The sequence below is a fragment of the Roseovarius salincola genome, assembly GCF_026891095.1.
Lineage (GTDB): Bacteria > Pseudomonadota > Alphaproteobacteria > Rhodobacterales > Rhodobacteraceae > Roseovarius > Roseovarius salincola.
Window position 1 is genome coordinate 1 of record NZ_JAPTNL010000001.1, and the last position, 111,906, is coordinate 111,906.

Genomic DNA, 111,906 nt, shown 5'->3' on the forward strand with positions numbered 1-111,906 from the left:
ATCCGGGTCTGGCCCTTCTTCACCAGTTCCGGCTCGAAGCTGCTGTCGCGGTCACGGGGGATCGCTACCGGCAATTCCCCGTCCTGCCCCTTCAGCACCTTGGCCGATGTGCCGTTGCGGCGGTTGGGTTGGCTCGGCGGTGCGCTCTCGCCATCTTCATAGCCAAGATGCGCGGTCAGTTCCGCACCCAGCATCCGTTCCATGAGCTTGATCTTCAGCTCTTTCATCAGCCCGGCATCACCGAGCAAGTCCTCAGGGCGCTCCACGCCCTTAAGCAGTTCGTCCAGGATTTCTTTCGAGATGGTCATGCATGCTTCCTTTTGGTGAAGCATGAACCGGATCAGTCATACACAAAAGATCGGACACTCTCGGCATCGGGCTTGCATCATTGTCCCCATTCACAAGAAAGGCCGACACACGCTCGACCGGCCGCCCGTCGATCCTAAGCGGCGGCACCTGTTCCGGCCGCTTCGCCCCGTGCACCACTGACACGACCACCGCCGCCTCGCCCGGCCATTTCAGCCGCCGCACCGCGCGATACAGCACCGTGCCGTGGGCGATCATCTGCCGCAGCCCGCTTTCGCGGGTGTCGCCCTGCGCGATCGTGTTCGATGCGATCAGGCCGAACCCGCCGCCTTTGCGCAGCAGCCCCTCGGCCCTGCGGAAGAAATGCGCCACCAGATCGGCGTTGCCATGGGTCTTGTCATGCCGCCATTGCAGCCACTGGCCGTATCCGGCGCGGTTCCCCTTGGCGACAGTGTTCTTGCCCGCAAAGGGCGGGTTGCCGACGATCAGGTCAAAGCCCGGATTGTCGCGCCCGAACACCTCGGGGAATTCGATCTGCCAGTGGAAGGGGGCGATGGGGTGGTCGCCCGTCCGCAACTCGGACGCCATATGCGCCGCCACTTCCCAGGCATCGGCGCGGCGCTCGGTAAAAGCGACCTGAAACGCCTCAAGCTCTTTTTTGCGCGCCGTGGCCTTTGCGGCGGCAAAGAAGGTGGACACCAGCGCATCGCCCACGTTGCGGATGGTGGTCAGCTGCTTTTCCGCCTCGCGCAGCCGCACCTCTTGCAGGGCCAGCGACACGTCGTCAGGCGCGGTGCGGATGGCCTGCCGCCCCTCGCGCCATTTGGTCACGCGTTCCTTGATGTGACCGACCAAAAGGGGCTTGGCGATCTTTGCGTCCCAGGTCAGCGCGCCGATCTCACCCTCGGTCAGGCCGACAAGGCTGTCGCCGGATTTCAGGGCATGGTCGAGGAAGGTGAATTCATGGTCGCGGGCAAGGGTGGCGAGCCAGAGCGACAGCCGCGCAAGGTCCACTGCCATCGGGTTGCGGTCAACGCCGTAAAGACAGCGCTGCGCGACAAGGCGGCGGGCGTGCAGATCCTCGTCTTCATCCTGGGGCAGGGTGGGGCGCAGGGCAGGGTTCCGCTCCCACGCGAGGGTCAGCTGTGTGGCAAGGGCGCGGCAGGTCTCCACAAGGAAGGCACCCGAACCCATGGCGGGGTCGCAAACCTTGATGTCGAGGATCTGATCAGGGGTGGGCGTTTCTCCAAGATGGAGGAGAACAGGTTCCAGCGCCTCTGCCACGATGGGCTGGGTCAGGCTGCGCGGGGTGTAATGCGACCCGCTTTCGCGCCGTTCATCGGTGGGTTGCAGGATCGGCGTGCCTTGCGGGGCAGGGCGCTTGTGCGGCGAGGCACGTTCATCGACGATGGGATCGAGCGCGGCGGCCAGGTCCTCAACCGATGTAGCGGCTTTCAGGGCATCTTCCTGGCGCTTTGTCAGGTTGGCCCGCTGGCACTCTTCCTTCAGATATTTCTTGCGGTCCGCCGGGCTCGTGTTCAGCAGAGCGTTCAGATCGACATAGACCGGCGTCTTGTTGTTCTTGCCCGCCTTGATGGCCAGCATCGGTCCTGAGGCGCGTTCGACCCGGAAGCCCATGACGGTTTCATAGACCGAGCCGATCTGCTCAACATCGAGCGCCTTGTAGGACAGCCGCTCGCCCTTGAGCGACAAGAGCCCCTCCAGCACGTTCAGGATGCAGTTGTCGGAAATGCGCAGGACGCGGGCCTTGTCTTCCTTGGTATTGCGGCCCTGCAGGAACAGGAACACATCCGGGTCGAACAGACGCCCACCGCGCGACCGGATGAAGCCGCTGCGATGGCCGCTGTGGATCATGCCAAATAGTGCCAGCAACCGGCCCCAGCCGCCGACCCGTTCATCCATCGTGTCCGGGTTCAGCGCCTTGTCTTCGAGCAGTTGGTCATAGAGCCCGCGAGCCGAGTAGTTTTCGTCATAGAGGATGCGGGCGGCATCTGCGGTCATCGAGGGCAGCAGCTCGCGGTCCTCGGCGAAGAGGACAAACACGAGGCGCAGGAGGACAGTCAGCAGTCCTTCATAGAGTTGTTCGGGATCCTCATCGGCGAGTGCTTCGACCAGTTCGCGCGCGTCGTCATCGGCGAGGAAGCCCCGAAGCAGTTCGTGCAAGGCACCGAGCACTTGCTCCGCAAGGGTGATCGAGACGATTGCCTGCGCGTCGCGAGAGGCCTTGAGGACTGCATGCAGCCGCATGTTGGCCGGAGCCGTGAACAGCCTGTCCGTACCCAGCGCGGACTTGAGACCGCCCAGCATAGACCGGCCAGCAACGGAAGACAGATCATGCAGCGGCCAGCCAATCCAGCCCGCCGTTTCACCCCGTGGGGCATAAACCAAGCGAAGCTGCGTGTCGCAGAACAGGACACCGACCTCGACACCGCTTTCGCGGAGCAGGCGCTCAAACCGTTGCTGTGGCGATGCCTCCCATCCGTCAAGAACGCCGCGCGCATCCGGCTCCGTGCCCGGCGTTTCGGTGCGAACCAGCAAGAGGGTACGGTTGTCGGAACGCGGGTCGATCAGTGCCATGTCCGCGGAAAGCACCGTGTCCAGTTCTGGCAGTGCCAGTGTCGCGAGATCTGGCAATGGAGGACCACCAGGCGCACCCGCTATCCTCGCAATCGGCCAGCCGAGCACTGCCTGCAGGAAGCCAAGTGGGTCGGCAACCGCTGGTTCGTCGCGATCACTTGCAAGGAACGCGGCACTTTCCTCGCTGTCGGCACGGTTCTGCTGAACAGGGCTGATGCCCAGTTCTTCCAGAATCGGCCGGGCGAATACCAAGCCTTCACGTTGGACATGGTCCAGCCATTCAAAAGGCGCGTACTTCAGAGGCTCGGAAATAATCATCAGGCGGTCTCTGGCCAGAGATAGATCAGACCGACCGGTTCCAGCCGACAAGCGATCACCTCATAGCCTTTTCGGACCTTCGCAGGCTCGACCTCGATTTCCTGCGTCAAGCGATCCAGTTTCTTTTGCCAATGTCTTCTGTCCGCGTCCACCTGGCGTTGTTCTTCAAAATTGAATTCACCCTGCTCTGGGTCGCGCGCCCGTTTCTGCAGCCGGTTCCGTTGGTCGAGCAGAAGCCGACGCATGCTCTCTTCTTCCTTCCTGCCCAGCTCTTGAAGTTGCCCGGTCACTTCTCCGATCAGAGGCGCGGAGCGTTGTTCGAATTCGGCACGGAGGTCTTCGATATCCCCCTGACGTCGTTTCAGTGCCTCGACCGAAACGGCATCGCTAGCCGCTTTGCCTTCGCGAAGAGCATCTTCAAGTCTTGCCAGCGTCATTGCTTCAGCGTCCAGCCCTTGTCGCAGAATGCGCAGCTGGCCATCTGCGCCAATGCGTCCCGTAGTCGGAATGATCTCTTCGTGCAGACGCACCCCTTTAGGACCATAGAGCGACATACGACCGAGCAGGACTGCACGCCGCTGGGCGTTCGGAACACCTAGGACACACGCCCGGTTCAGACGCGCACGGAAACCTTGAGATACAAAACGGGCGACGAGACGCCGAACAAAACGATGTTCGACGTGCAAATGGCAGACTTCCGGCGCATCACGTTGATCAGGCAAGACGACAGGATCAAAAGACAGCCGTTTCAGTGGCTGCGACGCTCTCCACTCATTCAGCTTTTGACCCTTCGCAGGGGGGGCGATGCGCAAATCATCAAGGATTTTGGTCCAGCCTGCACCGGAGAACAGTGGATCGCTCTCTTGAATTGAGAATACGTTCGCGTCGGGGACTTCAGAAACGATAGAGCGAGACAGATTTCCGCCTGACTGTGATAGGGCGATCTCGAAAACTTGCTGTAAATCGCTGCCCAATACTCCGACGCGGCGGCGGGAGTCTTCGAGTGTCTTTCGCAGTCTAGCGTTATGATCGGCGACCGCCTTTCGGCGTTTCTCGTCACTTCCGTTCAGTGCCTGAATCTCAGCTCGATAGACCGCTGTGTCGTCATCGCTTTCGAGTTCAGCCGCCAGCGCGACAGCCCGCTCACGTCTGATGCCTTCCGAGGTCAGCCGCTTCATCAAGCGATCCTCGATGACACGACCAACTGCACCTAGTTCATTTCGGATCTTTTCCGTCTTCCGAACCAAGGCAGCCTGGACGATATCTGTAGGCCGCTGTGTATACCGAAAATAGCGACAGTACACTGTTGGTGCGGGTTGAAGTTTCCGGTCAATACGACCGTTCCGCTGCTCAAGGCGTGAAGGGTTCCAAGGAAGATCGAAATGGATCAGGTCATAACAGCCTTTCTGCAGGTTGATCCCTTCCCTTGCCGCGTCCGTACATATCAGTAACCGAAGCGGGTTCTCGGCAGGATTGCAGTTGAACGCAAACTTGATGCGCTCGCGATCTTCCAACGATGTCATTCCTGTCAGACTTGAAAAATGCGCTTCGGGATCAAGATCATCCAGAAGCTCCATTAGCCTATTTTCAAGCCATAGCCGGGTGTCTTGATACTCAGTGAATATGATCAACCGGCGATCATTCCACTGGCCATCCTGTACCATATTTTGGCGAACCCAGCATGCAATCCATCTAACTCGCGCGTCGGGTTTCAAGCTCGCCTTTCGCGCTTCCTCCAACATCAATTTGACGAACGCCTTCTCGTCCGCAACAACCGGTTCTGATGCTCCATTCAGGCCAGCTCTTGTCGCGGCTATGACCAAACTCGGATCGTCGTCTGCGTCATCGATTGTCGAAACAGAATAGTTCAAGTCATCCTCGTCCATCCCATCCACTTCTTTGCCATCAGCAAAGGCTTTCGCCAGAGAGGTAAGCGGTGAACGTTCTGTGGATGTCGGAGCCTTCATTGCCCTCAGGTGGACCTCGAGCGTCTTCTTGAAGGCCTCTGGCGAAGATAGCAGGCGCTGCTGCAACCCCGAGAATACAAGTTTACCTTCCGCTCGTTCTCGAGCTGTCATTGCATGAAGTCTAGCATCACGCATTGCCCCGTAGGTCTCGAGCATTTCAGAAAGCTGCAGGTCGTAAGTGTCGATTTCCAAACCTTCGAGTCTTATTTCTTCAACAACACGCTCAGGGAAATGTTCGCCAAGAGCGCGGAGGTCCGATTTCAACCTCCTCACCATGACGGGCTCTAGGTCTGCAGTTTCGACAGGAACGCCACGCGTAAATCGATGAGGATCAAGTATCTCGAGAAGCGCTGTAAAGCTGTTTGAATGGCCATTATGTGGCGTTGCGCTAAGAAATAGGCGATGCTCAAAGCCCTGCGCGATATCACGCACCGCACGCGTGAATTGACTGTCAATAGCGTAGCGGCTTCCGCTCGCTGGCGCTGCATGATGCGCCTCATCCAAGATAAGCATCGAGTTTGAACGCATAGGCCCAAGAATTTCGCGGAGACCTGATGCATAGGTCTCGTCGGTGAGGAGCCGGTGCGACACGAGAAAGCAGGAGCCAGACGCCCACGGATTGGTCCCAAAACCGCGCCTGCGCCGGATCTGTGCTAGATAATTGCGGTCAAGTACCGTGGCGGTAATGCCAAATTTCTGGCTAAGTTCTTCATGCCATTGCATGATCATCGATGGCGGGCATGCAATCACAACAAAATTCACTCTGCCGCGGAGCAGCATCTCGCGGAGCACAAGCGCAGCTTCAATCGTCTTGCCCAAGCCTACATCATCAGCAATCAGCATGTTGACCCGAGGCAGGGCCAAGGCCTTTTGCAGAGGAGCCAGCTGATAAGGATCAAGCCGAATTCCGGCGCGAAATGGTGCTTGGAATAGGTCTTTGTCGGCGACAGAAGTCGAATTCCAATCTACAGTTTTCAGCCATGCCGAGAAAGTTGCCGCCGTATCCGCGCCTTCTGAACCTATAGCGTTCCAAAGGGAGTCGGTCGCAGTATGGGCAGCAACTTCTGCGTCCCAGATTACTAATGCCTCTTCTCCCTGTGCATCGTCTTCGATACAGGAAATCCGCACCACGTTCAATTCATTGGCGAGCTGTTCTGCCCCTTGTGATAGCCACTTTCGCCCCCGAAGCTCGACGAATTCACCAAACGCAATGTGGTCGAGGACTCGGTCACTCAATTTTCAACTCCAATTTTCTTGCACTTGCATCAGGCTGTCTCCATCTGGAGAAAGCAGCTTCGCGGAGGTCGTTGTTTCAAAACAAAATTGCAGTAAGTCGGTTCAGATGCAATGGATGTGTCGCAGGTCGTGGTTGTGCGTTGTCCCGCGATAAGCCCTATCCGGCTTGTTGCGCAGGCCGAACCGTCGGCCCGTCATCCGCGTTGCCTCTGGCTACTGCACCTGCCAAACCTCTCCATCGTCCAGCCGCTTCACGTAATTGACTGCCGTGCCGTTCCAGTGATACGCGAAATGCGCCCCTTGGGTCGGGATCGGGATCACGTCGGGCCAGAAGACCGCGATGCACCGGCCCTCGGGAAAGCGCACGCTGGGCCAGGTGATGCCGTTCGATCCGGCGGCACGGCGTTCGGCTCCGAAGAGTTGCGAGGGGTGGTAGTCGGCCGGATCCAGCAGATCGGCGCGGCTCGTGGCGTCGTCGAGATCGGTGTCGATCGATCCGATCAGCTCGCGGAACTGCGAGGTCCACCCGGGTGCTTCCTCCGTGCTGCGCATGAAGCGGGCGTGGTGGTGGATGGTCTCGGCAATCGCCACCTCGGTGCGGTCGCCCGCGTAGTAGAGGCCGAAGCTACCATCCGAGAACCGTCCTGGCCGGAGCGGCGAACAATGCACGAAAGGCGCCATGACCCAGCTGGCGCCGGGGCCGGTCACGCGGCGTGCGACGGGCACCTTGGAGAGATCGCCGATGCTCTCGCGGATGCGCGGGTTGAACTTGGCTTCGGCCGAGGCCAGCGCCTCCCAGTCGGCAGGATCGGCGATGTCCTCGAAGAGGTCGATGGGCGGATGGATCGTGCGGATGATGCGGACCGTGCGCGACCAGGTCACGCGGCGGACAGGCACATTCACCAGGCACCCCGTTCGGCATCGAGATAGGCGCGCAGATCGATCAGGTCGGTGATCTCCCCTCGGAGCATGACGTCCAGCGCGCTCCGGCCTGCAAAGGCGGCGTTCGGCTTGCGAATCCAGGCAGAGCCCCGGGCAGGGTCGGTGAAGAGATAGCGCAGCGCCTTGTGGATCCCCATCAGGATCGCCATCCGCGCGCGCAGATCGCGGTCGATCCGACCGATATCGCCGGTCTTCCAGCGCGCCCAGGTGCGCTGCGCCATGTCACCGAGCAGGGTGCGGGCTTCGACATCCGTCAGCTCCCACGCGCGGAACAGGTTGACGGTGGTGCGCGCCAGCGCCGCGGCCTCCTCGTCGGTGATCACTGGAAGGTCGTTGCGGGCGAGGACGGGCTGGATCGTGGCGAACTGCATGGCTGTCTCCTTTGGCATCAATATATATATTTCGTGCCAAAAGGCAAGGTGTGGTTTGGGGTGTGGGTCAGAGTGCGTCCAGCCGATTTCCCTGTCTTTACACGCCAGAGCCCTACGCCTCTTGAAGACCTGTTGAGCTAAGCCGGTTTCCGGCTTTCTTGATGGACCCGATCCAGGGCCGCCCGTCGGCGACCACTCACGGAACGGGGACAACATGGCAGAGGCAGTTCGGAAACCGGAAGCGATGGCCCGCGGCGCGCGGATGCTGCGCACGGCGCTCGGGCCCGCCATCGCCGGGTTTCTGGAAGACCCGATGATTGTCGAGGTCATGCTCAATCCCGACGGGCGGCTCTGGATCGACCGGCTCTCCGAGGGGCTCTCCGATACCGGTGCGACGCTCTCGCCCGCCGATGGCGAGCGGATCGTGCGGCTCGTCGCCCATCATGTCGGGGCCGAGGTGCATGCCGCGCGGCCGCGCGTCTCGGCCGAGTTGCCAGAGACCGGGGAACGCTTCGAAGGGCTCCTGCCGCCCGTGGTCACCGCGCCCTGTTTCGCGATCCGCAAACCGGCCGTCGCGGTCTTCACGCTGGCCGATTACGTCGCGTCCGGGATCATGACCGAGACCCAGGCGGAACGCTTGCGCGAGAGTGTTGCCGCCCGCGCCAATATCCTCGTTGCGGGCGGCACCTCGACCGGCAAGACGACCTTGACCAATGCGCTCCTGGCCGAGGTGGCCGGATCGTCCGACCGCGTCGTGATCATCGAGGACACGCGCGAACTCCAATGCGCAGCACCGAACCTCGTCGCGTTGCGGACAAAGGATGGCGTCGCTTCGCTTTCAGATCTCGTCCGCTCCTCGCTCCGCTTGCGCCCGGACCGCATTCCCATCGGGGAGGTGCGCGGGGCCGAGGCGCTGGACCTCCTGAAGGCCTGGGGCACCGGCCATCCGGGCGGGATCGGCACCATCCATGCGGGTTCCGCCCTCGGCGCCCTGCGGCGCATGGAGCAGCTCATCCAGGAGGCGGTGGTGACCGTACCGCGCGCCCTCATCGCCGAGACCATCGATCTCATCGCCGTTCTCTCCGGGCGTGGGGCCAACCGGCACCTTGCCGAGCTGGCCCGCGTCGAAGGGCTGGGACCGGACGGTGACTACCGCATCACCCCGGCGGCGCTGCCGACCGGGATGGACACCGACACAGGAGAATCTTCATGACCCGATCCCTACACTGGCTGCGCGCGCAGGCTGCGCATGCCGTCACCTACGCCACCGTCACCCTGATGCTGGCCGGACCCGCCCGGGCGGCAGGGTCCTCCATGCCCTGGGAGGCGCCGCTGCAATCGATCCTCGAGTCGATCGAGGGGCCGGTCGCCAAGATCATCGCGGTGATCATCATCATCGTGACCGGCCTGACGCTGGCTTTCGGCGACACATCCGGGGGCTTCCGCCGCCTGATCCAGATCGTCTTCGGCATCTCCATCGCCTTCGCGGCGAGTTCCTTCTTCCTGAGCTTTTTCAGCTTCGGCGGCGGGGCGCTGATCTGATGGTGACGACCAGTTCACCGCAGGGGAACGCGGCTTTCCAGTGGAAAGCCGCGAGGGAGGAACGCCATGAGCGGTAGCGAATGGCCAGTCTTCGAGCAGTTGGCGGACGTGCCGGGCTTCACCGTCCCGGTGCATCGCGCGTTGACCGAGCCGATCTTGCTGGCCGGTGCGCCGCGGGCCTTCGCGATCCTGAACGGCACGCTGGCCGGGGCGATCGGGCTCGGCCTTCAGCTCTGGGTCGCCGGGATCGCCATAGGCCTCTTGGGCCACGTCGTGGCGGTCTGGGCCGCCCGGCGCGATCCGCTCTTCGTCGAGGTCGGACGCCGGCATCTGCGCCTTCCCGGTCATCTCGAGGTCTGAGGCAGCACGATGATGAACCTCGCGGAATATCGCCGGAAAGGGACGCGGCTGGCGGATTACCTGCCCTGGGCGGCGCTGGTGGCCCCCGGCGTGGTGCTGAACAAGGATGGCAGCCTGCAGCGCTCGGCCCGGTTCCGCGGTCCCGATCTCGACAGTGCGGTCGCGGCGGAACTCGTGGCCGTGGCGGGCCGCATCAACAACGCCTTCCGTCGCCTCGGTTCGGGCTGGGCGATCTTCGTCGAGGCGCAGCGCGTCCCAGCGGCCGACTATCCCGACAGCCACTTTCCCGATCCGGCCTCGGCGCTGCTCGATGCCGAGCGTCGCGCAGGGTTCGCCGAGCAGGGGGCGCATTTCCAGTCGGAGTATCTCCTGACCTTCCTCTACCTGCCGCCCGCCGAGGAAGCCGCGCGGGCCGAGACATGGCTCTATGAGGGGCGCGACAAGACCGGCATCGACGCGGGCGAAGTGCTGCGCGGGTTCATCGACCGGACCGACCGGGTGCTGGCGCTTTTCGACGGCATCATGCCGGAATGCCGCTGGATGGGTGACGGCGAGACGCTGACCTACCTGCATTCTACCATCTCGACGAAGCCCCACCACGTCCGCGTGCCGGAAACCCCGGCCTATCTCGACGCGCTTCTGGCCGATCAACCGCTGACCGGTGGGCTCGAGCCGCGGTTGGGTAACGCCCACCTGCGCGTCCTGACCCTCGCGGGCTTCCCGAGTGCCACCACGCCCGGGATCCTTGATGACCTCAACCGGCTGGCTTTTCCCTATCGCTGGGCGACCCGCGCGATCCTGATGGACAAGATGGAGGCCGCGCGGATGGTCGCCCGCATCCGCCGCCAATGGTTCGCCAAGCGCAAATCCATCGCCGCGATCCTCAAGGAGGTGATGACCAACGAGCAATCGGCGCTGGTCGACACGGACGCTGCCAACAAGGCCGCCGATGCCGACATGGCTTTGCAGGAGCTTGGCGCCGATATCGCGGGCGAGGCCTATGTCACGGCAACGCTCATCGTCTGGGACGAGGACCCGCGCCGCGCCGACGAGAGACTGCGCCTGGTCGAGAAGGTCGTGCAGGGCCGGGACTTCACCGCCATGGTCGAGACGGTCAATGCGGTCGATGCCTGGCTCGGCTCCCTGCCGGGGCAGGCCTATGCCAACGTTCGCCAGCCGGCGATCTCCACCCTGAACCTGGCCCATATGATCCCGCTCTCCGCCGTCTGGGCGGGAGAGGAGCGGGATGCGCATTTCGACGGCCCGCCGCTGCTCTATGGCAAGACCGAAGGTGCGACGCCCTTCCGGCTCTCGCTCCATGTCGGCGATGTCGGCCACACGCTGGTCGTCGGTCCCACCGGGGCCGGTAAATCCGTGCTGCTCGCGCTGATGGCGCTGCAGTTCCGCCGCTACGCGAAAGCCCAGGTCTTCGCCTTCGATTTCGGGGGCTCGATCCGCGCCGCCGCGCTGGCCATGGGTGGCGACTGGCATGATCTGGGGGGCGAGCTGACCGAAGGCGCGGAAGCCCCGGTCTCCCTCCAGCCACTTGCCCGGATCGACGATCCCGCCGAGCGTTCCTGGGCCGCAGGCTGGATCGGTGCAATCCTCGCCCGCGAAGGCATCGCCATCACGCCGGAAGTGAAGGAGCATCTCTGGTCTGCACTGACCTCTCTGGCCTCGGCCCCGGTGGGCGAGCGCACGATCACCGGTCTCGCGGTCCTGCTACAATCCTCCGACCTCAAACAGGCCCTGCGCCCCTATTGTCTGGGCGGTTCCCATGGAAGGCTTCTGGACGCGGAGAGCGAAGAGCTTGGCGCGGCCTCGGTCCAGGCCTTCGAGATCGAGGGGCTGGTCGGCACCGCCGCGGCGTCCGCGGTGCTCGCCTACCTCTTCCACCGGATAGGCGACCGTCTCGACGGGCGGCCGACGCTGCTGATCATCGACGAGGGCTGGCTCGCGCTCGATGACGAGGGCTTCGCGGGGCAGTTGCGTGAATGGCTGAAGACGCTCCGCAAGAAGAACGCCTCGGTGATCTTCGCCACCCAGTCGCTCTCCGATATCGATGCCTCGGCCATCGCGCCCGCGATCATCGAGAGCTGCCCGACCCGGCTGCTTCTCCCCAACGAGCGGGCCATCGAGCCCCAGATCACCGCGATCTACCGCCGCTTCGGCCTCAATGACCGCCAGATCGAAATCCTCGCCCGCGCCACGCCCAAGCGCGACTACTACTGCCAGTCGCGGCGCGGCAACCGGCTCTTCGAACTCGGCCTCTCCGAGGTCGGCCTCGCGCTCTGCGCCGCCTCGTCCAAGTCCGACCAGACCCTGATTTCGGACATCCTCGCGGAACACGGGCGGGACGGGTTTCTCGCGGCCTGGCTGGACGCCCGAGGTGTCGGGTGGGCCGCCGAGCTGATCCCGGACCTCACCAATCTCGCGCCGGAGCCGGAGGCGACGGACGCACCGATCCCCCAAGCCCCCGAACCCGCAAAGGAGACCACCCCATGACCCATACAGCCCATCGCCTGTCCCGTCTCGCCAGCGCCTCCGCGCTGGCCCTCACGCTCGTCGTGCCCATCGGCCTCGCGCCGATCTTCGCGACGCCTGCCCAGGCCTTCCTCTTCGGTGGAGGCGGGCGCATCGTCTACGACCCGCGCAATCACGCCGAGAACATCCTCTCCGCCGCCCGGGCGCTGGAGCAGATCAACAACCAGATCACCCAGCTGCAGAACGAGGCACAAATGCTGATGAACCAGGCGCGCAACCTCGCGAGCCTGCCCTATTCCTCGCTGCAGGCGCTGCAGCAGAATGTCGACCGGACGCGGCAGCTTCTGTCCCAAGCGCAGAACATCGCCTTCGATGTCGCCCAGATCGACCAGGTCTTCCAGCAGGACTATGCCAATATCCCGATGGCGGCACCCGAGGCGCAGCTTCTGGCCGATGCCCGCTCCCGTTGGGAAAACACCGTCGGCGGGCTGCAGGACGCGTTGCGCGTGCAGGCCGGCGTCGTCGGCAATCTCGACGGCCAGCGCGCCGAGCTTTCCGCCCTTGTCGGCGAAAGCCAATCCGCCGTCGGCGCCCTGCAGGCAACGCAAGCGGGCAACCAGCTCCTGGCGCTGCAATCCCAGCAGATCGCCGACCTGATCGCGGTTGTGGCCGCCAATGGCCGCGCGAATGCCCTGGTCGAAGCCGAACGGTCCGCAGCGGCCGAACAGGGCCGCGTCCAGCGCGAGCGCTTTCTCACCCCGGGCGCGGGTTACCAGCCCGGCAATGCCCGGATGTTCAACAACTGAAGGGGGCGGAACCATGGAGGGATCGGTTCTAGCCCGCATCGCGGCCATCGTCTTTGTCGCTATCGCGATCACCGCGGCCCTGGTGGAGATGGGTCGGGATAAGGCGGGGCAGGCAGTGCGCCCGACAGTGCTGGTCGCGCCTGAGCCTGATCCCTTGCGGGCTGAACAACGGCGCTGCCAGGAACTGGGCGAGGCCGCGGCCTCCGATCCCGACTGCCTCGCCGTCTGGGCCGAAACCCGCGACCGCTTCCTCGGGCGTGACCGGACCGGGGGCGAGTGAGCCATGGGCGGCACCGGCGTCATCGATACCTTCCTCGGGGTCTTCACCTCCTATATCGACAGCGGTTTCGGGCTTCTCGGTGGCGAGGTCGCCTTCATCGCCAGCACGCTCATCGTGATCGACGTGACGCTGGCGGCGCTCTTCTGGGCCTGGGGTGCCGATGACGACATTATCGCCCGCCTCGTGAAAAAGACCCTCTTCGTGGGCGTCTTCGCCTTCCTGATCTCCAACTGGAACAGTCTCGCCGCCATCGTCTTCGACAGTTTCGCGGGACTGGGGCTGCTCGCCTCCGGCACTGGGTTTTCGCCCGCCGATCTCCTGCGCCCCGGCCGCGTGGCGCAAACCGGCCTCGATGCCGGGCGGCCGCTTCTGGAGTCGACTGCCGATCTCATGGGCTTTGTCGCCTTCTTCGAGAACTTCATCCAGATCGCCTGCCTGCTCTTCGCCTGGGCGCTGGTGCTTCTGGCCTTCTTCCTGCTCGCCGTCCAGCTCTTCGTGACGCTGATCGAGTTCAAGCTGACCACGCTCGCGGGCTTTGTGCTGATCCCCTTCGGGCTTTTCGGCAAGACCGCCTTCATGGCCGAACGGGTGCTGGGCAATGTCGTCTCCTCGGGCATCAAGGTGTTGGTGCTCGCGGTGATCATTGGCATCGGCTCGACGCTCTTCGGCCAGTTCACCGCCGGCTTCGGCGGCGTGACCCCCACGATCGACGAGGCCATGGCGATCGTGCTGGCGGCGCTCTCGCTCCTCGGTCTCGGCATCTTCGGCCCCGCCATCGCCACAGGCCTCGTCTCCGGCGGGCCGCAACTGGGCGCAGGCGCTGCCGTCGGGACCGGGCTTGCCGTGGGTGGGGCTGCGGTCGCGGCCGGTGGCGGGGCCATGCTCGGCGCCCGCGGAGCCGGGGCGCTCGCGTCCGGCGGGGCCGCCGCCACGCGCGGGGCCGCTGCCGCCACGGGTGCTGCCTCCACCGCCTACAGCCTCGGATCGATGGGCCAGACCGGGGCAGCGGGTGTCGCTTCCGGTCTCGGTGGTGTGGCGCGGGCAGGGGGCGCGGTGGCCATTTCGCCCCTGCGCCGGGCCGCCGCCGCGGCCTCGGGCGCCCTCAAGGCCAGCCATGCTACTGGTTCCCGCGCGGGCTTCGCTGCCACCGGCGGCTCCTCCTCCATGGGCAGTGCCGCAGGTGCATCGGCCGGCATGGCCGGCCCCGCAGGCAGCCCACCGGCCTGGGCGCGCTCGATGCGGCGCAGCCAGGCCATGAGCCAGGGCGTCTCCGCCGCCACCCATGCGCTGCGCGCCGGGGACAGCCCCGGCTCCGGCGCCTCCGTTTCCCTGTCTGAAAGTGACCGCCCATGAGCCTCTTCAAACGCGCCGCCGCCCATTACGGCAAGACCCCGGAACCCGAGACCCCTTACCAGAAGGCCGCCCAGGTCTGGGACGAGCGCATCGGTGCGGCCCGGGTGCAGGCGAAGAACTGGCGCCTCATGGCCTTCGGCGGCCTCATCCTCGCGGGCGGCTTCGCCATGGCGCTGGTCTGGCAATCGGCCCGCGGCACCGTGGTGCCCTACGTCGTCGAGATCGACCGCCATGGCGAGGCGCGCGCCGTCGAGGCCGCCAGCGCCGGGTATCGTCCGAGCGATCCGCAGATCGCCTGGCATCTCGCCCGTTTCATCGAGGAGGTCCGGGGGCTGTCGGCCGATCCCATCGTCGTCCGGCAGAACTGGCTCCGCGCCTATGAGTTCACCACCGACCGCGGCGCGCTGGCGCTGAACGATCACGCCCGCGCCAATGATCCCTTCACGCGGGTCGGCGAGGACCAGGTCTCGGTCGAGGTCTCCAGCGTCATTCGCGCCTCGCCCGACAGTTTCCGGGTGGCCTGGTCCGAGCGGCACTATGAGAACGGCCAGCTCGCCCGCACCGAACGCTGGACCGCCATCCTGACCATCGTCATCGATCCGCCGCGCACAGCGGAGCGCCTGCGCGCCAATCCCCTCGGAATCTATGTCAACGCGATCAACTGGTCGCGGGAGATGAGCCAATGACCCGACCGATCCTGCCCGCCATCCTCCTGGCCACCACGCTTCTGGCCGGCTGCGCCCGCGACCGCCCGCCCGAATTCGCCTATGACGACGCGGTCCCCCCCTTGCCGTCGCCACCCGTGACGGCGCCCGAGGATCGACCCCGGCCGCTCCATGTCCCGCCCGCCTGGACCCCCAGCCGGGGCGGCGAGGCCGCCGCCACTCCTGTTGCTCAGGTCGGCAATGCCAATTCCGCCGCCCGCGTCGAACCGCGGCAGGCGGGGTATTTCAACGCGATCCAGATCTACCCTTGGTCCGAGGGGGCGCTCTATCAGGTCTACGCCGCCCCCGGTCAGATCACGACCATCGCGCTCGAACCCGGCGAACGTCTCGCCGGCACCGGCCCGATCGCGGCGGGCGACACCGCGCGCTGGATCATCGGCGACACCGAAAGCGGCGCGGGCCGCGACACCCGCGTCCTCGTGCTCGTGAAACCGACCCGGCCCGACATCAGTACGAACCTCGTGATCTCGACCGACCGGCGCACCTACCTGATCGAGCTCAATGCCTCCGAAGAGACCTGGATGCCAGCCATATCCTGGGCCTATCCACGCGCGCCCGAGAGCCCGCGCGTCGCGCCGGCCACGCCGCGCATCCCGCCCGCGCATGCCCGCAATCATCGCTACGGGCTGCAGGGTGACAGCCCGCCCTGGCGTCCGGTTTCGGTCTTCGATGACGGGCGAAGGGTCTATGTCGTCTTCCCGCGCGGCATCGCCCAGGGCGAAATGCCGCCGCTCTTCGTGCTTGGGGCCGATGGTGAGCTGGACATCGTCAACTCCCGCATCCACGGCAATGTGCTGATCGTCGACCGGCTCTTCGGCGCGGCCGAGCTGCGCCTCGGACGCGGACCCCGGCAGGAGGTGGTCCGCATCCTGCGGATCGAACCCCGGACCGAGGCGACGGTGGTTCGGCACGACGCGGAGCAAGGAACATGAGCGAGACATCGACCGAGACCGCCGCCGCCATGCGCCTGCGCGCCGATCCGCCCCGGGTGACGCGGATCTCGCGCAAGGTGATTGTCGGGCTCGGCGTCGTCGCGGGCCTCGGGATCGGTGCCGCGCTGATCTACGGCCTGCAGCGCCCGGACCGAACCGCCGCGCCGGAGGAGCTGATCACCACGGACCGCCGCCAGCCTGCCGATGGTCTCCGCGATCTGCCGGGCAGCTATGACGCGATCCCACGGCTCGGACCGCCCCTGCCGGGCGATCTCGGCGGCGGCATCCTCGACGCGCAGCAACGCGGCCAGCCCATCGCGGCTCCAAGCCTCGCGCCCCCGACCATGGACCCGGCGGAGCAGCAGCGCCTCGCGGAACTGGAGGCCGCCCGCGTCAGTGACCTGTTCTTCCAGACGCGCCCCGGGGCGCCCGCGTCCACCGGGTTCCAGATGCCGCCTCCGGCACCGGGGGGCGGGTTGGCCGCTACCCCGGAAACCGACCCACGACAGGCCTTCCTGACCGCGCCGACCGACCGCCGAACGGTCGCGCCCGACCGCGTGCAGCCTCCGGCATCGCCCTGGCTCCTGCAGGCGGGTTCCGTCATCCCGGCCGCGCTGATCACCGGCATTCGCTCCGACTTGCCGGGTCAGATCACCGCGCAGGTCACCCAGAACGTCTATGACAGCCCTACCGGCAGCCTGCTCCTGATCCCACAAGGCACGCGACTGATCGGCGCCTATGACGACAGCGTCACCGTCGGCCAGCGCCGCGTGCTCCTGGTCTGGACGCGGCTGATCTTCCCCGATGGACGGTCCCTCGTGCTCGAACGCCAGCCCGGTGCCGATGCTGCTGGATATGCCGGTCTCGAAGACCGCGTCGACAATCACTGGGCCAGCGTCCTGCGCGCTGCGGGTCTTTCGACCTTGCTGGCCGTCGGCGCGGAAATGTCCCTCGACGAGGAAGACCGCCTCGCCCGCGCGCTCCGCGACGGGGCCCTCGACACGATCAACGAGGCCGGCCAGCGCATCGTCCAACGCCAGCTGGAGGTCCCGCCGACCCTCACCATACGCCCGGGCTTCCCCGTCCGCGTGATCGTCACGCGCGATCTTGTCTTCGCGCCGTCCGGAGGTTGACATGACCAAGCTGAAACTCGGTCCGATCCCGGACCAAAAGCCGGTGAAGCTGACCGTGGAACTGCCAGCTGATCTCCATCGCGACCTGATCGCCTATGGGGAAATCCTCGGGCGCGAAGCAGGGCAGGGACCAATCGAACCGAAGAAGCTGGTGGTTCCCATGCTTGAACGGTTCATCGCGACGGACCGAGGGTTTGCGAAAGCGCGGCGGGTGCATTGGCCAACGCCTGCACGCGTTAGTCGGTGACCAGGAGGCCGATCTTGTTGCCGCGGCTTTCCTGCTCGATCGGCAGCAACATAAGCACATCTTCGATCGCTGTGTTGCGCCACAGGCTGATCGGTATGATGTGATGGATCTGAAAGTCGAAAATGCGGGCGTTGTTGTCGGGTGTCTTGTCGTCGGCCATCGGCTACAACCTTTATTAAATCATACTGTGCGCGCGTCAGGCGACGGCACAGGGATACAAACTGAATTCTTTGTCGATCTCTGCGGATATCAGCGCCTGCGCGAGACGATCCGAAAGAAACATGGTCTGAACGATCGTCGGGTCGACCCACAGATCAGGCCCGTCGAGAATCGCGCGCGGGGCGGTGAAGTCCTTGTGACGTTTGGGCATGTCGCGTGGCAGATTGAACAGTTCCTGCCCCGGCACCATCCGGCGCAAACCGTAATCCGCGGCATTCAGCGTCGCTTTGCGATTGGCCCTGTTCAACGCATGAACCTTGGGCAGCACAGGGGTTGTGCGATCGTTCTGGAACAGATCCACCGGAAAGAGCGCCGCATCGCCCAGATCATGCGCCCTGAAGATGTCGGCCGCGTCATCGCGCAGAAACACGAACCCGTTGAAGAACGCCGGCGGCAGCGGGTCGGTATATTCGCCCGGCTGCCCGTAGTACATCATGTGCGGGACATCTTCGGGCGCCACGACCTCTCCGGCCATGTCGCACCGGAACGCCGCCTTGTAGCGCTTGAGCGCCTCGCGCTGCGCGTCTTCCATATCGGGGTCGGCGGCGCGCCCCGGAACGAATCCGATCAGCGCATATGTGTCACGCGGCAGATCGCAGAACCATATCCTGTCAGACATCGGCCGCGGCATCGGGCGTGGCGGCGCCGGTATAGGCAATGGCGATTCGGTCGCGAATTAGCGGCTCGAGTACCGGATGCGACAGATCGCCCAACGACTGGTCGCGGTAGCGCGGCAGCGCCATCGTCACCTTGCCAAAGTTCTCACTGACCTGCACACGCAGCATGCCCAGCTTCTTGAGCATCTCGGGATCGACCTGCGGTGTGGAGGAATTCGCTCCGTTCGTAGTTTCCTCGGCCACTGTAATCCCCCGCGCGCCACGAATTAATTATTTCAACCCAAAAATTACCGACATTCCCCACGTGGCCGACCGTATGAAGTGAAAATCGCTTGAATCTGCCCGCTGGACAAGCGTTTTTTGCCCCGAGCGGTGTCTGCGGTCGCGCAAGCTGCTGTAACAGGGCGGATCAGACCGGGAAGCCTCCGAGTCCTGCCCGAGGGGCGGTGTTTTTCAGCGCAGCGGACAGACCTGTCCTGCCGGCTACAGCCCGAGTGCCGCATCCATCCGTTCATGTTCGAATGCCGAAGCGCAGGCGTTCAACCCCGCCCCGCTCAGCCCTTGGCGGCGCAGGCAGTCCCGCCAGGTGTTGCGGATGCTGTGTGCCATATCCCGGGCCAGGGCTCGGGCTTCCGGCGCACTAACATCGAAAAACTCAGCCGCGTCGATTGCGGCAGCAATGTCCGGCTCATGCCCATGGATTGGGCTGATCCCGGTTTCCATCTGGGCGTGCCGCCGGGGCTGCGGATTGACATCGAAGAGCGGCGAAAGACGCCACAGGTTCTGACCCGCATAGATGAAACCGTGGTTCTTCAGGTGGTCATCCGTGTTGGTGACAAGGATCCCGAACACCATGCGGCGCCAGATTTCCCGCAGATCATCGCCGGGCCGGGCGGAAATGGTGCGGATGATATCGGCAATATCTGTGTAGAAGCCGCTCGCATGTCCAAGCTTGCCCAAGGCGGTGCGCGCGGAGATATAGGGGACCCGACCGCCGCCTCGGCGATCAAAACGGCTGAAGAGCCCGATGGGGTGCGCGCTGCCGGGCAACTCGAGCCTGCATTCCGGTGTACGCAGACCAAGACGCCCGGCGAGCTTCATCGTTGCCACCTCGAGACGTTCCACTGGCCAAGTGTCGTTGATGGAGGTGAACTTGGCGAGCCAGAGCCGCTCCCCATCCCTCACGTTGGCTTTCGGTCGCGCCCCGCCCGGCGTACCGGCGGCGCCTACGAGATCCAGCGCATCTTGCTCCGCGCCTGCCGGGTCCCGTTCGAACCTTTGTGCGATCTTGAGCAGGTCCTCGATATCAGCAAGGCGCGGGACGGCTTTTCCGATCCGCCGGAATGGCCCACCGTTTTCCTGTAAAAGGCGCAGCGCGCCTTGGCGGGCGGTATCGTCGCATGCCGTCAGGAAGTCGAACTCGGTTGCCGCCTCGCCCAAAACCCGACGCATCAGTTTACGGCCCCAGCTGTCCGGCGAGGTATCCGCAAAGGGTCCGGCGATAACATCACGCTTCCGGCTTTCGCGCCCGCCGGAGCTGGCGTGATAGGGCGTGTTCACCCGCGGCATTTGCGGGCAGAGATCGAAGCCGCGCGGGTTATCGAGCCAGTCCTGGTCATAGAGGAAAGTGGAATGCGCGCGCCGCCCATCCGTCTCGAAGATCAGACGGCCGACCGGAACCAGGCCTTCCCCGAGAGCGATACGCGCCACGGCCATCAGAAAGCGCTCCCTTCATCATCGATCTCATCCGACCTCTCTTGCGTGGTGGCCGATCTGCCGGAGGACGGCTTGCGGCGATTGACGATCCGCTCTGGCAGGCGGGCTTGATCGAGGACCAGGCCGGTATCGTCTTTCGCCGGATCCAGAATTTCGCCGAGCCGGTGGAGCTCGCCTAGGACCATGAGCGCCATGGCCATTGTCTCGAGCCGCACACCGCCATCGCCCATCTCAAGTTTGGCAAGCGTCTTGTCGGTCACACCCAGGCGCTCACAGAAATCTGCGACGGACATGCGCCGCTTCTTCCTGGCCACACGGATGTCATGGCCAAGTCGTTTCAGGGCGGTCTGAACCTGGTATGATGACATTTTTGATCGGAGAAAACTCCGCCTTGTGCTGCTGTATCCGTAATTTTGTCCGTGTTAGTTGGTTTTACATGAGAAGTCAACAAAACGCACCGCAAGGCGGAATATAATCCGGTGTAACAGGCTCAAAGCGGACTTTTGTCCGATTTAACGTGAAAGGTCTGGTGGCCCTGATGATCTCCGGCGGTGGGTCGGGCAGGTCGCACCGGACGTCTCTGCCGCGCGTATATCTTGCCTGAGAAGCGCTCAGGCTGCGACCGCGGCAGGCAAGGTCCGCGCCAACAGGTGTTTCAGGGCTTCGATATGCGCATGTGCAGGGCCGGTGACATCCAGGGTCGCAACCTGGAGGGTCTCTTCGGCACCGTCGCTGGCGATTGCGTAGCGGGTACAAATCGGCTCGGGCGGCAAATCACCGTGGTGTGGATAGAGCAGCATGACCTCCGGGCAGCGGTAGAGCTGGCTATAGGCCATCAATTGATACACATCGGCCTGGCTGACACCCTGCTTCGGGTCGTCGATGCGCGGCGCCATCCGTTTCCATTTCGTGTCAATGACGAGGACGGTTCGATCCCCCTGCCGGATGATGAGGTCAGGTTTGGTCCGAAACCGCCCCGTACCCGCTTCGAACAAGCAGTCACGGTGCCCGCCCTGCGCTGCGACACGGTAACCGCTTCCGGCCAGAGCACGGGTGATCAGTCTGGCAACGTATTGCTCGAACAAGGCATTCATCTCGAACAAGAGCGCATGACCATCCACAGCCCCGGCACTGGTCTGTTGATGTCGATCCCCAAGCAGGAGCCGCGCGAAGGAAAGAAGCTCGCGCCACCGCTGATTGGTCCGATCCAGTATGATTTGGTCCCATCGCAGCGCAGGGATAGGAACCTCGGTCACGTCCGCATAGGCGAAGCCCAACTCGCGCAGGATACGCTGATTGTCGGGGGCCTGAGCCACACGCTGCAAACGGGTCACGGCGGCGCGCATCACCTGGTTGAGCGCAATGTCAGAGGATAAGTCATCATAGCGACAGGCCAGCTTTTGCGGCGCCACCGCATGGCGTGAAAACTGCCGGGTGACATCGAGCCTGCCGCGCAGGGCAGGGAGGTCGTCTGCGTGATCCACATACCGGCGCGGCAGTCCCATGCGCACCGCTTCCATGAGGCGTGCACAAAACAGCCGGATCAACAATTCCAGAATGGTGTCCTTCTGCCATCCGAGCTGGGCCAACGATCCTGCATCGATCCGCAGATCGTGAACAACCGCCAGCATGTGGATCAGGCGGCGGCGAAGGGCTTCGTCCGTGGTCTCGTGTTCTCCCAGGCCCTCGATCTTCGGGAGGATCTCCAGCTGACAGCCCGGCGCGGCAATCACGCCGACCACGCCGCGCGCCCGCAAACCTTTGCGGCCGTGTTCGAGCACACCTTCGCCGCCTCGGCCCGCGAAGCTGGAACGTGCCGCAAGGGCGGCAATGCGATCAGCCTCGGCGGGCGGGATGGTCGTGTCGTCGTCGCCGTAGCCGTAGCCGATGCGCTGCCATTCGCGGAGCGTGCGGCGGATCATGAACCGAGCAGCCGCGCGTAATTGAAGCTGTCTTTGCGAACGTCCCACCGGAAGCGCGGCATCGCCTCACCATTGTCGAGCCCCGGCGGTGCCTTCAGGACGGACCTGTTCAGAAAGCCGCCCTCTATCGGCCCGTCATGCGTATCCAGATCGCCCAGCACCGCGGCGATCTTACCCCAGTCTTCGAAGAAGTACTCGGCGAGCAGCGGGATCACCTTGTGCCGTATGACCTCGTCCACATCCGCTCGGGTGTCGCAGCCGGTGAAATACGCATGACCGATCTGGTGGTCACGGTCATAGAGGTACTCGATCCGTTCGTTGATGATCGTCAGAAGGGTCGGCAGATCGATCCCCGTGCGGGCGGCAGCCTCCTTCAGAACGGACGGATTGGGCATGATTTCGCGGAATGTGAACCGCCGCCGCAGAGCCGTATCGAGCAGCGCGATGGAGCGGTCTGCCGTGTTCATTGTCCCGACAATATGCAGGTTCGACGGAACACCGAACTCGTCCCCGGAATACGGAAGGCGCACCTTCAGTTGGTTCGGTTGGCCGAGCCGTTTGTCCGGCTCCAAGAGAGTGATCAACTCGCCGAACACCTTGGAGATATTGGCGCGGTTGATCTCGTCGATGATCAGGACGAAAGGTTCGGGTTCGGATGGCCCCTCGTTCTGCTGGCTGTTCATGTAGCGTTCCAGGGCCGGCACGTTGAGCTCGGCATCATAGAGCGCGTAAATCGACTTTTGTGAGAATTTTCGGGAGTAGATTTCATCGACAGGCACGCCTTCTCGATCGACCCATAGCCAACGGACGGCGCGACGATGGGCATACCCGCCTTCGGGGCGGGGGGCGAATTCGTAGCCGCCGGTAAACTCCCCTATGGCCCGAAACAGGCCATTGCCTTTCGATACGATGACGATGTCACCTTCTCGGACCCAGTTCCGGAAGATGAAGGGCATCTGCACCACGCCGGATCGCGCATCCACATTGCCGTTTTGGTCGCCGCGAGCTTTGCACGCTTCGATGATGGCTTCGCGGTTCGCAAACTTGTCATCGGACCAGTCGATGTCCCCGAAGCCAAGAAGGGCGTAGCCGCCCTTGATTGCTTCCTCGAAAAGATGCGCGTCTTCGGGATTGTTCGCTTCGCCAATTGACATCTTGAAGACCTGGCGGCCGTCAAAACGTACCATCTCCTCGTCGGATGCATGTCCACGGCTGGTCTCCGCACGTTTCGCGATGCGCCTGAAAATACCGGGCACCGTCTCCAGCCGGAAACCGGCCGAGGATGTGTCCTCGCTATCATCCGCGCCGGTCATCGGCTGTCGGCCCTCGACGAACTCTTCATAGGCCATGGATTGGTGGAATGTGACGAATTCAATCCGCCCTGCGGCCAGCAGGCCTTGGTAGACGGCCATGAGATCGTCGCGGTCCTCCGGCACTTCCTCCCCACATAGCCTTACGGCTTCGGCCGCCGTACGATAGGTCTTTCCGGTGCCGGGCGGGCCGAACAGGATCAAGTTTTCTGCGGCCGTATTTGCTGAATGCGGCATGTGTTCGCCATTTATGAAGTCCTTTGGTCCGAGCTCGAAGGTGAACATTGTCGTGGTACTTCTTGCAGGCCCCTCAATTTTCGGAGCAGCCACCTGGGCCAGAGACTGAAACTTTTCGCCTTCCAAGGCCTGACAGACGTTCGCCCAGTTTTTCTCGAGCCCGCATAGATCGTGAAGATCACCTGCGCGAATGGTGACGCTTGACTGTCCAGCTTCCCGCGCCGGTTCGATAAAGTAGTTGAGGGCTACGAAACGGGCTCTGTCGGCACCGCGCATCAGGTGCAAATATTCATCCGGCAGCGGTAGCGGCACGTCATTCTTGTCAACGATGACATATCCCGCCTCGTGCAGTTTTGCTGCCGCATCAGAAGGTTGGCTCCAGCCACCATTCAACGTGCTTGAGGTCTTCTGACTCAAAAATCCGACGATTGGTTTTGTCGGGTACTTTCTGTCCTCTCGAGGCTTTGTCGACCTGACCCAGTATTTCGTTGGTTCCTTGAACGCAGAAAACAAGGTCTCAAACTCGGCCGTTTCACGCAAATCGAAAGCATCCATCGCGCGTTCAATCTCGGCGCGGGACAGTCGATCAACCAAAGACTGATGGGCCGATTTATCTGGCATGTTTCGAGGGTTTGCCAGAAAGCTGTGATAGAGTTCGAGTGCTTGCCGAATGCTGGCCAGCCCAGTTCTTAAGACACCATTTACTGGTACTGGTGAAGGGTTTGGTCGTCCTCCACGTTCATCTTCAGTGCTATAGGCGAACTTCTCGAGAACCTTTTCTTTCGTCTGAGTTGAAAAAAGTTCATCGAGATCACCAAGGTACTGCTCTACCCGTTTCGCACTGCTGATCCGAGAGGAAACCGTCTGGGGTGACTGCCCTTTCTCTTCCAGCCACGCCTTGAATTCTGCTTCGTCCCTCAAATCACTGTCCTTCGTTGTTCATCTGACTGCAGTCTTCGACGGGGCTACGCTTCAAGATACTGCCCGCGATCGTGATCATTTGGTTTCGCGTCTTGAGCTTCGGATATCGGAATTATAAACGGTATTTCAGACAGATGTAACCTGAGTTGGCGGCACCGTATGGGGCTGATTGGCGAACGTCCCATTGGGCAGAATTTTCGAGAACAAAGAGTTGCCCGACGACACCACCACCACTGTGTCCCGCTGCAGAAAAGTCACGAGAGAAGAGCTTTACGAAAAGGTCTGGTCGACACCCATCAGCCACCTGGCGGCCGAGTACGGTGTCTCCGGTTCCTATCTCGCCTGGGTCTGTACGTCTCTGGCTGTGCCTCGGCCTCCCGCTGGCTATTGGCAGAAGAAGGCGGTCGGAAAGGCCGCTCCACGACCTCCACTTCCCCCTGCAAAGCCAGGCGATCAGCTTGTCTGGTCGGCGGATACGCCGCTCGCGCGTCCCGTAACGCCTGCCACCAGATCTTCGGTGTCGTCACCAAGTCGTGGCAGGCAGCGCAAGGATGCTCGGCATCCGATCCTTCGCGGCGTCGAGCCGCATTATCGCAAGACGCGCAAGATCGACGAGTACGAGTTTCTTCGACCCTACAAGCTCCTTCTGCCGGACATCGTGACGTCCGAGGCGCAGCTGCTGCGCGCATTGGACCTCGCGAATGGGCTCTACGATGCGTTCGAGCGGAAAGGGTATCGCGTGACCTTCGCACCGCCTGATCAACCATTGTTTCGGGCGCAGATCGAAGAGCGGGAGGTTCCGGAGAAGGATCGCAAATACGGGCGCTATTCCTGCGGACGGATTTGGGCACCGCACCGCCCGACCGTCGCCTATATCGGCGAGGTTCCCATCGGTCTTGCGCTCGTCGAAATGTCCGAACGGGTCACGCTCAGATACGTCAAGGGCAAGTATGTGCGGGACGACAGTGCGGTCGTGAAAGCCGCCCGACCACACCAGCTTGTCCATTCCTGGACGACCGAGAACGATGTTCCGTCCGGGCGCTTCCGGCTTGTTGCCTATGCGCCGCGACGGGGCGTCGACTGGTCAGCGATCTGGCAAGAAACACCAAAGCGGAACTTGTCGACTATGTTCCCGAGGATCGTGAAAGAGCTGGAAGCTGTCGTGCCGGACCTCAAGTCCAAGACTGCGGGAGCCGAGGCGGCGGCCATCCGAAAGCAACGCGAATGGGAGGAACAGCAGGAACGCTGGAAGCGCGAACAGGATCGACGCAACGCGGACAAGGCCCTTGCCCAAAGCCGTGAACAACTTTCCGAAGTGATTCAGAAATGGTCCGCCGCGATGTCGATGGAAAGCTTTTTTCGCGAGGCGGAAGAGCGTCTTGCCGGCGTCGAGCCTCACAGGTGCCTGGCCTTATCCACTCGGCTTGATCTGGCACGGTCCATGATGGGAACGCTCGATCCGCTGGAGTTTCTGGAACAGTGGGTGGCACCGGATGAGCGTTACACGCGTCTCTATCAAGACGATTAAGATTACCTTATATCAGATACTTGACGGGCATTTCTCATGTTTCACCTCTAGGGTTCCGAACCCGTTTTCTCCGAAGTCTGGCGGCATCTTCTCGCCGCACTGAACTTCTCTTGCGCTGCCTTGGATCCCGCGCGGTGACTTCCGCGATCCAGCTCCAGTCCTCGAACTTGTCGCCGGTCTGGCGCAGGTGGGTGTAGCGCTTGAGCGACGTCCATGACCGGTGGCCGGAAACCGCAGCCGCGTGTGGAACGTTGTAACCGATCTCGAACAGGCGCGAGACGCCCTCGTGCCTCAGGTCGTGGAAGCGCAGATCCTCGATCCCCAGAAACTGCGTTGCCCGAGTGAACGCAGCGCTGATCGCGTCCGTGGAGTAGGGGAAGATCTGGCTCGCGTGTTTGGGCATCGCCTCGATGATCGCCAGGGCCGGATCGGGCAGGTCGCACCAGACGTCGTTGCCAATCTTCTCTCCGGGGTTCTTCATGTCGCGCACAAGGATTCGTTTGCCCTCCTTGTCCAGGTCCGCCCATTTGATCCGGGTGATCTCTTCCTGCCGCCGGGTCGAGAAGATCGCAAAGGCGATGACGCGATGCATGGGTACAGAGGAGGGGCGGCGGATCGAGCGGTCGAGGAAGTGCGTCATCAACTGCTCGAGCTCGTCCAGTGTTGGCCGCCGATCACGGTGACGGCTCTTCTGGGTCAGGCCCAGCTTCTTGGCGACGATCATCGCATTGCGCATCGCACGCTCGTCCAGCGGATAGTTCCAGGCCGGGCCGGCCACTGTGAAGACCGCGCTGAGATGTGACAGGTAGTTAGATACGGTCTGCGGCGAGACACCGGTATTCAGCTTCTCCTTGGCGAAGGCCACGATGTCGGCGCTGTCGATCTGGGCACAGAGCTTGTTCGCGATGTCGAACTCCTTGATGCTTTTCAGCACCTGCGCCTTGGTCCGACCGATTGCCTTCGCGCTGTCTTCCACATATTTGTCGATGGCGTCGCCGAGGGTCACTTCGCGGCGGCGCGTCTCCCCGATGGGCAGGTTTTCGAGGGCGCCAGGCTTGGCGAGGTCCTTCTCGCGCTTCTCGATCCAGGCCGCGGCTGTCGAGCGCAGCTCGAAGGTCCGGTTCTCGCGCCAGACGGTTTTTCCAGCCCGCCGAACGGCGATCTGGGCAAGCCAGGAGGAAGTGCCGTCTTTGCGCTTTCGCTTGATGATGGTACCCATGGGGTTACAACATTTGGCCCAAGTTACAACATTTGTTGTAAATCCTACCCGAAATAGGCGCGATTTACAACAAATGAGACAAGAACGGGCTTGAGGACTGGGCGATAAATGGCTGATAAAGATAAAAAATCCAATAATTTCAATATGCCCCTTTTGGCGGTCGCGCCGATGATGGACTGGACCGACCGGCATTGCCGGTATCTGCACCGGCTGATGTCGCGGCGTGCGTTGCTTTATACCGAGATGGTGACCGCACCGGCGCTGGTGCGCGGGGGGGCGGTGCATCTGCTGGAATATGGGCCTGAGGAGCATCCCGTCGCGCTGCAACTGGGCGGGTCCGATCCGCGTGAGTTGGCCGAGGCCGCACGATTGGGAGCGCTGGCGGGTTATGACGAGATCAATCTCAATGTCGGCTGTCCAAGCGACCGGGTGCAATCGGGCACGTTCGGCGCGGTTCTGATGAAGGATCCGGGCCTTGTGGCCGAGTGCTGTGCGGCGATGATCGCGGCGCAGCCGGTCGAGGTCACGGTGAAATGCCGCATCGGTGTCGATGAGCAGGACCCCGAGGAAATCCTGCCCGAGTTTCTGGCGCGGGTCGGGGCGACCGGAGTGGAGCGTTTCACGATCCATGCCCGCAAGGCCTGGCTTCAGGGGCTCTCGCCCAAGGAGAACCGCGCTATCCCGCCGCTTGATCATGCGCTGGTGCTGCGTATGAAGGGGGTGTTTCCCGGGCTGCACCTGTCGGTCAATGGCGGCGTCGAGTCGCTGGATCAGGCGCGTGGTTTCCTAGAGGCCGGCCTGGACGGCGTGATGGTGGGGCGCGCGGCCTATCATCAGCCCGCCGACATCCTGTGCGCCGCTGATCGGGTGATCTTTGGCGAGGATGGTCCCGACAGCACGCCCGAGGGTGCGGTGCGCGCGATGCTGCCCTATATCGCGCGCCACCTGGAGTCGGGCGGGCGGCTGCACCAAGTGACGCGCCACATGCTGGGCCTTTTTGCGGGGCGGCCCGGAGCGCGGGCCTGGCGGCGGATCCTGTCCGAGGGCGCAAGCCGCCCCGGCGCGGGGCCTGAACTGGTCGAGGCGGCGTTGGCGCAGGTCGCGCCCGGGGTGGTGGCCGCGCAAGCGCAGGGCTGAGGGGCATCGCGGGCCAGGGCGCAAGAAGAGCATGGGTGGCCTTTCCCTTGGCGGAGCGCAGGTGTAAGCCTGCTGCGCGAGGACAGAGGAAAGGCGCGGACATGCCCGATACGATGCTGCTGATCGAGATGCTGGTGATGCTTTTGGTGATCGGCGCCTTTGCCGGGGTGCTGGCCGGCCTGTTGGGTGTCGGCGGCGGGATCGTGCTGGTGCCGGCCTTTTTCTATGCTTTCCAGACACTTGGCTATGACGGACCGCAATTGATGCAGATTTGTCTGGCGACATCGCTGGCGACGATCATCGTGACCTCGGTGCGTTCGGTCCTGAGCCACCACAAGAAGGGCGCGGTGGACTGGTCGATCCTGCGCACATGGGCGCCGGGGATCGCGGTGGGCGCGGTGGTCGGCGTGCTGGTCGCGGCCAGCCTGCGCTCGACCACGCTGCAAGGGGTGTTTGGCGTGCTCGGGGTTGTGGTGGGGCTTTACCTCGGATTCGGGCGCGCGCATTGGCGGCTGGGGCCGCAGATGCCGGTCGGGATCACGCGGGCGGTCATGTCGCCGGTGCTGGGGTTCCTGTCGGTACTGATGGGGATCGGCGGGGGCAGTTTCGGCGTCCCGATCATGAGCCTTTACGGCGTGCCGATCCATCGGGCAGTGGCGACGGCGGCGGGGTTCGGCGTAACCATCGCGCTGCCTTCGGTGGTCGGTTTCCTGTTTCTTGAAATAGCACCCGAGAACCGCCCGCCGCTGACCTTCGGTGCCGTGAACCTTGTGGCCTTCGTGACAGTGATCGCCATGACGCTGATCACTGCCCCTTGGGGCGTGCGGCTGGCACATGCGACAGACCCCAAGCCGCTCAAGCGGATCTTTGCGGTGTTCATCACGCTGGTCGCGTTGAACATGCTGCGCAAATCGCTGGGATGGTAGAGGCGCTGCACGACAAGGGCTGGGTCGTATTCCCGGCCGAACCAGAGCTCGCGGCCTGGGCCGCGCAGGCGCGCGAACTGGCGCTGGAAGAGATACACACACCCGAGGCGCAGGCCAAATGGCTGCAATGCGGGGGCACCTGGTTTGTCGGCGTCGACACGCTGCCCAACGGGCCGGATGGTGCGGTGGGGCAGGCGGGGCCGCTATCCGGGGCGGCCTTTCGCACGGCCTGCGATCTTTATGGGGTGTCGGCGCTGCATCGCGGGCAGGTTTCGGTGATCTATCCGGGCTATCCTCGCCCACGCAAGGGCGAAAGCGAGGCGGCGGCGCGCTACAGGCTGAAGCGGGACGCGGCGCATGTGGACGGGTTATTGCCGGTTGGCCGGGCGCGCCAGCGGATGCTGAGGGAGCGGCACGCCTATATTCTTGGCTTGCCGCTGACAAGATGCAGCGCCACGGCCAGCCCGATGGTGGTCTGGGAGGGCAGTCACCGGATCATGCACCAGATGTTCGCCGAGGCCCTTGGCGCGCATCCAGAAGGCGACTGGGGCGGGATCGACCTGACCGCGCCCTATCAGGCGGCGCGCCGCGCGGTGTTCGAGACCTGCAAGCGCGTCGAGATCGCCGCGGTGCCGGGCGAGGCTTATCTCTTGCATCGCCACGCGCTGCATGGCGTGGCGCCTTGGGGAAAGGGCGCGAGCGCGCCGCCCGAGGGGCGGATGATCGTCTATTTCCGCCCCGAGCTGCCGGCGGGCACGCGCGATTGGCTGGATTTGCGATAGCGGGGCTGAGCTAGCCTTGTCTGCGTTTGAGCCGGGCGGCGCGACCGCCACGGCGCTTGGCCAGAAGCGGTGCGCGCTCTGGCAGGGCGGCCATGATATCGCGCCGTTCCTGGGGCTCCATCTTCGACCAGCGCGTGATCTCGTCGATGCTGCGATAACAGCCTGTACAGATCCGCGCCTCGGGATGCACGACGCAGAGCCGCACACAGGGGCTTTCGACCTCGTCGCGGGTCCAGACCCGATCGTTATTGCGCTGCTCGTCCTTCATCTGCCTGCTCTCATGTGACTCAAACGGTCCAATATACCCTGAAGGATATAGCAGGCGGCGACATTGTCGATCACTTCGGCGCGACGCTTTCGGGTCGTATCCGCCTCGAGCAGGGCGCGTTCGGCGGCTACTGTGGACAGGCGCTCATCCCAGAAGGCGATCGGCAGGTCGGTCAGCTTCTCGAGATTGCGGGCGAAGGCGCGGGTCGATTGGCAGCGCGGCCCTTCGGACCCGTCCATGTTGCGCGGCAGGCCAAGAACGATGCCGCCGACCTCGCGCGCGGTGGCGATTTCGAGCAGCCGGGCGGCGTCGAGGCTGAATTTCCGCCGTTTCACGGTTTCAAGCGGTGTCGCCGCCGAAAGAAGGCGATCCGAAAGCGCGACGCCGATGGTCTTGGTGCCAAGATCCAGCCCAATCAGCGCGCGTCCCGACGGCAGGGCGGCGGCGAAATCCTCGACCGCTTCGCAGATCATTCGGCCACGCCGGCGGATTGCGCGGCCTGGCGCAGAATCTCCATCGCCTGCTGGTCCTCGGCAAAAATCCCCTGGGCCTCGGTCCAGATTTCGCGGGCCTGTTCGGTGTCGCCAAGCACTCCGAGCGCACCGATCAGGCGGGCCCATTCGGCGGCGTTGCCGCCCTCGGTGGCAAGGCGTTGCGAAAGGCCCGCCACCATCGAGCGGATCATCTGGTCGCGCTCTTCAGTACTCAGTTCGCTGGCGGCCTCGATGTCGTCGGCGCCGGGACCGGGGGCGGTGGCCGCGCCTGTGGCGGCTGCGGGCGCATCGGGCAGCGGCGGCAGGCTGTAATCGGTCTCGCCGGCGCGCCAAGCGACCTCTTCGATAAGCTGGCGGATCGGCGCGACCCAAGGCGCGTTCGGGGCGCTTTCGCGCAACAGCCTGTCCCAAGTGCGGAAGGCGGCGTCGGGGCGGTCGACCTGCATCAGGTAAAGCCCAAGGTAATAGCGCGCGGGCGGATTGCGCGGGTCACGTTCGAGCGCGGCGCGCAGCGCCTGCTCGGCGTCCTTCGAGACATAACCCCCCGCCGCGCTGACCATCAGTTCGGCCAGATAGGCGTAATCCGAGGCGCTGGCATCAGTTGATTTCGCATCAATGATGCGCTGTTGCGCTGCATATGCCGCCGGGTAATTGCCAAGTGCGGCCTCGTTGCGCGCCAGCAAAGTCAGCCCGCGCAGATCGTCGGGGCGCTCGGCGACGGTCTCGCGCAGACGCTCCATCAGTTCGAGGAACTGCGGCGTCGCATCGGGATTGAGCGCGGCGGCGGGCATCTGCGCTTCGATTTCGGCTTGAGCCAGGCGGTTGGCGCGCGCCGCGTCAGATTGCGCCATGCGCGTCTTGAGCGGCAGGTCGGAATAGCCCGGCGCGCCAATTTGACTGTAAAGACCGACCGACCCCGCCGCCAGCACCACCACCAGCAAAAGCACCGCCACGCGGCCACCGCGACTCGGTTGACCGCCGCTTTCGCCGCCGTCGCGCAGCTGCGCGTCGGCAGCCAGAACCCGGCGCGAGATTTCTGCGCGGGTGCGCTCGGCATCTTCGGGGCCGACGACCCCGCGTTGAAGGTCGCGATCCACCTCCTTTAGTTGGTCGCGATAGACCTGCAGGTCATAGGCCGCAGGCGGCTTGTCGCCGATACGACCCCTCAGAAGGGTCAACCCGAGGATGATGCTGACCACAAGCGCAAGCGCGCCACTGACGATCCAGAAAATCATGCTTACTCCGCCAAAACCGTCCCTCCATGTAGCGGTCCATGCCAGCGGAAAAAAGAGGCAAAGGCACGCAGGGCAACGGGTGGATCGCGGCGTGATGTCTCAATGTCGCGAATTGGGCGTTTTATGCCGCGCCGGGTATCCTTTGAATCAGGGTTCTGTCGCATTACGCTGGCATGGCAGGATGGCCTGCGATTCCAACACTCTTCAGAGAGCGCGCATGAAACGTTACTCCGCCTTTGCCGTCGCCCGCGAAGCCCTGCGTAACCATATGGGCTGGGAGCGGGCCTGGGCTTCGCCTGAACCCAGGAAAAAATACGATGTGATCATCGTGGGGGCCGGGGGGCATGGGCTGGCGACGGCCTACTACCTGGGAAAGAATTTCGGCATCACCAATGTCGCGGTGCTGGAAAAGGGCTGGCTGGGGGGCGGCAACACGGGGCGCAACACCACGATCATCCGCTCGAATTACCTTCAGGATGCCTCGGCCGCGATCTACGAGAAGTCGCGCAGCCTTTATGAGACGCTGAGCCAGGATCTGAACTACAACATCATGTACAGCCCGCGTGGCGTGATGATGCTGGCGCAGACTCAGCACGAGGTGCGCGGCTATGAGCGCACCGCCCATGCCAACGCGTTGCAGGGCGTCACCACGGAATTCATCTCACCCTCACGTGTCAAGGAACTGGTGCCGATCATCAACCTGGAGGGACCGCGCTATCCGGTGTTGGGAGCGCTCTGGCAGGCGCGCGCGGGCACGGCGCGCCATGATGCGGTGGCCTGGGGCTATGCGCGGGCGTGCAGTGCCATGGGCATGGACATCATCCAGAAATGCGAGGTTACCGGCATCAGCCGCGAAGGCGGGCGCGTGACAGGGGTCAGCACCAATCGAGGCGACATCGCCTGTGACAAGCTGGGCATCGTGGTGGCGGGTCATTCGGGGCATCTGGCCGATATGGGGGGCTTCCGCCTGCCGATCGAATCCGTGGCCCTGCAGGCGCTGGTCAGCGAGCCGATCAAGCCCTGCATGGACGTGGTGGTGATGGCCAATACCGTGCATGGCTACATGAGCCAGTCCGACAAGGGCGAGATGGTGATTGGCGGCGGCGCGGACGGCTACAACAACTTCACGCAGCGCGGCTCGTTTCACCATATCGAGGAAACCGTGCGCGCATTGGTCGAGACCTTCCCGATGATCAGCCGCCTCAAGATGCTGCGCCAGTGGGGCGGGATCGTGGACATGACCGGGGATCGCTCGCCGATCCTGTCGAAAACGCCTGTCGAGGGCGTGTTCATCAACTGCGGCTGGGGCACCGGCGGTTTCAAGGCGATTCCCGGCTCGGGCTGGGGGTTTGCGGAACTGATGGCCAAGGGGCATTCGCCGCTGACGGCGGAATTCGGACTGGAACGTTTCCGCGAAGGCCGCTTCATCGACGAAAGTGTCGCCGCGGGGGTGGCGCATTGATGGCCGGTTCGCACGCAGGTTTTCCAGACGTATTCCGCCAGGGCCGTCCAAAGCGCCCTGGCCATCAGATTACCGGAGGCACGACATGCTGATCCTGACCTGCCCCTGCTGCGGTGTGACCGCGGAAGAGACCGAATTTCATGGCGGCGGCGAGGCGCATATCAAGCGCCACGGCCCCGGATCGAGCGATGACGAATTCCACGGCTACCTGTTCGAGAAGGTGAACCCCAAGGGGGTGCATTTCGAGCGCTGGCGCCATGCCAATGGCTGCGGCAAGTGGTTTCACGCCGCGCGCTGCACCGTCACGCTGGAGGTGTTCGGCACCTATAGCGCGCAGACGACCGAGCCGCCGCAGGATATCAAGGACAGGATCTCGGCCAGGCGGCCGGGTTGGAGCTGGAGAGAGTTCGCATGAGCACACGTCTGGCCAATGGCGGCCGCCTTCTGAACAAGGCGCGGACGCTGGAATTCACCTTCAACGGCAAGCGTTTCAAAGGGGTCGAAGGCGATACGCTGGCCTCGGCGCTTCTGGCCAATGATCAGATGCTTGTCGGGCGCTCGTTCAAGTATCACCGCCCGCGCGGGATCGTGTCGAGCGGCGCCGAGGAGCCCAATGCGCTGGTCGGTCTGGGCGAGGACGCGCGGTTTGAACCCAACCAGAGGGTCACGACCACCGAGCTTTTCGACGGGCTGACCTGCGCCAGCCAGAACCACTGGCCGAGCCTCGAATTCGACATCGGCGCGATCAACGCGAAGCTGTCGCGGTTCCTGCCCGCGGGCTTCTATTACAAGACCTTCATGTTCCCGCGCCCGTTCTGGAAGCATGTCTACGAGCCGATCATCCGCCAGTCGGCGGGTCTGGGCCGCGCGCCGCGTGATCGGGATCAGGACAGCTACGAGCATTTCTACGCGTTTTTCGACGTGGTGGTGATCGGTGGCGGGGTTGCCGGTCTTCAGGCCGCCAAGGCGGCGGGCGATGCGGGCGCCAAGGTGCTGCTGATGGAGCAGACCCCCCACTGGGGCGGGCGGGCGCCGGTCGATGGCGGGACGGTGGACGGGCAGCCTGTGGATAAGTTCGTGGACGGAATCGTGTCCGTTCTGGAGACGATGGAAAACGTCACCTTGCGCCGCCGGATGATGGGGGCAGGGGTTTACGATCACGGCTATCTTCTGGGTTATGAGCGGGTAAACGATCATCGCCCGGATGCGAGCGGCCCGCGGCATCGCCTGTGGCGGATCCGCGCCGGGCAGATCGTGACCGCGACAGGCGCCATTGAGCGGCCGATCTGTTTCTCGGGCAATGATGTCCCGGGTGTGATGCTGGCCTCGGCGGTGCGCGATTATGCGGTCGATTACGGGGTGTCGATCGGCGATCGCACCGTGGTCGTGACCAATAACGACGATGCCTATCGCACCGCGATCACCCTTAAAAAACTGGGGCTGGAGATTCCGGCCATTGTCGACACCAGGGCAAGTGGCGGCGGCGCGTTGGCGGGTGAGGCCATCGAGCTGGGAATTCGTGTCGAGAATGGCAAGGGCATCGCCCGGGTCAAGGGCAAGAAGCGCGTCGAGGCCGTGGAAATCTGCGTGCAGGCCGGTGAAGGCGCGGCGCTGGAGGAGATCAGATGCGATGCGGTCGCCATGTCCGGCGGCTGGTCGCCAATCGTGCATCTGTGGTCCCATTGTGGCGGTAAGCTACTGTGGGATGAAGAAAAAGCCATGTTCCGCCCGGATGTGGATAACGCGCCCACCGGCGCAGATGGCCAAGGCTTCGTCCGCTGTGCCGGGGCGGCCGAGGGGCATCTGGATCTCGCCGATGTTCTGAATGGCGCGGATGCTGCCGGCAAGGCTGCCGCGCAAGCAACGGGTCACACGCCCAAGCGCAGCAAGGTGCCAGTTGCGGACAATCCCAAGGAGGCCGGGATCGAGCCGGTCTGGCTGATGCCGCAAGGCGCGGGCGTCAAGCTGCGGATGAAGGCGTGGCTGGATTATCAGAATGACGTCAAGGTCAGCGATGTGCAACTGGCAGCGCGTGAGGGCTTTGAATCGGTCGAGCACGCCAAGCGCTATACTACCCTCGGCATGGCCACGGATCAGGGCAAGCTGAGCAATATCAACGGACTGGCGATCCTTTCGGATGCATTGGGTCAGCCCATTCCGCAGACCGGCACCACCACCTTCCGTCCGCCCTATACGCCGATCTCGCTGGCGTCGATCGCGGGCGAGGCGCGCAACGAGACATTCCAGCCCCTGCGAAAGACGCCGATGCATCGCTGGCACGCCGAAAACGGTGCCTATTGGGAGCCGGTGGGCGCTTGGCGGCGACCCTATTGCTTCCCCAAACCGGGCGAAAGCATCGAGGATGCCGTGCAGCGCGAGGTCAAGGCGACACGAGACAGCCTCGGGCTGCTGGATGCCTCGACGCTGGGCAAGATCATTGTCAAGGGCCCCGATGCGGGGCGCTTCCTGGACATGCTTTACACCAACATGATGTCGACGCTGAAACCGGGGCGCTGTCGTTATGGGCTGATGTGCAACGAGAACGGCTTTCTGATGGATGACGGTGTGGTCGCGCGTCTCGATGAAGAGACGTTCCTGTGCCACACCACCACCGGCGGGGCCGAGTCGATCCATGCGCATATGGAAGAATGGCTTCAGACCGAGTGGTGGGACTGGAAGGTCTACACGGCCAACGTGACCGAGCAATTCGCACAGGTCGCGGTCGTCGGCCCCAAGGCACGCAAGGTACTTGAAAAGCTGACCGATGACGACATCAGCGCCGAGGCGCTGAGCTTCATGGGCTGGACGGATGTGACGTTCGGCACGATCCGGGCGCGCGTGTTCCGCATCTCGTTCTCTGGCGAGCTGAGCTACGAAATCGCGGTTCGTGCAAGTCATGGGCGTGCCTTTTGGGATATGATCCTGAAGGCGGGCGCGGAATTCGACGTGACGCCCTACGGTACCGAGGCCCTGCATATCATGCGTGCCGAGAAGGGGTTCATCATGATCGGTGACGAGACCGACGGCACGGTGATCCCGCAGGATCTTGGCCTCGATTGGGCGATCTCGAAGAAGAAGGACGATTACCTTGGCAAGCGCGCGCAGGAACGCCGCCACATGAGCGACCCGACCCGTTGGAAACTGGTGGGGCTTGAAACGCTGGACGGGGCGACGCTGCCGGACGGGGCCTATGCCACCGCGCAGGGCAATAACGCCAATGGCCAGCGCAATGTGCAGGGGCGGGTGACCTCGACCTATCATTCGCCGACCCTCGGACGGGGCATCGCCATGGGGCTGGTGCTGAACGGGCCGGACCGGATGGGCGAGGTGCTGGAATTCCCGAAGGTGGACGGCACCGTGATGCGCGCCAAGATCGTCGAGCCGGTTTTCTACGACAAGGACGGGGAGAAGCAGAATGTCTGAGGCAGTGAGTGCGCTTGACGGTGCATCCCATGAGGGTTTCGTCCGCGTCGAGGATATGGGCCTGCGGGCCATGATCACCCTGCGCGGCGATCTGGCATCGGCCACGCTGCGAAAGGCGGTGAAGGCGGCGGCGGGTGTCGATCTGCCCGAGGCGCGCGGGATCGAGGTGGCAGGTGACAGGGCCGTGGCCTGGATGTCGCCTGATGAGTTGCTGATCCTTGGCGCCTACGACGCTGCGCAGGAGTTGCGTGACAAACTGGAAAAGGACATCTCGGGAGAGCATGCGCTCGTCGCCGACGTGTCGGATGCGCGCGCCCTGCTGCGGGTCTCGGGCGGGGTCGGCGCGCGCGAGGTCATCGCAAAGTTGTGCCCGGTGGATATGGCGCCCGAGGCTTTTGGCCCCGGCCAGTTCCGCCGCACCCGCATGGCGCAGATTCCGGCGGCGATCTGGATGCCTGACGCTCAAAGCGTGCAGGTCGTGTGCTTCCGTTCGGTCGCCGAATATGCCTTCAACCTTCTCAGGAATGCCGCCGCACCCGGCAGCGAAGCGGGGCTTTTCATCTGAGGGCGGCGCGGAAAAATGCCGCCAGCCTCTTGACCTTGCAGCGCCAAGGTCACCATGTAAGACCACACGCATTCTGATAACGAACAGGGGGCCCTAAATGGCTTTTGAACTTCCCGATCTTCCCTATTCGCATGACGCGCTGGCCGATCATGGCATGTCGCGCGAAACGCTGGAATACCACCACGACATCCACCACAAGGCCTATGTGGACAATGGCAACAAGGCCGTTGCAGGAACCGAGTGGGAAGGCAAATCCGTTGAAGAGATCATCAAGGGCACATATGACCCCAAGGCCGTGGCGCAAAACGGCATCTTCAACAACGCCTCGCAATACTGGAATCACAACCAGTTCTGGGAAATGATGGCGCCCGGCGGCACGGGCATGCCCAGTGAGGTTGAAAAGGCACTGACCGAAGCGTTTGGATCGGTTGACAAGTTCAAGGAAGAATTCGCCGCGGCGGGCGCGGGTCAGTTTGGCTCTGGCTGGGCATGGCTGGTCAAGGATACCGATGGCAGCCTGAAGGTTACCAAGACCGAGAACGGCGTGAACCCGCTGTGTTTTGACCAGACCCCGCTTCTGGCCTGCGATGTGTGGGAGCATTCCTATTACATCGATTTCCGCAACAAGCGCCCGGCCTACCTGCAGAATTTCCTGGAGAATCTGGTGAACTGGGAGAACGTTGCCGGGCGCATGTAAGCGTCTGAGACATCAGCGAAATCTTGCCCCGCGCCGCTAACCCGGTGCGGGGTTTCGCATTTCATGGGATTGACCGAAGTCATGGCCTTTTCCGGATCCCATGCGATGCTTATGTTTTTGTAGCATCAAATAAGAGGGAAGATTTTCATGACCGAGCTTGCACATGGCGCATGGGTTCTTGTGGCCGACGGAGAGAAGGCCCTGTTTCTGGAAAACGTGACTGACGGGCAGGATCCATTCCTCAAGGTCGTGCGCATGGAGAGCCAGGAAAACCCGCCTGCCGGCGAACAGGTCAGCGACAAGCCGGGGCGCATGCCCGATGACGGCATGGGCCAGCGCTCGTCAATGGAGGAAGCCGACTGGCACCGGCTGGCCAAGGATCGCTTTGCCGCCGAGATGTCGGATATCCTCTATCGGTTGGCGCATCGCAACGCGTTTGAAAAGATCGTTCTGGTCGCGCCGCCGCGCACCTTGGGAACGCTGCGTGACAAGCTCCACAAGGAGGTAAGCGCGCGGGTCGTTGCCGAGATCGACAAGGACATGACCAACCACCCGATCGGAAAGATCGAAAGCCTGCTGAAAGCCGCACTAGCCGGCGAGAGCTAGATCACGCGCGACGCAAGCGGGGCCCGCAGGCATTTCCCGCTTGCCTTCCGCCGCATGCTGGGCCAGCACTGGCGCAAGCACAGCACGGCGGAGACGGCATGAACGAGGCAGCGAAAGGCGTGGCGGCGATGGTGGCCGCCTGCACCGTCTGGGGGCTGTCGGGCATTTATTACAAGCTGCTCGATCATGTTCCGCCGATCGAGGTTCTGGCCCACCGAACCCTGTGGTCCTGCCTTTTCTTTGCCTGTGTCTTGCTGATTCAGGGGCGGATTTCCCTTTTGGGACGGGCGCTTGGCGCACGGCATTCATTTCTGGTGATCGGCTTTGCGGCGATCGCCATTTCGACCAACTGGTTTCTGTTCATCACTTCGATCCAGATTGGCAAGGCGATGGAGGCATCGCTTGGCTATTACATCTTCCCGCTGGTCGCGGTTGCACTTGGTGCAATTGCCTATCGCGAGCGATTGGGACGTGCGCAGCAACTGGCGGTGGCGCTGGCGGCGGTCGCGGTCGTCACACTGACATGGGGGTTGGGCGTCGCGCCCTGGATTTCAATGGGGCTCGCGCTGTCCTTCGGGCTCTATGGATTGGCGAAAAAGGGCCTGAGCGTCGGCCCGGTGGTTTCGGTCACGGCCGAGGTGATCCTGTTGTCACCCATCGCGCTGGTGATCCTGTGGAGCACCCATTCTGTCGGGCAGGGTGCCTTCGGGCATAGCTGGAGCGAAAGCCTGACGCTCGCCTTTTCGGGGCCGCTGACCGGTACGCCGCTGATCCTTTTCAGCTATGCGGCGCGGCGCGTCACTATGGCGACGGTGGGGCTGGTGCAATATTTGAACCCGACGCTGCAATTCCTGGTGGCGACCTTGCTTTTTCAGGAGATGTTCAGCTTCTGGCATGCCATCGCTTTCGCGATGATATGGACGGCGCTGGCGATCTATACGTCGGCAGCCTGGCGTCAGGACAGGGCGGCGCGCAGGGCCTTGGAAAGCTCCTGAACACTATCGATCACCTGAATGAAACCGCGCAGGCTGTCATCGGCGAAGCCCTCGGCGATTGCATGGTCGATAAGCCCGGTGAGCGGATTCCAGTAGCCTTCCGTGTTCAGAAGGAAAATCGGCTTCTGGTGCAGGCCCAGCTGTCGCCATGTCAGGACCTCGAAAAACTCATCGAGCGATCCCGCGCCGCCCGGCAGGACCACGATGGCATGCGAATTCATGAACATCACCTTCTTGCGCTCGTGCATGGTTTCGGTGACGACAAAACTGGTCAGGTCGTGCTTGCCGGCTTCGGCCTGCAGCAGATGGACAGGGATCACCCCGAAAGTATCGCCCCCCGCCGCCTGAGCGGCGCGCGCCACAGAGCCCATGAGTCCCACATCGCCCGCGCCATAGACCAGTTGCCAGCCGCCCGCGGCCAGCGCATGACCCAATTCCACCGCGGCAGCCTGATAGGCCGGCCGCGTTCCGGCGCGTGAGCCGCAAAAGACACATACAGAGGCTGACGGCATCGGTTTCTTCCCAGTGATCAAAGGGTTGTTTTGACCAGTGATAGCCCTGTTGCTATGGTCCGGCAACCGCGCATGGCGGGGGACGCGCCACAGGGGGATGGCATGAGCAAGACACTGGCCGGGAGCACCTGGCCTTTCATCGCCGGAGCCGCGGTGGCCGTGGTGGTCGCCGGGGCCGCTCTTTATGTGGCAGGGGTGATCGCGCCGCTGCATGAGAACGAGCCCGTAGCGATGCAGCCCGAGGTATCGACCGAGGCCGGTCAGGTAAGGTCCGATGAGGTCAGGAGCGACCAGCAAGCCAATGATGAAAAATCACAAGATGCGCCTGCCCCGGAAGCCGTTGAGGCCGATCAACCCGTCACGCAAGCCACGCCCGACCTGCCCGAACCGCCGCGGATCAGCACCTTCCGTCTTGATCCCGATGGCAGCATGCTGGTGGCGGGGCGCACGCAGCCCGGCTGGGAGACGTCGGTTCTGCTGGACGGTCAGAGCCTTCGCACTCTCAATGCCGGGGGAGCGGGCGATTTCGTGGAGTTCTTCTCGCTGGAAGGAAGCGATCAGCCGCGGGTTCTGAGCCTGGCCATGCGTTCGCCCGAGACCGGCGACGAGATCGCATCGCATGACGAGATCATCATCACGCCAAGTCAGCCTGCCGTAGTGGACTCCCAAGCCGAACCTGATGCCGGGGCAACGCAGGAGAGCACGGCGAAGATGCAGAGCACCGAACCCGAAGAGACCAGCGAAACCGCACAGGCGCAGGGTTCCGCAGCGCAGGGGCAGAACCCCGCGTCAGCCCCTCCCGAGGATGCCGCACCGAACGTGGCCGCCCTCGATGCGCCTGCGCCACCCGAAACACCCGAGGCGCCGCGGACCCGGGACATACCCGAACCGGTCACACCTGAGCCCGCAGCGCAGGCCGCCACCGGACGGGCGGTGCTGTTGTCGGACGAAAGCGGTGTACGCGTGCTTCAGGTGCCCGAACCCCAAGGCGCCCCGCCCGAGGCGATGACGAGCGTTGCGATCGATGCGATCACCTATTCGGACCAAGGCGATGTGGTTTTGTCGGGGCGTGGCAAGGAGCTTGGTTTCGTGCGCGCATATCTGGACAATCGCGCGCAGGGCGCTGCCCCCATCGCACAGGACGGGCAGTGGCGCATGGACCTGCCGGATGTGGAGAGTGGTGTCTATACTCTGCGGGTCGACGAGCTTGATGATGAGGGCAATGTGACCTCGCGCGTGGAAACCCCGTTCAAACGGGAGGATCAGGCCGTTCTGGCCGCGCAGGAGACCCAAAGCGAAGACAGTGCGACGCAGGTGCGCGCGGTGACCGTGCAGCCGGGCAATACGCTTTGGGCGATTTCGCGGCGCAACTACGGCGAGGGGCTGATGTATGTACGCATCTTCGAGGCGAATCGCGACCGCATCCGCGACCCGGATCTGATTTATCCCGGACAGGTCTTTACCGTGCCGCCCGCCGCCGAAGACTGACTTTGCTGCGCGCGATGGCGCGTGGCCCAATTCCATCTCAACCGCGCATTGCCGCAATGCGGCGGGGCTGGCCATTCGCGGCCCCTGCGCATAGGGTCGCGCGGCACAGATCGAACAGGCCCGCCCATGCGTCGAACCACCCTGACCACCACCGAAATGCCCGCCGATGGCTGGACCACGATCCGGCGTGTTTCGCCGTATCTCTGGCCCGAGGGTCAGACATGGGTCAAGCGGCGCGTGGTGCTGGCATTGATCACATTGGTGCTGGCCAAGCTGATTGCCGTGGGCACGCCGTTCTTCTACAAGGCGGCGGTCGATGCGCTGGCGGGCGAAAGCAGCGGCGATGCCTGGATGCTGGCCATTGGCGCTGTCGGGTTGACAGTGGCCTATGGCGTTGCGCGGTTGATGAATGTCGGCTTTCAGCAATTGCGCGACGTGCTGTTCGCGCCGGTGGCGCAGCGGGCGCTGCGGCGTCTGGCGCTGGAGACATTCACCCATATCCACCAGATGTCGTTGCGCTATCACATCACCCGCAAGACCGGCGGGCTGAGCAGGATCATTGAGCGCGGGGTCAAGGGCGTCGAGTTTCTGTTGCGCTTCCTGCTGTTCTCGATCGGGCCGCTGGTGCTGGAACTCCTGATGATCGGCGTGGTGCTTTGGACGCTTTTTGACTTCTGGTATCTGGCCGTCGTGATGGTGGTGATTGCGGCCTATGTGGCCTTTACCTTCAAGGTCACCGAATGGCGCGTCAAGCAGCGAAAGGAGATGAACGACCAGGATACCGATGCCAACCAGAAGGCGATCGACAGCCTGCTGAATTTCGAGACGGTCAAGTATTTCGGCGCCGAGATGCGCGAGGCGCAGCGCTATGATGCGGCCATGCAGGGCTATGAGCGGGCGGCCTTGCAGACATCCTATTCGCTGGCCTTCCTGAATTTCGGCCAGTCGGTGCTGATTACCGGCGGGTTGGTCGTGGTGATGGTGATGGCCGCCATCGGCGTGCAAAGTGGAAGCATGTCAGTGGGCGATTTCGTCATGGTCAACGCCTACATGATCCAGATCACCATGCCTCTGAATTTTCTTGGCACGGTCTATCGCGAGATCCGGCAGGCGCTGGTGGACATGGCGGAAATGTTCGGCCTGCTGGAGCAAGAGCCCGATATCCGCGAGAAGCCGGATGCAAGAGATCTGAAGGTGGGCGGGGCCTCGGTGCTGTTTCGCGATGTCGTATTCGGCTATGATCCAGAGCGCCCGATCCTCAAGGGGATCACGCTTGAAGTGCCTGCGGGGCGCACCGTGGCGGTTGTCGGCCCGTCGGGGTCGGGTAAATCCACCATCGGGCGCCTGTTGTTTCGCTTTTATGACGTCCAGCAGGGGGCGGTCACGATCGACGGGCAGGACCTGCGCGACCTCACGCTGAACAGTGTGCATCAGGCCATCGGAGTGGTGCCGCAGGATACGGTTCTGTTCAACGACACGATCGGCTACAACATCGCCTATGGCCGCGCCGGGGCAAGTCAGGCCGATGTTGAGGAGGCGGCGAAGGCCGCGCAGATCCACGATTTCATCATCGGCTTGCCAGATGGCTATGACACCCAAGTCGGCGAGCGGGGGCTGAAGTTGTCGGGCGGCGAGAAGCAGCGCGTCGGCATTGCCCGTACCCTTTTGAAGGACCCGCCGATCCTGTTGCTTGACGAGGCCACCAGCGCGCTTGACACCGAGACCGAGCGCGACATCCAGGGCGCGCTCAAGCGCGCGGGGCAGGGGCGCACGGTGATAACCATCGCGCATCGCCTGTCCACTGTCGCCGATGCTGACCGGATTGTGGTGCTGGAGGATGGCAAGATCGCCGAAGAGGGCAGCCATGCCGACCTTTTGGCGCGTCAGGGGCGCTATGCCAGCCTCTGGCAGCGCCAGCAGGCTGAAGAAGCCGCATGACCCGCCGTGACAAGGTCTATCCACAAACGCCGGACGGGCGTTATTTCGTGGCCAGAGGACGATTATGGCGCAAGACGGATCCCGCGCTGGACGACAGCGACCGGCGCGCGGCCATCAAGGCATTGATGCAGGCACGCCGCGCCGTGCAACTGGCCACCACCCCTGAAGAGGAACGCGCTGCGCGTAACTCGGTGGACGCGGCCAAGCGCCGTCTTGGCGAGCGTGGCCCTGTCTGGTGGGACGACGGCGCGCCCGATGAGGGCACAAGACACCCCGCGAACAGCAGCTACGGCGATTGGTGGGCCGGATTGTCGCCTGAAGAGCGCGCGGCGGGCGAAGGTGAGGCAAGTGAGCGCGCCAAGCGACGCTAAGCCGCGTCAGGCGCTATTCGGCGGCACGCAGTGGCTTGCCATCGGAATCGCGCGGGCCGAGCACGCGCTTGATGTCGTCGGCACCGGGCCGTTCGGCGTCTTCGTCGACGTAATCGCCAGGGCGTTCCTCGGGCCAGAGCAGTTCGGGCGCGCGCACCCGGCGCGCGGCGGAATTCAGCGACCAGTCGCGCGCCGCACGGCTGGCGCGGCCCATCGACATCGCCGCCAGCGCCCGCGCGCCCCAGCCGACATAGGTGCTGGCCCAAATCCTGAGCGCCAGCATCGACGGGGTGAAGACCAGCGTCAGCACCGTCGCGATGCCAAGCCCGAACACCACCGCCGTGGCCAGCTGTTTCCACCAGAGCGCAGTGGGCGAGTTGAACGAGTAGCCGCCATTCACGAAATCGAGGCTGAGTCCGATCACCATTGGCGCAAGCCCCGCCATCGTGGTGATGGTGGTCAGCAGGACCGGGCGGATGCGCGCCTCGGCGGTGCGGGTGATCGCCTCTATCCGGGGCATGTAGCGACTGTATTCCTGATACTGGTCGATCAGCACGATATTGTTGTTCACCACGATCCCGGCCAGCGCAACGATACCCGTGCCTGTCATGATGATCGAGAAGGGCTGGTTCATCACCAGCATCCCGATCAGCACGCCGGTCGTGGACAACACCACCGCCAGCAACACGAGAACCGCGTTGTAGATGCTGTTGAACTGGGCCAGCAGGATGATGAACATCAGCCCGAGCGCCCCGGCGAAAGCCTTTTGCAGGAAGGCGCCGGATTCGGCCTGATCCTCCTGATCACCGGTCCATTCATAGCTGATTCCTTCAGGCAGGACGCCACTGTCCAGCCATTCGGTCAGGTGGGCGATGCGTTCGTTGGCGTTGATCGGCACCTCACCCTCGCCACTCTGCGTCGCGGATCGGGTCAGTCCTGGCGCGACTGCCGCCTTGATGTCGAAATACCGGGTCTGGTCGACGCGGTCGATCTGGGCGAGCTTCTGAACCGGCTTGCGGGTGATGAAATTAGATAGCGGCACAAGCCCGTCCGAGGTGCGCACCTTGAGCGAGTCGAGGGTGCTGAGTACGCGATCTTTCTCGGGCAGGCGCACGCGGATGTCGATTTCCTCGTCCGAAGAGGGGACGCGCATCGTGTCGAGCAGGATGCCGCGCGTCACGAGTTGAACCATCGCGCCCACGGTCGCCACATCGGCGCCGAAACGGCCCGCTTTTTCGACATCCACGTCGATCTGCCAGTCGATGCCTGGCAGGGGCAGCGAATCTTCGACTTGGCGGAGGCCGGTCGTGTTGTCGAATTCCCGTCGTGCGAGCCTGGTTGCCTCTTGCAGGGCTTCCCAGTTGTCGCCCTTGAGTCGCAGATGCACCGGCTTGGCCGAGGCCGGGCCACGGGCCTGCGCGAGGATCTCGATCTTGATGCCGGGGATTTGTTCCAGTTCGGCGGTCAGTTCGTTGATGATCGTGTCGCCATCATAGGCCTCGGCACTCACGGCACGCGTCACCTCGTAGCCCAGAACCGGAATGGTGAACCAGGTTTCGCGCGATTGCGGGCGGTCTTCCCAAGGGATGGTTTCCAGCTGCACCTGCCCGATCGTGTCCAGCGGTGCCTCGGCGCCGCCGGTATTGTTGGTCAGCCCGCCTTCGCCAGCAAACGCGAAGACGGTCTCGACCCCGGGATGTTGCTGGACGAGGCGCTCGGCCTCGGCCACGAGGCGGTCTTTCTGCTGGATCGACAGGTTGCCGCGTGCGCGCACATAGACGATTGCCTGTTCGGGCTCGGACTCGACGAAGAATTCGGTGCCGCGGTTGTTGTTCATGTAGAAAATCAGAACCGTGCCCACCAGCACGAAAACCATGCCGAAAGCGACCAGAGGCATCACCGGATTGCCGGCAATGAAATGGATCACCCGCCCAAATGGCGAGCGCTGATAGCCGGCATCGACGCGCTTCTCGTGAAGCGGGAACACGCGGCGACCAAAACTCCCGGCAGCGTTGCGAATACGGCGGATGACCGCCATCAGGCCCAGAAGGGTCGCGACCACACCCGACACCCCCGCCGCCAGCAATGCGATCGCCCCCACCAAGAGCGCGAACACCAAGCCCAGAACCGGCACGACCGAGCCGAAGATACGGGATGAGTCCATGGCGTTGAAGGTCGCCGTGACGACGTTCAGAATTACCGGCATCAGCCAGCCCGCCAGTACGACTGCCCCGATCGCGGCCGGGAAAAGCAGCGCATGCCAGAGCCAGTATCCGCCCGCAATCTGATCGAGTCGCGTGTTGAACCAGCGCTCCATCCGCCCGGTCACGCCCCCCATCACCGGCAGGTAAACCAGTGCCACCAAGAGCGAGGCAGAGAGCACGAAGATCAGCGTGACAGGCAGCATTCCCATGAATTCGCCGGGAACGCCGGGCCAGAACAGCATCGGCAGGAACGCACAGAGCGTCGTCGCGGTGGAGCTGACCACCGGCCAGAACATGCGCTTGGCCGAGGCGACATAGGCATGCATGGGTCCTTCGCCCTCGCTGATGCGCTTGTCGGCGTATTCGACCACCACGATGGCGCCATCCACCAGCATCCCCACCGAAAGAATGAGTCCGAACATCACGATATTCGAGATGGTGACGCCCATCACCGCAAGGATCGCGAAGCACAGAAGGAACGAGGTAGGAATAGCGAACCCGACCAGAAGCGCTGGTCGCAGCCCAAGTGCGGCAAGTGTGACGATCATCACCAGCGCGATGGCGGTCAGCACCGAGCCTTCCAGTTGCTTGACCATGGATTCAACCGTGCGAGACTGGTCGTTTGATGTGCCGACATTCACCGCCGAGTGCAATTCTTCGGGCCATTCCGCGCTGGCCTTGTCGACCGTCTCTCGCACCAGGTTCGCGGTGTCGATTATATTGAAGCCCTTGCGTTTGACCACCTGCAAGGCCAGGGTCTTTTCGCCATTGAACCGCGCCGTTCCCAGGCGATCCTCGAAGGTCAGGTTGATCCCGGCCAGGTCACCCAGCGTGACGACGCGGTCGCCGTTCATCTTGACCGGGAGCCGGTAGATGTCGCGCGTATCTTCGAACGAGGACGGAATCTTGACCGAGAATGCCCCGGATTCGGTTTCGATCTCGCCGGCGGCGATCAGCAGGTTGTTGTTGCGCACCACGTTGATCAACTCGTTCGCGGTGACGTTATAGGCTTCGAGTCGCAAGGGGTCGATGACGACCTCGACCATCTCGTCGCGGTTACCTGCAATCCCCGCCTCGAGCACCGGCTCCAGACCTTCCAGGCGGTCCTGAAGATCCTTGGCCAGCCGCGCCATCGTGCGTTCGGGCACGTCGCCGCTGAGATTGACGATGATGATCGGGAATTCGCTGAAGTTGATTTCGTTGATCGAATATTTCTCTGCGCCTTCCGGGAACTTGGCCTCGGCCGCATTCATCGAATCGCGCACATCGGCCATGATCTTGGACTTGTCCCAGCCGAACTCGAATTCCAGCGCTACGCCGGCATAGTTCTCCGCCGCTGTGCTGCTCATCGTCTTGAGCCCGTCGAGATCGCTCAGTTCGGTCTCCATGACCTTGACCAGGAGTTTCTCGCTGTCCTCGGCCGAAATGCCGGGGAAGGGGACCGAGACGAAAAGCGCGGGAATCTCGATATCGGGCTCGCCCTCCTTGGGCAGGCCAACATAGGCCAGCGTGCCCGCCATGATGGAGAGCACGATGAAGGCGACGACCATACGTGCCCTTGCGGCGGCCCAGTCGACAATGCCGGTCACTGGCCCAACTCCCTGAAGCTCGGGTTCACCTTGACCCCGTCATTCACGTATTCCTGACCGATCACGATGACATCCGCCTGATCGGGCAGGCCGGTCAGCCAGACCCCGCTGGTGGTGTCGCGCATCAGATTGACCGCTGTGAAGGCGGCTTCGTTGTCCTTGGTGACGAGGCGCACGCCAAGAGTGCCTTCATCGTTCAGCGTGAGCGCCGATTGGGGCAGCAAGTGCGCTGGCGTACCATCGGCGGAGATGACGATCTCGACCGTCTGCCCGTCGCGCAGCGACAGATCCGGGTTGGCGGCGCGAATCTCCACGCGGAAGGTGCGCGTGGCCTGATCCGCCTGGCGCGACAGGAAAGTGACCTTTCCGCTCACCGTTCCGCCCGAGGCAAGTTCGGCCTGAGCGGGCGCGCCGAGTTTGATGCGGTCGACTTCGGTCTCCGGCACGAATCCGACCAGGATCACCGGATCCAGTTGTATGACCGTCGCGCACAGCGCACCGGGTTGCAGCAGGCTCCCGAGTTCGGCGGTGTCGCTTTCAAGGAGGCCGGCGAAGGGCGCGGTCATTGTCAGGCGTTCGATTTCCTTCTGGGCCGAGGCGACGGCGGCCTGCGCCGCTTCGATCTGGGCATTGGCCCCCTCAAGGCCACTGCGCGCCGTTTCCACAGCCGCCTCTGCCGAGCGCAGGGTCGCGCGCGTCGAGGCCAGCCGGGTTTGTGATGCGAACCCGTCTTCGGACAGCCGCGCGGCGGCATTTTCATTAATCTGCGCCTCCTCCAGACGTGAACGCGCCTCTTCGACGCGGGCACGCGCCTCGGGAACGCTGGCGCGCGCGGCAGTTAGGCGCGACTTCGCTTCGGTCAGTGCGGCTTCGCGGGTGCCGGGGTCAAGTTTGCAAAGGACTTGGCCTTCATCGACGAAATTGCCCTTGCGCAGTGGCTCCGAAATGACCTGCCCCGAGGTCTCCGCACGCAGATCGACCTCTCGATAGGCCTCGGTCTGGCCGCGCAGGATCACCGCACTGTCGATGGTGCGCGCGGTCGACCTTACCGCGATCACTCCGATCACCGTCGCGGAATCATCGCCATCCCCTACAGTCGGGACATTGTCCTGTGCCGCTTGGGGTTGTTCGGAATCGGAAGGGTCGCCGGTCAGGCGATCACGCTCGAAAACGAAGACGTAGATCAGCCCGGTGACCAGAATAGCGGCCAAAATCGGGAAAAGTCGCATCTTTGGTCCCTTCTCGGCAGCCAGTGGCCGCGCAGAAAAAAGTCGGATCGAACCGGGTTCATCCGATCAGCCTACTCTGAACTATGCTGTTCAGATTAAACCTTTAGGCTAGCTGCTGCAAGACGCTCGGTTCGCGCCCCTTGGCAGGGCCGGGTGGACGCGCTAAGAGGGGCCTCAAACGCAAGAGGATCCGGGCGTGAGCGACACAGACAGTTTCATCGATGAGGTCACCGAAGAGGTCCGCCGCGACCGCCTGTTCGCGCTGATGCGGCGCTATGGCTGGATCGCGGTGTTGGTGGTGTTGCTGATCGTCGGGGGAACCGCATGGAACGAATGGCGCAAGGCGCAGGCGCGTGAAACCGCACAGAGTTTCGGCGATGCGCTGATGGCTGGCCTCGGGTCTGGCGCAAGCGACGCGAGCGCCGCTGCGCTGTCTTCGGTCGAGGCCCCGAATCCGGGCGCCGCCGCGATCCGTGATCTGCTGGCTGCCGCCGAGTCCATGGAAGCCACGCCTCAGGAAGCCGCGAGCCGTTTGCTGGTGCTGGCAGACAGCGACGGGGTCGAACCCGTTTATCGCCAGATCGCCATTCTCAAGGCAGTGGCGATGCCCGGATCGGGGCTTTCTGCCGAAGAACGCCGCTCCCGGCTGGAGGGGCTGGCGCTCAGCGAAGGGCTGGCACGGCTACTTGCCGAAGAACAACTGGCCCTGATTGATGTCGAAACCGGCGATACCCAAGGCGCTCTAAAGCGGCTGCAAGCGGTTGCTGCCGATGCACAGGCGACGCCGGGCTTGCGTCGAAGGGCGTCACAAGTGATTGTAGCCTTGGGCGGCGAACTGCCTGGCAGCGGCCAGGCCGAATAGCGAAAGCGTCGTCGGCAGGTCTGAACGGCCTGCACGGCGTGGGACAAGTGAGGGGGCTTCGGCTTTGAAACGAAACGGGATTTTTCTGGGTCTTGCTGCCATCCTGGCCGTCTCCGCCTGTTCCAAAGAGGAGGCAATCCTTCAGGGCGACCGTGAGATGATCCGCGAGGTCTCAGATGACAGCGACGCGATGCCCGATGCAGTCGCGCAGGAAAACCGAAGCCAGCCATTGACGCTTCCGGCGGCGCAGGTCAACGCATCCTGGACCCAGGCGATCAGCAGCCCCGAGACGCGCGTGGCGCACCCGGCGCTTTCGGACGCGCCCGAACGAATCTGGTCCACCTCGATCGGGTCGGGCGACGGGCGCAAGGTGCGCATCACCGCCGATCCCGTCGTTGCGGACGGACGTATTTTCACGCTTGATGCAAGTGCCAAGGTCAGCGCGGTTTCGACCGGCGGCGAGGTGCTTTGGACGCGCAGCCTCGTGCCGCCGGGCGAGTCGGCGACCGACGCCACCGGCGGCGGCCTGGCCTATGGCGCGGGCAAACTGTTTGTGTCCTCTGGCTTTGGCCTGATGACTGCACTGGACCCGGAAACCGGGGCCGAAATCTGGCAGCAGAACCTGCGCGCCACTGGATCGGGCAGCCCCACGGTATCGGGCGACCTGGTCTATCTTGTGGCGGGAGACGAGCTCGCCTGGGCACTGGACACTGATAATGGCCGCATTCGCTGGCAATTGTCGGCGACACCCGACATCCACAATGTAATGGGTGGTCCGGCTCCCGCGGTGACAAGCAAATACGCGATCTTCGCCTTTGGTTCGGGAGAAGTGCAGGGCGCCTTCCGTCAGGGTGGGTTGCGGCTTTGGGACTCGCAGATCGCGGGGCAGCGTCGGGGTTACGCCCATGCACGCGTCGGTGACATCACGGGCGATCCCGTGGTCTGGAACGAGCGTGTCTTTGTCGGCAGCCATTCAGGCCGCATGGTCGCGCTTGGGCTGGCCAATGGCGATCGTCTCTGGACTGCGGATCAGGGGCCGCTCAACCGGGTCTGGCCCGCAGGCGATTCGATTTTCATGGTGTCGGACCGCAATGAACTGATCCGCCTTCAGGCCGAGGACGGGGCGCGGGTCTGGGCGGTCAAGATGCCGTTCTTCACCAAGACCAGGCCGCGCCGCCAATCCGAGATTTTCGCCCATCACGGGCCGGTCATTGCCGGTGGCCAACTGATTGTGGCATCGAGCGACGGCTTCCTGCGGTTCTACGATCCGGTCTCGGGCGAGCTGCGGCGTACCGCCGAGCTTCCGGGCGGCGCGACGACCAACCCGGTTGTGGCTGGCGGCACGCTTTACGTGGTGTCGGCGAACGGTCAATTGCACGCTTTCCGTTAGGCCCGCGATACTGTATCAGGGCGGCTTGATCCGACCCGGAGCCCGAGACATGAGTTTCACCCTAGCCATCGTGGGGCGGCCCAATGTGGGCAAGTCCACGCTGTTCAATCGCCTTGTAGGCAAGCGCTTGGCGCTGGTCGATGACCAGCCGGGCGTAACGCGTGATCTGCGCGAGGGTATCGCGCGGCTGGGTGATCTGCGCTTTACCGTGATCGATACTGCCGGTCTCGAAGAGGCCACGGACGAGTCTTTGCAGGGCCGGATGCGCAAGCTGACAGAACGGGCGGTTGACATGGCCGATGTGTGCCTGTTCCTGATCGACGCCCGCGCGGGCGTAACGCCGACCGACGAGGTCTTTGCCGACATCCTGCGCAAACGCGCCGACCACGTGATCCTGGGCGCCAACAAGGCCGAAGGTTCGGCCGCCGATGCGGGAGTATATGAATCTTACGGGCTTGGCCTTGGCGAGCCTGTGCGCCTGTCCGCGGAGCATGGCGAGGGGCTCAACGAGCTTTATTCGCAGCTAATGCCGCTGGCCGACGCATATGAGGCACGCGCCCGTCAGGAGGCGCCCGAGACCGAGGTCGTTCTGGATGAGGACGGCGAGGATGCCGAGGGCGAGGGCAATGCAATTGTTTCGCGCACCCCGACGCCCGAGCGCCCTTTGCAGATGGCCGTGGTCGGGCGCCCCAACGCGGGCAAGTCGACGCTGATCAACACGATCCTGGGCGAGGATCGCCTGTTGACCGGCCCGGAGGCCGGAATCACCCGCGATGCGATCTCGCTTCAGGTCGATTGGGACGGGCTGCCGGTGCGGGTCTTTGACACTGCCGGTATGCGCAAGAAGTCGCGCGTGCAGGACAAGGTCGAGAAGCTGTCGGTTTCCGACGGGCTGCGCGCGGTCAAGTTCTCGGAAGTGGTGGTGGTTCTGCTGGATGCCGCCATACCGTTCGAAAGCCAGGATTTGCGCATCGCCGATCTGGCCGAGCGCGAGGGCCGCGCGGTGGTGGTCGCGGTGAACAAATGGGATATCGAATCTGAAAAGCAGCAAAAGCTGCGCGACCTTCGCGAATCCTTCGAGCGGCTTTTGCCGCAGTTGCGCGGTGCCCCGCTGGTGACGGTTTCAGCGAAGACGGGCAAGGGGCTGGACCGTCTGCGCGTGGCGGTCGAGAAGGCCTATGAGATGTGGAACCGCCGGGTCCCCACGGCGCAGCTCAATCGCTGGCTGGCCGGGATGGTCGAGGCGCACCCGCCGCCCGCGCCTGGCGGACGCCGCATCAAGCTGCGCTACATGACCCAGGCCAAGACGCGCCCGCCGCATTTCGTGGTGATGTGCTCGCATCCCGACAAGCTGCCCGAGAGCTATTCGCGCTACCTTGTCAATGGCCTGCGCGAGGATTTCGACATGCCCGGCACGCCGATCCGACTGCATATGCGCTCGCAGTCCGACAAGAACCCTTACAAGAGCAAGAAAAAGTCCACGCCGTCGCGGCTGCGCAAGCATATCCACGGCAAGAACAACCCGCCGAAATGAAATGATCCGCACCTGCGCGCGGGCGTGGCTCGGATCAGGGTGCCGAGCGGTTGTCGGCGGGTTCGCGCGCGCTGCGCAAGGTCAAGGTCAGCGCCGCAATTCCCGCACCGCAAAGCGAAAGCACCGCGATATTGGGCGGCGAGAGATTGGCGATGATGATGCCGGTCAGCGCCCAGATCACCGCAAGCGCGTATTCGGGCGTATCGGCGCGCAGGATCTGAACGGCCATTCCCAAGGCCAGCGCCAGCCCGATGCTCAACAGGGCCGCCACCTGTTCGCCCAGGATCCCGTGCCCGGCCAGCACCAGCGCCAGCGCCACGCACGCCGCCGCCGTCAGCCAGCCGGCGTAAAGCGCAATCGGCGTGCGCAGCCAAATCCTGTCGTCACGCCCCGCCTTCAACAGCGCGATCAGAGCTGAACCCAGCATCACCCAGATCAGCACGGTCGCCCAGATTGGCGAGATCTGCGCCACCGGTATCCACGCAGCACCCACTGCAAGGCTGATGAAGAGCGGCCAGCGCGCGCGGTCCCATCCCGGCGCCTCGGCGCGTTTCAAGAGCCCGAAACCCGTCCCCGCGAGCAGCCAGATATAGATCAGGCCCCAGATCCCGAAGGCATAGCCAGCAGGCTGAGCAGGCGGATCATTCTGCGGTATCGGAAACTGGTCGGGTGCAAAGCCGTTGAATCCGTCATTTGCAAACGGGGACAGGACAAAGGCCAGGGTGGCGGTCAGGGTCAGGATGGCTTTCATGCGGTTCATGCATGTGGATCTGGGGCCGATCGCCGAGGGTTCAAGACCTTCGCCCGGAGCAGCGGTACGGACGATCTGGACTGTGTGGCGCTCGGCGCCCACGTGCGAAGGCCGCACAGAGGCGACCACGTTGGAACGGGATAGCAGCGGGCCGGGATGGGGGGCTGTCTGCCCCCCACGTTGAAAATCATGGATTTTCAACGTCCCCCCCCGAGGATATTTTCAAACAGAAGAAGGCTGGGCGTGTCAGGTCAGTGTGCCATCGGCTTGCAGCACCGTCTTGCCGCGCAGATAGGGGTGCAGCGCGTCGGGGAGCATGACCGAGCCGTCGGCCTGCTGGCCGTTCTCCAGAACTGCGATCAGGCAGCGGCCAACGGCAAGGCCCGAGCCGTTGAGCGTGTGGACGAATTGCGGCTTGCCGCCATCGGCGGGTTTGAAGCGCGCATTCATGCGCCGCGCCTGAAAGTCGCCGCAGACCGAAACCGAACTGATCTCGCGATAGGTGTTCTGACCCGGCAGCCAGACTTCGATATCATGGGTGCGCTGCGCGCCAAAGCCCATGTCTCCGGTGCAAAGCACGATGGTGCGGTAAGGCAGGTCGAGCTTTTCGAGGATGCCTTCGGCACAGCCGGTCATCCGGTCGAGTTCTGCGCGCGATTGATCGGGATGGGTGATCGACACCATTTCGACCTTTTCGAACTGGTGCTGGCGCAACATACCTGCGGTATCCTTGCCGGCACTGCCCGCCTCGGAGCGGAAGCATTGCGTATGAGCCGCGTAGCGCCGCGGCAGGGTGGACTCATCGATCGTGTCGCCATTAACGAGATTGGTCAGCGGCACCTCGGCAGTGGGCACCAGCCACCAGCCATTCGTGGTCTGGTAGCTGTCTTCGCCGAATTTCGGCAGCTGACCGGTGCCATACATCATGTCGTCACGTACCAGAACCGGCGTCCAGGTTTCCAGAAGGCCGTTTTCCTCCACATGCGTGTCGATCATGAACTGCGCCAGCGCACGGTGAATTCGCGCGACCGCGCCTTGCAGCACCACGAAGCGCGAACCGCTCAGCTTCGCGGCCGACTCGAAATCCATGCCAGGCTTTACGCCCGCGATTTCGAAATGCTCGACGGGTTGGAAATCGAGGCCGGCCGGGTTGCCCCAGCGCTTGATTTCGACATTGTCTTCCTCGTCGGCACCATCGGGCACGTCATCCATCGGCAGGTTTGGCAGGCTGGCAAGAAGCGCGGTCAGGTTGCGGTCAAGCTCCTTGGCCTCGGCCTGCATGTTGGCGACCTCGGCCTTCTTGTCGCCCACAAGCGCGCGCAGACGCTCGAATTCGGCCTCGTCACCCTTGGCCTTGGCAGCGCCCACCAGTTTGGACGCCTGGTTCTGTTCGGCCTGTGCGGTTTCGGCGGCATGGATGCGCGCGCGGCGTGCCTCGTCCAGTTCGAGGATCGGGACCGAGGCGTTTTCCATCCCGCGCCGTGCCATGGCGGTGTCGAAGGCTCCGGGGTTTTCACGGATCGCGCGGATATCGTGCATGGGTCTTGTCCTTGGCCTGAATGAGTCGTCGCATGCCTTATGCAACAGAATCCGCGCGGGGTGTAGGGCGGCGTTTTGACCGCTGGTGCATGAGGCGACGACAGGGCACCTTTCGCGACTTGCAAATGTCGGGCGCGGGCCATAGGTTCCGGCGCAATTCAGAGAAAAGGGCCTGCGGGCCGCTCAAGACAGAGGAAACACACCCGATGGAAGCCCTTGGACAGTTCATTCCCCTCATTCTGATCTTTGCGATCATGTACTTCCTGCTGATCCGTCCGCAGCAGAAAAAGCTTAAAGAGCACAAGGCCATGGTCGAAGCCCTGCGCCGCGGCGACCAGGTGGTCACGCAAGGCGGGCTGATCGGCAAGGTGGCCAAGGTCAAGGATGGCGACGAGGTCGAAGTGGACCTGTCGGACGGGGTGCGCGTCCGGGTCGTCAAATCGACCATCGCACAGGTCCTGAGCAAGACCGAACCCGCCGAGGGCTGAGCCCGGCATTACCTACCCAAACCCTTGAAAAGGCGCGACAATGCTGCAAATCGACCTGTGGAAACGCATCGTTATCTGGGCTGTTGTCGCCTTAGGTCTGTTGCTGGCACTGCCGAATGCCTTTTATCCGAGAGTGGAGAGCCATAACGACGCGGTGAAGGCGCTCGAGATCGGCGCCTCTGGCCAGGAGCTTGAGGAACAGGTGGCTCGTTGGCCAAGCTGGATGCCCTCGAGCCTGGTCAACCTGGGGCTCGATCTGCGCGGCGGCGCGCATTTGCTGGCCGAAGTGCAGGTCGAGGACGTCTACCAGTCCCGCATTGAAAGCATGTGGCCCGAAGTGCGCGACCTGCTGCGCGAAGAACGCGACCGTGTCGGCCCGATCCGGCTGCAACCAACCGATAGCGCCGAACTGCGTGTGCGCCTGATCGAAAAGCCGGATGAGGTCGAACATGCGGCAAGCTTGGTGCGCGGGCTGGCGAGGCCGGTCAGCAGCCTGAGCGGGACGGGGACATCGGATATCGAGGTCACCACCGAGGGCGACGAGATCGTCATCCGCCTCAGTGCCGCCGAGCAGCGTGCGACCGACGATCGCACCGTGCGTCAGGCACTGGAGATCATCCGCCGCCGCATCGATGAGGTCGGCACACGCGAGCCGACGATCCAGCGCCAGGGCTCGGACCGGATCTTAATCCAGGTGCCCGGCGTCGGCAGTGCCGCCGAACTCAAGGAGATCATAGGCACCACGGCGCAGCTGACCTTTCAGCCCGTGGTCGGGCGCACGCAGAACGCGGAGGACGCACCGGGCGCGGGCAATGAAATCCTGCCTTCCATGGACCAGGAGGAAACCTACTACATCCTCGAGCGCGCGCCGGTTGTCACCGGCGACGAACTGGTCGATGCGCAGCCGGATTTCGATCAGAACGGGCGCCCGGCGGTATCATTCCGCTTTGACCCGACCGGGGCGCGCAAATTCGGCAACTACACCGCTGCCAATATAGGCAGCCCCTTCGCGATTGTGCTGGACAACGAGGTGATCAGCGCACCCGTGATCCAGAGCCATATCCCCGGCGGATCGGGGATCATCACCGGCAATTTCACCGTCGAGGAAAGCACCCAGTTGGCGGTACTTCTGCGAGCCGGTGCCTTGCCTGCGGGGCTAGATTTCCTCGAAGAACGGACCATCGGCCCGGAACTTGGCGCCGACAGTATCGAGGCGGGCAAAATCGCATGCGTGGTCGCATTCATCCTGGTGTTGATGTTCATGGCGATGAGCTATGGAACCTTCGGGCTGTTCGCCAATATCGCACTGATCATAAATGTCGGGCTGATCTTCGGTCTGCTGAGCCTGATCGGGGCGACGCTGACCCTGCCGGGTATTGCGGGCATCGTGCTGACCATCGGCATGGCGGTAGATGCCAACGTGCTGGTTTTCGAGCGTATCCGCGAAGAGATGAAGACCGCCAAGGGACCGGCGCGCGCCATCGAACTGGGCTATGAAAAGGCGCTGAGTGCGATCACCGACGCTAATATCACGACCTTCATTACTGCGCTGATCCTTTACACGATGGGGTCCGGACCCGTGCGTGGTTTCGCAATCACGCTGGGGCTGGGGATCATCACGTCGGTCTTCACGGCGATTTTCGTGACCCGCCTGATCGTTATCATGTGGTTTGAGCGCAAGCGCCCAAAGACCGTGCTTCAGGGGCGGTCGCTGCGGCTGGTGCCTCGGGACACCAAGTGGGATTTCTTCCGTCGCTGGCGCCTGTCGCTGGGTATTTCGGCAGTGCTGATAGTGGTCGCGTTTGGCTCTTTCCTGTTGCAGGGGCTGAATTACGGCATCGACTTCCGCGGTGGCACCACGATCCGCACTGAATCCGCGCAGCCGGTGGATGTCGGCGCATATCGCGACGCGATCCAGCCGATGCAACTGGGTGACGTGACGATCACCGAAGTGTTTGATCCCACCTTCGGTGAAGACGAGAACGTCGCCATGATCCGCATTCAGGCGCAGGACGATACCGAAAGCGTTCCCGCCGAAATTGTCGAAGGTGTCGAAGCGGCATTGCAGCAGGCGGTGCCCGACCTGACCTTTACCTCGGTCGAAAGTGTAGGACCCAAGGTATCGGGAGAGCTGATCCAGACGGCCATCATCGCGGTTGCGTTGGCCATCGGAGCGGTGCTGATCTATATCTGGCTGCGGTTCGAGTGGCAGTTCGCACTTGGCGCGGTCGTGGCGCTTGTACATGACGTGGTGCTGACGATCGGTATCTTCTCGGAGTTGCAGATACAGTTTGATCTCGCGATCATCGCGGCGCTTCTGACGATCGTGGGCTATTCGCTGAATGATACGGTCGTGGTCTTTGACCGGGTCCGCGAGAACCTTCGAAAATACAAGAAGAAGCCGCTGTCAGAGGTTTTGAACATCTCGATCAACGAGACGCTGAGCCGAACCGTGATGACCTCCGTCACCACGCTTCTGGCACTTGGTGCGCTCTACATTCTGGGCGGTGACGTTATCCGGGGTTTCGTCTTCGCGATGATCTGGGGCGTCATCATCGGCACCTATTCTTCGATTTTCGTCGCCAGCACGATTCTTCTGTGGCTCGGGGTCACGCGCGATTGGTCCAAGCCTGATGCGAACCAAGGCAATCAGTTCGCCAACGTGGATGCCTGAAGCACTGATCCAGCTTGTTGCGACTCCCGGACTGATCTGGTTGATGCTCGCCATTGGGGCGGCGGGGATTGTGCGCGGTTTCACCGGCTTCGGCACAGCGCTGATATTCGTTCCCATTGCAGGTATCTTCCTGCCGCCCGCGGTGATCGTCGCTGTTATGATGCTGACCGGCCTCGCCAGTTCAGGTGCGTTGATCCCGCGTGCGTGGGGTCAGGCCGACCGGCGTGAGGTCGGTCTTCTGGCCTTCGCGGCACTCTTGACCGTTCCGCTTGGCCTCTGGCTTATGGCGCGGATGGATGCGCATATCGTGCGCTGGATCGTCGCCGTGGTGGCCGGGCTGACGCTGCTGGCGCTTGTCACGGGCTGGCGCTTTTCGGGGCAGGTCTCGCGGCGCGGACTGGTTGGCATCGGCGGCGTGGCCGGTGTTCTGGGAGGGCTGACCGGGTTGACCGGGCCTGCGGTAATCCTGTTTTATCTTGCCGGGCAGGCGGCGGTGCAATCGGTGCGCGCCAACACGATCCTGTTCCTCGGTGCGCTTGACGTGGTGATCGTGGCCAACCTTTTGCTGCGCGGGGCCGTGGCATGGAGCACGGTCATCCTGGCGCTGGCGCTGGCGGCGCCCTATTTCATCACCACACTGATCGGTCAGGCTCTGTTTGACCCGCGACACGAGCGCACGTACCGATGGGTTGCCTATTCGGTCATCGCGCTGGCGGTCATCAGCGGATTGCCGATCTGGGAATAGGAGACCGACCCATGCAGATTCACGAAGTGACCTTCAGGGAAACCACCCCGATCAACGGCTATGGCCCCGGCTTCTTCCGTGTCGGTGGTGAGGTGTTCCAGGGTCCGGTGATCGTTCAGCCCGAACAGGCGCGCGCCTGGGAAGGCTACGAGGACGACACCCCGCTTCTGGCGCTGGCGGGCGATGCGGATGTGCTGTTCATCGGCACAGGGGCTGAGACCGCGCATATCCCTGCCGGTCTGCGCACCCGCCTCGAAGAGGCCGGTCTGGGAGTGGAGGTGATGCACTCCGCCGCCGCCTGTCGCACCTATAACGTTCTTCTGTCGGAGGGGCGGCGCGTCGCGGCCGCCCTGCTGCCCGTGTGAAAAGGCCGCGCCTTGATCCAGCCCCTTTCCGCAGGTCCTGCTTTGGGATAACGACACATTCATGGTGCTGAACGTTTCGGATCTGACAATCGCGCGCGGCGGGATCAAGGTGCTCGAAGGGATATCCTTCGACCTTGCGCCCGGGGGCGCGATCGTCTTGCGTGGTCCCAACGGTATTGGCAAGACCACGCTTTTGCGCACGATTGCCGGGTTGCAGCCACCGCATTCCGGGCGCGTCGATGCCGACCCCGAGAGCCTTGTCTATGCCGGTCATTCGGACGGGCTCAAGGCCACGTTGACGGTCGAGGAAAACCTTGTCTTCTGGGCGCAGGTCTTTGGAAACACGGACATTTCCAAAGCCGTCAAGAGCTTTCAGATGGCGCGGCTGGTCAACCGCCCCGCGGGAATGCTCTCGGCCGGACAGAAACGGCGGCTGGGGCTTGCCCGATTGCTCGTCACCGGGCGGCCGGTCTGGATCCTTGACGAGCCGACAGTGTCGCTCGATGCCGATGCCGTGGCGATGTTCGCAAGCGCCGTGCGCGCGCATCTGGCACGCGGCGGCTCGGCCCTGATCGCCACCCATATCGACCTCGGCCTGCCCGAGGCCGAGATGCTGGAGGTCGGCCCGTTCCGTGCCCGTGCCGCCGAGCTCGACGATTTCGACGAGGCCTTCCTGTGATCGCGCTTCTGATCAGGGATCTGCGGCTTGCGATGCGCGCGGGTGGGGGCTTCGGCCTCGGCCTCGCCTTCTTCCTCATCGTCGTGACGCTGGTGCCGTTCGGGGTCGGTCCGCAAAGCGATCTGCTGGCGCGTATCGCGGCGGGCATCCTGTGGCTCGGCGCGCTTCTGGCATGCCTTCTGTCGCTGGACCGGATCCTTGCGCTCGACTGGGAGGACGGCAGCCTTGATCTGCTGGCCACCGCGCCTTTGCCGATGGAGGCGATCGTATCTATCAAGGCCTTGGCGCATTGGCTGACCACCGGTTTGCCGCTCGTGCTTTTCGCGCCGGTGTTCGGCCTGCTGATGAACCTGCCCGAGGCGGGTTACAAACCTCTCGTGCTCTCGCTTTTGCTGGGCACGCCGGCGCTTAGCGTGATCGGAACCTTTGGCGCGGCGCTGACCGTCGGGCTGAAACGCGGCGGTTTGCTGCTGAGCCTGCTGGTTTTGCCGCTCTATGTGCCCACATTGATCTTCGGGGCCGAGATGGCGCGGCGGGGGGTCGAGGGGCTGGATATCACGACGCCAATGCTGATGCTGGCGGGGATCACCTGCGGCACGATTGCGCTTTTGCCTTTCGCATCGGCTGCGGTATTGAGGGTTAACCTGCGCTAAGGAAACGGGAATCGGAATGAACCTCAACGCTCTCTGGGCCTATGCCAACCCAAAGAAGTTCATACAGGCCACCGACCGGGTTCTGCCCTGGATTTCGATCCTGGCGGTCCTGTCTTTGGTCGTCGGGCTGGTCTGGGGCTTCTTCTTCACGCCCGAGGATTACCGCCAAGGATCGACGGTGAAAATCATTTATCTTCATGTACCTAGCGCGCTCATGGCGATCAATGCATGGTTGATGATGCTCGTCACCTCACTGGTCTGGATCGTGCGGCGCCACCATGTCAGCGCCCTGGCGGCGCGGGCGGCGGCGCCGGTGGGGGCGGTGATGACGCTGATCGCGCTGGCGACCGGGGCGATCTGGGGGCAGCCGATGTGGGGAACATGGTGGGCCTGGGATCCGCGCCTGACCTCGTTCCTCATCCTTTTTCTCTTTTATCTCGGATATATAGCCCTTTGGGAGGCCATCGAGGATGACGACACCGCGGCGGATCTCACCAGCATCCTCTGTCTGGTGGGGTCGGTCTTTGCCCTGCTGAGCCGTTACGCGGTGAATTTCTGGAACCAGGGATTGCACCAGGGCGCGTCGCTGAGCCTCGACAAGGAAGAGAATGTGGCGGATGTTTTCTACTATCCGCTGCTGGTCTGTATCGCCGGATTCGTGTTACTTTTCATAGCCTTGGTGTTCCTGCGCACACAAACCGAAATCCGCGCGCGCCGGATGCGGGCGCTGCTGGCGCGGGAGCGGATGGGATGATGCCGGATCTGGGAAAATACGCCGAGGCGGTGCTGTCCTCTTATGCGGTGTCGATCGTGCTTTTGGTCGTGCTGGTCTGGCTGAGCGTCTGGCGCGCGACGCGCGTGAGGAAACAATTGGAAGACATTGAATCGAAAGTGAAAAGAGATGGCTAAACTGTCGCCTCTGATGATCCTTCCGCCGGTGATTTTTGCGGGATTGGCGGTGCTTTTTTACGTGGGCATGCAGCGCGAAAACCCCGACGAGCTGCCCTCCGCGCTTGAAGGGAAAACCGCCCCGCTGGTTCAGGTGACGCCGCTTGGCGACAAAAAATCCTTTTCGGACAAGGACTTGAGAGACGGTGACGTCAAGCTTGTCAATTACTGGGCCAGTTGGTGCGCCCCTTGCCGGGTGGAACATCCCAATCTCGAGCAACTTGCGGAGCAAGGGGTCGCGATTTACGGTGTGAACTACAAGGACAAACCCGCCAATGCTTTGAAATTCCTCAAGGATTTGGGCGATCCCTATGCTGCCATCGGCGCCGACGAAAATGGGCGCATGGCGCTCGATTGGGGCGTTTACGGCGTGCCGGAGACCTATGTCATTGACGGACAAGGACAAATCATTTTCCGCTTTGCCGGGCCGATCACAGACCGCGTGCTGGAAAATCAGATCCTGCCCGCCATCGAAAAGGCACGCTGACTTCTGTACGAAACGTCCGTTTTGTACGCCGGTTTTGTACCCAAATCGCCCCTTCGGCGAAAAGGTTTGTACAAAACCCGAAAACCCGCCCCTTCATCTGGCTGAAAATACCTCGGGGGGTCCGGGGGGCTGGCCCCCCGGCCTGACCCTGGAAGAACGAAAAAGGGCGGCCCGGAGGCCGCCCCTGAAACGCGGTGCCGCGCGCCGATCAGGCGGCGGAGCGGGCGAGGTTGCGCAGCACGTAATGCAGCACGCCGCCGTTTTCGACATATTCCTTTTCCACCGCCGTATCGATGCGCGACTTCAGGGTGATGTCCTTGGTCGTGCCATCGCCATAGGTGATGGTGCAGGGGATTTCGGCCTGGGGCTTCATGTCGCCCTCAAGCCCGGTGATGTCGAAGCTCTCGTCGCCCTTCAGCCCGAGCGTCTTGCGGGTGTCGCCGCCGGTGAACTCGAAGGGAACGACGCCCATGCCCACGAGGTTGGAGCGGTGGATGCGCTCGTAGCTTTCGGCGATTACCGCCTTCACGCCCAACAGGCTCGTGCCCTTGGCGGCCCAGTCGCGGCTGGAGCCCGCGCCGTATTGCTCGCCCGCGACGATGACCAGCGGCACGTCCTTGTCCTGCCATGCCATCGCGGCGTCGAAGATCGAGGTCTGTTCCCCGTCCGGTCCGAGCGTGTAGCCGCCTTCGACCCCGTCCAGCATCTCGTTGCGGATGCGGATATTGGCGAAGGTGCCGCGCATCATCACCTCGTGATTGCCGCGCCGCGACCCGTAGGAGTTGAACTCGCGCACCGGCACCTGGCGTTCGGTCAGGTATTCTCCGGCGGGCGTCGAGGGCTTGAAGCTGCCCGCGGGTGAGATGTGGTCGGTGGTGACCATGTCCCCCAGCAGCGCCAGCATCCGCGCGCCCTTGATGTCCGAGATCGTCCCGGCCTCTTTCGACATGCCCTGAAAATAGGGCGGATTCTGCACATAGGTCGATTGCGGCGGCCAGTCATAGGTTTCGGCGTCGGAGGTTTCGACCCCCTGCCACTTGTCGTCGCCCTTGAAGACATCGGCATATTTCGACTGGAACGCCTCGCGGGTGACGGTGCGTTCGACCAGTTCGGCGATTTCCGCCTGGGTCGGCCAGATGTCTTTCATGTAGACATCCTTGCCGTCCTTGTCCTGACCGATCGGGTCGTTGGTGAGGTCGATATTCATGTCGCCCGCGACGGCATAGACCACCACCAGCGGCGGCGAGGCCAGATAGTTGGCGCGCACGTCGGGCGAAATCCGCCCTTCGAAGTTGCGGTTGCCCGAGAGAACCGAGGTCGCGATCAGGTCGCTGTCGGCGATGGCCTTGGAGATTTCCTCCTGAAGGGGGCCGGAATTGCCGATGCAGGTGGTGCAGCCATAGCCCACGAGGTTGAAGCCGATGGCGTCGAGATCCTCTTGCAGGCCGGCGGCCTCGAGGTAATGCGACACCACCTGGCTGCCCGGTGCGAGCGAGGTCTTGACCCAGGGCTTGCGGTTCAGCCCCAGTTCGCGCGCCTTGCGCGCCACCAGCCCGGCGCCGATCATGACATAGGGGTTCGAGGTGTTGGTGCAGGAGGTGATCGAGGCGATCACCACCGAGCCGTCGCGCAGGGTGTAATCCTCGCCATCGACCTCGACGGATTTGCGCGGGTCGATCAGCGCGTCGGGCGCGGGGCCTTCGGCGGCCATGTCATTGGCGGCGCTGCCCTCGTCTTCGCCGCGGTAATCGGCGACGACTTCGAAGAATTTCGACGCCGCCTGATCGAGCGAGACGTAATCCTGCGGGCGTTTCGGCCCGGAGATGGCGGGCACGATGGTGCCCATGTCGAGGCTGAGCGTATCGGTATAGACCGGCGCGTAGCTGGCATCGCGCCAGAAGCCGTTTTCCTTGGCATAGGCTTCGACCAGCGCAAGACGGTCCTCGTCGCGTCCGGTATTGCGAAGATAGCGCAGGGTTTCGTCGTCGATCGGGAAGAAGCCGCAGGTGGCGCCGTATTCGGGGGCCATGTTGGCGATGGTGGCGCGGTCCGCCAGCGGCAGATTGTCGAGCCCGTCGCCGTAGAATTCCACGAACTTGCCGACAACGCCCTTCCGGCGCAGCATTTCGACGACCTTGAGCACCAGGTCGGTGCCGGTGGTGCCTTCGATCATGGCGCCGGTCAGTTCGAAGCCGACCACTTCGGGGATCAGCATGGAAATCGGCTGGCCCAGCATCGCGGCCTCGGCCTCGATCCCGCCGACGCCCCAGCCCAGAACGGCGGCGCCGTTGACCATGGTTGTGTGGCTGTCAGTGCCCACCAGCGTGTCGGGATAGGCGACCTCGTCGCCGTTCTGGTCCGTGTCGGTCCAGACGGTTTGCGCGAGATATTCAAGATTGACCTGGTGGCAGATGCCGGTGCCCGGCGGCACCACGCGGAAATTGTTGAACGCGCCCTGGCCCCATTTGAGGAACTGGTAGCGTTCCATGTTGCGCTCGTATTCGCGGTCCACATTCATCTGGAAGGCGCGGGGATTGCCGAATTCGTCGATCATCACCGAGTGGTCGATCACAAGGTCGACCGGGTTGAGGGGATTGATCTGTTGCGGATCGCCGCCAAGCGCCTTGATCCCGTCGCGCATCGCCGCAAGGTCGACCACGGCCGGGACGCCGGTGAAATCCTGCATGAGCACGCGGGCCGGGCGATAGGCCAGTTCGCGGTTGCCCTTGCCGCCATTGTCGGCCCAGTCCGAGAACGCCTTGATGTCATCGGTGGTCACGGTCTTGCCGTCCTCGAAGCGCAGCATGTTCTCGAGCACGACGCGCAGCGCGGCGGGCAGGCGGGAGAAATCGCCGAGGCCGGCCTGTTCGGCGGCCTTGATGGAATAATAGGCGTAGCTTTTGCCATTCACGCTGAGGGTCTTGCGTGTCTTGGCGGTGTCATGTCCGACGGTGATGGGCATCTGGCCTTCCTTTCACTCTCAAGGCAGGAATTCGCTGGCTTGCTTCTGACCTATTTGAAAAGACCGATCAAGGGGGTCGGATGCAATTTGTATACTATTGCACACAGAAAATCGGTGGATTCGCGCCGTCCCCGCAGATCACCGGGCAGATCACCGGGGTCTCGCAAAACCTTGATTGGTCATTTCAGGCCGGACTAGATAGGAAGAAACATGAAGCGAGAGACGATGACCCAAAGAGCCCAAGCCCGCAAAAGAGCATCATGATGACAACGCCGACGCGCCGGGCGATCCCGATCCTGTTGCTGGCTGTTTTCACCGCCATTTCCGCCGCCGTCACGGCACAGGCGGACGAGAACCGCCGCGTGGTGGTGGAGCTGTTCACCTCGCAGGGCTGTTCGTCCTGTCCGCCTGCCGACGCCTTGCTGCGCGAGCTTTCGGAGCGTGACGACGTGGTCGCGCTGGCGCTGCATGTGGATTACTGGGATTACATCGGCTGGAAGGACAGTTTCGCCAGCCCCGACTTCACCGCCCGTCAGAAAGCCTATGCCTATGCCAGTGGCAAGCGGATGGTCTATACGCCCCAGATGGTGATCGGCGGGCAACATCAGGTGATCGGCACCAAGGAAATGAAGGTCGCCGACCTGATCGCCACCCATCGCGCGCAGCCGCCCGAAGTGGTGCTGGCGGTGACGCGAAAGGACGGGCAGCTCAGGATTTCTGCGCAGGCGCCGCGCCCCGTCGAGGGGCCGCTGATCGTGCAGGTGGTGCGCTATATGCCCGATGCCACGGTCGAGGTGCGCCGGGGCGAGAACGCCGGACTGCGGCTGCCCTATTCCAACATCGTGACCGATTGGGATGTCGAGGGCAAATGGGACACCGCGGCGCCGCTGGCGATGGAACTGCCCATCGAGGGCGAGAATCCGGTGGTGGTCTTGTTGCAGCACGCGGGCCACGGCCCGATCGCGGCGGTCGCCGAACTGAAGTGAACCCGGAGATTTGAGGAGATTCTTTAGGGGTGGCGGTGCCGCTGCCCCTTTTCTCGACGGTGAGACAAGTTATATTCTGTCGTCACGACGGCGAGACAACGAACCGCATGGAAGATCATGACCGACAAAGATCAATGGAGGGCCGGCGAGGATGACGGGGACGAGGGTGACACCTCGGTCGTCGTCAAGACGCGCAGTCGCACCAAGCGCCCGCCGCTTTACAAGGTCCTGCTTCTGAATGACGATTACACCCCGATGGAATTCGTGGTGGCGGTGCTGGAGCGGTTCTTCGGCATGAATCACGCGCAGGCCTTCGAGGTGATGCTGACGGTCCACAAGAAGGGCGTCGCGGTGGTGGGCGTGTTCAGCCACGAGATCGCCGAGACCAAGGTCGCGCAGGTGATGGATTTCGCGCGCCGCTACCAGCACCCCCTGCAATGCACCATGGAAAAAGAGTAGGTAGGCACCGCCATGCGCAGCCCCATACGCCTGTCGCTGGCCCTTGAGGCGGGCGATGTCGTGTTGCCCGAGGCGGCGCGGATCGCCGTCTTTACGCCGCGCGCGGGCGACGACCTGTCGCCGCTGCCCATGGGGTGCTGCCATGTGATCACCGGCTTTCGCCCCGATCACGATTATTTCGCGGGGCTGGGTTATGCCTGTGCGGTCTCGCCCGAGGGGCGTTACGGCGCAGCGCTGGTCTGCCTGCCGCGCGCCAAGGCGCGGGCACGGGCGCTGATCGCCGAGGCGGTGGCGGTCACCGACGGACCGGTCATCGTGGACGGCGCCAAGACCGACGGGATCGAATCACTTCTCAAGGAGTGCCGCAAGCGTGCCACCGTCACCGGGCCGGTCAACAAGGCGCATGGCAAGCTGTTCAGCTTTCCCGCCGGGCCGGGATTCGAGGATTGGGCGGCGCATGGCCCCGACACGATCGAGGGCGGTTTCGTCACCGCGCCGGGGGTCTTTTCGGCTGACGGGATCGACCCGGCCTCGCGCTTTCTGGCCGATCATCTGCCTGCGAAACTGGGCAAGACGCTGGCGGATCTCGGCGGCGGCTGGGGCTATCTGAGCGCGCGCGCACTGGAAGGGCGCGACGAAATCGAAGCCCTGCACCTGATCGAGGCCGATCACACAGCGCTGGACTGCGCGCGCCGCAACCTGCCCGATGCGCGCGTCTTGCTGCATTGGGAGGACGCCACGCGCTGGCGCCCGGAAGCGGCGTTGGACTGTGTCATCACCAACCCGCCCTTTCACACCGGGCGCGAGGCCGACCCGGAACTGGGCCGCGCCTTTATCCGCGCGGCGGCGGCCTGTCTGAAACCGGGCGGCCAGTTGTGGCTGGTGGCCAACCGGCATTTGCCTTACGAGGCCGAGATCGAACGCCATTTCACCCGCGTCGAGGAAGCGGCCGGGAACACGCGCTTCAAGATCCTGCACGGGCGGGGGCCGTCTCGCAAAGGGCGGTGAACTGGCCTAGGGTGGCGCGCGGCAGAATCATCAGAGAGGTCTGCACATGTCTTTTTCCATCTCCGGCAAGACCGCCATCGTAACCGGCGGCGCCAACGGGATCGGGCTGGCCATTGGCCGGCACTTCGCAGACAAGGGCGCCAATGTCATGTTCGCCGACATGGACGAGGACCGTCTGGTCAAGGAGCTGGGCGCCAATGAGGAGGCGGAGAACATCCGCTATTTCGCGGGCGATTTGCGCGAGCGGCTGACGCTGGCGAACCTTCTGTCGGCGACCATCGACGCCTTTGACCAGGTGGATATCCTGATCAACGCCTCGCGCCAGGTGATCCAGTCGGATGCGCTCAATCCCGATGACGATGCGATGGATCAGCTTTTGCAGCAGAACCTGATGACCTCGCTCCGGCTGACGCAGATGGTCGCCAAGCGCATGATCAAGCAATCCGAAGGCCAGGACGAAGGCTGCGCGGGCACGATCGTCAATCTTTCGTCGATCGCGGCGCGGCGCACGCATCCTGACCTTATGGCCTATTCGGTCTCGACCGCCGCGCTGGACCAGATGACACGCAGCATGGCGGTCGCGCTGGCGCCCTATCGCATCCGGGTCAATGCGCTGGCTTTCGGGTCGGTGATGAGCGCGTCGCTCAAGGAAGCGCTGCGCGAGAACCGTGACTTTCGCGCCGATATCGAGGAGCATACGCCGCTGGGGCGGATCGCTTCGCCCACGGAACTGGCCGAGGCGGTGCAATATCTGGCCTGTGACGGGTCCTGCTTCATGACCGGGCAGATCATGACGGTGGATGGCGGGCGCTGCCTGCTGGACCCGGTTGCGGCCCCCGCCCATTGACGACGAGGAGATCCAAGGCGTGACGAGTGGTGACATGATCGAAGAGAAGGCCCGCGCGGCCAGGTGGTTCCGCGCCCTGCGCGACGAGATCGTCGCGGCCTTCGAGGCGCTGGAGGACAGCCATGCCCAAGGCCCGCTGAGCGAGGCCGCGCCGGGGCGTTTCGAGGTGAGCGAGACCAGCCGCGCCAGCGATGACGGGTCGGACGCGGGCGGTGGCCTGATGAGCGTGATGCGCGGCGGCCGTGTGTTCGAGAAGGTCGGTGTCAACGTATCCGAGGTTTACGGCACCCTTGGCGAGGCGGCGCAACAGGCCATGGCGGCGCGCGGTGTCCCGGGGATGGCGGAGAATCCGCGTTTCTGGGCCTCGGGGATCAGCCTTGTGGCGCATATGCAGAACCCGCATGTGCCAGCCGTTCACATGAATACGCGCATGTTCTGGACACCGGGGGCCTGGTGGTTCGGCGGCGGGTCCGACCTTAACCCCTGCATTCAGTATGACGATGACACCGCCCATTTCCATGCCACTCAAAAGGCGCATCTGGACCCGCATGGCGCGGATATTCATCCGCATCTCAAGCAATGGGCGGATGAGTATTTCTATATTCCGCATCGCAAGCGGGCGCGCGGTGTCGGCGGGATTTTCATGGATGACCGCAATTCGGGCGACTGGGCGGCGGATTTTGCGCTGACGCAGGATATCGGGCGCGCCTTTCTGCCCGCCTATCTGCCGCTGGTGGAAAAGCGCCGGGTGCAGGACTGGAATGATGCGGACAAGGATGTGCAGCTTGTCCATCGCGGGCTTTATGCGGAATACAACCTTGTCTATGACCGGGGCACGCGGTTCGGGCTGGCCACCGGGCATGATGCGAATGCGGTGCTGATGAGCCTGCCGCCGCTGGCGAAATGGGTCTGAGCGCGGCTCAGCGCTTCTTGCGATAGGCTCTGAGCTGTTTCTTGCCGCGCCTGGCCAGCGGGCCGGTGCCGTCTTTCCAGCGGCGGTGAATCCAGAACCATTGTTCCATGCGCGCGCGCACCTGCGCCTCGAGGCGGTCATTGACCTCCTGGGTCATGGTGACCGGGTCGCTGACGGGCACGGGGCTTTCGACATGGACGTGGAAATTGAGTCCGTCCGGGTCGCGGATGCCCCAGACCGGCACCAGCGGCGCATCATATTTGAGCGCCAGTTCGGCCGTGGCCAGCGGCGAGAGCGCGGGTTTGCCGAAAAAGTCGAGCGGCACCCCGTCAAGCGCGTTGAGATCGGTCAGGATCGCCAGCACGCCGCCCGAGCGCAGGTGTTTGACCATCTGCATCATGCCGCGCCGGCCCTGCTCGAACATCGGCTGGCTGATCGTGCCCATGGCACGGGTATAGCGCCGGTTGAAGAAATCATTGGCCATCGGGCGGTAGAAGATGCCCATCTCGAAGCCCTGTTCGATCATCGCCACGCGCGCGGCGTTGAAATTGCCGAAATGGCCGGTGACGAAGATCACCGGGCGCCCCTGGCTGCGCGCGGCGCGGATCACCTCGAGGCCGGGGCCTTCGACAGGGGCCTTGCGGGCAAGGGCGATGAAGGCATCGGGGGAGTAGAGTTCGATCATGTTGCGCCCGGCATTGTCGGGCACGGCGCGGATCAGGCGGCGCACTTCGGATTCGGGCAGGTCGGGCAGGACATGGGCGAGGTTGTCGCGCACCCGCGCGTCATAGCCCGCCACCGGCGCGATGATGCGTGACGTGACCCAGCCCATGAAGGGCACCCGCCAGCGATAGGGCAGAAGCCGCGCCATCGCGATCGGGGCATACATGGCAAAGCCGAGCGCGGTGTCGCGCAGCCGGTCGGCCAGGGGAGGGGGGCTGGTGTCGCTCATGGTCGGGTCGCGCCTGCTGATTTTTGCGCCAGACATACGTGGCGCGGGGCGTTTCCACAAGCCTTGGGCGATCAGTCCGGCGGATCGCGCGGCGCCGTATCGCCTGTGTCATCGGGGTCGGGGGCGGTGGCAAGTGTGATGTCGCCCGCCGCCGCGAGGCGGCGGATGGCGTTGACCACCTGGCTCATGGCGGCTTCGCCGTCGGTCAGGCTCACGTCGCCCCGCTCACCGATCTCTTCGCGCAGCGCCTCGGCCATGCGGCGTGACATGTTGGAGAGGATGAATTCCGCCGCGTCGTCGAGCCCGGCGGAGCGGGCGCCCGCCAGCGCGTTGACCAGCACGGGCTGATCCACCTCGCGGGTGACGCGGGGCACATCGAGCGGCGCGAGCCGTTCGGGGACATGGACGAAGGTGAAGATCGCCTTGCGCACGAGGCGCGCGAAATCGACATCGGTCTCGTCAAGGCCGTTGAGCACCGCGTCGCGGGTGGCGGCGGCGGTGGAGTTGAGGATCGCGCCGACACGTTCCACCGGCCCGGAGTCGAAGGCGGTTTCGGGCACGTCGTGCAATTCCCCCGCGAGCGCGAGGCCGATGCGGTCCACCGCCTCGGGCGAGACGGCGCCGGTGCGCGACACGGCGTAGGTGATGCGCCTTGCCTGATCGCCGGGCAGCCGGCCCAGCAATTCGGCGGCGCGTTCGGTCGCGAGTTTCGAGAGCATCACCGCGGCCACCTCGGTGCTTTCGCGCATGAGGATATCGAGCAAGGCATCCGCCTGGGCGGCGCGCACCTGTTCCCAGGGGTCGCCGAACTGGCGCACCCCGGCCTCCTTGCGCAGGCGGGCGGCGGTCTGCGCGCTGATGCGCCCGTCAAGCGCCGAGAGCGCCCCGGCCACCCCGCGCGGAAAGGTGAGGCCCATCGCCTCGAGCTCGCTGGCGAATTCGGCCACCACATCGGCCAGCGTGGCGCGGTCCACATATCGCATCGCGCCCATCTGGGTGGTCAGACTGGCCTGAAGCGGATCGGGCAGGTCGCCAAGCGGCACCTCGGCCCCTTCCTTGAGCAGGAAGCGCACGATGATCGCGGCCTTCTGGCGGCGGGTCAGACGGGCGGCGGCGGCGCTGCGCGGTACCGGCGACGAAGACGACGGCGGCGGCGCCTGCGACGAATCCGGTTGTGTCAGGCGGGCAAGCTGTGTGCGCTGCGTCATCGCGGTCCTCGTTCAGGCAGTGAGGTTGCATGATAGGGCCGCAGGGATGAAGAAATGTCTAAAACGCGAACGGGGCGCCCGATGGCGCCCCGCAACAGCAGGATTGCTGATTGTCCGCTGGTGTCAGCTTGTGGTTTGCGGCACGCAGGTCTTGGCGTCGGCATCCCAGGCGGTGCCTTCGGCGCAGGACATCGTGTGTTGGTCATGTGCCGGGCAGGCAAAGGATGCCATGGCCGATGTGACGGTAAAGGCCGCAGCCGTCAGAAGGGTCTTGAAGGTCATCACACATCTCTCCTGTTGAACCGCGACAAGCATATCACGACGCGCAATTTTCACCAAACCGGATTTGCGCAAAGCTGCCGGAAACGCCTGTTCAGACCTCGCCGAACACCCGCGCGAAGATCGTGTCGACATGTTTGGTGTGGTAATCCATGTCGAATTTCTCGTTGATCCCGTCCTCGCCAAGGGCGGCGACCACTTCGGGGTCGGCCAGCAGCTCCTGGCGGAAATCGCGGCGTTCTTCCCAGACCTTGAGCGCGTTGCGCTGCACCATCGAATAGGCGTTTTCGCGGCTGACGCCAGCCTGGGTCAGAGCCAGAAGAACGCGCTGCGACATTACGAGGCCCGGAAACTTGTTCATGTTTTCCAGCATGTTGTCGGGATAGATCAGCATCTTGTCGATGACGCCCGTGAGGCGCGCCAGCGCGAAATCGAGCGTGATGGTCGCATCCGGCCCGATCGCGCGCTCGACGGAGGAATGCGAGATGTCGCGCTCGTGCCAGAGGGCCACGTTTTCCATCGCCGGGATCACCGCCGCGCGCACAAGGCGCGCAAGGCCGGTCAGGTTCTCGGTCAGCACCGGGTTCTTCTTGTGGGGCATCGCCGAGGAGCCCTTTTGCCCCATCGAGAAGAACTCGGCCCCTTCCAGAACCTCGGTGCGCTGCATGTGGCGCACTTCGATGGCGACGTTTTCGATACTGCTGGCGATCACACCAAGGGTGGCGAAGAACATCGCGTGACGGTCGCGGGGGATGACCTGCGTGCTGATCGGTTCGGGGTTGAGGCCCAATTGCGCGCAGACATGTTCCTCGACGCGCGGGTCGATATTGGCGAAGGTGCCGACCGCGCCGGAGATGGCGCCGGTGGCGATTTCGTCGCGCGCGGCGCGAAGGCGGGCGCGGTTGCGGTCCATCTCGGCGTAAAAGCGCGCGAAGGTCAGGCCCATGGTGGTGGGCTCGGCATGGATGCCGTGGCTGCGCCCGACGCGCACCGTGTTCTTGTGTTCGAGCGCCCGGCGCTTGAGCGCCGCGAGCAGCGAATCCATATCCGCCAGCAGAATGTCGGCGGCGCGCGTCAGCTGCACGTTGAGGCAGGTATCGAGCACATCCGAGGAGGTCATGCCCTGATGCACGAAGCGCGCCTCGTCGCTGCCGACATGCTCGGCCAGATGCGTCAGGAAGGCGATCACGTCATGCTTGGTCTCGGCCTCGATCTCGTCGATACGGGCGACATCGAACTCCACGTCCTTCGCTTTCCAGACAGCATCGGCGTTTTCACGCGGGATCACGCCCAGATCGGCCATGGCGTCGCAGGCATGGGCCTCGATCTCGAACCAGATGCGGAACTTGGTGGCGGGGTCCCAGATGGCGACCATGTCGGGGCGGGAATAGCGTGGAATCATGTGACGAGCCTCTGCCTGTCCTGTAACGGTTGGCGCGGGTTTAGACGGATGGGCGCCGCGCAGCAAGCGGATGGCGCCGGGATGGGACGGTTTGACCGGATGCGATGATGACATGCCCGCGCGGGTGCTTGGCGATTTCGAAGGGCGCTGGCGCATGGCGCGCCGGATCGTGCAGGGCGATGGCAGCCGGGCGGAGCTGACGGGCGAAGCGGTCTGGCGGCGCGTCGATGAGGGGTTGCTTTGCGAGGAGGCGGGGTTGCTTTGCGTCGGGGGCCAGCCGCCGCTGGAGGCGCGGCGGCGCTATCTGTGGCGCGACGACCTGACGGTGTGGTTCGATGACGGGCGGTTCTTTCACAGCGTTCCCGCGCAGGGCGGGGCATGCGCGCATTGGTGCGCCCCCGACCAGTATGACGGGCATTACGATTTCGGCCGGTGGCCGCAATGGCGCTGCATCTGGCAGGTGCGCGGGCCGCGCAAGGATTACCGGATGGTGACGGAATACAGCCGGATCGGGCCGCCTGAGGCGTGACGCATTTTCGGGATGCATCGGGTCTTGGCGCTGGCTAAACATGGCGGCATGACCGAGATATTGCAGCAATCCATCCCCCATGATGCCACGGCGCCGCGCCCCTTGCCGGGGATCGCGCCGCTGGACCCGGCGACATGGCTTCTGGTGGACGAGGTGTTCGGCGCACAGATGGCCGAGCGCGCGCGCCTTTTGCATGAGCGACGCGACGAGGTGCTGGCTGTCACGCCCGAGGGCAGGGCGGCGGCGGATGAATTGCTGGAATTCGTGCTGGACTGGCTGGGGCGTCATGGCGAGGGCTACAGCATCGGCGCGGATGAGGTGATCCGCCCGGACGGTGTGCGCGTGGCGCTCAGGCGCGACGATCCGATGGCGACGCTGGGGCATCTGGTGCAGGAGGATCTGTGCCTGATGGAAAAGCGCGGCGACGAGCATGTGCTGAGCGCGGCGGTGCTGTGTTTCCCGGCAAGCTGGCGGCTTGGCGACAAGATCGGGCGACCCCTGACGGCGATCCATGTGCCGGTGCCCGAATATGACGAGGGGGTGGCGCGCCGGGTGCAGCGGCTGTTCGACGGGGTGCAGGTGGGGCGGCCCTTGTGGCGCTTCAACGCGCTGCGCTATGTTGAACCCGACCTGTTTCAGCCGCGTCCGCGCGTGGAGCCGGTGCATGTCGATAAATTCGATGAAGGGGGCGGTGCCGTGGCGCCCTATCTGCGCTCGGAGCGGCAATGCGTGCTGCGCCTGCCGCAAACGCGGGCCTGCGTCTTTTCGATCCACAGCTACGTGATGGGCGCGCCCTAGGTCAGGTGGACATCGGCACGATGTCGCGCAGCATCGTATAGGCGAACATGAACGCACCGACGGGCGGCACGTAAAGCATCATCGTGAGCGCCAGCGTGTGAATGGTCAGGCGCATGGGCTTGGTCGGCTCGGCGCGGGTGGTCAGCCAGCGCTGGACTGCCGCGGCGCGCGGCAGGACCGGCACGGCGTCGATGATGTCGGCATCGTCATCCATGATGTCCGCTTCATCCATCATCTCGCCGGCCCTGGCCGAGGGATCGGTGCGGGCATCGGTGCGGGCGTCCGGGGCGGTGGTGTCGCAGGGCGCTTGCGCGCTGTCGCGCAGCAGGTCGAAGATCGAGTCGATCAGTTCGGGGCCGACCTCCTGATGCGCATCGCCGCGCAACACGGAATCGGCGGGCAGGAAATCCTGCGTGCGCTTTTCGATCTGATCGGCGACAAAGCGGAATGCCTCGGGATTGATGCGGGCGCTGTTGGGGCCTTTGATCGGGCCGACAGCGGCCACGAGGTGCCAGGACCCGGAATCGTCATCCGGGGGCAGCCAGCCAAGGGCGACGCGCACATATTCGCGCTCGATGAGGGCGATATCGTCGCAATCCCAGATCAGCGCACGGGTCTGCGCATCAACGAAACGGAACGCGAGGTCGAACTCCTCGACGATATCGCTGAATTCCATGCGCGGACATGCGCGGTACTCGAAACCGACAACAAAGCCTTGGGTCTGCATGAGAAAATCCTCTCAGTGCCCGCATTGGTGTTTTCGGTTACTTCAAGTAAGACCACATGAATTTGAAGCTAAGTTGAAGGAATTGCGGCCTAACCGTGGCGCTTTGTATGAATTATGTGTGTGCGGTTCAGCCGCCGCCGTCGATCTGCGCCGCCATGATGGCGATGGCCTGCTGATAGACAGTGGCGGCGTTCCATTGCTCGATCACGGCGAAATTGGGCTGGCCCTGCTGATAGCCTTGACCGGGCTGCCAGCCTTTCTGGCGCAGGAAATTGGCGGTCGAGGTCATGGCGTCGCTCAGGTCATAGAAATCGACGCGCCCGTCGCCATTGCCGTCAACGCCATAGGTGAGCGCATTGCCGGGCAGGAACTGGGTGTGGCCCAGTTCGCCGTGGCGCGCGCCGCGCGTGGCGCCGGTGATGGCGCCGCGATCCACCAGTTTGAGCGCGCCGATGGCGTGGGGGATGAAGAAATCGCTGCGCCGGCAATCATAGGCCAGCGTGGTGATCGCCGAGACGACCGCGCTGTCGCCCATGAAATTGCCGAACCCCGTTTCCATCCCGTGAATGGCGATCAGCACGCCCGCGGGAACGCCGTAGCGCGATTCAATCGCGTTGTAGAACGCGGCGTTCTGTGCGCGCCGTTTGCGCCCTTGCGCGACGATGGTCGCCGCGCCGCGCACCTGCATGAACCGCTCGAGGCTGTAGCGGAAGCTTTTCTGGTTGCGGTCGGCGGCGATGGTGGCGGTGGCGTAGCGCGCCTCGGCCAGCGCCTGAAGCCCGCGTTCGCCGACGCCCGCGCGCGCGGCCTCGGTGGCGAAGGCGGATTTCCAGGCGGCGAAGCCTGCGCCGTCGTTACCGCAGGGCGCGGCCAGGGCGCCCGGAGCGAAGCCGAGCGCCAGCGCGAAGGCAAGGAGCGAAAAGGAGCGGGGAGCGCGATGGCGGGCAGCTGTCATGTGGGCCTCCGGTTGAGCGGTGTTCGCGTCACAGTTTAAGCATGCCTGACGACCTGAAAACAATAAAAACGGCCCATGCCGAAGCATGGGCCGCGCGCACTCGTGACCATACCTAGGACAGGAACGCCTCGACGACTGCCATCGCCTGAGCCGTAGTCCCGTATGTCTGGAATGCAATAAACGTGCCAGTCAGTGCCGCCGCCTGGGAGGTGAGGCGCGGATTCTCGCCCTTGAAGAGATTGACCGCCAGGAGAATCAGCCCCACGGGAAGCGAAAACAGCATGACCGCATAGGCCATGAGCCAGGCGGCGAGCCGCTGCAGATCGCTGATCGCGGCGGCAGCCGAGACGGGGCGTTCGCGCGGTTCGGCGGCGTCGATCTCGCGCAGGAACTGGCGCAGGGAATCGATCTGGGGTTCTTTGGAATTATCGCTTTGCGCCTGCGGATTGGCGCCGGCATCCGGCCCTGCGGCAGCGCATGCGGCTTCGTGATGAAGCGCCCCGGCAGTCGCTGCGACCGTCACCGGTTGCCGCATGCGGGGCGCGCTGCGGGCGGCGGCGGGCATGTCGTGATGCTCGGGTGGAATGTCGGGCAGATCGGCGGTGATCAGCACGAAATCCGCCGCCGTCAACAGGCGGCTGTCGCCGACCCAGCGGACATAATCCGCCGACAATTGCCAATGCAGCGCCTTGAGCACATGGGTCAGAACCATTTCACCGCTCACGCCCTGTCCATCGCAGCGCCGGGTGCTTGTGCTGTCGGGCATCGAGAGCCCAAGGCAGAGCGGCGCGCGGGTCGCGATCCCTTCGAAGGCAACATCACGCTGCAGATCAAGGCGGATCATGTGGCAGCAGGTGGTGATCTGCACGCCGCCTTCCGACAGCATCCGTGTGCCCGTGACCCTGTGGCCAAGGGATTCGATGGCGGCCCCCGCGCGGCGCGCACAGCCTGCCATGTCGATCTCTCTCGTACCGAGGAAAACCAGTCCTGCTGTTACCCAGTGAATGCGTTCGTTCATCTTTTTCGCCTGTCTTGCGGGTTTTTTGCGATTGTGACCCTTCTAACCGGCGATATGGGAAATGGTTTGTTTCAAATGCGAACACATTTGGGCAATCGGCGTGCGGGAGCCGGATTGTTTCCCTGTGAGGAGAATCGAAGGATATGGATGCAACCCGGGGTTCCCCGCCTTGCGCGAGCGGCGGTGTTCAGACGGGCCGCGCATTCAAACGAAAAGGCGCCCCGGATGGGGGCGCCTTTGGTCTTTGGGCTTGTCCCGCCGTGGCGGGTTGACCCCGGTAGTCGCTCAGCAGCTGTAATAGAGCTGGAATTCGACCGGGTGGGGTGTGTGCTCGTAGGCTTCGACCTCTTCCATCTTGAGGTCGATATAGCCGTCGATCTGGTCCTTGGTGAACACGTCGCCCGCCATCAGGAAGCTGTGATCCTCGGCCAGTGCGTCGAGCGCCTCGCGCAGCGAACCGCAGACGGTGGGGATGCCTTCCAGCTCTTCGGCGGGCAGGTCATAGAGGTTCTTGTCCATCGCCTCGCCCGGGTCGATCTTGTTCTTGATCCCGTCAAGCCCGGCCATCAGCAGCGCCGCGAAGCAGAGATACGGGTTGGCCGAAGGATCGGGGAAGCGGGCCTCGACGCGCTTGGCCTTGGGCGATTCCGTCCACGGAATACGCACGCAGCCCGAGCGGTTCCGCGCGGAATAGGCGCGCAGAACCGGGGCTTCGAAGCCGGGGATCAGGCGCTTGTAGCTGTTGGTCGAGGGGTTGGTGAAGGCGTTGAGCGTCTTGGCATGCTTGAGGATACCGCCAATGAAATAGAGCGCCTCCTGGCTGAGATCGGCATATTTGTCGCCTGCAAAGAGCGGCTTGCCATCCTTCCAGATCGACATGTTCACATGCATCCCGGTGCCGTTGTCGCCATAGATCGGCTTGGGCATGAAGGTCGCGGTCTTGCCGTAGGCCTGCGCGACGTTGTGGATGACATATTTGTATTTCTGAAGCTCGTCGGCCTGCGTGGTCAGCGTGCCGAAGATCAGGCCGAGTTCGTGCTGGCAGGACGCGACCTCGTGGTGGTGCTTGTCGACCTTCATGCCGAGGCGCTTCATGGTGCTGAGCATTTCCGAGCGGATGTCCTGACCGTCGTCGATCGGGTTGACCGGGAAATAGCCACCCTTGACGCTGGGGCGATGGCCGGTGTTGCCCATTTCGTACTCGGTGTCGCTGTTCCAGGAGCCATCGAGAGCGTCGACTTCGTAGGAGACCTTGTTGATCGTGTTCGAGAAGCGCACGTCGTCGAACAGGAAGAACTCGGCCTCGGGGCCGAAATAGGCGACATCGCCGATGCCGCTGGACTTGAGATAGGCTTCGGCCTTTTCGGCGGTGCCGCGCGGGTCGCGGTTATAGGGTTCGCCGGTGTCGGGTTCGACGATCGAGCAGTGCACGCAGAGGGTTTTCTCGGCGTAGAACGGATCGATATAGGCCGACTCGGTGTCGGGCATCAGCTTCATGTCGGAGGCTTCGATCGACTTCCAGCCGGCGATCGAAGAGCCGTCGAACATGAACCCTTCTTCAAGGAAATCCTCGTCGACCTGATCGGCCATCACGGTCACGTGCTGAAGTTTGCCGCGCGGGTCGGTAAAGCGGATGTCGACATACTCGACGTCTTCTTCCTTGATCTGCTGGAGAATTGCTTTCTGGCTCATGGGCCTTTTCCCTTTCTTCTGGTGGGGTATTCGGTTGGATGTCTGTCAAAGAGCGTCCGAGCCGGTTTCGCCGGTGCGGATGCGGATGGCCTGTTCGACGGGGCTGACGAAGATCTTGCCGTCGCCGATCTTGTCGGTCTTGGCGGCGTCGATGATTGCCTCGATGGCCTGATCGACCTGATCGTCGTCGATCACCACGTCGATTTTCACCTTGGGCAGGAAATCCACGACGTATTCGGCCCCGCGATAGAGTTCGGTGTGACCCTTCTGGCGACCGAAGCCCTTGACCTCGAGCACGCTGAGGCCCTGAATCCCGGCCTCTTGCAGGGCCTCTTTCACCTCGTCCAGTTTGAACGGTTTGATGATCGCTTCGATCTTTTTCATGGCTGGGCCTCCTCGCCTTGGATGTCTTGGGGGTTTGCAGACCACTTCTCAGGGGGGCTCTCAATCGGATAGGGTGGCGGGGGGCTGGCGCGGGGGATTGCGCCGCAGAAAATGATTAAAATTTAGGCAATTCGCCCTCAATCTGGGCGAAATTGAATCGCAAGGGCAGGAACCATGACCGAATTGCTGACAGCGGCGCAGATGCGCGCCATCGAGACCGCCGCCATCGAGTCGGGCGAGGCGAGCGGGCGGGAGTTGATGGAGCGCGCGGGGCGCGGCGTGGTGGACGCGGTCTTGGCGCATTGGCCGGATCTTGCCAGCGCGTCGCGCAAGGCCGTGGTGCTGTGCGGGCCGGGCAATAATGGCGGCGACGGCTTTGTCGTGGCGCGGCTGTTCAGGGAATGGGGCTGGCAGGTGGAGGTGTTTCTTTACGGCGATCCCGGCAAGCTGCCGCCCGATGCCAAGGCGAATTGCGCGCGCTGGCGGGATATGGGGCCGGTGGGCGATCTGAAGGACGCGCCGCGGCGCGCCGACGGCGCCGATCTCTATGTCGATGCGCTGTTCGGCACCGGGCTGGGGCGGCCGCTGGAGGGGGCGGCGCTGGATTGGGTGACGACGCAGGCGGCGGACCCGGCGTGCGCCGCGAAAACGGTGGCTGTCGATATGCCGTCGGGCCTGTGCAGCGACAGCGGGCGCGAGCTGGGCGGCGTGGCGGTGTCGGCGGCGCTGACCGTGTCGTTTCATGCGCTGAAGCTGGGCCATGTGCTGGACGCGGGGCCTGACAGGTGCGGGCGCGCGGTGGTGGCGGGTATCGGGCTGCGGGGTGGTGCCGCCGGGGCCGCGCGGCCTGTGCAAGCGCCGGGATGCGCGATGCTTGGCAAGGCGGGGCGGGCGCATAAGTTCACGCATGGCCATGCGCTGGTGCTGACGGGCGACGCGGGCAGGACCGGCGCGGCGCGGCTGGCGGCGCGGGCGGCACTGCGGATCGGTGCGGGGCTGGTGACGCTGGGCGTGCCGGGATCGGCGCAACAGGATGTCGCCTGCCAGATCACCGCGCTGATGCTGGCGCGGGTGGAGGGGGCCGGCGGGCTGGCCGGGGTGCTGGAGGATCCGCGGATCAATGCGCTTTGCCTTGGGCCGGGGCTGGGCATGGCGCGGGCGCGGGACCTGGTGCCGGTGGCGTTGAAGGGGGCGGGGCATGCGCGCTCCGTCGTGCTCGACGCGGATGCGTTGAGCGCCTTTGAGGATGCGCCGGAGGCATTGTTCGGGATGCTTCATGCGGGGTGTGTCCTCACGCCTCACGCGGGGGAGTTCGGACGGCTTTTTGCGGATATCGCCGGGACGCTGGCCGCGCCGGCGACCGGTGGCCCGGCCTTTTCCAGGCTTGATGCGGTGCGGGCGGCGGCGGAACGGGCCGGATGCGTCGTGCTGTTGAAGGGGGCGGATACGGTGATCGCGGCTCCTGACGGGCGCGCGGCGGTGCATGCGGCCGCTTATGAGCGCGCGGCGCCGTGGCTGGCGACGGCGGGGGCGGGCGATGTGCTGGCGGGAATGATCGCGGGGCTGCTGGCGCGCGGGTATGCGCCGATGGCGGCGGCCAAGGCTGCGGCATGGCTGCATGTGGAGGCCGCGCGCGCCCATGGCGCGGGGCTCATTGCAGAGGACCTGCCCGAGGCGATCCCGCAGGTGCTGCGCGATCTGGGCTGTTGACCTGCAAGGCCGCGGCGCCAAAGATGCGCTCAACCTGTCCGAAAGGGCGTAATCAGGCCGCTGCGGCGGCCCGCGCTTCCGGGTCGGTCTGACCCGCCACCTCGATCCCGTCGACATAAAGGATGTGCGGGCGAGCGAATTCGATGTCGCAGACGGTGATATCGCTTGCCTCTTCGCGGCAGACGAATTCGCCATCCACCAGCCGTTCGACGGGAACCAGCGCCTGATCGCGGCCGAACAGCGCCTTGGCGCGCCAGTCGCGGATCAGCACCTGCTGCCCGGCGGGCAGGGTCATGTCACGCTCGGGGCGGGTATGGCCCAGCGATCCGGCCCTGATGCGCACGACCGGCATCGAGACGCGGCGCGCACGGGTCGCGGTCACGATCGCGGTGCCGCTGTCGCGGGTGATCACCCTGTCGCCCGGCTTCACATCGCCAACCGACTTTTCGCCGTCAAGCGTCAGGATGATGGATTGGGCCATCAGGCCCGTGTTGGGGAGGGTGTGACTCGGGACCACTGCGGACGCATTGCCGCCGATCCGCCCGACCGTTTTCGGTTTCATGGCGTTACTCGCTCTGTTACTGCCTCAGTTTTTCCATCACAATATGGCAAGAATGGGTTAATGTCGCGCCTTTTTTGCGCCACATTGCCGCTTTTCAGGCGGGATTTTCCACTCGCTTCCCGCGCGCGGCTTTGCTAGAGACGCCCGCAGCGCCCGCTGGTCCGTCGGCCGGGGCGCGATCCGGGCGGGTGTGGCGAAATTGGTAGACGCACCAGATTTAGGTTCTGGCGCCGCAAGGCGTGGGGGTTCAAGTCCCTCCACCCGCACCATATCCGAAGGTCAATCACGCCGAGCCGTCGACCGGGGAAGCAGTTGAGAAGGGCGGCGCGCCCCTCTACCGGTTAACGTTTGCGCAACTCGCCTTCAAACCATGGGTTAATGACGAAAATCGCTCTCGGTATCGCGTTGGCATTACGTCGGTATCGCGTCGGTATTCCTGCCCTGAACAGCAGGGGTTAACAGGGCGTGCGGCGCGGAATGTACTGTTTCAGGCGCATTCTGTACGATTTCCCGCAGCCCCGCCTGCAGCCACAGATTGCAACGCGGCGGCGCGCTGCCTAAGCTTGGGCGCAGGCGGGCAAGCGGTGAGGTGGAGATGAGTGAAGGGCTGAGAGATCCGGACCTGCCGCCGGGGGCGATTGTTCAGACATTTGTGGACGACGGCGTGTTGCGTAATGACGGGGTGAAACTGACCCCGGCCAGCAAAAACCCGTGGTACGTGCTGGCGACAGTGGCGGGGGAGCAGGAGGACGTCCCTTTCATCGATGATGAGTTGCATGCCAGGAACCGTCGTTTCTGGAATGGTTGGATGTGTCGCGGGATGTGCGACGCAGAGCGGTTGGAACTGGCAAAGCACATGGGTCTCTCCGAGGCGGAGCTCTCACCACTCAGCGAAGTGGAGGTGCAGCAGCTTTCTGAACGCTTTCAGCTTGCCTTCCAGAGCACTCCGCCAGTGGAAGTGGTCCCTAAGGCTGATGAACTAATCAAACTGTCATCGACATATTTCCCGAAGGCTTTTTCGCTGGAGAGGTGTTTCTTCGCTGAGTCCGCATTTTTTGATGCGGCACATTTCGTAGGAGCAGTTGATTTATCAGCTTCGCGCTTCGTTAAATCGGTCTACGTGACAAACGCGTACTTCTCCGAGAGCGCATTTTTCAAACAGGTGCATCTTTCGAGGGGCGCCAACTTTCTTGAGGTTCATTTTGGCGGGAAGGCCGACTTCAATTCTGCATATTTTGGTAAAGAAGCTTTCTTCCCAAAAGCACGCTTCAAACGTGATGCTGATTTCGACGCAGCGCGAATGTTGGAAGGGGCAACATTCTTTGGCGCGCATTTTGCTGGGTCTGTTAGTTTTCAGAATTCGCATTTCGGAGAGTCGGTTGATTTCTCAAATGGGCGGTTCAATGGGACGACTGATTTTGGCGGCGCGCGTTTCAAAGGTGGTGTGCCTAAGTTTTTCCACCGGAAGATTCATCAAGACACGAGCTTTTCCGACGATCCGGCCCTGTGGCCGGAGGTAACGCCGCAGAACGCCGAGGAGGGTAAGCGGGCCTATACCCGCTTGCGGCAGGTCGCGGCGGAGATTTACGATCCGGACCTCGAACATTTCTTCCTGCGGCAAGAGATGCGTTGCAAGGCGCGGATCGAGTTGGACAAGGGCGCGTGGTTTCATTGGTTGCTTTTCAGGCTCTACAGGTGCTTGGCTGATAGCGGGATTTCGGTTGCGCGACCTTTCTGGTTGCTGGTTTTCTTCTGGGCCTTCGGATTCGCCTGCTTTGCAGGGCATTTCGACTCGGGCGTTTTGGCGGACCTGCCACCGGATATCCAGGACAGCCGCTACGGCGCGGCGGCGGGCGTGTCGTTCGGCAACCTTTTCGGGTTTTTGGGAATCAATCGGCTGTATTTCACCGACTTGCTGCGAGATCACAGCCCTGGCGGGTTACAGTTTGTTGCAGGGCTTCAGACCGTATCCGGGGTGGTGTTGCTGTTCTTCCTTGGCCTCGGGCTGCGCAACCGCTTTCGGTTGAAGTGATGGGGCGCGGGGTCGAGGCGCGGAGCGCCGCCGCGCCATCGCCGGGCCGCCGCCATGGCCCGGCGATTGGGTGTGGCCGGGTGCATAGTATTCCCTGCGCGCGCCGGTGTTTGGGATAAAGTGCATTGGCGCAGAGGTTGGATCGCCGTGCCGCGGCCCGACGATGGCAAGGGCTTACGCGCGGGCATCGCGTTTGCGCGCCCGAAGCCGCAGCGATGCCGACGCCCAACCATCCCCAAGACTCTGCTTGCACCCTGCGCGTGGCGCACCTAGAAGGGCGGCTGATTTTGACCGCCGCGGACGCCTCCGCGGCCCGATGCATATGAGAGGACGACAATGCAGGTCACCGAAACCCAGAATGAAGGCCTTAGACGCGCCTACAAGATGATCCTGACCGCCCAGGAACTGGACGACAAGGTCATGGAGAAACTCAAGGAGGCGCAGCCCGAAGTCGAGCTGAAGGGCTTTCGCAAGGGCAAGGTCCCGCTGGCGCTGCTGAAGAAGCAATTCGGTCAGCGGATCATGGGCGAGGCCATGCAGGAAGCCGTGGACGGCGCCATGTCGGCCCATTTCGAGGAAAAGGGCGAGCGCCCCGCCGCCGAGCCTTCGGTCAAGATGACCAACGAGGAGTGGAAAGAGGGCGACGATGTCGAGATCGAGATGTCCTATGAGGCATTGCCCGACATCCCCGAGGTCGATCTGAAATCCATCAAGGCCGAGCGCCTGGTCGTGAAGGCGGATGACGCCGCCGTTGACGAGGCGCTGAGCAGCCTTGCCGAGAACGCGCAGGACTTCAAGCCGCGCAAGAAGGGTTCGAAAGCCAAGGATGGCGATCAGGTCGTCATCGATTTCGTCGGCAAGGTCGATGGCGAGCCCTTCGAGGGCGGCGCGGCCGAGGATTACCCGCTGGTCCTGGGTTCGAACAGCTTCATCCCCGGTTTCGAAGAGCAGCTGGTTGGCGTGAAGGTCGACGAGGAGAAGGACGTGACCGTCACCTTCCCCGAGGAATACCAGGCCGAGCATCTGGCCGGCAAGGAAGCCGTGTTCGAATGCAAGGTCAAGGAGGTGAAGGAACCTGTCGCCGCCGAGATCAACGACGAGCTGGCCACCAAATACGGCGCCGAGAGCCTCGATGCGCTGAAGGACCAGATCAGGGAGCGCCTGGAGGCCGAATATGCCGGCGCCGCGCGGGCGGTTCTGAAGCGTCACCTGCTGGACGAGATGGACAAGCTGGTCAGCTTCGAGCTGCCTCCCAGCATGGTCGAGGCCGAGGCCAAGCAGATCGCGCATCAGCTCTGGCACGAGGAAAACCCCGATGTGCAGGGTCATGACCACCCCGAGATCGAGCCCACCGAAGAGCACAACAAGCTGGCCGAGCGCCGGGTGCGTCTGGGGCTCTTGCTGGCCGAGCTGGGCCAGAAGGCCGAGGTCGAGGTGAGCGACGCCGAAATGACCCAGGCGGTCATGGAGCAGGCGCGCCAGTATCCCGGCCAGGAGCGCCAGTTCTTCGAATTCGTGCAGAACAACCCGCAGATGCGTCAGCAGCTGCGCGCGCCGATCTTCGAGGACAAGGTGATCGACTATGTCGCCGAACTGGCCGAGGTCACGGAAAAAGAGGTCGGCAAGACCGATCTTGAAAAGGCCGTCGAGGCGCTGGACGACGAGTGATAACTGACGCCATCGCGTCAGAGACAGGACAAAGGGCCGCCCCGTTTCCGGAGCGGCCCTTTTCGTTCACATCCCCGGGACGGGCGGGGGAGATTGTCCGCGCCGCCCCTTGAGTGCCGCGACGGATATGGTCACGCGTCGCAGCTGGGTTGTGAGCGATACATGCCCGCAAGCTCGCGCTGCAGGGCGAGGGCGGCCTCGCGTTCGGTCTCGTTGGTGGCTTCGGCGATCTGGGCGTCGCAATAATCCCGCAGCGCCATCGGCATCGCGAGCGGTGCGCGTTCGGCGATGGCGTCGGCGACCATGTCATCATCGAGGAAGATATCCCCGGTGATCCCGGCAAAGGCGCGGATGCGCGCGATGCGTTCCTCGGTGATGTCGCTGAGCGCGGCGAGGGCCTTGGTCTTGCCCATCTGCACGGTCTTGCCCAGATAGCCGTAAGGCGCGTTGTCGCAGCGTTTCAGGATGCGGTCCATCGCCGGGTCTACGACGCTGATCACGTCGCTGATACCTGAATCATAGGCGTATTCGGCGATGCCCGCCATCAGCTCGCAGGCGGCGTAGGATACGGTGCGGTCCGCATCGGGGCGCTTGAGGCGCTCGGTGTCGATGCAGAAGCGGGTGTTTTCCCATACGGTCGCGCTGCGCAGTGGCGGCTCGCCGCAAAGGATGTCTTGGAACACGTCCGAGAGCATGTGCGGCCCCGTGGTCTGCAAGATGCGGTTGCAGCCGACCACGTTATAGGCGCCATCAAGCGCCACCAGATAGGCCGGGTCGAGCTGATCGAAGAGGTCGATCTCGCGGCCGTTTCGCACCAACACATCCCAGCCCATGCGATCGCGGAACACCCGTGCGCGCAGCTTGTACATCTCGTCCAGAATCCCGCCGAAACGGTGTTTGTTCAACGCATCGATTACAAGGATCATATCTTCTTCCCCAATTGATGATCATGGGGTGAGGATACCGATGGCCAGAGTTTGCGATACTAGGGGAATCCCGTAGGTAAGGTTAACGCGACTCGCCTTGATACACGCATGCGGCGACCGGATCAACAGCGCGATATCTTATCCGGGTTGAATGAGGCCGAGGCTGACGCCGCGGCCCACGGCCTGCGCGGTGCTGATCGTGCAGAGCTTTTCACGCGCTGAGCGCAGGTGCACTTCGACGGTGCGCGGCGAGATGGCGAGGATCGCGCCGACATCCATCTGCGACTTGCCCGCGGCGATCCATTGCAGGATCTCGATCTCGCGCGAGGACAGGCGGGGATGGCGCAGCGTACGCATCAGGGGTTCGGAATTCATCACCGTGTCATGCAGGTGAACCGCGTTGTTGAGGAGGCTGCCGATGATATCGCGGCGCAGGCCGGACCAGTCACGCGCCGACATGGAGGCGCAGGCGCAAAGCAGGCCGACTTCGCCGAAGAGGCCGCGGATCGGCACCGTCACGCCCTGGTCGGGCAAGCCGAAATCACGGGAGTCCTGAAACACGCGCTGATAGCCATCGGTACTTTCCAGCCGCCGCCAGTCCACCGGCGCCACCGAGCGCAGCGCCGCCAGCAGCGTGGGATCATGCGCCTGGAGCCGTTCGGAGACATAATGCGCCTTCCATTCTTCGGGATAGGTGGTGAACCCGTGCATCTTTCCGGTCACCGGGTTCGCCGAAAAATAGGTGGCGTGTTCGACACCCAGCGTATCGCAAAGCCTGTTGAGATGACCGACGAAGTCAAGCTCGCCATCGGGCGTGCTGGCAAGGTCGATCAGGTCCATTCGCCTGTTCATGTTGTCGCCTGGATCAGTTCGGGTTCCCCCTGTTCCGCACTGCCCGCAGATTCCGGGACTATAAGCGACATTCCGCCACATGACCAGAGCGGCCATGGGCAGGCGGTCACCGGGGCATCGCGAACAGTGTGCGCAAGCGCAGCTTGGTCATGGCAGGGGCAGGAACAACGCCTTGAACGGAAACGGGGCCGCGCGGATCGCGCGGCCCCATCCCGATGTCGTCTGCCGGGGCGTCGGGCCTCAGCTTTTCTCGCTGTCGTCCTCGTCCGGGCCGTCCTGCTCGGGCAGCACGTCCTCGACGGTTTCGGCCAGATCCTCGTCATCCGAGGCGGCGCCACCGATATCGTCGAAGAGTTCCGCGATTTCGTAATCGGCGGCGGCTTCTTCTTCGGCGGCGGCATCCTGGATCGACTTGCCCGAGGCCTGGATCTCGGCCTCTTCGGGCGAGCGGGCGACGTTGAGCTGCATGGTGACGATCACTTCGGGGTGCAGGGTCACGACCACGTCGTGCAGGCCCAGCTCCTTGATCGGGCGGCTGAGCGCCACCTGCTTGCGATCGACCGAGAAGCCTTCGGCTGTGGCGGCGTCGGCGGCGTCACGGGTGCTGACCGAACCGTAGAGCGCGCCCGAATCCGATGCCTGGCGAATCACGATGAACTGCTGTCCATCAAGCTGACCGGCCAGTTGCTCGGCTTCCTTGCGGGTTTCGAGGTTGCGGGCCTCAAGCTGCGCTTTCTGGTTCTCGAAGCCCTTGATGTTGGCCTCCGAGGCGGTCAGCGCCTTGCCCTGCGGCAGCAGGTAGTTGCGGGCGTAGCCGGATTTGACATCGACCACTTCGCCCATCTGGCCCAGTTTGGCCACGCGTTCGAGAAGGATAACTTGCATGATGCTCTCTCCTTACTTCACGGCGTAGGGCAGCAGGGCGAGGAAGCGCGCGCGCTTGATGGCGCGGGACAGCTCACGCTGCTTCTTGGCCGAGACGGCGGTGATGCGCGAGGGCACGATCTTGCCGCGCTCGGAAATGTAGCGTTGCAGCAGCTTCGTGTCCTTGTAGTCGATCTTGGGTGCATTGTCGCCCGAGAAGGGGCAGACCTTGCGGCGGCGGAAAAACGGTTTTGCAGCCATGGGTTAGTGTCCTTTCTTCAGGCGGTTATCAACGGCGCTCACGACGGGTGTCACGTTCGTCGCGCTTCTGCATCTGGACCGAGGGACCTTCGGCGTGCTCGTCGGTCTTGATCGTCATGACACGCATCACGTCGTCATGCAGACGCATCAGGCGTTCCATTTCCTGCACGGCCGGCGCCGGGGCGTCGGTGCGCAGGAAGGCGTAATGCCCCTTGCGGTTCTTGTTGATCTTGTAGGCCATCGTCTTGACGCCCCAGTATTCGCTGTCGACAAGCTTGCCGCCGTTGTCGGACAGGACCGAGCCGAAATGTTCGATAAGGCCTTCAGCCTGCGCGTTGGACAGATCCTGGCGCGCGATGAATACATGCTCATAGAGCGGCATGTGATCTCCACTTCTTTCAAGGCGCATTTCAAAGGCGGGCCGTATTCCCTTCCGCGGCCCCGCCACGAGAGACTGCGCGGTTCATAACGTCTTGCGGAAGGAAGGGCGCGTATACGACGGATTTCCCGGCGGGGCAAGGCCCGCGCGGGCCTTCCAGAATTCTTCGCGCCATTGCCCAACTCATGCCCGAATTCAGCGGTTGAAAGAGGGCTGTGCAGAGTGATGTTACGAATGGTCCGGAGGCGGCAAAATGGTTTCCCTACCCGATTACGAGCGCGACCTGAAGCGCGGGATCGCGGCGCCTGATGAGGCGAAGCGCCGGGGCGCGCGCGTGCACCGGGCATTGTTCATGTGCCTGGGCGCCGCGCTGATGATGGCGGCGGTCGGGATATGGATGGTTCCCGCCGGACCCGGCGACGAGTCGATGCTGATCGTCAAGCTGCTGATTTCGGCGGTGATGCTGGTGGTCGGGCTGATGCTGATGAGCGGGCTGAACGAGGCCGCACCGGCGCCGGAAATCCAGATCGACCGCGCCGGGGGTGAGCTGCGCCTGATGGAATACGGGCCGGATGGCGCGCCGCGGCTGGCGGCCAGACATGAGCTTTCGGCGCTCAGGGAGGTGTCGCTCTTCAACGGTGTCTTTTCGGCGAAGGACGCGCGCGGCTGCGAGCTGATCTCGTTGCCGGTGACGGATTCGCGCACCCGCGCGGCGCTGCGCGCGGCGCTGGATATCGCCAGCTGACGCTGTCTGAAACGGTCATGGAAGGCGCGCGCGACGGGACGGGCGCGCGCCACTGTTCGGATCTCCACACGTTATGTTGAATTCTGGGGGGTTGCCCGTTGACACGGTGGCCGCGAAGATAGACTGGATTTCAACCGATCATCCAAGACCGATCATCCAAGTATGGAGACCGCATGATGAAGTATATGGTAATGGCCGCAGCGCTGACGATGGGGGCGACCGGGGCATTCGCCGCGCCCGAGAAATACACTCTCGATCCCAGCCACAGCCAGGTGATTTTTTCTTATGATCACCTCGGGTTCTCGACGACCTACGGGATGTTCTCGGGGTTCGAGGGCGAGATCATGTTCGATCAGGACGATCCGGCCAACTCATCCGTGAACGTGGCGATCCCGGTGCGCTCGATGCTGACCGGCTGGGAAAAGCGCTTCGAGCATTTCATGTCGGAGGATTTCTTCGGCGCGGTCGAGGGCGACATGGTGACATTCACCTCGACCGGAATCGAGGTGACGGGCGACACCACCGCCGATATCACCGGCGATCTGACCATGAACGGCGTGACCAAATCGGTCGTTCTGGCGGCGGAGCTGAACAAGAGCGACGGTCATCCGATGAAGGATGGTCAGGCATGGGCCGGGTTCGACGCGACGACCACGCTCAAGCGGTCGGAATACGGGATGGATTTCGCCGTGCCCGCGGTCAGCGACGAGGTCGCGGTGACGATCTCGATCGAGGCCGGCAAGGCCGAGTGACAGGCGCTGCCTGACAGTGAAAGGGCCTGCCATTGATTTGGCAGGCCCTTGGCGTTTGGGGGGGGGGTGCTTTTGGTCAAGCCCGGGGGGCCAGCCCCCCGGACCCCCCGAGGTATTTCGGGCCAGATGAAGGGCTGGCGGTTCAGGGGGTGGCGCGCCGGGCGGTGAGGTCGAAGCGGATGTCGACGCTTGCGGCGAGCGAGCCGGTGCTTTCGCCACCGATACCGAACGCGCGCCGGTCCACGCCGAGGCCGCCCCGCGCGGTGGCGCTGTCGCCTTCGATGTCGAGGGTGAAGGGCATTTCGACGGGAACGGATTCGTCCCGGATGCGCAGTGTGCCGCGCGCCACGTGACCCTCGTCGGTGCTGAAGAGATCGGCCGTGAAATCGGCGGTGGGGAAGGCGTCGGCGTTGAAGTAATCCGCGCCAAGCGCCTCGCTTGTGACCGAGCCGAGGGTCAGGGAAGGGATCGAGATTGTCACGTCGACGCTGCCGTGGCGGCCATTCGAATCGGGGGTTTCGCTATAGTCGATCGACGCGGTCCAGTCGGCGAAGCTGCCGGTGACCTCGGAGTCCATCTGCACCACGGTGATTTGCAGGCTGCCATCCTGCACCTGCCATTCGCTTTCCACCGTTTCGAGCGCCGTGCCCTGCGTGGCGCCGCCGCCGGCGTGGTCTTGGGGAGCAAACCAGCCAAGAGAGGCCGCGCCGCCCAGCACCGCGCCCCAGAGCGCCAGCGCGGTGACGAGCGGCAGCACATGGCCGGGCTGACGTTCGGTGGGAAGGGCCGGGTTCTGGCCGGGCAGCATCCGGCGCAGCGTGGCGTCGCCGTCAACGAGGTGGTGCTTGAGCGCACCCGTCACATGCAGCGCGATGGCCCCGAGCAGGACCCATTGCAGCAGGTAATGCAGCGTTCCGGTGATGTCCGCGAGCGCCTCATCCCTGGGCACGAAGGGCAGGGATTGACCGAGCGGCCACCAGATCGGCGCGAATCCCGAGGTGGCCGCGTGATGCACCCAGCCGCTGAGCGGCACCGCCACCAGCGAGCCGTAAAGCAGCCAATGCACGGTCTCGGCGAGCCATGCCTCGGCCGGCTTGTCGCCGTTAAGGAGCGCCGGCTTGGGCTGGCCGATGGCCCATGCGATGCGCGCCAGCGCCACGAAGAAGAGCGCGACGCCGATGGTCTTGTGCATCGAAAAGAGCGTCGCGGCGAGCTGGAGGGCGGAGTTGTCCGGGCTGGCGCCGGTGCCGCGCACCTCATGGGCGAGGTCGCTGGCGATCAGGCCCAAGGGGAACATCGCCAGGATCAGCAGCGCGGTCAACCAGTGAAAGGTCTTGGTGACGCTGCCATAGGTCGTGCTGGAATTGCTGAGTGGCATCGTGCGGGGCTCCTGATGGTTGCGGCCTTTGGGGCGACATTAGCCGAGCGCGCGGGCGGGGCAATGGCGCAGGGCGCACAGGTGTCGTGCGTCGGTGTTGGGCGTTGCCTCTGTGCACGAGGCGCGGTATCGGTCCCGCCACAGCTAATCGGGAGGCAGGAGATCACAATGAGCCGAGCATTCATATTCCCCGGGCAGGGCGCCCAGACCATCGGAATGGGACAGGCGCTGGCCGATGCCTACCCGGCGGCCAAAGCCGTATTCGACGAGGTCGACGAGGCATTGGGTGAAAAGCTGAGCGCGCTGATCTGGGAGGGCGAGCAGGATGTGCTGACCCTCACGCAGAACGCTCAGCCCGCGCTGATGGCCACCTCGCTGGCGGCGATGCGCGCGCTGGAGGCCGAGGGCGTGACTGTGGATGCGGCAGCGATGGTGGCGGGGCATTCGCTGGGTGAATATTCGGCGCTGGCGGCGGCGGGCGCCCTGAGCATCGCCGATTGCGCGCGCCTGTTGCGTATCCGGGGCGAGGCCATGCAGAAGGCCGTGCCGGTGGGCGAGGGTGCGATGGCCGCCATTCTGGGTCTTGATCTGGAGGCCGTGCGCGAGGTGGCCGGTGCCGCCGCGCAGGGCGAGGTCTGCCAGGCCGCCAATGACAACGACCCCGGACAGGTGGTGGTGTCGGGCGCGAAGGCGGCCGTGGAACGCGCGGTGGAGATCGCCAGGGAGAAGGGCGCCAAGCGCGCGATGTTGCTGCCGGTGAGCGCGCCCTTTCATTGCGCATTGATGCAGCCTGCCGCCGATGTGATGCAAGAGGCGCTGAGCGGGGTCGAAATGGCCGCGCCCAAGGTGCCGCTGGTGGCCAATGTGCTGGCTGCGCCGGTCAGCGATCCGGCGGAGATCCGCAAGCTGCTGGTCAGCCAGGTCACGGGCGCGGTACGCTGGCGCGAGTCGGTGCTGTACATGGCGGGCGAGGGAGTGAGCGAGCTCTGGGAGATCGGCGCGGGCAAGGCGCTGAGCGGCATGGCCCGGCGGATCGACCGTGCCCTGGCCACACGCGCCATCGGCACACCCGAGGATGTCGCGGCGGCTGTCGCGGCGATGAACGGCTGAGGCCGCCCAAAGCGCGAATTTTCAGGCCGGGCCGCCAGAGGGTGGTCCGGCGCCAGAACCGAAAGCCAGAACCGAAAGGATGCAAGAGCATGTTTGATCTGACAGGGAAAAACGCGCTGATCACCGGCGCGTCGGGCGGGATCGGCGGCGCGATCGCCACCGCGCTGCATGGGGCCGGTGCCAGTGTCGGCCTGAGCGGCACGCGGACCGAGCCGCTGGAGGCGCTGGCAGGAGAGTTGGGCGAGCGCGCCCATGTGCTGCCCTGCAACCTTGGCGATGCCGAGGCGGTCGAGGCGCTGCCCAGGCAGGCGATCGAGGCCATGGGCGGGCTGGATATCCTGGTCAACAATGCAGGGATCACCCGCGACCAGATCTTCATGCGCATGTCCGACGAGGAATGGGCGCAGGTTCTGGATGTGAACCTGACCTCGGCCATGCGGCTGTGCCGGGGCGTCATGCGTCCGATGATGAAGGCGCGGTGGGGCCGGATCATCAATATCAGTTCGATCGTCGGCGCCACCGGAAATCCCGGTCAGGCCAATTATGCGGCCTCCAAGGCGGGGCTGGTCGGGATGACGAAATCCATCGCCTATGAGGTCGCGAGCCGCGGCATCACTGCCAATGCGGTCGCGCCGGGCTTCATCGCCACGGCGATGACCGACAAGCTGAACGACGATCAGAAAGAGAAGATCAACGCCCAGATTCCCGCCGCCCGGATGGGCGCCCCCGAAGAGATCGCGGCGGCGGTCCTGTATCTGGCCAGCCCGGAGGCGGCCTATGTCACCGGCAGCACGCTGCATGTGAATGGCGGCATGGCGATGCTCTGATTCTCGCGCGCCGCCCGCGAGAGCCTTTGCGAAGGAGCCGGACATGCGCGCGCGACACGGGAGCGAACGGCGACATGCACGATCCTTGATCGCGATGTTCAACTCCGGAATGTCGCTGCGCGATAGGCGCTTGGCCCCACTCCGTGATCCGTTTGCGGCGGTGCTGAGCCATCCTTTGCAGAGCGTCCCATGGGCCTTGCGAAAGGATTTGCCTACGGCGCGCCATGTGCTATAGGCGGCGCAGACCGGCCGGGAGAAGTGCCCGGCTGCCCGTGAGGACGGGACCACCGAGCCGCCCGGAGAGGGGCACCACCATGGCCACTTCCCGGCTTGGGCAGGGGCAGAAAGCGGGTTGTCAGACCCGGAGAAAGATGAGGATTAAGACATGAGCGATATCGCAGACCGCGTGAAGAAGATCGTCGTCGAGCATCTCGGCGTTGAAGAGGACAAGGTGACCGAGAACGCTTCGTTCATCGACGATCTGGGGGCGGACAGCCTTGATACGGTCGAGCTGGTCATGGCCTTCGAAGAAGAGTTCGGCATCGAGATTCCCGATGACGCTGCCGAGACCATCCAGACCTTCGGCGATGCGGTGAAGTTCATCAGCGACGCGTCGTAAAGACGACGACTTTCGCCTTCGGGCATGAGGCCCCTGCCGGATGGCGGGGGCCTTTTTCGTGCTGAAACCCGGCGTGGGAGGCGTGAACGGGCGCTATCATGCCGATTTGACGATACCCCGATGGCGAGATCGCCTTCATTTTGTGCAGGGTCCGGGCAGTGCCGGGCGGGGCATCGCAAATTGAGGGCGCACGTGTCATGATCATCTATCCCACACTCGAACTGATGAACGGCAAATGCGTGTCGCTGACGCGCGGGCGGCTGGATGAGCCGGTGATCTGGCATGTCGATCCGGTGGCGACCGCGCGCGGCTTTGCCGCCGCGGGGGCGTCGTGGATGCACCTGACCGATATCGACGCGCTGAGCGGCGGGCATGGCAATGACGCATTGATCGAAGAGATCATCCGCGCGGCGGGCATTCCGGTGCAACTGGGCGGGGGTTTTCGCGCCCGCGACCGGGTGACCAGGTGGATCGACCGGGGTGCCGGGCGGATCGTGATCGGCACGATGGCAGCGCATGATCCCGAATTGCTGCGCGAACTGGCGCGCCGTCACCCCGACCAGATCGTGCTGGCGGTGGATATCCATGAGGGCTCGGTGATGACCGAAGGCTGGAAATCGCGCAGCGCCTTTGAGCCGGAGATCTATGTGAAGGCCTTTGACGATGTCCCGCTGGCGGGAATCATCGTCACCGATATCGATGCCGATATCGAGGATAGCGATGGCAGCCTCGGGGTCCTGACGGGGCTTGCGGCGCAGACCCGCCATCCGGTGATCGCGCGCGGCACCGTGCGCAGCGCGGATGACGTGGCGCGCCTGAAATATGTGCCCAATATCGCGGGCACGCTGATTGGACGCGCGCTGTTGTCGCGCGATGTCGATCTGGGGGAGGCGCTGGCGCTGGCCTCTGCCGATACCGGGCCGACGGCCGCGTTTCGCTAGGGGCGGCGAATTTCGGCGGCAGGGTGTCACGCGGAGATGAGCCGGGCGCAGTGCTCTTGCCCACCGGGGGCAAGGCGGGTTAAGAGCAACCCTTGAAACGACATGGAAAGGGCAGCAGCATGCGTCGAGTGGTTGTCACCGGACTGGGATTGGTCACGCCTCTGGCCTCGGGCGTCGAGGAAAGCTGGAAAAGGCTGCTGGCCGGGCAATCGGGCGCGGGCACGATCACCCGTTTCGATCCGGTCAACGTGGCGACCAAATACGCCTGCGAAGTGCCGCTGGGCGATGGCAGTGACGGCACGTTCAACGCCGACGATCACATGGCCCCGAAGGAGCGCCGCAAGGTGGATGATTTCATCCTCTACGGTGTGGCCGCCGCCGACATGGCGGTCAAGGATGCGGGCTGGATGCCCGAGGATGACGAGAGCCTTGAGCGCACTGGTGTTATGCTGGGTTCGGGGATCGGCGGGCTGCGCTCGATCGAGGAAACCACGCTGGTGATCCGCGACAAGGGCGTGCGGCGGGTATCGCCGTTCTTTATCCCCGGCGCGCTGATCAATCTGATCAGCGGGCAGGTCAGCATCCGCTATGGGTTCAAAGGCCCCAACCATTCGGTCGTCACCGCCTGTTCGACGGGCGCGCATGCGATCGGGGATGCCTCGCGTCTGATCCAGTTCGGGGATGCCGATGTGATGATCGCCGGGGGCGCGGAGGCGGCGATCTGCGAGATCGGGATCGCCGGGTTCAACGCCTGCAAGGCGCTTTCGACCAAATGGGCCGACGATCCGCAAGCCGCCAGCCGCCCCTATGACGAGGACCGCGACGGGTTCGTCATGGGCGAGGGCGCGGGGGTTGTCGTGCTGGAGGAATACGAGCACGCCAAGGCGCGCGGCGCCAAGATCTATGCCGAGGTCCTGGGCTATGGCCTGTCGGGCGACGCCTATCATATCACCGCCCCCTCGGAAGATGGCGACGGCGGTTTCCGGGCCATGCAGGCGGCGCTGAAACATGCCGGGATCACGCCCGACGAGGTGGATTACGTCAATGCACACGGGACCAGCACCATGGCCGACCCGATCGAGCTGCGCGCGGTCGAGCGGCTGTTGGGGGATGCGGCAAGCAAGGCGACGATGAGTTCGACGAAATCCTCGACCGGGCATCTGCTGGGCGCGGCGGGGGCGATCGAGGCGATCTTCTCGATCCTGGCGGTGCGCGACAACGTGGCGCCGCCGACGATCAACCTGACAAACCCGGCGGTGGAGACTCCGTTGAATCTGGCGGCCAATGCGAAACAGGAGCGCAAGATCGACGTGGCGATCTCGAACAGCTTCGGGTTTGGCGGCACCAATGCCTGTCTTTGCCTTGGGGTCGTGCGCTGATGTGGCGCCATATTGCTTCTAACGCACTGACTTTCCTTGTTGTTCTGACCTTCCTCGTGGGTGGGGTGATCTTGTGGGGGCAGTCGGAATATAACGCCCGCGGACCGCTTGAGGAGCCGATCTGCCTGCGCGTGGACCGGGGCAGCAGCATGCGCGCGGTGTCGCGCGAACTGCAGGACGAGGGCGCCATCACCAACGGCACGATCTTTCGCGTGGGCGCTGATTATACCAACAAGAACAATGAGTTGAAGGCCGGAAGCTGGCTGCTGCCCGAGGGCGCCAGCATGGCCGAGATCATCGACCTTGTGACAAGGGGCGGGGCGAGCACCTGTGGCACCGAGGTGGTGTATCGGATCGGCGTGACCGATTCGGTGATCGCGGTGCGCGAACTGGACCCGGCGACCAGCCGCTATGTCGAGAAGGCCGCCTTCACACCCGGCGCCGGGGACATCCCCGAAGCCTATGAAACCCTGCGCGATCAAGCGGATACGAGATACCGCATCGCCGTGGCCGAGGGTGCCACCAGCTGGCAGATCGTCGAAGGGCTGAAATCCGTCGACGTGCTGGCGGGAGAGGTTGACAAGATCCCCCCCGAAGGCAGCCTCGCGCCCGACAGCTATGAGGTCAGGGCCGGCGACAGCCGCGCCGGTGTGATAGAGAAAATGCTGGCCAATCAGGATGTTATCGTGGCCGAAGCCTGGGAGAACCGGCCAGAAGATCTGCCGGTTAACAGCCCGGACGAGCTGTTGATCCTGGCGTCGATCATCGAGAAGGAAACCGGCGTGCCCGAAGAGCGCAGGCAGGTGGCGAGCGTCTTCGTCAACCGGCTGCGGGCGGGGATGCGGCTTCAGACCGATCCGACCGTGATCTACGGCATTACCAAGGGCGAAGGTGTCTTGGGCCGGGGGCTGCGGCAAAGCGAGCTGCGCCGAGCAACCCCTTGGAATACTTACGTGATCGAGGGCCTTCCGCCGACGCCGATCGCCAATCCGGGCCGCGCCAGCATCGAGGCGGCGGTCGATCCGGCAGAGACGGATTTCATCTTTTTCGTGGCGGATGGGTCCGGCGGGCACGCCTTTGCCAGGACGCTGGACGAGCATAACCGCAACGTGGCGCGCTGGCGCGAGATCGAGGCCGAGCGCCGCACCGACTGAACAACGTACAAAACGTCCGTTTTGTACGCCGGTTTTGTACCGAACGCGTCGCCCCGGCGGCGCGTTTTGTACAAATGCCGTGCCGGAGCCCATTCCGGCACCGCGAAGACCCCCCAACAACTATAACCGCGTGACAGGCGCGCGCCGTGGCGCGACGCGCCGGGCGACACCCATCGCGCGGCCTCTTTAACCAAAATTAATGCCAAAGCCTCAGCCTTTCCGGTGCCGGAAGGGGCGGGTCATGCCTTCCTTTCTCGGACCGGAGGGGCGGACACGTAAGGCAAGAGGCATGAGCAGGCATGGTTTTGATCACCCCCGACGAAGGCCCCACGGGGCTTTCGACCTCGATCGACGCGCTGGAACGACAATTGTCGGACATGCGCGAGGATCTGGAGGGGCTCTATTCCCGCATCCGGGGCGGAGAGCTGGACGAGTTGAAGAACGCGAGCCGCGCCACGTCGGAAATCCGGCAATGGCTGAAGATCGCGATTGAAGCGGAGGCACAACTTGAAAAACGCAGAAAACAGGAAAAAGGCATCGTGCGCGACTACGCGCTCGACCTCAGAGAGGCGCGATCTTCGATCCGGTGCCGCCTGGATCGTCTCAGAAGGGCCAGATGCCCAGGACGAATTCCTCGATAGTCTGGATGAGGGCGAGCTGATGGCGCTGCCCTATCTGTTCGAGTTCTGGGCGCTGGATCATCAATTGCCCCCCGAGGGCGATTGGCGCAACTGGCTGATCATGGGCGGGCGCGGCGCTGGCAAGACGCGCGCGGGCGCAGAATGGGTGCGCGCGCAGGTCGAAGGGGCGATGCCGCTGGAGCCGGGGCGCTGCCGGCGCATGGCGCTGGTGGGCGAAACCATCGATCAGGTGCGCGAGGTGATGGTCTTCGGCGAAAGCGGGATCCTGGCCTGTTCACCGCCTGACCGGCGGCCCGACTGGCAGGCGACGCGCAAGCGGCTGGTCTGGCCCAATGGCGCGGTAGCGCAGGCGTTTTCGGCGCATGACCCCGAGGCGCTGCGCGGACCGCAATTCGACGGGGCCTGGGTGGACGAGCTGGCCAAGTGGAAAAAGGCGCGCGCCACCTGGGACATGCTGCAATTCGGTTTGCGGCTGGGGGATGATCCGCAGGTCTGCATCACCACCACCCCGCGCAATGTGGGCATTCTGAAGGAGCTGGTGGAGCAGGAGAGCACCGTCGTCACAAGTGCTGCGACCGAGGCCAATGCGGCCTATCTGGCGCAATCCTTCCTTGAGGAGGTGCGCGCGCGATATGCGGGCACGCGGCTGGGCCGTCAGGAGCTGGAGGGCGTCTTGCTGAGCGAGGCCGAGGGGGCGCTGTGGTCAGCGCCCGCGCTGGAGGCCGCGCGGGTCGCGGCACCGCCCGATCTGGACCGGATCGTCGTGGCGCTTGATCCGCCGGTGACGGGCAAGGCGGGTTCGGATGATTGCGGGATCATCGTGGCGGGCGTGGTGACGCGCGGCCCGGTGCAGGATTGGCGCGCCTATGTGCTGGCCGATTGCAGCGTCAGCGCGGCCAGGCCGATGGTCTGGGCCAAGGCGGCGATCCGGGCGATGGAGCAATGGGGCGCCGACCGTCTGGTGGCCGAAGTGAACCAGGGCGGCGACCTTGTGGCCGAGGTGATCCGGCAGGTGGACCCGATGGTGCCCGTGCGCGCGGTTCACGCACGGCGCGGCAAGGTCGCGCGCGCCGAGCCGGTGGCCGCGCTTTACGAACAGGGGCGGGTGCATCACCTGCGCGGGCTGGGCGCGCTGGAAGATCAGATGTGCGCCATGACGGCGCAGGGATTCGAGGGGCGCGGCAGCCCCGACCGGGTGGATGCGCTGGTCTGGGCGTTGAGCGACCTGATGATCGAGCCCGCCGCGAAATGGCGCCGCCCGCAGGTGCGCGCGGTCTGATTCAGATTTCTTAAACCTTTCGCGGCCTGATGGCCCGGTGACGCGAAACAAGGCTGCAAGGCCAAGGAGACGAGCCGAGATGAAACTGGATTTCTTCCGACAGGGCGCGGCGGCGCAGGCACGGGCAGAGGCGGCGCCCGAGACCAAGGTGAGTGCTGCGGGGCGGGTGATGGCCTGGCGGGGCGCGGGCCGCGTGGCCTGGAGCCCGCGCGACACCGCCTCGCTGATGCGCAGCGGTTTTGCCGGGAACCCGGTGGGATTTCGCTGTGTCAAGATGCTGGCCGAGGCGGCCGCCGCGCTGCCGCTGGTGTTGCAGGACGAGGCGCAGCGCTACGGCGTGCATCCGCTGCTGGATCTTTTGCGCCGCCCCAACCCGGCGCAGGGGCGCGCCGAACTGCTGGAGGCGCTTTACGGGCAGCTTTTGCTGAGTGGCAACGCCTATGTCGAGGCGGTGGGCGATGCGGGTGCGCTGCCGGGGGAGCTGCATGTGCTGCGCTCGGAGCGCATGAGCGTGATCCCCGGCGCGGATGGCTGGCCGGTGGCGTATGAATACGCGGTGGGCGGGCGCAAGCACCGTTTCGCGGTGGCGGGCGCGCCCGGCCCGATCTGTCATCTGAAATCGTTCCATCCGCAGGACGATCATTATGGCCTTTCGCCCATGCAGGCGGCGGCGCAGGCGCTGGACGTTCATAGCGCGGCGAGCCGCTGGTCAAAGGCGCTGCTGGACAATGCGGCGCGCCCGTCCGGCGCGATCGTCTATCACGGCGCCGAGGGGCAGGGCGCGCTGAGCGCGGATCAGTATGACCGTCTGGTGAGCGAGATGGAGACCCATCATCAGGGCGCGCGCAATGCCGGGCGGCCGATGTTGCTGGAGGGCGGGCTTGACTGGAAGCCGATGGGGTTCTCGCCCTCGGACATGGAGTTCCAGAAGACCAAGGAGGCCGCCGCGCGCGAGATCGCGCTGGCCTTCGGGGTGCCGCCGATGCTGCTGGGGATTCCGGGGGATGCGACCTATGCCAATTACCAGGAGGCGAACCGCGCCTTTTACCGCCTGAGCGTGCTGCCGATGGCGACGCGGGTAAGCGCGGCGCTGGGCGAATGGCTGTCGGGGTTCGGCGAGGCGCGGCTGGAGCTGGCGCCCGATCTTGACAGGTTGCCCGCATTGGCGGGCGAGCGCGATGCGCAATGGGCGCGCGTCGCGGCGGCCGATTTTCTGAGTGCGGGCGAAAAGCGCGCGCTGCTGGGGCTGCCGCCGCAGGAGCAGGGCGATGCGTGAGGCGGGTGAGCGCTATGGCTTTGAGGCGTTCGACTGTGCCCCGGCCTTGCGGCTGGAGGCGCAGGAGCGGGTGGCGCGGTTGCAGCATGACGCGGTGGTGGAACGGCTTGAGCGGTTCGAGGCGGCGCTGGAGCGGCTGGAACGGCGGCTGTGGCTGGCGGTTTACGGCGTGGTGGGCGCGATCCTGGCGCAGGCGTTCCAGCCCTTGCTGGCGGCGCTGCCATGAAAGCGGGTGACGAAAGGATGAGAGCGATGGACGCAAGTGAATGGCTGGAGCGCAAGTTCTGCGCCGGTGACACGCAAGGGATGCTGGCGCAGGACGGCGCCACGATCGAGGGCTATGCCAGCCTGTTCGGCGATCAGGACCGGGGCGGCGACATCGTGGCGCCGGGCGCTTACGGCGCGTCGCTGGAGCGGCTGGCGCGCGAGGGGCGCAAGGTCAAGATGCTCTGGCAGCACGACCCGGCGCAGCCGATCGGGATCTGGGACGAGGTGCGCGAGGATGCGCGCGGATTGTGGGTGAAGGGCCGTCTGCTGGATGGTGTGGCGCGCGCCCGCGAGGCCGCAGCGCTGATCGCGGCGGGTGCGATCGACGGGCTGAGCATCGGCTATCGCACGCTGCGCGCGGGCAGGAACGACAGGGGCCGGCGGCTTCTGAACGAACTGGAGCTCTGGGAGGTGTCGCTGGTGACATTCCCGATGCTGCCCAGTGCGCGGGTGGCGGCCAAGGGCGAAGCGGCGCCCAACGCCGCCGACCTGCGGGCGCTGGCGGGGCTGTTCGCCTCGGCCAGCCAGGAGATGGCGCGCCGCGACGAGGGCTGACGCGCCGCAACCGAGACAAGCAACCAGAAACGGAACCAAGCGATGAGCAAGACCGAGGCGAAGGCGGCGACCGGGGGCGATCTGTCCGCGGTGGCGGAGGTGAAATCCGCAGTGTCGGACTTCATGAGCGAATTCAGCGGCTTTCGGGCCGAGATTCAGAAGCGACTTCAACAGCAGGATGACAAGATGACGACGATGGAACGCAAATCCCTGGCGCAGGCGCGCCCGGTTCTGGCAACCAGCGCAGCCGAGGCCGCGCCCCATTGCAAGGCGTTCGACGCCTATCTGCGCAGTGGTGACGATGACGGGCTGCGCGCATTGGAACTGGAGGGCAAGGCGCTGAGCAGCGCGGTGGCGGGCGATGGCGGCTATCTGGTCGATCCCCAGACCGCCGACACGATCAAGTCGGTGCTGTCCTCGACCGCGTCGATCCGGGCGATCGCCAATGTGGTGCAGGTCGAGGCGACCTCGTTCGACGTGCTGATCGACCATTCCGAACTGGGCCATGGCTGGGCCACCGAGAGCGACCCCACCGCCGAGACCGGCACGCCGGTGATCGACCGCATCACCATCCCGCTGCACGAGCTGAGCGCGCTGCCCAAGGCCAGCCAGCGCCTGCTGGATGACAGTGCCTTCGATATCGAGGGCTGGCTGGCGGGGCGCATCGCCGACCGTTTCGCCCGCGCCGAGGCGGCGGCCTTCATCGCCGGGGACGGGATCGACAAGCCGCGCGGCTTCCTGACCCATGCGGATGTGGATAACGATGTCTGGACCTGGGGCAATCTTGGCTATGTGCCGACCGGCGCGGACGGTGATTTCGGCGGGGCCGAGGCGCTGATCGACCTGGTCTATGCGCTTGGCGCGCAGTATCGCGCAAACGCGGTTTTCGTCATGAATTCCAAGACGGCGGGCGCGGTGCGCAAGCTCAAGGACAATGACGGCCGCTTCTTGTGGTCGGACGGTCTGGCGGCCGGCGAACCGGCGCGCCTGATGGGCTATCCGGTGCTGATCGCCGAGGACATGCCCGATATGGCCAGCGGCGCCAATGCCATCGCCTTTGGCGATTTCAGCGCCGGTTACACCGTGGCCGAGCGCCCGGATCTGCGCGTGCTGCGCGACCCGTTCAGCGCCAAGCCGCATGTGCTGTTCTACGCCACCAAGCGCGTCGGCGGTGATGTGAGCGATTTCGCCGCCATCAAGCTGCTGAAATTCGCCGCCGCCTAAGCGGTGGCGGATCGGGCGCGGGCCTTCGAGCGGTCCGCGTCCGGGGCGTGCGCCGGGAACCCCGAAGGCGTTGTCCGGCTGCTTCCCCCCTCCGGATGAGCAACGCGGGCGGCGTGCGCCCGACAGACCGGAGCGAGGGGCGGGGATTTGTGGAGAGGGTCCATGATGTTGATTGAAGAAACGGGGGTGCCTCTGGCCGCGCTGCCACTGGCCCAGTTCAAGGCGCATCTGCGCCTTGGCACGGGGTTTTCCGAGGATGGCTTGCAGGACATCGTGCTGGAGAGCTTTCTGCGCGCGGCAATGGCGGCCATCGAGGCGCGCACCGGCAAGGCGCTGTTGCGGCGCGCGTTTACCTGGACGCTGTCGCGCTGGCGCGATCCGGGCGGGCAGCCCGTGCCGGTGGCCCCGGTCGATGCGATCACGGCGATCACCCTGCGCGGGCGCAGCGAAAGCGAAGAGGTCATCGACCCCGCGCTTTACCGCCTTGAACGCGATGCGCAGCGCCCGGTGATCCGCCCGGCGGGCACGGCGCTGCCCTGTATCCCGACCGGGGGGACGGCGGAGATCGCCTTTGCGGCGGGTTTCGCCGATGCCTGGGGCGATCTGCCCGCCGATCTGGCGCAGGCGGTGCTGCTGCTGGCGGCGCATTACTATGAATATCGCGACGAGACCGCGCTGGGCGAGGGCTGCATGCCCTTTGGCGTGCGCAGCCTGATCGAGCGGTATCGTACGGTGCGCCTGTTTGCCGGGGGCGCGGGGTGATGGCGGGGGTGCATCTCAGCCGCCAGTTGTTGCTGGAGCGCCCTGCAAGGGTGCCCGATGGGGCCGGGGGATTCACCCAGGCCTGGCAGGCGATCGGCGCGCTTTGGGCCGAGGTCGACATGCGCCAGGGGCGCGAGCGCGGCGGCGAGGCGGTGCCGCTGACGGCGACGGCCTGCCGTATCACGGTGCGCGCCGCGCGCCCCGGCGCGCCGATGCGCCCATTGGCGGGACAGCGTTTTCGCGAAGGCGCGCGCATCTTTCGCATCGAGGCGGTGGCCGAGCGCGATGCGCGCGGGCGTTACCTGACATGCTTTGCCAGGGAGGAGGCGGCGCTATGAGCTATGGAGTGGCCGCGGGTTTGCAGGCGGCGATCTATCAGCGCCTGACGCAGGATGGCGCGCTGGCGGCGCTGGTGGGCGATGCGATCTATGACGCGCTGCCCGCGGGTGACAGCCTGCCGGACACCTATGTGACGCTTGGCCCCGAGGATGTGCGCGCGCGCGGCGACGGCACGGGCGGCGGCGCGTGGCATCGCATCATTATCTCGGTCGTCACCTCGGCAACGGGGTTTCACGGCGCCAAGCAGGTGGCGGGCGCGGTGGGCGATGCATTGGGCACGGGCGCGATGACGTTGGAACGGGGGCGGCTTGTGAGCCTTCGCTTCGATCGCGCGCGGGCGGCCCGCGAGGGCAGCGGCGCGTTGCGCCGGATCGACCTGAGCTTTCGCGCACGCATCGAGGACACGGAATAACCCTATGAACAATCGGAGAAAGAGACATGTCGGTACAGAATGGCAAGGACCTGCTGGTCAAGATCGACCTGACGGGCGACGGAAATTTCGAGACCGTCGCGGGGCTGCGCGCAACGCGGGTGAGTTTCAACGCGCAGAGCGTCGATGTCACCAGCCTGGAAAGCGCGGGGGGCTGGCGCGAATTGCTGGGCGGTGCGGGTGTTAAATCGGCGGCTATCAGCGGTTCCGGAATTTTCCGCGACGCGACCAGCGATGCGCGCGCGCGCCAGCTTTTCTTTGATGGCGAGGTGCCTGCCTTTCAGGTGGTGATCCCGGATTTCGGCACCGTGGAAGGGCCGTTCCAGATCACCGCGATCGAATATGCGGGCAGCCATGATGGCGAGGCGACCTATGAGATCGCGCTGGCCTCGGCGGGGCAGCTGATCTTCACGGCGGCCTGATCATGGCGAACCCCTGGGCCGGTGAGGTGGCATTGGTGATCGACGGGCAGCGCCATGTGCTCAAGCTGACGTTGGGGGCGCTGGCCGAGCTTGAGGCGGGGCTGGAGAGCGATTCACTGGTCGATCTGGTGGCGCGTTTCGAGTCCGGGGCGTTTTCGTCGCGCGACGTGTTGCGGCTGATCGTGGCGGGATTGCGCGGCGGTGGCTGGCGCGGGCAGGCCGGGGATCTGGTGAGCGCTGAGATCGAGGGCGGGCCGCTGGGTGCGGCGCAAGCGGCGGCGCAACTGCTGGCACGCGCCTTCATGGCGCCGGGTGGCGCATGAACGGGCCGGGGAACGGGGCGGAAAATCGCCGCGTGAACTGGCCGGCGCTGATGCGGGCGGGAATGCGGGGCCATGGACTCAGCCCGGCGGCGTTCTGGGCGCTGACCCCGGCCGAGCTGGAACTGATGCTGGGGCGCCCGGCGGGTGTGGCGCCGCTGGCGCGCGCAAGGCTCGAGGCCTTGCTGAGGGATTTCCCGGATGGTCCGGGAAGCGGCATGAAGGATGATTGACGTGGAGCAGTTGGACGATCTTGAGGCGCAGGTCGGGGCGCTGGATGACAGCCTTGGCGCGGCGACGGGCATGGCGGCGGCGTTCAATGCCGAGCTGGGCCGGGTGCGCGAGGGCTTTGCTGGGGCCGGGCAGGATGTGGCCAGCCTGGAACAGGGCCTGAGCCGGGGGCTGAGCAGTGCCATTCGCGGCGCGGTGGTCGGGGGCGACAGCCTGTCGGATGCCTTGAACAAGATGGCGGGCGCGATGATCGACACCGCCTTCAACGCCGCGGTGAAGCCGGTGAGCAATCATTTCGGCGAGCTGCTGAGCGAAGGGGTGGGCGGCCTGTTCCAGGGGCTTATGCCCTTTGGGAAGGGTGCGGGCTTTGCCCAGGGACGGGTGCAGCCCTTTGCCAGCGGCGGCATCGTCAGCGGGCCGGTCAGTTTCCCGATGCGCGGCGGCAGTGGCTTGATGGGCGAGGCCGGTCCCGAGGCGATCATGCCGCTGGCGCGCGGCGCGGATGGCAAGCTGGGGGTGCAGGCGCAGGGCCGCGGGGGGCCGGTTCAGGTGGTGATGAACATCTCCACCCCCGATGCCGAGGGATTCCGCCGCTCGAGGGCGCAGATCGCCGCCGAACTTGGCCGCGCCATCGGGCGCGGTGGGCGCAACCGTTAAGCAGAGGGCACGAGGACCATGGGATTTCACGAGATACGCTTTCCGGCGAACCTGAGCTTCGGGTCGGTCGGCGGGCCGGAGCGGCACACGGATATTGTGACGCTGGCCAACGGCTTTGAGGAGCGCAACACCCCCTGGCGGCATTCGCGCCGCCGCTATGACGCGGGCGCGGCGATGCGCAGCCTTGAGGATATCGAGGCGCTGATCGCCTTTTTCGAGGCCCGCCGGGGCCAGGTCCACGGCTTTCGCTGGAAGGACTGGGCCGATTACAAGTCCTGCGGCGCAGGCGCGGCGCCGGGCCATGAGGATCAGGTCATCGCCATCGGCGACGATGAAACACCGGCGTTCCCGCTCATCAAGACCTACCGCTCGGGCGCGGAAAGCTATGAGCGCCCGATTACCAAGCCGGTCAGGGGATCGCTGCGGGTGGCGCTGGACGGCGAGATCCAGCAGGAGGGCATCCATTTCGATGTGGACGCGACCACGGGGCTTTTGACCTTTGGTCATCCGCCGGATGCGGGTGTGGTCATCACGGCAGGCTATGAGTTCGACGTGCCGGTGCGGTTCGATACGGATCGGCTGCATATCAGCATGGCCAGCTTCCAGGCGGGCGAGGTGCCAGATGTGCCGATCGTGGAGTTGCGGTCATGAGCGGGGGCGAAGAGGGGCTGAAGGCCCATCTGAAAAGCGGCACCACCACGACCTGCCGCTGCTGGGCGCTGGAGCGGCGCGACGGGCTGGTGCTGGGTTTTACCGATCACGATGCTCCGCTGGAATTCGAGGGCATCAAATTTCGCGCCGATACCGGGTTGAGCGCGCTGGCATTGCAGCAGAGCACCGGGCTGTCGGTGGACAACACCGAGGCGCTGGGCGCGCTGAGCGATGCGGCGATCACCGAAGCGGATATCGAGGCGGGCCGCCTTGACGGGGCGGAGCTGCGCGCCTGGCTGGTCAACTGGGCCGATCCCGGGCAGCGCCAGTTGCAGTTCCGGGGTCATATCGGCGAGATTCGCCGCGCCGGCGGCGCTTTCGAGGCGGAGCTGAGGGGCCTTACCGACATTCTGAATGTGCCGATGGGGCGGGTCTATCAGAAACCTTGCAGTGCGATCCTCGGCGATGCGGCTTGCAGGTTCGATCTGACGACGCCGGGTTATCGCGTCGATCTGGCGGTCGAGGCCGTCGAGGACCGCCGGGTGTTCCGCTTTGCCGCGCTCGCGACCGCCGCCGAGGGCTGGTTCAGATATGGGCTGCTGGAGGCCAGGAGTGGCGCGGGTGCGGGCCTTTCGGGCAGCATCAAGCGCGACCGGATCGCAGCGGGCGAGCGGGTGATCGAGCTTTGGCATCCGCTGCGCGCCGAGATCGTGCCGGGCGATGCGCTGCGGCTGGTGGCGGGCTGTGACAAGGAGATGGACACCTGCCGGCGGAAGTTTGAGAACATCAGGAACTTTCAAGGCTTTCCGGATATTCCGGGCGATGACTGGTCGATCAGCGATCCGTCACGCGCCGGGCGTCTGGATGGCGGGAGCCGCCGCCGATGAGCATCGCAAGCGAAAGTGTCGGCGAACGCGCGGCGCGCGCGGCGCGGCGCTGGATCGGCACGCCCTACCGCCACCAGGCCAGTTGCCGGGGCGCGGGCTGCGATTGCCTGGGGCTGGTGCGTGGGGTCTGGCGCGACATCCTGGGGCATGAACCCGAGGCGCCGCCGCCCTACAGCATGGACTGGAGCGAACCGAGCCGCGACGAGGTGCTCTGGCGCGCGGCGACACGCCACCTGGTGGCGCGGCCGCTGGACAGCGAGGCACCGGGCGACGTGCTGCTTTTCCGCATGCGCGAGGGCGCGGTCGCCAAACATCTGGGCATTGCCGGCCATGTCGGCGAGGCGGCCAGTTTCATTCACGCATATTCGGACCACGCGGTGCTGGAAAGCCCGCTGACGCCGCCCTGGCGGGCGCGCATCGTGGCCCGGTTTTCCTTTCCGCAGGAGGTTTAGGGCATGGCGACGATACTTCTTTCGGCAGCGGGGGCAGCGATTGGCGGCTCCGTCGGCGGCACGGTCCTGGGGCTGTCGATGGCGACGGTCGGGCGGTTCGCCGGGGCGATGATCGGGCGTTCGATCGACCAGCGGCTGATGGGCGGGGGCTCGGAAACGGTGGAAACGGGGCGTGTCTCGCGGCTGCGCCTGACCGGAGCGGGCGAGGGCGATGCCATCGCGCAGGTCTATGGGCGCATGCGGGTGGCCGGGCAGGTGATCTGGGCGACGGAGTTTCGCGAAAAGGTGCGCGTGATCCAGGGCAGCAGCACCGAGAGCGGCGGCGGCGGCAAGGGCTCGGCGCCGCCGCCGCCCGAAGAACCCACCGAGCGGGTCTACAGGTATTTCGTGAGCCTGGCCATCGCGCTGTGCGAGGGAGAGATTTCCCATGTGGGCCGGGTCTGGGCCGATGGCCATGAGATCGCCCGCGACAGCCTTGACATGCGGGTCTATCGCGGCACGCGCGGCCAGCGGCCCGACCCCACGATCGAGGCGGTCGAGGGCGCGGGAAAGGTACCGGCCTATCGCGGCACCGCATATGTGGTGATCGAATCCCTGGGGCTGCGGCGGTTCGGCAACCGGGTGCCGCAATTCACCTTCGAGGTGATGCGCCCCGCGCCGCGCGATCAGCCCGACGCCGAACTTGATCCGCCCCACGGAATGCGCGGCGTCGCGCTGCTGCCCGGCAGCGGCGAATACGCGCTGGCGACGCGGCGCGTCCGGATGGATTACGGCCCCGGCAAGGGCAAGGTGGTGAATGTGAATTCGCCCTCGGGCAAGACGGATTTCGCCACCTCGCTCGAGAGTCTGCAGGGCGAGTTGCCCCAATGCCGGACCACTGCGCTGATCGTGAGCTGGTTCGGGCGCGATCTGCGCTGCGGTGTGTGCAAGATTCGTCCCAGGGTCGAGAAGAAGAAGTATGATTCCGTCAACATGCCCTGGATGGTCTGCGGGCAGGCACGCGGCGATGCAGGCCGGGTGGCGCGAGACGACAACGGGCGTCCGATCTATGGCGGCACGCCTGACGACCGCTCCGTGATCCAGGCGATCCGCGCGCTCAGGCGAGCCGGGCAGGACGTGATGTATTATCCCTTCATCCTGATGGATCAGAAGGCCGGAAACGGGCGGCCCGATCCCTATAGCGATGCGCCCGATCAGCCCAAGCTGCCCTGGCGCGGGCGGATCACCCTTTCGGTCGCGCCGGGGCGGCCGGGCAGCCCGGATGGCACGTCGCAGGCCGAAGCCGAGGTGGCGGCGTTCTTTGGCACCGCGCGGGCCTCGGATTTCAGCGAGGTCAGTGACTCGGACACGGACGAGCCGGAGGGCATCGTGGTGCCTGCCGGCAGCCCCTGGGACCCCAATTTCTTCTATGAGAAAGAGAGCTTCACCAGCGCCGCGCTGAACCTGATCCAGCCGCCGAAGGCCAAGATCACGAGCCCCGTGATCTATAGCGGGCCAGACGAGTGGAGCTATCGCCGATTCGTGCTGCACCAGGCGGCGCTGTGCCGTGCGGCGGGCGGTGTCGAAAGCTTCTGCATCGGATCCGAGATGCGCGGGCTGACCCAGATCCGCGGCCCCGGCAACAGCTTTCCGGCGGTCGCGCAGCTGATCTCGCTGACCCGTGAGGTGCGCAAGATCCTGGGGTCGGGCGTGAAGATCGGCTATGCCGCAGACTGGTCGGAATATGCGGGTTATCAGCCGGGCAATGGCGACCGTTTCTTTCATCTCGATCCGCTGTGGGCGCATGACGATATCGATTTCGTGGGGATCGACAATTATATGCCGCTCAGCGACTGGCGCGAGGGGCATGATCATCTGGACGCGCAGGACTGGGATTCGATCCACGATCTGGGCTATCTGCAATCCAATATCGAGGGCGGCGAGGGGTATGACTGGTATTACCGCACGCCCGAGGCGCGCGCCGCCCAGATCCGCACGCCGATCAGCGACGACGCCCATGGCGAGCCATGGGTCTGGCGCTTCAAGGATATCCGCAACTGGTGGAGCCATCACCACCATGACCGGGTGAATGGCGAGCGCGCGGATATGCCGACGCCCTGGATTCCGCAATCCAAGCCGATCCGCTTTACGGAATATGGCTGCGCGGCGATCGACAAGGGCACCAACCAGCCCAATGTCTTTCTCGATCCGAAATCCTCGGAGTCGCATATGCCGTATCATTCCGACGGGCAGCGCGACGAGCTGATCCAGCTGCAATATCTGCGCGCGATGGCGGGCTATTGGACCGATCCGGCCAACAATCCCGTTTCGCCCATCTACGAGGCGGAGATGGTGGATTGGGATCATGCCTGCGCCTGGGCCTGGGATGCACGACCGTTCCCGTTCTTTCCCGACGACCAGAAGCTGTGGAGCGATGGGAAGAATTACGCGCGGGGGCATTGGCTCAACGGGCGGATGTCGGCGCGCCGGCTGTCTTCGGTGGTGGATGAGGTGACGGCGCGCGCGGGGCTTGCCCATTGCGATACACGCGGGTTGCACGGGCATCTGCGCGGCTACCTGGTGGATCAGGTCGATGCGGCGCGCGGCGCGCTTCAGCCGCTGATGCTGCGCTACGGGTTCGACGCGGTGGAGCGCGACGGGGTGCTGTCGTTTCGCCTGCGCGACGGGCGGGTGGATCACCGGCTGGACCTTGAATGCCTCGCGCGCCACCCGGAGATGGACGGCATCCTTGAGGAAAGCCGCGGCAATGCGGCGGAACTGGCGGGCCGTGTGCGGCTGCGCTTTGTCGAGGCGGATGGTGATTACGCGGTGCTCGCCGAAGAGGCGATCATGCCCGACGAGACCAGCCATGCGGTTTCGGGGTCGGAAATGCCGCTGGCGATGACCCGCGCCGAGGGGCGCGAGACGGTGGAGCGCTGGCTGTCGGAATCGCGGGTGGCCACGGACGGGGTGCGCCTGTGCCTGCCGCCTTCACGCCTGGAGGCGGGGGCGGGAGATGTGATCGCCCTTCCCGAGCAGGGCGGCGAGGGGTTGTTCCGCATCGACCGCGTCGAGCACCTGGGACAGTCGCAGCGCATCGAGGCGGTGCGCATCGAACCCGAGACCTATCGCCCGGCCGCGTTTTCCGGGCGCGCCGCTTCGGCGGCCAGGTCCCGCGCCTTTGCCGTGCCGGTGACGGTGACGCCGTTCTTCCTGGACCTGCCGCTCATGAGCGGTGCCGAGGTGCCCCATGCGCCGCATCTGGCGGTCACCGCCGATCCATGGCCGGGCGGCGCCGCGCTTTATGCGTCGGATGTGGATGCGCGCTATGGGCTCAACCGTGTCGTCTCGTCGCGCGCGCCCGTCGGGATCACCGAAAACGCCCTGCCGGCGGCGCAGCCGGGGCTGATCGACAGGGGCGAGGGGCTTCGGGTGCGGATGCTGAGCGGGGCGCTGGAAAGCGTGAGCAATGAGTCGCTTCTGGGGGGGGCAAACCTCTGTGCGATCGGCGATGGCACGCCCGACGGCTGGGAGCTGTTCCAGTTCCGCGATGCCGAGCTGGTGGACGAGGATATCTATCTGCTGCGCAACCGCTTGCGCGGTCAGCTTGGCACCGATGCGGCGATGAGCGGGGGCTGGCCCGGGGGCTCTTACGTGGTGCGGCTGGATGGCAGCGCGCGCCAGATCGCTTTGCCCGAGGCCAAGCGCGGGCTGGTGCGGTTCTACCGGATCGGCCCGGCGGACCGGGGGGTGGACGATCCGGCCTATCTGGGTGCGCGGCTGGGATTCCACGGGATTGGCCTGCGGCCATTGTCGCCGGTGCATCTGCGCCTGAGTGGCGCGCCGGGGCAGGACATGACCCTGAGCTGGATCCGGCGCACGCGGATCAGCGGCGACCGATGGGAGGCGCCCGATGTGCCGCTGGGCGAGG

Annotated in this window: 109 protein-coding genes, 1 tRNA gene and 1 pseudogene (1 of these 111 only partly in view); 73 read left to right on the plus strand and 38 right to left on the minus strand. The window is 64.3% G+C overall.

Annotation, left to right across the window (positions count from 1 at the left end; translation table 11 throughout):
* The 5 genes from N5A93_RS00005 to N5A93_RS00025 form a co-directional block, all read right to left on the minus strand.
* The coding region (locus N5A93_RS00005) for a transposase (RefSeq protein WP_268953008.1) at positions 1-308 on the minus strand (308 nt) is incomplete at its 3' end.
* Entirely contained in the window at positions 271-2,904 is a 2,634-nt protein-coding gene (locus N5A93_RS00010) for an Eco57I restriction-modification methylase domain-containing protein (RefSeq protein WP_268953009.1), read from the minus strand. The genes N5A93_RS00005 and N5A93_RS00010, both read right to left, overlap by 38 nt.
* Positions 2,905-3,221: 317 nt before the next feature.
* The gene (drmD, locus tag N5A93_RS00015) at positions 3,222-6,425 is read right to left on the minus strand and encodes a DISARM system SNF2-like helicase DrmD (protein WP_268953010.1); all 3,204 of its coding nucleotides are present in this window, start codon (positions 6,423-6,425) and stop codon (positions 3,222-3,224) included.
* Between the two features lie 213 nt (positions 6,426-6,638).
* On the minus strand, positions 6,639-7,328 hold the full coding sequence (locus N5A93_RS00020; protein WP_440590546.1) for an RES family NAD+ phosphorylase: 690 nt from the start codon (positions 7,326-7,328) through the stop codon (positions 6,639-6,641).
* The gene (locus N5A93_RS00025) at positions 7,325-7,738 is read right to left on the minus strand and encodes an MbcA/ParS/Xre antitoxin family protein (protein ID WP_268953483.1); all 414 of its coding nucleotides are present in this window, start codon (positions 7,736-7,738) and stop codon (positions 7,325-7,327) included. The genes N5A93_RS00020 and N5A93_RS00025 overlap by 4 nt, the downstream gene beginning before the upstream one ends.
* A 262-nt stretch (positions 7,739-8,000) precedes the next feature.
* Here N5A93_RS00025 and trbB point away from each other — a divergent pair, with 262 nt between their 5' ends.
* The 11 genes from trbB (at position 8,001) to N5A93_RS00080 (ending at position 17,600) form a co-directional block, all read left to right on the plus strand.
* Positions 8,001-8,951 (plus strand): P-type conjugative transfer ATPase TrbB, encoded by a 951-nt coding sequence (gene trbB / locus N5A93_RS00030; protein ID WP_440590553.1) that lies wholly within the window; start codon positions 8,001-8,003, stop codon positions 8,949-8,951.
* A complete protein-coding gene (locus tag N5A93_RS00035) occupies positions 8,948-9,280 on the plus strand; it encodes a TrbC/VirB2 family type IV secretion system protein (protein ID WP_268953012.1) in 333 nt (110 codons plus the stop codon). The genes trbB and N5A93_RS00035 overlap by 4 nt, the downstream gene beginning before the upstream one ends.
* A 66-nt stretch (positions 9,281-9,346) precedes the next feature.
* Positions 9,347-9,640: a VirB3 family type IV secretion system protein gene (locus N5A93_RS00040; protein WP_268953013.1), complete on the plus strand. Its 294-nt coding sequence runs from the start codon at positions 9,347-9,349 to the stop codon at positions 9,638-9,640.
* A gap of 9 nt (positions 9,641-9,649) precedes the next feature.
* On the plus strand, positions 9,650-12,145 hold the full coding sequence (gene trbE, locus N5A93_RS00045; RefSeq protein WP_268953014.1) for a conjugal transfer protein TrbE: 2,496 nt from the start codon (positions 9,650-9,652) through the stop codon (positions 12,143-12,145).
* Positions 12,142-12,930, plus strand: a complete 789-nt coding sequence (gene trbJ, locus N5A93_RS00050) for a P-type conjugative transfer protein TrbJ (protein WP_268953015.1) — start codon at positions 12,142-12,144, stop codon at positions 12,928-12,930. Before trbE ends, trbJ begins: the two co-directional genes overlap by 4 nt.
* 13 nt (positions 12,931-12,943) lie before the next feature.
* Entirely contained in the window at positions 12,944-13,210 is a 267-nt protein-coding gene (gene trbK-alt, locus N5A93_RS00055) for a putative entry exclusion protein TrbK-alt (protein WP_268953016.1), read from the plus strand.
* A gap of 3 nt (positions 13,211-13,213) precedes the next feature.
* Positions 13,214-14,563 (plus strand): P-type conjugative transfer protein TrbL, encoded by a 1,350-nt coding sequence (gene trbL, locus N5A93_RS00060; protein ID WP_268953017.1) that lies wholly within the window; start codon positions 13,214-13,216, stop codon positions 14,561-14,563.
* Positions 14,560-15,249, plus strand: a complete 690-nt coding sequence (trbF, locus tag N5A93_RS00065; RefSeq protein ID WP_268953018.1) for a conjugal transfer protein TrbF — start codon at positions 14,560-14,562, stop codon at positions 15,247-15,249. Before trbL ends, trbF begins: the two co-directional genes overlap by 4 nt.
* Positions 15,246-16,220, plus strand: coding sequence for a P-type conjugative transfer protein TrbG (gene trbG, locus N5A93_RS00070; protein WP_268953019.1), 975 nt, complete (start codon positions 15,246-15,248; stop codon positions 16,218-16,220). The genes trbF and trbG overlap by 4 nt, the downstream gene beginning before the upstream one ends.
* Complete coding sequence (locus tag N5A93_RS00075; RefSeq protein ID WP_268953020.1) at positions 16,217-17,353, plus strand: TraB/TrbI/VirB10 family type IV secretion system protein; 1,137 nt, start codon at positions 16,217-16,219, stop codon at positions 17,351-17,353. The genes trbG and N5A93_RS00075 overlap by 4 nt, the downstream gene beginning before the upstream one ends.
* 1 nt (position 17,354) lies before the next feature.
* On the plus strand, positions 17,355-17,600 hold the full coding sequence (locus tag N5A93_RS00080) for a DUF2274 domain-containing protein (RefSeq protein WP_268953021.1): 246 nt from the start codon (positions 17,355-17,357) through the stop codon (positions 17,598-17,600).
* Here the strand turns inward: N5A93_RS00080 and N5A93_RS00085 are convergent.
* The 7 genes from N5A93_RS00085 to N5A93_RS00115 form a co-directional block, all read right to left on the minus strand.
* Entirely contained in the window at positions 17,590-17,760 is a 171-nt protein-coding gene (locus N5A93_RS00085) for a hypothetical protein (RefSeq protein WP_268953022.1), read from the minus strand. The two genes, N5A93_RS00080 and N5A93_RS00085, sit on opposite strands and share 11 nt — an antisense overlap.
* A 36-nt stretch (positions 17,761-17,796) precedes the next feature.
* On the minus strand, positions 17,797-18,438 hold the full coding sequence (locus tag N5A93_RS00090; RefSeq protein WP_268953023.1) for a hypothetical protein: 642 nt from the start codon (positions 18,436-18,438) through the stop codon (positions 17,797-17,799).
* On the minus strand, positions 18,431-18,679 hold the full coding sequence (locus N5A93_RS00095) for a hypothetical protein (protein ID WP_268953024.1): 249 nt from the start codon (positions 18,677-18,679) through the stop codon (positions 18,431-18,433). The genes N5A93_RS00090 and N5A93_RS00095 overlap by 8 nt, the downstream gene beginning before the upstream one ends.
* Before the next feature lie 240 nt (positions 18,680-18,919).
* Positions 18,920-20,152: a type II toxin-antitoxin system HipA family toxin gene (locus N5A93_RS00100; RefSeq protein ID WP_268953025.1), complete on the minus strand. Its 1,233-nt coding sequence runs from the start codon at positions 20,150-20,152 to the stop codon at positions 18,920-18,922.
* Positions 20,152-20,520 carry a helix-turn-helix domain-containing protein gene (locus N5A93_RS00105; RefSeq protein ID WP_268953026.1) on the minus strand — a complete coding sequence of 123 codons (369 nt, stop codon included), beginning with the start codon at positions 20,518-20,520 and terminating at the stop codon, positions 20,152-20,154. Before N5A93_RS00105 ends, N5A93_RS00100 begins: the two co-directional genes overlap by 1 nt.
* A 243-nt stretch (positions 20,521-20,763) precedes the next feature.
* Entirely contained in the window at positions 20,764-22,074 is a 1,311-nt protein-coding gene (locus N5A93_RS00110; RefSeq protein ID WP_268953027.1) for an McrC family protein, read from the minus strand.
* Entirely contained in the window at positions 22,071-24,542 is a 2,472-nt protein-coding gene (locus tag N5A93_RS00115; RefSeq protein ID WP_268953028.1) for a DUF8426 domain-containing protein, read from the minus strand. The genes N5A93_RS00110 and N5A93_RS00115 overlap by 4 nt, the downstream gene beginning before the upstream one ends.
* A 211-nt stretch (positions 24,543-24,753) precedes the next feature.
* On the opposite strand from N5A93_RS00115, the gene N5A93_RS00120 reads away from it, so the two are divergent.
* Positions 24,754-26,070, plus strand: coding sequence for a hypothetical protein (locus N5A93_RS00120; RefSeq protein WP_268953029.1), 1,317 nt, complete (start codon positions 24,754-24,756; stop codon positions 26,068-26,070).
* 34 nt (positions 26,071-26,104) lie between these two features.
* On the opposite strand, the gene N5A93_RS00125 is transcribed toward N5A93_RS00120, so the two are convergent.
* Positions 26,105-27,289 (minus strand): site-specific integrase, encoded by a 1,185-nt coding sequence (locus tag N5A93_RS00125; RefSeq protein WP_268953030.1) that lies wholly within the window; start codon positions 27,287-27,289, stop codon positions 26,105-26,107.
* Positions 27,290-27,397: 108 nt separating this feature from the next.
* Between N5A93_RS00125 and dusA the strand changes: the two genes are divergently transcribed.
* From dusA to N5A93_RS00140, 3 genes are all read left to right on the plus strand, one after another.
* Positions 27,398-28,426, plus strand: coding sequence for a tRNA dihydrouridine(20/20a) synthase DusA (gene dusA / locus N5A93_RS00130; RefSeq protein ID WP_268953031.1), 1,029 nt, complete (start codon positions 27,398-27,400; stop codon positions 28,424-28,426).
* A gap of 101 nt (positions 28,427-28,527) precedes the next feature.
* A complete protein-coding gene (locus tag N5A93_RS00135; protein WP_268953032.1) occupies positions 28,528-29,352 on the plus strand; it encodes a sulfite exporter TauE/SafE family protein in 825 nt (274 codons plus the stop codon).
* Complete coding sequence (locus N5A93_RS00140; protein ID WP_268953033.1) at positions 29,346-30,134, plus strand: hypothetical protein; 789 nt, start codon at positions 29,346-29,348, stop codon at positions 30,132-30,134. The genes N5A93_RS00135 and N5A93_RS00140 overlap by 7 nt, the downstream gene beginning before the upstream one ends.
* Before the next feature lie 10 nt (positions 30,135-30,144).
* Here the strand turns inward: N5A93_RS00140 and N5A93_RS00145 are convergent, their stop codons facing one another.
* Genes N5A93_RS00145 through ccmI form a run of 3 tightly spaced genes read right to left on the minus strand, consistent with a single transcriptional unit; the run spans position 30,145 to position 32,131 of the window.
* Positions 30,145-30,402 (minus strand): DUF1289 domain-containing protein, encoded by a 258-nt coding sequence (locus N5A93_RS00145; protein WP_268953034.1) that lies wholly within the window; start codon positions 30,400-30,402, stop codon positions 30,145-30,147.
* Positions 30,399-30,875: a Holliday junction resolvase RuvX gene (gene ruvX / locus N5A93_RS00150; RefSeq protein ID WP_268953035.1), complete on the minus strand. Its 477-nt coding sequence runs from the start codon at positions 30,873-30,875 to the stop codon at positions 30,399-30,401. The genes N5A93_RS00145 and ruvX overlap by 4 nt, the downstream gene beginning before the upstream one ends.
* On the minus strand, positions 30,872-32,131 hold the full coding sequence (ccmI, locus tag N5A93_RS00155; RefSeq protein WP_268953036.1) for a c-type cytochrome biogenesis protein CcmI: 1,260 nt from the start codon (positions 32,129-32,131) through the stop codon (positions 30,872-30,874). The genes ruvX and ccmI overlap by 4 nt, the downstream gene beginning before the upstream one ends.
* 217 nt (positions 32,132-32,348) lie before the next feature.
* On the opposite strand from ccmI, the gene N5A93_RS00160 reads away from it, so the two are divergent.
* The 7 genes from N5A93_RS00160 to rarD all read left to right on the plus strand — a co-directional run bounded on the left by N5A93_RS00160 (position 32,349) and on the right by rarD (position 39,879).
* Complete coding sequence (locus tag N5A93_RS00160; RefSeq protein WP_268953037.1) at positions 32,349-33,593, plus strand: sarcosine oxidase subunit beta family protein; 1,245 nt, start codon at positions 32,349-32,351, stop codon at positions 33,591-33,593.
* 85 nt (positions 33,594-33,678) lie between these two features.
* On the plus strand, positions 33,679-34,008 hold the full coding sequence (locus N5A93_RS00165; RefSeq protein ID WP_268953038.1) for a sarcosine oxidase subunit delta: 330 nt from the start codon (positions 33,679-33,681) through the stop codon (positions 34,006-34,008).
* Positions 34,005-37,016 carry a sarcosine oxidase subunit alpha family protein gene (locus N5A93_RS00170; RefSeq protein WP_268953039.1) on the plus strand — a complete coding sequence of 1,004 codons (3,012 nt, stop codon included), beginning with the start codon at positions 34,005-34,007 and terminating at the stop codon, positions 37,014-37,016. The genes N5A93_RS00165 and N5A93_RS00170 overlap by 4 nt, the downstream gene beginning before the upstream one ends.
* Positions 37,009-37,581 (plus strand): sarcosine oxidase subunit gamma, encoded by a 573-nt coding sequence (locus N5A93_RS00175; protein WP_268953040.1) that lies wholly within the window; start codon positions 37,009-37,011, stop codon positions 37,579-37,581. Before N5A93_RS00170 ends, N5A93_RS00175 begins: the two co-directional genes overlap by 8 nt.
* A gap of 97 nt (positions 37,582-37,678) precedes the next feature.
* On the plus strand, positions 37,679-38,278 hold the full coding sequence (locus N5A93_RS00180; protein ID WP_268953041.1) for a superoxide dismutase: 600 nt from the start codon (positions 37,679-37,681) through the stop codon (positions 38,276-38,278).
* Positions 38,279-38,425: 147 nt separating this feature from the next.
* A complete protein-coding gene (locus N5A93_RS00185; RefSeq protein ID WP_268953042.1) occupies positions 38,426-38,884 on the plus strand; it encodes a host attachment family protein in 459 nt (152 codons plus the stop codon).
* 98 nt (positions 38,885-38,982) lie between these two features.
* Positions 38,983-39,879: an EamA family transporter RarD gene (gene rarD, locus N5A93_RS00190; protein ID WP_268953043.1), complete on the plus strand. Its 897-nt coding sequence runs from the start codon at positions 38,983-38,985 to the stop codon at positions 39,877-39,879.
* Here the strand turns inward: rarD and N5A93_RS00195 are convergent.
* Positions 39,840-40,391 carry an LOG family protein gene (locus N5A93_RS00195; RefSeq protein WP_268953044.1) on the minus strand — a complete coding sequence of 184 codons (552 nt, stop codon included), beginning with the start codon at positions 40,389-40,391 and terminating at the stop codon, positions 39,840-39,842. The genes rarD and N5A93_RS00195 overlap by 40 nt on opposite strands.
* A 102-nt stretch (positions 40,392-40,493) precedes the next feature.
* Between N5A93_RS00195 and N5A93_RS00200 the strand changes: the two genes are divergently transcribed.
* The 3 genes from N5A93_RS00200 to N5A93_RS00210 all read left to right on the plus strand — a co-directional run bounded on the left by N5A93_RS00200 (position 40,494) and on the right by N5A93_RS00210 (position 44,188).
* The gene (locus N5A93_RS00200; RefSeq protein WP_268953045.1) at positions 40,494-41,879 is read left to right on the plus strand and encodes a LysM peptidoglycan-binding domain-containing protein; all 1,386 of its coding nucleotides are present in this window, start codon (positions 40,494-40,496) and stop codon (positions 41,877-41,879) included.
* A gap of 126 nt (positions 41,880-42,005) precedes the next feature.
* Positions 42,006-43,817: an ABCB family ABC transporter ATP-binding protein/permease gene (locus tag N5A93_RS00205; protein ID WP_268953046.1), complete on the plus strand. Its 1,812-nt coding sequence runs from the start codon at positions 42,006-42,008 to the stop codon at positions 43,815-43,817.
* Entirely contained in the window at positions 43,814-44,188 is a 375-nt protein-coding gene (locus N5A93_RS00210) for a hypothetical protein (protein WP_268953047.1), read from the plus strand. Before N5A93_RS00205 ends, N5A93_RS00210 begins: the two co-directional genes overlap by 4 nt.
* Before the next feature lie 13 nt (positions 44,189-44,201).
* On the opposite strand, the gene N5A93_RS00215 is transcribed toward N5A93_RS00210, so the two are convergent.
* Complete coding sequence (locus N5A93_RS00215) at positions 44,202-47,981, minus strand: efflux RND transporter permease subunit (protein ID WP_268953048.1); 3,780 nt, start codon at positions 47,979-47,981, stop codon at positions 44,202-44,204.
* Positions 47,978-49,210, minus strand: a complete 1,233-nt coding sequence (locus N5A93_RS00220; RefSeq protein ID WP_268953049.1) for an efflux RND transporter periplasmic adaptor subunit — start codon at positions 49,208-49,210, stop codon at positions 47,978-47,980. The genes N5A93_RS00215 and N5A93_RS00220 overlap by 4 nt, the downstream gene beginning before the upstream one ends.
* Positions 49,211-49,406: 196 nt before the next feature.
* Between N5A93_RS00220 and N5A93_RS00225 the strand changes: the two genes are divergently transcribed.
* From N5A93_RS00225 to der, 3 genes are all read left to right on the plus strand, one after another.
* Positions 49,407-50,072: a tetratricopeptide repeat protein gene (locus N5A93_RS00225; RefSeq protein WP_268953050.1), complete on the plus strand. Its 666-nt coding sequence runs from the start codon at positions 49,407-49,409 to the stop codon at positions 50,070-50,072.
* Positions 50,073-50,136: 64 nt separating this feature from the next.
* Positions 50,137-51,462 (plus strand): PQQ-like beta-propeller repeat protein, encoded by a 1,326-nt coding sequence (locus N5A93_RS00230; protein WP_268953051.1) that lies wholly within the window; start codon positions 50,137-50,139, stop codon positions 51,460-51,462.
* Between the two features lie 49 nt (positions 51,463-51,511).
* The gene (gene der / locus N5A93_RS00235) at positions 51,512-52,996 is read left to right on the plus strand and encodes a ribosome biogenesis GTPase Der (RefSeq protein WP_268953052.1); all 1,485 of its coding nucleotides are present in this window, start codon (positions 51,512-51,514) and stop codon (positions 52,994-52,996) included.
* A gap of 34 nt (positions 52,997-53,030) precedes the next feature.
* Here the strand turns inward: der and N5A93_RS00240 are convergent, their stop codons facing one another.
* Both N5A93_RS00240 and serS read right to left on the minus strand, forming a co-directional pair.
* Positions 53,031-53,756, minus strand: coding sequence for a TspO-related membrane protein (locus tag N5A93_RS00240; protein WP_268953053.1), 726 nt, complete (start codon positions 53,754-53,756; stop codon positions 53,031-53,033).
* A 237-nt stretch (positions 53,757-53,993) separates the two neighbouring features.
* Entirely contained in the window at positions 53,994-55,286 is a 1,293-nt protein-coding gene (gene serS, locus N5A93_RS00245; protein ID WP_268953054.1) for a serine--tRNA ligase, read from the minus strand.
* A 206-nt stretch (positions 55,287-55,492) separates the two neighbouring features.
* Between serS and yajC the strand changes: the two genes are divergently transcribed.
* The 9 genes from yajC (at position 55,493) to N5A93_RS00290 (ending at position 62,325) form a co-directional block, all read left to right on the plus strand.
* On the plus strand, positions 55,493-55,774 hold the full coding sequence (gene yajC / locus N5A93_RS00250) for a preprotein translocase subunit YajC (RefSeq protein WP_268953055.1): 282 nt from the start codon (positions 55,493-55,495) through the stop codon (positions 55,772-55,774).
* 40 nt (positions 55,775-55,814) lie between these two features.
* A complete protein-coding gene (secD, locus tag N5A93_RS00255; RefSeq protein WP_268953056.1) occupies positions 55,815-58,448 on the plus strand; it encodes a protein translocase subunit SecD in 2,634 nt (877 codons plus the stop codon).
* On the plus strand, positions 58,441-59,193 hold the full coding sequence (locus N5A93_RS00260) for a sulfite exporter TauE/SafE family protein (protein WP_268953057.1): 753 nt from the start codon (positions 58,441-58,443) through the stop codon (positions 59,191-59,193). Before secD ends, N5A93_RS00260 begins: the two co-directional genes overlap by 8 nt.
* Before the next feature lie 11 nt (positions 59,194-59,204).
* Entirely contained in the window at positions 59,205-59,558 is a 354-nt protein-coding gene (locus N5A93_RS00265) for an Mth938-like domain-containing protein (RefSeq protein ID WP_268953058.1), read from the plus strand.
* 61 nt (positions 59,559-59,619) lie between these two features.
* The gene (gene ccmA, locus N5A93_RS00270; RefSeq protein ID WP_268953059.1) at positions 59,620-60,237 is read left to right on the plus strand and encodes a heme ABC exporter ATP-binding protein CcmA; all 618 of its coding nucleotides are present in this window, start codon (positions 59,620-59,622) and stop codon (positions 60,235-60,237) included.
* Positions 60,234-60,890 (plus strand): heme exporter protein CcmB, encoded by a 657-nt coding sequence (ccmB, locus tag N5A93_RS00275; RefSeq protein ID WP_268953060.1) that lies wholly within the window; start codon positions 60,234-60,236, stop codon positions 60,888-60,890. The genes ccmA and ccmB overlap by 4 nt, the downstream gene beginning before the upstream one ends.
* 16 nt (positions 60,891-60,906) lie before the next feature.
* Positions 60,907-61,644 (plus strand): heme ABC transporter permease, encoded by a 738-nt coding sequence (locus N5A93_RS00280; RefSeq protein WP_268953061.1) that lies wholly within the window; start codon positions 60,907-60,909, stop codon positions 61,642-61,644.
* Entirely contained in the window at positions 61,641-61,799 is a 159-nt protein-coding gene (ccmD, locus tag N5A93_RS00285; RefSeq protein ID WP_268953062.1) for a heme exporter protein CcmD, read from the plus strand. Before N5A93_RS00280 ends, ccmD begins: the two co-directional genes overlap by 4 nt.
* A gap of 13 nt (positions 61,800-61,812) precedes the next feature.
* Complete coding sequence (locus N5A93_RS00290) at positions 61,813-62,325, plus strand: DsbE family thiol:disulfide interchange protein (protein ID WP_268953063.1); 513 nt, start codon at positions 61,813-61,815, stop codon at positions 62,323-62,325.
* A 208-nt stretch (positions 62,326-62,533) separates the two neighbouring features.
* Here N5A93_RS00290 and acnA read toward each other — a convergent pair whose 3' ends face one another.
* Positions 62,534-65,287, minus strand: a complete 2,754-nt coding sequence (gene acnA / locus N5A93_RS00295) for an aconitate hydratase AcnA (protein ID WP_268953064.1) — start codon at positions 65,285-65,287, stop codon at positions 62,534-62,536.
* A 263-nt stretch (positions 65,288-65,550) separates the two neighbouring features.
* Here acnA and N5A93_RS00300 point away from each other — a divergent pair, with 263 nt between their 5' ends.
* From N5A93_RS00300 to hemF, 5 genes are all read left to right on the plus strand, one after another.
* Positions 65,551-66,273 (plus strand): DUF1223 domain-containing protein, encoded by a 723-nt coding sequence (locus N5A93_RS00300; RefSeq protein WP_268953065.1) that lies wholly within the window; start codon positions 65,551-65,553, stop codon positions 66,271-66,273.
* 117 nt (positions 66,274-66,390) lie between these two features.
* Positions 66,391-66,732, plus strand: a complete 342-nt coding sequence (gene clpS / locus N5A93_RS00305; protein WP_268953066.1) for an ATP-dependent Clp protease adapter ClpS — start codon at positions 66,391-66,393, stop codon at positions 66,730-66,732.
* 12 nt (positions 66,733-66,744) lie between these two features.
* Positions 66,745-67,740: a class I SAM-dependent methyltransferase gene (locus N5A93_RS00310; RefSeq protein WP_268953067.1), complete on the plus strand. Its 996-nt coding sequence runs from the start codon at positions 66,745-66,747 to the stop codon at positions 67,738-67,740.
* 46 nt (positions 67,741-67,786) lie between these two features.
* Positions 67,787-68,587 carry an SDR family NAD(P)-dependent oxidoreductase gene (locus tag N5A93_RS00315; RefSeq protein WP_268953068.1) on the plus strand — a complete coding sequence of 267 codons (801 nt, stop codon included), beginning with the start codon at positions 67,787-67,789 and terminating at the stop codon, positions 68,585-68,587.
* Positions 68,588-68,621: 34 nt separating this feature from the next.
* A complete protein-coding gene (hemF, locus tag N5A93_RS00320; RefSeq protein ID WP_268953484.1) occupies positions 68,622-69,500 on the plus strand; it encodes an oxygen-dependent coproporphyrinogen oxidase in 879 nt (292 codons plus the stop codon).
* 7 nt (positions 69,501-69,507) lie between these two features.
* On the opposite strand, the gene N5A93_RS00325 is transcribed toward hemF, so the two are convergent.
* The 4 genes from N5A93_RS00325 to purB all read right to left on the minus strand — a co-directional run bounded on the left by N5A93_RS00325 (position 69,508) and on the right by purB (position 73,341).
* Positions 69,508-70,452: a lysophospholipid acyltransferase family protein gene (locus N5A93_RS00325; protein ID WP_268953069.1), complete on the minus strand. Its 945-nt coding sequence runs from the start codon at positions 70,450-70,452 to the stop codon at positions 69,508-69,510.
* Between the two features lie 71 nt (positions 70,453-70,523).
* Positions 70,524-71,660: a flagellar motor switch protein FliG gene (locus tag N5A93_RS00330; RefSeq protein ID WP_268953070.1), complete on the minus strand. Its 1,137-nt coding sequence runs from the start codon at positions 71,658-71,660 to the stop codon at positions 70,524-70,526.
* Between the two features lie 123 nt (positions 71,661-71,783).
* Entirely contained in the window at positions 71,784-71,942 is a 159-nt protein-coding gene (locus N5A93_RS00335) for an adenylosuccinate lyase (RefSeq protein ID WP_268953071.1), read from the minus strand.
* 91 nt (positions 71,943-72,033) lie between these two features.
* A complete protein-coding gene (purB, locus tag N5A93_RS00340; protein ID WP_268953072.1) occupies positions 72,034-73,341 on the minus strand; it encodes an adenylosuccinate lyase in 1,308 nt (435 codons plus the stop codon).
* A gap of 91 nt (positions 73,342-73,432) precedes the next feature.
* On the opposite strand from purB, the gene N5A93_RS00345 reads away from it, so the two are divergent.
* Both N5A93_RS00345 and N5A93_RS00350 read left to right on the plus strand, forming a co-directional pair.
* Complete coding sequence (locus N5A93_RS00345; RefSeq protein ID WP_372921251.1) at positions 73,433-73,870, plus strand: DUF6314 family protein; 438 nt, start codon at positions 73,433-73,435, stop codon at positions 73,868-73,870.
* Positions 73,871-73,918: 48 nt separating this feature from the next.
* A complete protein-coding gene (locus N5A93_RS00350) occupies positions 73,919-74,668 on the plus strand; it encodes a heme-dependent oxidative N-demethylase family protein (RefSeq protein WP_268953073.1) in 750 nt (249 codons plus the stop codon).
* Position 74,669: 1 nt separating this feature from the next.
* Here the strand turns inward: N5A93_RS00350 and N5A93_RS00355 are convergent, their stop codons facing one another.
* The 5 genes from N5A93_RS00355 to N5A93_RS00375 all read right to left on the minus strand — a co-directional run bounded on the left by N5A93_RS00355 (position 74,670) and on the right by N5A93_RS00375 (position 79,444).
* The gene (locus N5A93_RS00355; RefSeq protein ID WP_268953074.1) at positions 74,670-75,395 is read right to left on the minus strand and encodes a hypothetical protein; all 726 of its coding nucleotides are present in this window, start codon (positions 75,393-75,395) and stop codon (positions 74,670-74,672) included.
* Between the two features lie 127 nt (positions 75,396-75,522).
* Positions 75,523-76,350 carry a lytic murein transglycosylase gene (locus N5A93_RS00360; RefSeq protein ID WP_268953075.1) on the minus strand — a complete coding sequence of 276 codons (828 nt, stop codon included), beginning with the start codon at positions 76,348-76,350 and terminating at the stop codon, positions 75,523-75,525.
* Between the two features lie 112 nt (positions 76,351-76,462).
* Positions 76,463-77,368, minus strand: coding sequence for a hypothetical protein (locus tag N5A93_RS00365; RefSeq protein ID WP_268953076.1), 906 nt, complete (start codon positions 77,366-77,368; stop codon positions 76,463-76,465).
* A gap of 285 nt (positions 77,369-77,653) precedes the next feature.
* The gene (glnA, locus tag N5A93_RS00370) at positions 77,654-79,060 is read right to left on the minus strand and encodes a type I glutamate--ammonia ligase (protein ID WP_268953077.1); all 1,407 of its coding nucleotides are present in this window, start codon (positions 79,058-79,060) and stop codon (positions 77,654-77,656) included.
* Between the two features lie 45 nt (positions 79,061-79,105).
* Positions 79,106-79,444, minus strand: coding sequence for a P-II family nitrogen regulator (locus N5A93_RS00375; RefSeq protein WP_085816380.1), 339 nt, complete (start codon positions 79,442-79,444; stop codon positions 79,106-79,108).
* A gap of 174 nt (positions 79,445-79,618) precedes the next feature.
* On the opposite strand from N5A93_RS00375, the gene N5A93_RS00380 reads away from it, so the two are divergent.
* The gene (locus N5A93_RS00380; protein ID WP_268953078.1) at positions 79,619-81,154 is read left to right on the plus strand and encodes an NAD(P)H-hydrate dehydratase; all 1,536 of its coding nucleotides are present in this window, start codon (positions 79,619-79,621) and stop codon (positions 81,152-81,154) included.
* Positions 81,155-81,206: 52 nt separating this feature from the next.
* Here N5A93_RS00380 and N5A93_RS00385 read toward each other — a convergent pair whose 3' ends face one another.
* The gene (locus N5A93_RS00385) at positions 81,207-81,716 is read right to left on the minus strand and encodes a Hint domain-containing protein (RefSeq protein ID WP_268953079.1); all 510 of its coding nucleotides are present in this window, start codon (positions 81,714-81,716) and stop codon (positions 81,207-81,209) included.
* A gap of 184 nt (positions 81,717-81,900) precedes the next feature.
* Here N5A93_RS00385 and N5A93_RS00390 point away from each other — a divergent pair.
* The 3 genes from N5A93_RS00390 to tig all read left to right on the plus strand — a co-directional run bounded on the left by N5A93_RS00390 (position 81,901) and on the right by tig (position 85,416).
* Positions 81,901-81,985: transfer RNA gene (locus N5A93_RS00390), tRNA-Leu, on the plus strand.
* 326 nt (positions 81,986-82,311) lie between these two features.
* Positions 82,312-83,748 (plus strand): pentapeptide repeat-containing protein, encoded by a 1,437-nt coding sequence (locus tag N5A93_RS00395; protein WP_268953080.1) that lies wholly within the window; start codon positions 82,312-82,314, stop codon positions 83,746-83,748.
* Between the two features lie 336 nt (positions 83,749-84,084).
* Positions 84,085-85,416, plus strand: a complete 1,332-nt coding sequence (gene tig / locus N5A93_RS00400; protein ID WP_268953081.1) for a trigger factor — start codon at positions 84,085-84,087, stop codon at positions 85,414-85,416.
* 131 nt (positions 85,417-85,547) lie between these two features.
* Here tig and N5A93_RS00405 read toward each other — a convergent pair whose 3' ends face one another.
* The 5 genes from N5A93_RS00405 to rpsF all read right to left on the minus strand — a co-directional run bounded on the left by N5A93_RS00405 (position 85,548) and on the right by rpsF (position 88,701).
* Positions 85,548-86,342 carry an acyl-homoserine-lactone synthase gene (locus N5A93_RS00405; protein ID WP_268953082.1) on the minus strand — a complete coding sequence of 265 codons (795 nt, stop codon included), beginning with the start codon at positions 86,340-86,342 and terminating at the stop codon, positions 85,548-85,550.
* 138 nt (positions 86,343-86,480) lie between these two features.
* On the minus strand, positions 86,481-87,194 hold the full coding sequence (locus N5A93_RS00410; RefSeq protein WP_268953083.1) for a LuxR family transcriptional regulator: 714 nt from the start codon (positions 87,192-87,194) through the stop codon (positions 86,481-86,483).
* 240 nt (positions 87,195-87,434) lie between these two features.
* Positions 87,435-88,079, minus strand: coding sequence for a 50S ribosomal protein L9 (rplI, locus tag N5A93_RS00415; RefSeq protein WP_268953084.1), 645 nt, complete (start codon positions 88,077-88,079; stop codon positions 87,435-87,437).
* Positions 88,080-88,091: 12 nt separating this feature from the next.
* Positions 88,092-88,319, minus strand: coding sequence for a 30S ribosomal protein S18 (gene rpsR, locus N5A93_RS00420; protein ID WP_058291462.1), 228 nt, complete (start codon positions 88,317-88,319; stop codon positions 88,092-88,094).
* A gap of 28 nt (positions 88,320-88,347) precedes the next feature.
* Positions 88,348-88,701 carry a 30S ribosomal protein S6 gene (rpsF, locus tag N5A93_RS00425; RefSeq protein WP_268953085.1) on the minus strand — a complete coding sequence of 118 codons (354 nt, stop codon included), beginning with the start codon at positions 88,699-88,701 and terminating at the stop codon, positions 88,348-88,350.
* A 250-nt stretch (positions 88,702-88,951) separates the two neighbouring features.
* On the opposite strand from rpsF, the gene N5A93_RS00430 reads away from it, so the two are divergent.
* The gene (locus N5A93_RS00430; protein ID WP_268953086.1) at positions 88,952-89,443 is read left to right on the plus strand and encodes a hypothetical protein; all 492 of its coding nucleotides are present in this window, start codon (positions 88,952-88,954) and stop codon (positions 89,441-89,443) included.
* A 176-nt stretch (positions 89,444-89,619) separates the two neighbouring features.
* Positions 89,620-90,195, plus strand: coding sequence for a YceI family protein (locus N5A93_RS00435; protein WP_268953087.1), 576 nt, complete (start codon positions 89,620-89,622; stop codon positions 90,193-90,195).
* 142 nt (positions 90,196-90,337) lie between these two features.
* Here N5A93_RS00435 and N5A93_RS00440 read toward each other — a convergent pair whose 3' ends face one another.
* Complete coding sequence (locus N5A93_RS00440) at positions 90,338-91,573, minus strand: cytochrome b/b6 domain-containing protein (RefSeq protein WP_268953088.1); 1,236 nt, start codon at positions 91,571-91,573, stop codon at positions 90,338-90,340.
* Positions 91,574-91,741: 168 nt separating this feature from the next.
* On the opposite strand from N5A93_RS00440, the gene fabD reads away from it, so the two are divergent.
* The 23 genes and pseudogenes from fabD to N5A93_RS00555 all read left to right on the plus strand — a co-directional run.
* Entirely contained in the window at positions 91,742-92,683 is a 942-nt protein-coding gene (gene fabD, locus N5A93_RS00445; RefSeq protein ID WP_268953089.1) for an ACP S-malonyltransferase, read from the plus strand.
* Between the two features lie 89 nt (positions 92,684-92,772).
* A complete protein-coding gene (gene fabG, locus N5A93_RS00450; protein WP_268953090.1) occupies positions 92,773-93,510 on the plus strand; it encodes a 3-oxoacyl-[acyl-carrier-protein] reductase in 738 nt (245 codons plus the stop codon).
* 385 nt (positions 93,511-93,895) lie between these two features.
* Entirely contained in the window at positions 93,896-94,129 is a 234-nt protein-coding gene (locus N5A93_RS00455; RefSeq protein WP_085816406.1) for an acyl carrier protein, read from the plus strand.
* 197 nt (positions 94,130-94,326) lie between these two features.
* On the plus strand, positions 94,327-95,070 hold the full coding sequence (locus N5A93_RS00460) for a 1-(5-phosphoribosyl)-5-[(5-phosphoribosylamino)methylideneamino] imidazole-4-carboxamide isomerase (RefSeq protein ID WP_268953091.1): 744 nt from the start codon (positions 94,327-94,329) through the stop codon (positions 95,068-95,070).
* Between the two features lie 119 nt (positions 95,071-95,189).
* Positions 95,190-96,449 (plus strand): beta-ketoacyl-ACP synthase II, encoded by a 1,260-nt coding sequence (gene fabF / locus N5A93_RS00465; RefSeq protein ID WP_268953092.1) that lies wholly within the window; start codon positions 95,190-95,192, stop codon positions 96,447-96,449.
* Entirely contained in the window at positions 96,449-97,603 is a 1,155-nt protein-coding gene (mltG, locus tag N5A93_RS00470; protein WP_268953093.1) for an endolytic transglycosylase MltG, read from the plus strand. Before fabF ends, mltG begins: the two co-directional genes overlap by 1 nt.
* Before the next feature lie 299 nt (positions 97,604-97,902).
* A complete protein-coding gene (locus N5A93_RS00475) occupies positions 97,903-98,244 on the plus strand; it encodes a hypothetical protein (protein WP_268953094.1) in 342 nt (113 codons plus the stop codon).
* Between the two features lie 19 nt (positions 98,245-98,263).
* Positions 98,264-99,523, plus strand: a complete 1,260-nt coding sequence (locus tag N5A93_RS00480; RefSeq protein WP_268953095.1) for a DNA-packaging protein — start codon at positions 98,264-98,266, stop codon at positions 99,521-99,523.
* A 79-nt stretch (positions 99,524-99,602) separates the two neighbouring features.
* Positions 99,603-100,799 carry a phage portal protein gene (locus tag N5A93_RS00485; protein ID WP_268953096.1) on the plus strand — a complete coding sequence of 399 codons (1,197 nt, stop codon included), beginning with the start codon at positions 99,603-99,605 and terminating at the stop codon, positions 100,797-100,799.
* Entirely contained in the window at positions 100,792-101,025 is a 234-nt protein-coding gene (locus N5A93_RS00490) for a GTA head formation protein, RCAP_rcc01685 family (RefSeq protein ID WP_268953097.1), read from the plus strand. Before N5A93_RS00485 ends, N5A93_RS00490 begins: the two co-directional genes overlap by 8 nt.
* Positions 101,026-101,051: 26 nt before the next feature.
* On the plus strand, positions 101,052-101,621 hold the full coding sequence (locus N5A93_RS00495; RefSeq protein WP_268953098.1) for an HK97 family phage prohead protease: 570 nt from the start codon (positions 101,052-101,054) through the stop codon (positions 101,619-101,621).
* Between the two features lie 9 nt (positions 101,622-101,630).
* Positions 101,631-102,845 (plus strand): annotated as a pseudogene (locus N5A93_RS00500) (phage major capsid protein); the annotation flags it as partial.
* A 162-nt stretch (positions 102,846-103,007) separates the two neighbouring features.
* The gene (locus N5A93_RS00505) at positions 103,008-103,607 is read left to right on the plus strand and encodes a head-tail connector protein (protein WP_268953099.1); all 600 of its coding nucleotides are present in this window, start codon (positions 103,008-103,010) and stop codon (positions 103,605-103,607) included.
* Positions 103,607-103,945 (plus strand): head-tail adaptor protein, encoded by a 339-nt coding sequence (locus N5A93_RS00510; protein ID WP_268953100.1) that lies wholly within the window; start codon positions 103,607-103,609, stop codon positions 103,943-103,945. The genes N5A93_RS00505 and N5A93_RS00510 overlap by 1 nt, the downstream gene beginning before the upstream one ends.
* Positions 103,942-104,358: a DUF3168 domain-containing protein gene (locus tag N5A93_RS00515; protein WP_268953101.1), complete on the plus strand. Its 417-nt coding sequence runs from the start codon at positions 103,942-103,944 to the stop codon at positions 104,356-104,358. Before N5A93_RS00510 ends, N5A93_RS00515 begins: the two co-directional genes overlap by 4 nt.
* A gap of 26 nt (positions 104,359-104,384) precedes the next feature.
* Entirely contained in the window at positions 104,385-104,798 is a 414-nt protein-coding gene (locus N5A93_RS00520) for a phage major tail protein, TP901-1 family (RefSeq protein WP_268953102.1), read from the plus strand.
* A 2-nt stretch (positions 104,799-104,800) separates the two neighbouring features.
* Positions 104,801-105,121, plus strand: coding sequence for a gene transfer agent family protein (locus N5A93_RS00525; RefSeq protein ID WP_268953103.1), 321 nt, complete (start codon positions 104,801-104,803; stop codon positions 105,119-105,121).
* Positions 105,118-105,351 carry a rcc01693 family protein gene (locus N5A93_RS00530; RefSeq protein ID WP_268953104.1) on the plus strand — a complete coding sequence of 78 codons (234 nt, stop codon included), beginning with the start codon at positions 105,118-105,120 and terminating at the stop codon, positions 105,349-105,351. The genes N5A93_RS00525 and N5A93_RS00530 overlap by 4 nt, the downstream gene beginning before the upstream one ends.
* Entirely contained in the window at positions 105,344-106,006 is a 663-nt protein-coding gene (locus tag N5A93_RS00535) for an RcGTA-type gene transfer agent tail tape measure protein (RefSeq protein ID WP_268953105.1), read from the plus strand. The genes N5A93_RS00530 and N5A93_RS00535 overlap by 8 nt, the downstream gene beginning before the upstream one ends.
* An 18-nt stretch (positions 106,007-106,024) precedes the next feature.
* Positions 106,025-106,657: a DUF2460 domain-containing protein gene (locus tag N5A93_RS00540; protein ID WP_268953106.1), complete on the plus strand. Its 633-nt coding sequence runs from the start codon at positions 106,025-106,027 to the stop codon at positions 106,655-106,657.
* On the plus strand, positions 106,654-107,544 hold the full coding sequence (locus tag N5A93_RS00545) for a phage/gene transfer agent baseplate hub protein (RefSeq protein WP_268953107.1): 891 nt from the start codon (positions 106,654-106,656) through the stop codon (positions 107,542-107,544). The genes N5A93_RS00540 and N5A93_RS00545 overlap by 4 nt, the downstream gene beginning before the upstream one ends.
* Positions 107,541-107,996 carry an NlpC/P60 family protein gene (locus N5A93_RS00550; protein ID WP_268953108.1) on the plus strand — a complete coding sequence of 152 codons (456 nt, stop codon included), beginning with the start codon at positions 107,541-107,543 and terminating at the stop codon, positions 107,994-107,996. Before N5A93_RS00545 ends, N5A93_RS00550 begins: the two co-directional genes overlap by 4 nt.
* A 3-nt stretch (positions 107,997-107,999) precedes the next feature.
* Positions 108,000-111,906, plus strand: partial view of a baseplate multidomain protein megatron gene (locus N5A93_RS00555; RefSeq protein ID WP_268953109.1) — the 5' portion only. Its footprint extends 197 nt past the window's final position; the window shows 3,907 of its 4,104 coding nt (coding positions 1-3,907); its start codon is at positions 108,000-108,002; the stop codon falls past the right edge of the window.

Bases quoted from the DNA above. Each gene is read 5' to 3' on its own strand.
- N5A93_RS00010 (WP_268953009.1), bottom strand. From the start codon at position 2,904: ATGGCACTGATCGACCCGCGTTCCGACAACCGTACCCTCTTGCTGGTT.
- N5A93_RS00025 (WP_268953483.1), bottom strand. From the start codon at position 7,738: ATGCAGTTCGCCACGATCCAGCCCGTCCTCGCCCGCAACGACCTTCCA.
- trbB (WP_440590553.1), top strand. From the start codon at position 8,001: ATGCTGCGCACGGCGCTCGGGCCCGCCATCGCCGGGTTTCTGGAAGAC.
- N5A93_RS00035 (WP_268953012.1), top strand. From the start codon at position 8,948: ATGACCCGATCCCTACACTGGCTGCGCGCGCAGGCTGCGCATGCCGTC.
- N5A93_RS00040 (WP_268953013.1), top strand. From the start codon at position 9,347: ATGAGCGGTAGCGAATGGCCAGTCTTCGAGCAGTTGGCGGACGTGCCG.
- trbE (WP_268953014.1), top strand. From the start codon at position 9,650: ATGATGAACCTCGCGGAATATCGCCGGAAAGGGACGCGGCTGGCGGAT.
- trbJ (WP_268953015.1), top strand. From the start codon at position 12,142: ATGACCCATACAGCCCATCGCCTGTCCCGTCTCGCCAGCGCCTCCGCG.
- trbK-alt (WP_268953016.1), top strand. From the start codon at position 12,944: ATGGAGGGATCGGTTCTAGCCCGCATCGCGGCCATCGTCTTTGTCGCT.
- trbL (WP_268953017.1), top strand. From the start codon at position 13,214: ATGGGCGGCACCGGCGTCATCGATACCTTCCTCGGGGTCTTCACCTCC.
- trbF (WP_268953018.1), top strand. From the start codon at position 14,560: ATGAGCCTCTTCAAACGCGCCGCCGCCCATTACGGCAAGACCCCGGAA.
- trbG (WP_268953019.1), top strand. From the start codon at position 15,246: ATGACCCGACCGATCCTGCCCGCCATCCTCCTGGCCACCACGCTTCTG.
- N5A93_RS00075 (WP_268953020.1), top strand. From the start codon at position 16,217: ATGAGCGAGACATCGACCGAGACCGCCGCCGCCATGCGCCTGCGCGCC.
- N5A93_RS00080 (WP_268953021.1), top strand. From the start codon at position 17,355: ATGACCAAGCTGAAACTCGGTCCGATCCCGGACCAAAAGCCGGTGAAG.
- N5A93_RS00085 (WP_268953022.1), bottom strand. From the start codon at position 17,760: ATGGCCGACGACAAGACACCCGACAACAACGCCCGCATTTTCGACTTT.
- N5A93_RS00090 (WP_268953023.1), bottom strand. From the start codon at position 18,438: ATGTCTGACAGGATATGGTTCTGCGATCTGCCGCGTGACACATATGCG.
- N5A93_RS00100 (WP_268953025.1), bottom strand. From the start codon at position 20,152: ATGGCCGTGGCGCGTATCGCTCTCGGGGAAGGCCTGGTTCCGGTCGGC.
- N5A93_RS00105 (WP_268953026.1), bottom strand. From the start codon at position 20,520: ATGTCATCATACCAGGTTCAGACCGCCCTGAAACGACTTGGCCATGAC.
- N5A93_RS00110 (WP_268953027.1), bottom strand. From the start codon at position 22,074: ATGATCCGCCGCACGCTCCGCGAATGGCAGCGCATCGGCTACGGCTAC.
- N5A93_RS00125 (WP_268953030.1), bottom strand. From the start codon at position 27,289: ATGGGTACCATCATCAAGCGAAAGCGCAAAGACGGCACTTCCTCCTGG.
- dusA (WP_268953031.1), top strand. From the start codon at position 27,398: ATGGCTGATAAAGATAAAAAATCCAATAATTTCAATATGCCCCTTTTG.
- N5A93_RS00135 (WP_268953032.1), top strand. From the start codon at position 28,528: ATGCCCGATACGATGCTGCTGATCGAGATGCTGGTGATGCTTTTGGTG.
- N5A93_RS00140 (WP_268953033.1), top strand. From the start codon at position 29,346: ATGGTAGAGGCGCTGCACGACAAGGGCTGGGTCGTATTCCCGGCCGAA.
- N5A93_RS00145 (WP_268953034.1), bottom strand. From the start codon at position 30,402: ATGAAGGACGAGCAGCGCAATAACGATCGGGTCTGGACCCGCGACGAG.
- ruvX (WP_268953035.1), bottom strand. From the start codon at position 30,875: ATGATCTGCGAAGCGGTCGAGGATTTCGCCGCCGCCCTGCCGTCGGGA.
- ccmI (WP_268953036.1), bottom strand. From the start codon at position 32,131: ATGATTTTCTGGATCGTCAGTGGCGCGCTTGCGCTTGTGGTCAGCATC.
- N5A93_RS00160 (WP_268953037.1), top strand. From the start codon at position 32,349: ATGAAACGTTACTCCGCCTTTGCCGTCGCCCGCGAAGCCCTGCGTAAC.
- N5A93_RS00165 (WP_268953038.1), top strand. From the start codon at position 33,679: ATGCTGATCCTGACCTGCCCCTGCTGCGGTGTGACCGCGGAAGAGACC.
- N5A93_RS00170 (WP_268953039.1), top strand. From the start codon at position 34,005: ATGAGCACACGTCTGGCCAATGGCGGCCGCCTTCTGAACAAGGCGCGG.
- N5A93_RS00175 (WP_268953040.1), top strand. From the start codon at position 37,009: ATGTCTGAGGCAGTGAGTGCGCTTGACGGTGCATCCCATGAGGGTTTC.
- N5A93_RS00180 (WP_268953041.1), top strand. From the start codon at position 37,679: ATGGCTTTTGAACTTCCCGATCTTCCCTATTCGCATGACGCGCTGGCC.
- N5A93_RS00185 (WP_268953042.1), top strand. From the start codon at position 38,426: ATGACCGAGCTTGCACATGGCGCATGGGTTCTTGTGGCCGACGGAGAG.
- rarD (WP_268953043.1), top strand. From the start codon at position 38,983: ATGAACGAGGCAGCGAAAGGCGTGGCGGCGATGGTGGCCGCCTGCACC.
- N5A93_RS00195 (WP_268953044.1), bottom strand. From the start codon at position 40,391: ATGCCGTCAGCCTCTGTATGTGTCTTTTGCGGCTCACGCGCCGGAACG.
- N5A93_RS00200 (WP_268953045.1), top strand. From the start codon at position 40,494: ATGAGCAAGACACTGGCCGGGAGCACCTGGCCTTTCATCGCCGGAGCC.
- N5A93_RS00205 (WP_268953046.1), top strand. From the start codon at position 42,006: ATGCGTCGAACCACCCTGACCACCACCGAAATGCCCGCCGATGGCTGG.
- N5A93_RS00210 (WP_268953047.1), top strand. From the start codon at position 43,814: ATGACCCGCCGTGACAAGGTCTATCCACAAACGCCGGACGGGCGTTAT.
- N5A93_RS00220 (WP_268953049.1), bottom strand. From the start codon at position 49,210: ATGCGACTTTTCCCGATTTTGGCCGCTATTCTGGTCACCGGGCTGATC.
- der (WP_268953052.1), top strand. From the start codon at position 51,512: ATGAGTTTCACCCTAGCCATCGTGGGGCGGCCCAATGTGGGCAAGTCC.
- N5A93_RS00240 (WP_268953053.1), bottom strand. From the start codon at position 53,756: ATGAACCGCATGAAAGCCATCCTGACCCTGACCGCCACCCTGGCCTTT.
- serS (WP_268953054.1), bottom strand. From the start codon at position 55,286: ATGCACGATATCCGCGCGATCCGTGAAAACCCCGGAGCCTTCGACACC.
- yajC (WP_268953055.1), top strand. From the start codon at position 55,493: ATGGAAGCCCTTGGACAGTTCATTCCCCTCATTCTGATCTTTGCGATC.
- secD (WP_268953056.1), top strand. From the start codon at position 55,815: ATGCTGCAAATCGACCTGTGGAAACGCATCGTTATCTGGGCTGTTGTC.
- N5A93_RS00260 (WP_268953057.1), top strand. From the start codon at position 58,441: ATGCCTGAAGCACTGATCCAGCTTGTTGCGACTCCCGGACTGATCTGG.
- N5A93_RS00265 (WP_268953058.1), top strand. From the start codon at position 59,205: ATGCAGATTCACGAAGTGACCTTCAGGGAAACCACCCCGATCAACGGC.
- ccmA (WP_268953059.1), top strand. From the start codon at position 59,620: ATGGTGCTGAACGTTTCGGATCTGACAATCGCGCGCGGCGGGATCAAG.
- N5A93_RS00280 (WP_268953061.1), top strand. From the start codon at position 60,907: ATGAACCTCAACGCTCTCTGGGCCTATGCCAACCCAAAGAAGTTCATA.
- ccmD (WP_268953062.1), top strand. From the start codon at position 61,641: ATGATGCCGGATCTGGGAAAATACGCCGAGGCGGTGCTGTCCTCTTAT.
- N5A93_RS00290 (WP_268953063.1), top strand. From the start codon at position 61,813: ATGATCCTTCCGCCGGTGATTTTTGCGGGATTGGCGGTGCTTTTTTAC.
- acnA (WP_268953064.1), bottom strand. From the start codon at position 65,287: ATGCCCATCACCGTCGGACATGACACCGCCAAGACACGCAAGACCCTC.
- N5A93_RS00300 (WP_268953065.1), top strand. From the start codon at position 65,551: ATGACAACGCCGACGCGCCGGGCGATCCCGATCCTGTTGCTGGCTGTT.
- clpS (WP_268953066.1), top strand. From the start codon at position 66,391: ATGACCGACAAAGATCAATGGAGGGCCGGCGAGGATGACGGGGACGAG.
- N5A93_RS00310 (WP_268953067.1), top strand. From the start codon at position 66,745: ATGCGCAGCCCCATACGCCTGTCGCTGGCCCTTGAGGCGGGCGATGTC.
- N5A93_RS00315 (WP_268953068.1), top strand. From the start codon at position 67,787: ATGTCTTTTTCCATCTCCGGCAAGACCGCCATCGTAACCGGCGGCGCC.
- hemF (WP_268953484.1), top strand. From the start codon at position 68,622: ATGATCGAAGAGAAGGCCCGCGCGGCCAGGTGGTTCCGCGCCCTGCGC.
- N5A93_RS00325 (WP_268953069.1), bottom strand. From the start codon at position 70,452: ATGAGCGACACCAGCCCCCCTCCCCTGGCCGACCGGCTGCGCGACACC.
- N5A93_RS00330 (WP_268953070.1), bottom strand. From the start codon at position 71,660: ATGACGCAGCGCACACAGCTTGCCCGCCTGACACAACCGGATTCGTCG.
- N5A93_RS00335 (WP_268953071.1), bottom strand. From the start codon at position 71,942: ATGACCTTCAAGACCCTTCTGACGGCTGCGGCCTTTACCGTCACATCG.
- purB (WP_268953072.1), bottom strand. From the start codon at position 73,341: ATGATTCCACGCTATTCCCGCCCCGACATGGTCGCCATCTGGGACCCC.
- N5A93_RS00350 (WP_268953073.1), top strand. From the start codon at position 73,919: ATGACCGAGATATTGCAGCAATCCATCCCCCATGATGCCACGGCGCCG.
- N5A93_RS00355 (WP_268953074.1), bottom strand. From the start codon at position 75,395: ATGCAGACCCAAGGCTTTGTTGTCGGTTTCGAGTACCGCGCATGTCCG.
- N5A93_RS00360 (WP_268953075.1), bottom strand. From the start codon at position 76,350: ATGACAGCTGCCCGCCATCGCGCTCCCCGCTCCTTTTCGCTCCTTGCC.
- N5A93_RS00365 (WP_268953076.1), bottom strand. From the start codon at position 77,368: ATGAACGAACGCATTCACTGGGTAACAGCAGGACTGGTTTTCCTCGGT.
- glnA (WP_268953077.1), bottom strand. From the start codon at position 79,060: ATGAGCCAGAAAGCAATTCTCCAGCAGATCAAGGAAGAAGACGTCGAG.
- N5A93_RS00375 (WP_085816380.1), bottom strand. From the start codon at position 79,444: ATGAAAAAGATCGAAGCGATCATCAAACCGTTCAAACTGGACGAGGTG.
- N5A93_RS00380 (WP_268953078.1), top strand. From the start codon at position 79,619: ATGACCGAATTGCTGACAGCGGCGCAGATGCGCGCCATCGAGACCGCC.
- N5A93_RS00385 (WP_268953079.1), bottom strand. From the start codon at position 81,716: ATGAAACCGAAAACGGTCGGGCGGATCGGCGGCAATGCGTCCGCAGTG.
- N5A93_RS00395 (WP_268953080.1), top strand. From the start codon at position 82,312: ATGAGTGAAGGGCTGAGAGATCCGGACCTGCCGCCGGGGGCGATTGTT.
- tig (WP_268953081.1), top strand. From the start codon at position 84,085: ATGCAGGTCACCGAAACCCAGAATGAAGGCCTTAGACGCGCCTACAAG.
- N5A93_RS00405 (WP_268953082.1), bottom strand. From the start codon at position 86,342: ATGATCCTTGTAATCGATGCGTTGAACAAACACCGTTTCGGCGGGATT.
- N5A93_RS00410 (WP_268953083.1), bottom strand. From the start codon at position 87,194: ATGAACAGGCGAATGGACCTGATCGACCTTGCCAGCACGCCCGATGGC.
- rplI (WP_268953084.1), bottom strand. From the start codon at position 88,079: ATGCAAGTTATCCTTCTCGAACGCGTGGCCAAACTGGGCCAGATGGGC.
- rpsR (WP_058291462.1), bottom strand. From the start codon at position 88,319: ATGGCTGCAAAACCGTTTTTCCGCCGCCGCAAGGTCTGCCCCTTCTCG.
- rpsF (WP_268953085.1), bottom strand. From the start codon at position 88,701: ATGCCGCTCTATGAGCATGTATTCATCGCGCGCCAGGATCTGTCCAAC.
- N5A93_RS00430 (WP_268953086.1), top strand. From the start codon at position 88,952: ATGGTTTCCCTACCCGATTACGAGCGCGACCTGAAGCGCGGGATCGCG.
- N5A93_RS00435 (WP_268953087.1), top strand. From the start codon at position 89,620: ATGAAGTATATGGTAATGGCCGCAGCGCTGACGATGGGGGCGACCGGG.
- N5A93_RS00440 (WP_268953088.1), bottom strand. From the start codon at position 91,573: ATGCCACTCAGCAATTCCAGCACGACCTATGGCAGCGTCACCAAGACC.
- fabD (WP_268953089.1), top strand. From the start codon at position 91,742: ATGAGCCGAGCATTCATATTCCCCGGGCAGGGCGCCCAGACCATCGGA.
- fabG (WP_268953090.1), top strand. From the start codon at position 92,773: ATGTTTGATCTGACAGGGAAAAACGCGCTGATCACCGGCGCGTCGGGC.
- N5A93_RS00455 (WP_085816406.1), top strand. From the start codon at position 93,896: ATGAGCGATATCGCAGACCGCGTGAAGAAGATCGTCGTCGAGCATCTC.
- N5A93_RS00460 (WP_268953091.1), top strand. From the start codon at position 94,327: ATGATCATCTATCCCACACTCGAACTGATGAACGGCAAATGCGTGTCG.
- fabF (WP_268953092.1), top strand. From the start codon at position 95,190: ATGCGTCGAGTGGTTGTCACCGGACTGGGATTGGTCACGCCTCTGGCC.
- mltG (WP_268953093.1), top strand. From the start codon at position 96,449: ATGTGGCGCCATATTGCTTCTAACGCACTGACTTTCCTTGTTGTTCTG.
- N5A93_RS00475 (WP_268953094.1), top strand. From the start codon at position 97,903: ATGGTTTTGATCACCCCCGACGAAGGCCCCACGGGGCTTTCGACCTCG.
- N5A93_RS00480 (WP_268953095.1), top strand. From the start codon at position 98,264: ATGGCGCTGCCCTATCTGTTCGAGTTCTGGGCGCTGGATCATCAATTG.
- N5A93_RS00485 (WP_268953096.1), top strand. From the start codon at position 99,603: ATGAAACTGGATTTCTTCCGACAGGGCGCGGCGGCGCAGGCACGGGCA.
- N5A93_RS00490 (WP_268953097.1), top strand. From the start codon at position 100,792: ATGCGTGAGGCGGGTGAGCGCTATGGCTTTGAGGCGTTCGACTGTGCC.
- N5A93_RS00495 (WP_268953098.1), top strand. From the start codon at position 101,052: ATGGACGCAAGTGAATGGCTGGAGCGCAAGTTCTGCGCCGGTGACACG.
- N5A93_RS00505 (WP_268953099.1), top strand. From the start codon at position 103,008: ATGATGTTGATTGAAGAAACGGGGGTGCCTCTGGCCGCGCTGCCACTG.
- N5A93_RS00510 (WP_268953100.1), top strand. From the start codon at position 103,607: ATGGCGGGGGTGCATCTCAGCCGCCAGTTGTTGCTGGAGCGCCCTGCA.
- N5A93_RS00515 (WP_268953101.1), top strand. From the start codon at position 103,942: ATGAGCTATGGAGTGGCCGCGGGTTTGCAGGCGGCGATCTATCAGCGC.
- N5A93_RS00520 (WP_268953102.1), top strand. From the start codon at position 104,385: ATGTCGGTACAGAATGGCAAGGACCTGCTGGTCAAGATCGACCTGACG.
- N5A93_RS00525 (WP_268953103.1), top strand. From the start codon at position 104,801: ATGGCGAACCCCTGGGCCGGTGAGGTGGCATTGGTGATCGACGGGCAG.
- N5A93_RS00530 (WP_268953104.1), top strand. From the start codon at position 105,118: ATGAACGGGCCGGGGAACGGGGCGGAAAATCGCCGCGTGAACTGGCCG.
- N5A93_RS00535 (WP_268953105.1), top strand. From the start codon at position 105,344: ATGATTGACGTGGAGCAGTTGGACGATCTTGAGGCGCAGGTCGGGGCG.
- N5A93_RS00540 (WP_268953106.1), top strand. From the start codon at position 106,025: ATGGGATTTCACGAGATACGCTTTCCGGCGAACCTGAGCTTCGGGTCG.
- N5A93_RS00545 (WP_268953107.1), top strand. From the start codon at position 106,654: ATGAGCGGGGGCGAAGAGGGGCTGAAGGCCCATCTGAAAAGCGGCACC.
- N5A93_RS00550 (WP_268953108.1), top strand. From the start codon at position 107,541: ATGAGCATCGCAAGCGAAAGTGTCGGCGAACGCGCGGCGCGCGCGGCG.